The 110,926-nt window shown below is 55.3% G+C and carries 116 protein-coding genes, 1 tRNA gene, 1 other RNA gene, 2 pseudogenes and 1 riboswitch (2 of these 121 only partly in view); of the genes and pseudogenes, 70 read left to right on the top strand and 50 right to left on the bottom strand.

Annotation, left to right across the window (positions count from 1 at the left end):
• Positions 1-1,558 carry the 5' portion of a penicillin-binding protein activator gene (locus ACLHDD_RS13030; RefSeq protein ID WP_427104449.1) on the bottom strand. 494 nt of this gene lie to the left of the window's left edge, so only the first 1,558 of its 2,052 coding nucleotides appear in the window; the start codon lies at positions 1,556-1,558; its stop codon lies off the left edge, out of view.
• A 62-nt stretch (positions 1,559-1,620) separates the two neighbouring features.
• Here ACLHDD_RS13030 and rsmI point away from each other — a divergent pair, with 62 nt between their 5' ends.
• Both rsmI and rnpB read left to right on the top strand, forming a co-directional pair.
• Complete coding sequence (rsmI, locus tag ACLHDD_RS13025) at positions 1,621-2,487, top strand: 16S rRNA (cytidine(1402)-2'-O)-methyltransferase (RefSeq protein ID WP_427104448.1); 867 nt, start codon at positions 1,621-1,623, stop codon at positions 2,485-2,487.
• Positions 2,488-2,520: 33 nt separating this feature from the next.
• Positions 2,521-2,899: RNase P RNA component class A (gene rnpB / locus ACLHDD_RS13020), an RNA gene on the top strand.
• Between the two features lie 643 nt (positions 2,900-3,542).
• On the opposite strand, the gene ACLHDD_RS13015 is transcribed toward rnpB, so the two are convergent.
• The 10 genes from ACLHDD_RS13015 to ACLHDD_RS12970 all read right to left on the bottom strand — a co-directional run bounded on the left by ACLHDD_RS13015 (position 3,543) and on the right by ACLHDD_RS12970 (position 10,307).
• Entirely contained in the window at positions 3,543-4,517 is a 975-nt protein-coding gene (locus tag ACLHDD_RS13015; RefSeq protein ID WP_427104447.1) for a glutathione S-transferase family protein, read from the bottom strand.
• Positions 4,518-4,593: 76 nt separating this feature from the next.
• Positions 4,594-5,004, bottom strand: a complete 411-nt coding sequence (locus ACLHDD_RS13010) for a DoxX family protein (RefSeq protein ID WP_427104446.1) — start codon at positions 5,002-5,004, stop codon at positions 4,594-4,596.
• Positions 5,005-5,206: 202 nt separating this feature from the next.
• Entirely contained in the window at positions 5,207-5,491 is a 285-nt protein-coding gene (locus ACLHDD_RS13005; protein WP_111139260.1) for a YqjK-like family protein, read from the bottom strand.
• Positions 5,491-5,886 (bottom strand): phage holin family protein, encoded by a 396-nt coding sequence (locus tag ACLHDD_RS13000; RefSeq protein ID WP_208721881.1) that lies wholly within the window; start codon positions 5,884-5,886, stop codon positions 5,491-5,493. Before ACLHDD_RS13000 ends, ACLHDD_RS13005 begins: the two co-directional genes overlap by 1 nt.
• A 2-nt stretch (positions 5,887-5,888) precedes the next feature.
• Positions 5,889-6,194: a DUF883 family protein gene (locus ACLHDD_RS12995; protein ID WP_111139262.1), complete on the bottom strand. Its 306-nt coding sequence runs from the start codon at positions 6,192-6,194 to the stop codon at positions 5,889-5,891.
• A 35-nt stretch (positions 6,195-6,229) separates the two neighbouring features.
• A complete protein-coding gene (locus ACLHDD_RS12990) occupies positions 6,230-6,604 on the bottom strand; it encodes a DUF1090 domain-containing protein (protein ID WP_427104445.1) in 375 nt (124 codons plus the stop codon).
• 191 nt (positions 6,605-6,795) lie between these two features.
• Positions 6,796-7,143, bottom strand: a complete 348-nt coding sequence (mzrA, locus tag ACLHDD_RS12985) for an EnvZ/OmpR regulon moderator MzrA (protein WP_427104444.1) — start codon at positions 7,141-7,143, stop codon at positions 6,796-6,798.
• On the bottom strand, positions 7,143-7,817 hold the full coding sequence (locus ACLHDD_RS12980) for a DedA family protein (RefSeq protein WP_128086559.1): 675 nt from the start codon (positions 7,815-7,817) through the stop codon (positions 7,143-7,145). Before ACLHDD_RS12980 ends, mzrA begins: the two co-directional genes overlap by 1 nt.
• Before the next feature lie 322 nt (positions 7,818-8,139).
• On the bottom strand, positions 8,140-8,916 hold the full coding sequence (gene exuR / locus ACLHDD_RS12975) for a transcriptional regulator ExuR (protein ID WP_427104443.1): 777 nt from the start codon (positions 8,914-8,916) through the stop codon (positions 8,140-8,142).
• Positions 8,917-9,002: 86 nt separating this feature from the next.
• Complete coding sequence (locus ACLHDD_RS12970; RefSeq protein ID WP_427104442.1) at positions 9,003-10,307, bottom strand: MFS transporter; 1,305 nt, start codon at positions 10,305-10,307, stop codon at positions 9,003-9,005.
• 399 nt (positions 10,308-10,706) lie between these two features.
• Between ACLHDD_RS12970 and uxaC the strand changes: the two genes are divergently transcribed.
• The 3 genes from uxaC to ACLHDD_RS12955 are packed head-to-tail and all read left to right on the top strand — an operon-like array spanning position 10,707 to position 15,068.
• Positions 10,707-12,122: a glucuronate isomerase gene (gene uxaC / locus ACLHDD_RS12965; RefSeq protein WP_427104441.1), complete on the top strand. Its 1,416-nt coding sequence runs from the start codon at positions 10,707-10,709 to the stop codon at positions 12,120-12,122.
• Between the two features lie 2 nt (positions 12,123-12,124).
• A complete protein-coding gene (locus tag ACLHDD_RS12960; protein ID WP_427105214.1) occupies positions 12,125-13,573 on the top strand; it encodes a tagaturonate reductase in 1,449 nt (482 codons plus the stop codon).
• 4 nt (positions 13,574-13,577) lie between these two features.
• Complete coding sequence (locus tag ACLHDD_RS12955; RefSeq protein WP_427104440.1) at positions 13,578-15,068, top strand: UxaA family hydrolase; 1,491 nt, start codon at positions 13,578-13,580, stop codon at positions 15,066-15,068.
• A gap of 297 nt (positions 15,069-15,365) precedes the next feature.
• On the opposite strand, the gene sstT is transcribed toward ACLHDD_RS12955, so the two are convergent.
• The 3 genes from sstT to ACLHDD_RS12940 form a co-directional block, all read right to left on the bottom strand.
• On the bottom strand, positions 15,366-16,598 hold the full coding sequence (gene sstT / locus ACLHDD_RS12950; RefSeq protein ID WP_427104439.1) for a serine/threonine transporter SstT: 1,233 nt from the start codon (positions 16,596-16,598) through the stop codon (positions 15,366-15,368).
• A gap of 235 nt (positions 16,599-16,833) precedes the next feature.
• The gene (locus ACLHDD_RS12945; protein WP_427104438.1) at positions 16,834-17,802 is read right to left on the bottom strand and encodes a TerC family protein; all 969 of its coding nucleotides are present in this window, start codon (positions 17,800-17,802) and stop codon (positions 16,834-16,836) included.
• Between the two features lie 254 nt (positions 17,803-18,056).
• Positions 18,057-19,043, bottom strand: coding sequence for a Gfo/Idh/MocA family protein (locus ACLHDD_RS12940; protein WP_427104437.1), 987 nt, complete (start codon positions 19,041-19,043; stop codon positions 18,057-18,059).
• Between the two features lie 146 nt (positions 19,044-19,189).
• Between ACLHDD_RS12940 and ACLHDD_RS12935 the strand changes: the two genes are divergently transcribed.
• The gene (locus ACLHDD_RS12935) at positions 19,190-20,878 is read left to right on the top strand and encodes a chloride channel protein (protein ID WP_427104436.1); all 1,689 of its coding nucleotides are present in this window, start codon (positions 19,190-19,192) and stop codon (positions 20,876-20,878) included.
• Here the strand turns inward: ACLHDD_RS12935 and ACLHDD_RS12930 are convergent.
• On the bottom strand, positions 20,875-21,378 hold the full coding sequence (locus ACLHDD_RS12930; protein WP_427104435.1) for a M48 family metallopeptidase: 504 nt from the start codon (positions 21,376-21,378) through the stop codon (positions 20,875-20,877). The two genes, ACLHDD_RS12935 and ACLHDD_RS12930, sit on opposite strands and share 4 nt — an antisense overlap.
• An 85-nt stretch (positions 21,379-21,463) precedes the next feature.
• On the opposite strand from ACLHDD_RS12930, the gene rlmG reads away from it, so the two are divergent.
• Positions 21,464-22,582, top strand: coding sequence for a 23S rRNA (guanine(1835)-N(2))-methyltransferase RlmG (gene rlmG, locus ACLHDD_RS12925; protein ID WP_427104434.1), 1,119 nt, complete (start codon positions 21,464-21,466; stop codon positions 22,580-22,582).
• Here the strand turns inward: rlmG and ACLHDD_RS12920 are convergent, their stop codons facing one another.
• Positions 22,583-24,601 carry an FAD-dependent oxidoreductase gene (locus ACLHDD_RS12920; protein ID WP_427104433.1) on the bottom strand — a complete coding sequence of 673 codons (2,019 nt, stop codon included), beginning with the start codon at positions 24,599-24,601 and terminating at the stop codon, positions 22,583-22,585.
• 182 nt (positions 24,602-24,783) lie between these two features.
• Positions 24,784-25,512 carry a polyphenol oxidase family protein gene (locus ACLHDD_RS12915; protein WP_427104432.1) on the bottom strand — a complete coding sequence of 243 codons (729 nt, stop codon included), beginning with the start codon at positions 25,510-25,512 and terminating at the stop codon, positions 24,784-24,786.
• 106 nt (positions 25,513-25,618) lie between these two features.
• Between ACLHDD_RS12915 and ACLHDD_RS12910 the strand changes: the two genes are divergently transcribed.
• The 4 genes from ACLHDD_RS12910 to ACLHDD_RS12895 all read left to right on the top strand — a co-directional run bounded on the left by ACLHDD_RS12910 (position 25,619) and on the right by ACLHDD_RS12895 (position 30,787).
• Positions 25,619-26,428, top strand: a complete 810-nt coding sequence (locus tag ACLHDD_RS12910) for a 5'-nucleotidase, lipoprotein e(P4) family (RefSeq protein ID WP_427105213.1) — start codon at positions 25,619-25,621, stop codon at positions 26,426-26,428.
• Positions 26,429-27,007: 579 nt separating this feature from the next.
• Positions 27,008-27,643, top strand: a complete 636-nt coding sequence (locus ACLHDD_RS12905) for a carbonic anhydrase (RefSeq protein WP_427105212.1) — start codon at positions 27,008-27,010, stop codon at positions 27,641-27,643.
• Positions 27,640-29,115 carry a SulP family inorganic anion transporter gene (locus ACLHDD_RS12900; RefSeq protein WP_427104431.1) on the top strand — a complete coding sequence of 492 codons (1,476 nt, stop codon included), beginning with the start codon at positions 27,640-27,642 and terminating at the stop codon, positions 29,113-29,115. The genes ACLHDD_RS12905 and ACLHDD_RS12900 overlap by 4 nt, the downstream gene beginning before the upstream one ends.
• A gap of 250 nt (positions 29,116-29,365) precedes the next feature.
• Positions 29,366-30,787: a diguanylate cyclase gene (locus tag ACLHDD_RS12895; RefSeq protein ID WP_427104430.1), complete on the top strand. Its 1,422-nt coding sequence runs from the start codon at positions 29,366-29,368 to the stop codon at positions 30,785-30,787.
• A gap of 19 nt (positions 30,788-30,806) precedes the next feature.
• On the opposite strand, the gene ddlA is transcribed toward ACLHDD_RS12895, so the two are convergent.
• From ddlA to ACLHDD_RS12870, 5 genes are all read right to left on the bottom strand, one after another.
• On the bottom strand, positions 30,807-31,904 hold the full coding sequence (gene ddlA / locus ACLHDD_RS12890) for a D-alanine--D-alanine ligase (RefSeq protein ID WP_427104429.1): 1,098 nt from the start codon (positions 31,902-31,904) through the stop codon (positions 30,807-30,809).
• Between the two features lie 93 nt (positions 31,905-31,997).
• Positions 31,998-32,549 (bottom strand): hypothetical protein, encoded by a 552-nt coding sequence (locus tag ACLHDD_RS12885; protein ID WP_427104428.1) that lies wholly within the window; start codon positions 32,547-32,549, stop codon positions 31,998-32,000.
• On the bottom strand, positions 32,546-34,897 hold the full coding sequence (locus ACLHDD_RS12880; protein WP_427104427.1) for a fimbria/pilus outer membrane usher protein: 2,352 nt from the start codon (positions 34,895-34,897) through the stop codon (positions 32,546-32,548). The genes ACLHDD_RS12885 and ACLHDD_RS12880 overlap by 4 nt, the downstream gene beginning before the upstream one ends.
• Before the next feature lie 27 nt (positions 34,898-34,924).
• The gene (locus tag ACLHDD_RS12875) at positions 34,925-35,605 is read right to left on the bottom strand and encodes a fimbria/pilus chaperone family protein (RefSeq protein ID WP_427104426.1); all 681 of its coding nucleotides are present in this window, start codon (positions 35,603-35,605) and stop codon (positions 34,925-34,927) included.
• 63 nt (positions 35,606-35,668) lie between these two features.
• Positions 35,669-36,361: a DUF1120 domain-containing protein gene (locus tag ACLHDD_RS12870; protein WP_427104425.1), complete on the bottom strand. Its 693-nt coding sequence runs from the start codon at positions 36,359-36,361 to the stop codon at positions 35,669-35,671.
• An 858-nt stretch (positions 36,362-37,219) separates the two neighbouring features.
• On the opposite strand from ACLHDD_RS12870, the gene ACLHDD_RS12865 reads away from it, so the two are divergent.
• Positions 37,220-37,348 carry a hypothetical protein gene (locus ACLHDD_RS12865; protein ID WP_427104424.1) on the top strand — a complete coding sequence of 43 codons (129 nt, stop codon included), beginning with the start codon at positions 37,220-37,222 and terminating at the stop codon, positions 37,346-37,348.
• Positions 37,349-37,542: 194 nt separating this feature from the next.
• Here ACLHDD_RS12865 and ACLHDD_RS12860 read toward each other — a convergent pair whose 3' ends face one another.
• The 4 genes from ACLHDD_RS12860 to ACLHDD_RS12845 are packed head-to-tail and all read right to left on the bottom strand — an operon-like array spanning position 37,543 to position 40,610.
• Complete coding sequence (locus ACLHDD_RS12860; protein ID WP_427104423.1) at positions 37,543-38,430, bottom strand: hypothetical protein; 888 nt, start codon at positions 38,428-38,430, stop codon at positions 37,543-37,545.
• A gap of 20 nt (positions 38,431-38,450) precedes the next feature.
• Complete coding sequence (locus tag ACLHDD_RS12855) at positions 38,451-38,966, bottom strand: hypothetical protein (protein WP_427104422.1); 516 nt, start codon at positions 38,964-38,966, stop codon at positions 38,451-38,453.
• On the bottom strand, positions 38,953-39,990 hold the full coding sequence (locus tag ACLHDD_RS12850; protein WP_427104421.1) for a phage integrase: 1,038 nt from the start codon (positions 39,988-39,990) through the stop codon (positions 38,953-38,955). The genes ACLHDD_RS12855 and ACLHDD_RS12850 overlap by 14 nt, the downstream gene beginning before the upstream one ends.
• Positions 39,991-39,998: 8 nt before the next feature.
• Positions 39,999-40,610 (bottom strand): phage repressor protein CI, encoded by a 612-nt coding sequence (locus ACLHDD_RS12845; protein ID WP_427104420.1) that lies wholly within the window; start codon positions 40,608-40,610, stop codon positions 39,999-40,001.
• Positions 40,611-40,699: 89 nt separating this feature from the next.
• On the opposite strand from ACLHDD_RS12845, the gene ACLHDD_RS12840 reads away from it, so the two are divergent.
• Genes ACLHDD_RS12840 through ACLHDD_RS12830 form a run of 3 tightly spaced genes read left to right on the top strand, consistent with a single transcriptional unit; the run spans position 40,700 to position 41,685 of the window.
• On the top strand, positions 40,700-40,936 hold the full coding sequence (locus tag ACLHDD_RS12840) for a regulator (protein WP_427104419.1): 237 nt from the start codon (positions 40,700-40,702) through the stop codon (positions 40,934-40,936).
• Between the two features lie 34 nt (positions 40,937-40,970).
• Complete coding sequence (locus ACLHDD_RS12835) at positions 40,971-41,480, top strand: phage regulatory CII family protein (protein ID WP_427104418.1); 510 nt, start codon at positions 40,971-40,973, stop codon at positions 41,478-41,480.
• Between the two features lie 7 nt (positions 41,481-41,487).
• Positions 41,488-41,685, top strand: coding sequence for a hypothetical protein (locus ACLHDD_RS12830; RefSeq protein ID WP_427104417.1), 198 nt, complete (start codon positions 41,488-41,490; stop codon positions 41,683-41,685).
• Here ACLHDD_RS12830 and ACLHDD_RS12825 read toward each other — a convergent pair.
• Positions 41,682-41,933 (bottom strand): hypothetical protein, encoded by a 252-nt coding sequence (locus ACLHDD_RS12825; protein ID WP_167429444.1) that lies wholly within the window; start codon positions 41,931-41,933, stop codon positions 41,682-41,684. The two genes, ACLHDD_RS12830 and ACLHDD_RS12825, sit on opposite strands and share 4 nt — an antisense overlap.
• Positions 41,934-41,971: 38 nt before the next feature.
• Between ACLHDD_RS12825 and ACLHDD_RS12820 the strand changes: the two genes are divergently transcribed.
• From ACLHDD_RS12820 to ACLHDD_RS12790, 7 genes are all read left to right on the top strand, one after another.
• Positions 41,972-42,166 (top strand): phage filamentation protein Fil family protein, encoded by a 195-nt coding sequence (locus tag ACLHDD_RS12820; protein ID WP_072051016.1) that lies wholly within the window; start codon positions 41,972-41,974, stop codon positions 42,164-42,166.
• Complete coding sequence (locus ACLHDD_RS12815; RefSeq protein WP_427104416.1) at positions 42,130-42,468, top strand: DUF5347 family protein; 339 nt, start codon at positions 42,130-42,132, stop codon at positions 42,466-42,468. The genes ACLHDD_RS12820 and ACLHDD_RS12815 overlap by 37 nt, the downstream gene beginning before the upstream one ends.
• Positions 42,469-42,537: 69 nt before the next feature.
• The gene (locus ACLHDD_RS12810; protein WP_427104415.1) at positions 42,538-42,765 is read left to right on the top strand and encodes a DUF2732 family protein; all 228 of its coding nucleotides are present in this window, start codon (positions 42,538-42,540) and stop codon (positions 42,763-42,765) included.
• A complete protein-coding gene (locus tag ACLHDD_RS12805) occupies positions 42,765-42,992 on the top strand; it encodes a TraR/DksA family transcriptional regulator (RefSeq protein WP_277971941.1) in 228 nt (75 codons plus the stop codon). The genes ACLHDD_RS12810 and ACLHDD_RS12805 overlap by 1 nt, the downstream gene beginning before the upstream one ends.
• A 166-nt stretch (positions 42,993-43,158) precedes the next feature.
• A complete protein-coding gene (locus tag ACLHDD_RS12800) occupies positions 43,159-45,105 on the top strand; it encodes a replication endonuclease (protein WP_427105211.1) in 1,947 nt (648 codons plus the stop codon).
• A gap of 107 nt (positions 45,106-45,212) precedes the next feature.
• On the top strand, positions 45,213-45,401 hold the full coding sequence (locus ACLHDD_RS12795) for a hypothetical protein (RefSeq protein WP_187505866.1): 189 nt from the start codon (positions 45,213-45,215) through the stop codon (positions 45,399-45,401).
• 255 nt (positions 45,402-45,656) lie between these two features.
• The gene (locus ACLHDD_RS12790) at positions 45,657-47,321 is read left to right on the top strand and encodes a hypothetical protein (RefSeq protein WP_427104414.1); all 1,665 of its coding nucleotides are present in this window, start codon (positions 45,657-45,659) and stop codon (positions 47,319-47,321) included.
• Positions 47,322-47,361: 40 nt separating this feature from the next.
• On the opposite strand, the gene ACLHDD_RS12785 is transcribed toward ACLHDD_RS12790, so the two are convergent.
• Together ACLHDD_RS12785 and ACLHDD_RS12780 are read right to left on the bottom strand one after the other, a co-directional pair.
• Entirely contained in the window at positions 47,362-48,393 is a 1,032-nt protein-coding gene (locus ACLHDD_RS12785) for a phage portal protein (RefSeq protein ID WP_427104413.1), read from the bottom strand.
• Positions 48,393-50,159, bottom strand: coding sequence for a terminase ATPase subunit family protein (locus tag ACLHDD_RS12780; RefSeq protein WP_157354360.1), 1,767 nt, complete (start codon positions 50,157-50,159; stop codon positions 48,393-48,395). Before ACLHDD_RS12780 ends, ACLHDD_RS12785 begins: the two co-directional genes overlap by 1 nt.
• A 142-nt stretch (positions 50,160-50,301) precedes the next feature.
• Between ACLHDD_RS12780 and ACLHDD_RS12775 the strand changes: the two genes are divergently transcribed.
• From ACLHDD_RS12775 to ACLHDD_RS12720, 12 genes are all read left to right on the top strand, one after another.
• Positions 50,302-51,159, top strand: coding sequence for a GPO family capsid scaffolding protein (locus ACLHDD_RS12775; RefSeq protein WP_427104412.1), 858 nt, complete (start codon positions 50,302-50,304; stop codon positions 51,157-51,159).
• A 44-nt stretch (positions 51,160-51,203) separates the two neighbouring features.
• Positions 51,204-52,376: a phage major capsid protein, P2 family gene (locus ACLHDD_RS12770; RefSeq protein WP_427104411.1), complete on the top strand. Its 1,173-nt coding sequence runs from the start codon at positions 51,204-51,206 to the stop codon at positions 52,374-52,376.
• A gap of 3 nt (positions 52,377-52,379) precedes the next feature.
• Entirely contained in the window at positions 52,380-53,024 is a 645-nt protein-coding gene (gene gpM / locus ACLHDD_RS12765; RefSeq protein WP_427104410.1) for a phage terminase small subunit, read from the top strand.
• 99 nt (positions 53,025-53,123) lie between these two features.
• Positions 53,124-53,588, top strand: coding sequence for a head completion/stabilization protein (locus ACLHDD_RS12760; RefSeq protein WP_427104409.1), 465 nt, complete (start codon positions 53,124-53,126; stop codon positions 53,586-53,588).
• Positions 53,588-53,791 (top strand): tail protein X, encoded by a 204-nt coding sequence (locus ACLHDD_RS12755; protein WP_033786650.1) that lies wholly within the window; start codon positions 53,588-53,590, stop codon positions 53,789-53,791. Before ACLHDD_RS12760 ends, ACLHDD_RS12755 begins: the two co-directional genes overlap by 1 nt.
• Before the next feature lie 3 nt (positions 53,792-53,794).
• Positions 53,795-54,007, top strand: a complete 213-nt coding sequence (locus ACLHDD_RS12750; RefSeq protein WP_427104408.1) for a hypothetical protein — start codon at positions 53,795-53,797, stop codon at positions 54,005-54,007.
• Complete coding sequence (locus ACLHDD_RS12745; RefSeq protein WP_427104407.1) at positions 53,988-54,497, top strand: lysozyme; 510 nt, start codon at positions 53,988-53,990, stop codon at positions 54,495-54,497. The genes ACLHDD_RS12750 and ACLHDD_RS12745 overlap by 20 nt, the downstream gene beginning before the upstream one ends.
• 4 nt (positions 54,498-54,501) lie before the next feature.
• Complete coding sequence (locus tag ACLHDD_RS12740) at positions 54,502-54,897, top strand: DNZ54_00345 family protein (RefSeq protein ID WP_427104406.1); 396 nt, start codon at positions 54,502-54,504, stop codon at positions 54,895-54,897.
• Positions 54,894-55,322, top strand: coding sequence for an Rz-like lysis system protein LysB (gene lysB / locus ACLHDD_RS12735; protein WP_427104405.1), 429 nt, complete (start codon positions 54,894-54,896; stop codon positions 55,320-55,322). Before ACLHDD_RS12740 ends, lysB begins: the two co-directional genes overlap by 4 nt.
• Entirely contained in the window at positions 55,216-55,455 is a 240-nt protein-coding gene (gene lysC / locus ACLHDD_RS12730) for an Rz1-like lysis system protein LysC (RefSeq protein ID WP_427104404.1), read from the top strand. The genes lysB and lysC overlap by 107 nt, the downstream gene beginning before the upstream one ends.
• Positions 55,418-55,849 carry a phage tail protein gene (locus ACLHDD_RS12725; protein ID WP_427104403.1) on the top strand — a complete coding sequence of 144 codons (432 nt, stop codon included), beginning with the start codon at positions 55,418-55,420 and terminating at the stop codon, positions 55,847-55,849. The genes lysC and ACLHDD_RS12725 overlap by 38 nt, the downstream gene beginning before the upstream one ends.
• Entirely contained in the window at positions 55,842-56,288 is a 447-nt protein-coding gene (locus ACLHDD_RS12720) for a phage virion morphogenesis protein (protein ID WP_427104402.1), read from the top strand. The genes ACLHDD_RS12725 and ACLHDD_RS12720 overlap by 8 nt, the downstream gene beginning before the upstream one ends.
• A gap of 8 nt (positions 56,289-56,296) precedes the next feature.
• Here the strand turns inward: ACLHDD_RS12720 and ACLHDD_RS12715 are convergent, their stop codons facing one another.
• On the bottom strand, positions 56,297-56,767 hold the full coding sequence (locus tag ACLHDD_RS12715; RefSeq protein WP_427104401.1) for a hypothetical protein: 471 nt from the start codon (positions 56,765-56,767) through the stop codon (positions 56,297-56,299).
• A gap of 91 nt (positions 56,768-56,858) precedes the next feature.
• Here ACLHDD_RS12715 and ACLHDD_RS12710 point away from each other — a divergent pair, with 91 nt between their 5' ends.
• The 7 genes from ACLHDD_RS12710 (at position 56,859) to ACLHDD_RS12680 (ending at position 61,210) form a co-directional block, all read left to right on the top strand.
• Positions 56,859-57,437, top strand: a complete 579-nt coding sequence (locus tag ACLHDD_RS12710) for a phage baseplate assembly protein V (RefSeq protein WP_154210506.1) — start codon at positions 56,859-56,861, stop codon at positions 57,435-57,437.
• The gene (locus tag ACLHDD_RS12705; protein WP_154210505.1) at positions 57,434-57,790 is read left to right on the top strand and encodes a GPW/gp25 family protein; all 357 of its coding nucleotides are present in this window, start codon (positions 57,434-57,436) and stop codon (positions 57,788-57,790) included. Before ACLHDD_RS12710 ends, ACLHDD_RS12705 begins: the two co-directional genes overlap by 4 nt.
• Positions 57,777-58,691 (top strand): baseplate J/gp47 family protein, encoded by a 915-nt coding sequence (locus ACLHDD_RS12700; protein ID WP_427104400.1) that lies wholly within the window; start codon positions 57,777-57,779, stop codon positions 58,689-58,691. Before ACLHDD_RS12705 ends, ACLHDD_RS12700 begins: the two co-directional genes overlap by 14 nt.
• Positions 58,688-59,299 carry a phage tail protein I gene (locus tag ACLHDD_RS12695; protein ID WP_320504160.1) on the top strand — a complete coding sequence of 204 codons (612 nt, stop codon included), beginning with the start codon at positions 58,688-58,690 and terminating at the stop codon, positions 59,297-59,299. The genes ACLHDD_RS12700 and ACLHDD_RS12695 overlap by 4 nt, the downstream gene beginning before the upstream one ends.
• Entirely contained in the window at positions 59,296-60,255 is a 960-nt protein-coding gene (locus ACLHDD_RS12690; protein WP_427104399.1) for a phage tail protein, read from the top strand. The genes ACLHDD_RS12695 and ACLHDD_RS12690 overlap by 4 nt, the downstream gene beginning before the upstream one ends.
• Positions 60,256-60,654 (top strand): tail fiber assembly protein, encoded by a 399-nt coding sequence (locus tag ACLHDD_RS12685; RefSeq protein ID WP_427104398.1) that lies wholly within the window; start codon positions 60,256-60,258, stop codon positions 60,652-60,654.
• Positions 60,655-60,751: 97 nt separating this feature from the next.
• Positions 60,752-61,210 (top strand): hypothetical protein, encoded by a 459-nt coding sequence (locus ACLHDD_RS12680; RefSeq protein WP_427104397.1) that lies wholly within the window; start codon positions 60,752-60,754, stop codon positions 61,208-61,210.
• Positions 61,211-61,372: 162 nt separating this feature from the next.
• Here the strand turns inward: ACLHDD_RS12680 and ACLHDD_RS12675 are convergent.
• Positions 61,373-61,459 (bottom strand): annotated as a pseudogene (locus ACLHDD_RS12675) (tail fiber assembly protein); the annotation flags it as partial.
• A 277-nt stretch (positions 61,460-61,736) separates the two neighbouring features.
• Positions 61,737-61,964: a hypothetical protein gene (locus ACLHDD_RS12670; RefSeq protein ID WP_427104396.1), complete on the bottom strand. Its 228-nt coding sequence runs from the start codon at positions 61,962-61,964 to the stop codon at positions 61,737-61,739.
• 292 nt (positions 61,965-62,256) lie between these two features.
• Between ACLHDD_RS12670 and ACLHDD_RS12665 the strand changes: the two genes are divergently transcribed.
• The 9 genes from ACLHDD_RS12665 to ACLHDD_RS12625 all read left to right on the top strand — a co-directional run bounded on the left by ACLHDD_RS12665 (position 62,257) and on the right by ACLHDD_RS12625 (position 69,760).
• Positions 62,257-62,760 (top strand): hypothetical protein, encoded by a 504-nt coding sequence (locus tag ACLHDD_RS12665; protein ID WP_427104395.1) that lies wholly within the window; start codon positions 62,257-62,259, stop codon positions 62,758-62,760.
• A 242-nt stretch (positions 62,761-63,002) separates the two neighbouring features.
• Complete coding sequence (locus ACLHDD_RS12660) at positions 63,003-64,172, top strand: phage tail sheath protein (protein ID WP_427104394.1); 1,170 nt, start codon at positions 63,003-63,005, stop codon at positions 64,170-64,172.
• Positions 64,173-64,184: 12 nt separating this feature from the next.
• Positions 64,185-64,700, top strand: coding sequence for a phage major tail tube protein (locus ACLHDD_RS12655; RefSeq protein ID WP_427104393.1), 516 nt, complete (start codon positions 64,185-64,187; stop codon positions 64,698-64,700).
• 56 nt (positions 64,701-64,756) lie between these two features.
• Complete coding sequence (locus tag ACLHDD_RS12650; protein WP_060680948.1) at positions 64,757-65,065, top strand: phage tail assembly protein; 309 nt, start codon at positions 64,757-64,759, stop codon at positions 65,063-65,065.
• 14 nt (positions 65,066-65,079) lie between these two features.
• Positions 65,080-65,199, top strand: a complete 120-nt coding sequence (locus ACLHDD_RS12645) for a GpE family phage tail protein (RefSeq protein ID WP_033786692.1) — start codon at positions 65,080-65,082, stop codon at positions 65,197-65,199.
• Positions 65,192-67,897: a phage tail tape measure protein gene (locus ACLHDD_RS12640; protein WP_427104392.1), complete on the top strand. Its 2,706-nt coding sequence runs from the start codon at positions 65,192-65,194 to the stop codon at positions 67,895-67,897. The genes ACLHDD_RS12645 and ACLHDD_RS12640 overlap by 8 nt, the downstream gene beginning before the upstream one ends.
• Positions 67,894-68,379: a phage tail protein gene (locus tag ACLHDD_RS12635; protein ID WP_187512336.1), complete on the top strand. Its 486-nt coding sequence runs from the start codon at positions 67,894-67,896 to the stop codon at positions 68,377-68,379. The genes ACLHDD_RS12640 and ACLHDD_RS12635 overlap by 4 nt, the downstream gene beginning before the upstream one ends.
• Positions 68,376-69,479 (top strand): phage late control D family protein, encoded by a 1,104-nt coding sequence (locus ACLHDD_RS12630; protein ID WP_427104391.1) that lies wholly within the window; start codon positions 68,376-68,378, stop codon positions 69,477-69,479. The genes ACLHDD_RS12635 and ACLHDD_RS12630 overlap by 4 nt, the downstream gene beginning before the upstream one ends.
• Positions 69,480-69,541: 62 nt before the next feature.
• Complete coding sequence (locus tag ACLHDD_RS12625; protein WP_427105210.1) at positions 69,542-69,760, top strand: ogr/Delta-like zinc finger family protein; 219 nt, start codon at positions 69,542-69,544, stop codon at positions 69,758-69,760.
• 141 nt (positions 69,761-69,901) lie between these two features.
• Here ACLHDD_RS12625 and ACLHDD_RS12620 read toward each other — a convergent pair whose 3' ends face one another.
• The 3 genes from ACLHDD_RS12620 to ACLHDD_RS12610 form a co-directional block, all read right to left on the bottom strand.
• Positions 69,902-70,591, bottom strand: a complete 690-nt coding sequence (locus ACLHDD_RS12620) for a DarT1-associated NADAR antitoxin family protein (protein WP_427104390.1) — start codon at positions 70,589-70,591, stop codon at positions 69,902-69,904.
• Positions 70,592-70,594: 3 nt separating this feature from the next.
• Positions 70,595-71,218: a DarT ssDNA thymidine ADP-ribosyltransferase family protein gene (locus ACLHDD_RS12615; RefSeq protein WP_427104389.1), complete on the bottom strand. Its 624-nt coding sequence runs from the start codon at positions 71,216-71,218 to the stop codon at positions 70,595-70,597.
• Between the two features lie 540 nt (positions 71,219-71,758).
• A tRNA-Ile gene (locus ACLHDD_RS12610) sits at positions 71,759-71,834 on the bottom strand.
• Between the two features lie 608 nt (positions 71,835-72,442).
• Here ACLHDD_RS12610 and mug point away from each other — a divergent pair.
• A complete protein-coding gene (gene mug, locus ACLHDD_RS12605; RefSeq protein ID WP_427104388.1) occupies positions 72,443-72,961 on the top strand; it encodes a G/U mismatch-specific DNA glycosylase in 519 nt (172 codons plus the stop codon).
• A 71-nt stretch (positions 72,962-73,032) separates the two neighbouring features.
• Here the strand turns inward: mug and rpoD are convergent, their stop codons facing one another.
• The 3 genes from rpoD to rpsU form a co-directional block, all read right to left on the bottom strand.
• Entirely contained in the window at positions 73,033-74,874 is a 1,842-nt protein-coding gene (gene rpoD / locus ACLHDD_RS12600) for an RNA polymerase sigma factor RpoD (protein ID WP_313655228.1), read from the bottom strand.
• A gap of 368 nt (positions 74,875-75,242) precedes the next feature.
• Positions 75,243-76,988 carry a DNA primase gene (dnaG, locus tag ACLHDD_RS12595; protein WP_427104387.1) on the bottom strand — a complete coding sequence of 582 codons (1,746 nt, stop codon included), beginning with the start codon at positions 76,986-76,988 and terminating at the stop codon, positions 75,243-75,245.
• 118 nt (positions 76,989-77,106) lie between these two features.
• Positions 77,107-77,322 carry a 30S ribosomal protein S21 gene (gene rpsU, locus ACLHDD_RS12590; RefSeq protein WP_001144069.1) on the bottom strand — a complete coding sequence of 72 codons (216 nt, stop codon included), beginning with the start codon at positions 77,320-77,322 and terminating at the stop codon, positions 77,107-77,109.
• 277 nt (positions 77,323-77,599) lie between these two features.
• On the opposite strand from rpsU, the gene tsaD reads away from it, so the two are divergent.
• Positions 77,600-78,613: a tRNA (adenosine(37)-N6)-threonylcarbamoyltransferase complex transferase subunit TsaD gene (gene tsaD, locus ACLHDD_RS12585; protein WP_427104386.1), complete on the top strand. Its 1,014-nt coding sequence runs from the start codon at positions 77,600-77,602 to the stop codon at positions 78,611-78,613.
• Between the two features lie 27 nt (positions 78,614-78,640).
• On the opposite strand, the gene plsY is transcribed toward tsaD, so the two are convergent.
• Positions 78,641-79,246 carry a glycerol-3-phosphate 1-O-acyltransferase PlsY gene (gene plsY, locus ACLHDD_RS12580; protein ID WP_313655224.1) on the bottom strand — a complete coding sequence of 202 codons (606 nt, stop codon included), beginning with the start codon at positions 79,244-79,246 and terminating at the stop codon, positions 78,641-78,643.
• Positions 79,247-79,354: 108 nt separating this feature from the next.
• Between plsY and folB the strand changes: the two genes are divergently transcribed.
• Positions 79,355-79,714, top strand: a complete 360-nt coding sequence (gene folB, locus ACLHDD_RS12575) for a bifunctional dihydroneopterin aldolase/7,8-dihydroneopterin epimerase (protein WP_313655222.1) — start codon at positions 79,355-79,357, stop codon at positions 79,712-79,714.
• Between the two features lie 190 nt (positions 79,715-79,904).
• A complete protein-coding gene (gene bacA, locus ACLHDD_RS12570) occupies positions 79,905-80,723 on the top strand; it encodes an undecaprenyl-diphosphate phosphatase (RefSeq protein ID WP_427104385.1) in 819 nt (272 codons plus the stop codon).
• A gap of 16 nt (positions 80,724-80,739) precedes the next feature.
• Here the strand turns inward: bacA and ACLHDD_RS12565 are convergent, their stop codons facing one another.
• Positions 80,740-81,972, bottom strand: a complete 1,233-nt coding sequence (locus tag ACLHDD_RS12565; RefSeq protein WP_427104384.1) for a multifunctional CCA addition/repair protein — start codon at positions 81,970-81,972, stop codon at positions 80,740-80,742.
• 158 nt (positions 81,973-82,130) lie between these two features.
• A complete protein-coding gene (locus ACLHDD_RS12560; RefSeq protein WP_111139906.1) occupies positions 82,131-82,751 on the bottom strand; it encodes a TIGR04211 family SH3 domain-containing protein in 621 nt (206 codons plus the stop codon).
• A gap of 270 nt (positions 82,752-83,021) precedes the next feature.
• Between ACLHDD_RS12560 and ACLHDD_RS12555 the strand changes: the two genes are divergently transcribed.
• From ACLHDD_RS12555 to hldE, 3 genes are all read left to right on the top strand, one after another.
• Entirely contained in the window at positions 83,022-84,332 is a 1,311-nt protein-coding gene (locus tag ACLHDD_RS12555) for an inorganic triphosphatase (RefSeq protein ID WP_427104383.1), read from the top strand.
• Between the two features lie 34 nt (positions 84,333-84,366).
• Positions 84,367-87,219, top strand: a complete 2,853-nt coding sequence (glnE, locus tag ACLHDD_RS12550) for a bifunctional [glutamate--ammonia ligase]-adenylyl-L-tyrosine phosphorylase/[glutamate--ammonia-ligase] adenylyltransferase (protein WP_427104382.1) — start codon at positions 84,367-84,369, stop codon at positions 87,217-87,219.
• Between the two features lie 70 nt (positions 87,220-87,289).
• Positions 87,290-88,714 carry a bifunctional D-glycero-beta-D-manno-heptose-7-phosphate kinase/D-glycero-beta-D-manno-heptose 1-phosphate adenylyltransferase HldE gene (hldE, locus tag ACLHDD_RS12545; protein WP_427104381.1) on the top strand — a complete coding sequence of 475 codons (1,425 nt, stop codon included), beginning with the start codon at positions 87,290-87,292 and terminating at the stop codon, positions 88,712-88,714.
• Between the two features lie 51 nt (positions 88,715-88,765).
• On the opposite strand, the gene ubiK is transcribed toward hldE, so the two are convergent.
• Complete coding sequence (gene ubiK, locus ACLHDD_RS12540) at positions 88,766-89,161, bottom strand: ubiquinone biosynthesis accessory factor UbiK (RefSeq protein WP_427104380.1); 396 nt, start codon at positions 89,159-89,161, stop codon at positions 88,766-88,768.
• A 171-nt stretch (positions 89,162-89,332) separates the two neighbouring features.
• A riboswitch (FMN riboswitch) is annotated at positions 89,333-89,490 on the top strand.
• Between the two features lie 110 nt (positions 89,491-89,600).
• Between ubiK and ribB the strand changes: the two genes are divergently transcribed.
• Together ribB and ygiD are read left to right on the top strand one after the other, a co-directional pair.
• Positions 89,601-90,257 (top strand): 3,4-dihydroxy-2-butanone-4-phosphate synthase, encoded by a 657-nt coding sequence (ribB, locus tag ACLHDD_RS12535; RefSeq protein WP_427104379.1) that lies wholly within the window; start codon positions 89,601-89,603, stop codon positions 90,255-90,257.
• A gap of 223 nt (positions 90,258-90,480) precedes the next feature.
• Positions 90,481-91,266 carry a 4,5-DOPA dioxygenase extradiol gene (gene ygiD / locus ACLHDD_RS12530; RefSeq protein ID WP_427104378.1) on the top strand — a complete coding sequence of 262 codons (786 nt, stop codon included), beginning with the start codon at positions 90,481-90,483 and terminating at the stop codon, positions 91,264-91,266.
• 223 nt (positions 91,267-91,489) lie between these two features.
• On the opposite strand, the gene ACLHDD_RS12525 is transcribed toward ygiD, so the two are convergent.
• The 3 genes from ACLHDD_RS12525 to tolC all read right to left on the bottom strand — a co-directional run bounded on the left by ACLHDD_RS12525 (position 91,490) and on the right by tolC (position 94,926).
• On the bottom strand, positions 91,490-92,650 hold the full coding sequence (locus ACLHDD_RS12525) for a glutathionylspermidine synthase family protein (RefSeq protein ID WP_427104377.1): 1,161 nt from the start codon (positions 92,648-92,650) through the stop codon (positions 91,490-91,492).
• 7 nt (positions 92,651-92,657) lie between these two features.
• A complete protein-coding gene (locus ACLHDD_RS12520; RefSeq protein ID WP_427104376.1) occupies positions 92,658-93,329 on the bottom strand; it encodes a DUF1190 family protein in 672 nt (223 codons plus the stop codon).
• A gap of 142 nt (positions 93,330-93,471) precedes the next feature.
• Positions 93,472-94,926, bottom strand: a complete 1,455-nt coding sequence (gene tolC, locus ACLHDD_RS12515; protein ID WP_427104375.1) for an outer membrane channel protein TolC — start codon at positions 94,924-94,926, stop codon at positions 93,472-93,474.
• 213 nt (positions 94,927-95,139) lie between these two features.
• Between tolC and nudF the strand changes: the two genes are divergently transcribed.
• The 6 genes from nudF to ACLHDD_RS12485 all read left to right on the top strand — a co-directional run bounded on the left by nudF (position 95,140) and on the right by ACLHDD_RS12485 (position 100,603).
• A complete protein-coding gene (nudF, locus tag ACLHDD_RS12510) occupies positions 95,140-95,775 on the top strand; it encodes an ADP-ribose diphosphatase (RefSeq protein ID WP_427105209.1) in 636 nt (211 codons plus the stop codon).
• Positions 95,772-96,197 carry a DUF1249 family protein gene (locus ACLHDD_RS12505; RefSeq protein WP_111139895.1) on the top strand — a complete coding sequence of 142 codons (426 nt, stop codon included), beginning with the start codon at positions 95,772-95,774 and terminating at the stop codon, positions 96,195-96,197. The genes nudF and ACLHDD_RS12505 overlap by 4 nt, the downstream gene beginning before the upstream one ends.
• Before the next feature lie 42 nt (positions 96,198-96,239).
• Entirely contained in the window at positions 96,240-97,067 is an 828-nt protein-coding gene (gene cpdA, locus ACLHDD_RS12500) for a 3',5'-cyclic-AMP phosphodiesterase (RefSeq protein ID WP_427104374.1), read from the top strand.
• A gap of 3 nt (positions 97,068-97,070) precedes the next feature.
• On the top strand, positions 97,071-97,652 hold the full coding sequence (gene yqiA, locus ACLHDD_RS12495) for an esterase YqiA (protein WP_427104373.1): 582 nt from the start codon (positions 97,071-97,073) through the stop codon (positions 97,650-97,652).
• A gap of 48 nt (positions 97,653-97,700) precedes the next feature.
• Positions 97,701-99,596, top strand: coding sequence for a DNA topoisomerase IV subunit B (gene parE / locus ACLHDD_RS12490; RefSeq protein WP_427104372.1), 1,896 nt, complete (start codon positions 97,701-97,703; stop codon positions 99,594-99,596).
• A 107-nt stretch (positions 99,597-99,703) separates the two neighbouring features.
• Positions 99,704-100,603 (top strand): LysR substrate-binding domain-containing protein, encoded by a 900-nt coding sequence (locus tag ACLHDD_RS12485; protein ID WP_427104371.1) that lies wholly within the window; start codon positions 99,704-99,706, stop codon positions 100,601-100,603.
• Positions 100,604-100,789: 186 nt separating this feature from the next.
• Here ACLHDD_RS12485 and ACLHDD_RS12480 read toward each other — a convergent pair whose 3' ends face one another.
• Entirely contained in the window at positions 100,790-101,098 is a 309-nt protein-coding gene (locus ACLHDD_RS12480; protein WP_128085193.1) for a putative quinol monooxygenase, read from the bottom strand.
• A 47-nt stretch (positions 101,099-101,145) separates the two neighbouring features.
• A complete protein-coding gene (locus tag ACLHDD_RS12475; RefSeq protein ID WP_427104370.1) occupies positions 101,146-101,727 on the bottom strand; it encodes an NAD(P)H-dependent oxidoreductase in 582 nt (193 codons plus the stop codon).
• Positions 101,728-101,840: 113 nt separating this feature from the next.
• Between ACLHDD_RS12475 and ACLHDD_RS12470 the strand changes: the two genes are divergently transcribed.
• From ACLHDD_RS12470 to ftsP, 4 genes and pseudogenes are all read left to right on the top strand, one after another.
• On the top strand, positions 101,841-102,647 hold the full coding sequence (locus ACLHDD_RS12470) for a transporter substrate-binding domain-containing protein (protein WP_427104369.1): 807 nt from the start codon (positions 101,841-101,843) through the stop codon (positions 102,645-102,647).
• 192 nt (positions 102,648-102,839) lie between these two features.
• Positions 102,840-105,113: a DNA topoisomerase IV subunit A gene (parC, locus tag ACLHDD_RS12465; RefSeq protein WP_427104368.1), complete on the top strand. Its 2,274-nt coding sequence runs from the start codon at positions 102,840-102,842 to the stop codon at positions 105,111-105,113.
• A gap of 45 nt (positions 105,114-105,158) precedes the next feature.
• Positions 105,159-105,896 carry a 1-acylglycerol-3-phosphate O-acyltransferase gene (locus ACLHDD_RS12460; protein ID WP_427104367.1) on the top strand — a complete coding sequence of 246 codons (738 nt, stop codon included), beginning with the start codon at positions 105,159-105,161 and terminating at the stop codon, positions 105,894-105,896.
• A gap of 141 nt (positions 105,897-106,037) precedes the next feature.
• Positions 106,038-107,467: pseudogene (ftsP, locus tag ACLHDD_RS12455) on the top strand (cell division protein FtsP).
• Between the two features lie 91 nt (positions 107,468-107,558).
• Here the strand turns inward: ftsP and dkgA are convergent.
• Positions 107,559-108,383, bottom strand: coding sequence for a 2,5-didehydrogluconate reductase DkgA (gene dkgA / locus ACLHDD_RS12450; protein WP_427104366.1), 825 nt, complete (start codon positions 108,381-108,383; stop codon positions 107,559-107,561).
• A 203-nt stretch (positions 108,384-108,586) separates the two neighbouring features.
• Between dkgA and ACLHDD_RS12445 the strand changes: the two genes are divergently transcribed.
• Entirely contained in the window at positions 108,587-109,495 is a 909-nt protein-coding gene (locus tag ACLHDD_RS12445; protein ID WP_427104365.1) for an AraC family transcriptional regulator, read from the top strand.
• 30 nt (positions 109,496-109,525) lie between these two features.
• On the opposite strand, the gene ACLHDD_RS12440 is transcribed toward ACLHDD_RS12445, so the two are convergent.
• Complete coding sequence (locus ACLHDD_RS12440; protein ID WP_427104364.1) at positions 109,526-110,188, bottom strand: DedA family protein; 663 nt, start codon at positions 110,186-110,188, stop codon at positions 109,526-109,528.
• Between the two features lie 174 nt (positions 110,189-110,362).
• On the bottom strand, positions 110,363-110,926 hold the final stretch of the coding sequence (metC, locus tag ACLHDD_RS12435; RefSeq protein WP_427104363.1) for a cystathionine beta-lyase. The gene runs 627 nt beyond the window's last position; only the last 564 of its 1,191 coding nucleotides appear in the window; its start codon lies beyond the right edge, outside the window; its stop codon occupies positions 110,363-110,365.

The following is a 110,926-nucleotide window of genomic DNA, read 5'->3' as shown; positions in this document are numbered from 1 at the left end:
TCAGCCCTGCGATGGAAACGCCCTGCGACGCGGCAGGCGTCACATTCACTGGCGTACCGGAGAGGCTGATGCCTGCGCCACTGTTGATGCCCTGTTTCAGCTCAGCTGTGGAACCGAAACGCTGTTGCATCACTGTCGTGCCACCCAGCGACTGCCACTCCTGAGCAAAGGCGTTGGTGACGCGATCGCCCAATCCGCTACGCGGAACCAGCAGCAGGGGCTGGCGTTTGCCCTGATCCCAGATGTGGTGTGCCGCATCGCGGGCTTCATCTTCCGGAGAGAGCGCAAAGTAGCAGATATTCGGATGGTTCTGGATCTGTTCCGGTTCGTTAAGCGCCAGCACATTCAGTGGCGTCTGGCTATTAGCGACTTTCTCGACGTTGCTCTTCAGCAGTGGGCCGACCACGATAGTCGCGCCATCCTGCTGAGCCTGCTGCATGACCTGTTCAATCGGCTGGCTGCTGGTGTCATACACTTTGATCTGCGCATTGCTGGCCGGTTGTGCAGCGACCGGCTGGGACTGAGGCTGCGAAGCGGTGTCCGGAGTCTGCTGCTGTGAGGTGGTGTCGGCAGACGGCTGCTGCGGTGCGCTGATCGGATCGCTGGCAGAGCCGGGGACGGCAGCAGGCTGGGTGCTGCTGGTGGCATCGGCCGTGGCTGGCTGGGCTGTTGAAGCAGGCTGAGCGGACGGAGCAGAGAGGCCGTTCTTCGCGTCATTAAAGCCTTTCTGAATGGCGTTGGCGAACACCTGAGCCTGGCCGTTCAGTGGCAGCAGCAGCGCGATAAGGCTGGTCGAGGCTTTGGTATAGTTCTGCATCTGACTAAGCTGCGTCGGCAGGGTTTTGGCTGCCGGATTCTGCGGGTAGCGGGTCTGCCAGTCTTTAATGCCTGACTTGAGCATCTCCGCATCCTGGGCGTTCGCGCGCCAGACCGCGAGCAGATCCAGCCAGCCCTGCAGCACATTTTCGTCGGCGTTGATGACCAGGTTGCTGACCTCCTGCGGCGACATCTGCGTCAGTGTCTGCCAGGTAGCGTCGATATTTCCCTGATGATCGGTGCCTTTCAGCAGCGGCTCCTGCGCGATATAGGACCGCACCAGCGAGAGCGACGGACGACCCTGGGCGCTGGCAATCTGCAGGCTGTAGTAACGCGCCAGCTGATCCTGCGACAGGGCGCCGGTTTTCACCTGCGCTAACAGCGGTTCCGCTTCTTTGGTTTTCTGCTGTGCAATCAGCAACTGCGCGTTGAGCAGCAGGGATTCCTGCTGTTGCGTCTCAGAAAGCTGCTGCGGCAACTGGCTCAGTTGCTGCGTCGCTTCAGGATATTTTCCTTCCTTCAACAGGGCGCGGATTGCGAGTAATTGCCAGTCGGTCTTGCTATCATCGCTGCTTTGCTGTGCCTGCTGCAGATAGTAAGCGGAACCGGCTGTGATGGGTCCCTGAATATTGACGGTTGAGGTTTGCGGCCCCTGACCGCTACACGCGGCTAAAATCAGCCCAGCAAGAATGACAGGCAGAAAGCGTCCTGCTTTATGACGAACGACTTTTGAAGGAAGCATACTGTATCCAGTGATGTTTTTTTCAAGATGCTCAATATTAAATCGGCAATTCGGATGAAACAATGAAACAACTCGATCGGGCAGAGATTTCTGCCAGCACGCTCTACATCGTTCCAACCCCGATTGGTAATTTGGGTGATATCACCCAGCGGGCGCTGACGGTGCTTTCGAGCGTCGATCTGGTCGCTGCGGAAGATACACGTCATACCGGACTGTTGCTACAACATTTCGCCATCAATGCGCGACTCTTCTCACTTCATGACCACAACGAACAGCACAAGGCTGAGCTGCTTTTGACGAAGCTGCAGGACGGTCAAAGCATAGCTTTAGTTTCTGATGCTGGCACGCCGTTGATCAACGATCCGGGCTATCATCTGGTGCGTCGTTGCCGTGAAGCGGGCATCCGTATAGTGCCGCTGCCGGGTGCCTGTGCCGCGATTGCCGCATTAAGTGCTGCGGGTCTGCCGTCCGATCGTTTCTGTTACGAAGGGTTTCTGCCTGCCAAAACCAAAGGTCGCTGCGATGCGCTGCGGGCGCTGGTGCAGGAGCCGCGCACGCTGATTTTCTATGAATCGACCCACCGCCTGATCGACAGTCTGCAGGATATGGTCAGTGAGCTGGGCGCTGACCGCTATGTCGTGCTGGCGCGTGAACTGACCAAAACCTGGGAGTCCATCCACGGCGCGCCCGTGGGCGAGCTGCTGGCCTGGGTAAAAGAGGATGAGAATCGTCGCAAAGGCGAGATGGTGCTGATTGTTGAAGGCCACAAGGTCGGGGATGAGGATACGTTACCGGCCGATGCACTGCGCACTCTGGCGCTGCTGCAGAAGGAGCTGCCACTGAAACGCGCAGCCGCGCTGGCGGCGGAGATCCACAGCGTGAAGAAAAATGCGCTTTATAAGTATGCGCTGGCGCAGCAAGAGGCGTGACAAACGGCGGGGAATGTCCTATTATCCCGCGCCGAAGCTGACCAGACAGTCGCCGCTTTGTCGTCGTCCTCACGTGTGGGGAGACGGGCAAAGGGGAGGAAAGTCCGGGCTCCATAGGGCAGGGTGCCAGGTAACGCCTGGGAGGCGCAAGCCTACGACCAGTGCAACAGAGAGCAAACCGCCGATGGCCCAGAAATGGGATCAGGTAAGGGTGAAAGGGTGCGGTAAGAGCGCACCGCGCGACTGGCAACAGTTCGTGGCACGGTAAACTCCACCCGGAGCAAGGCCAAATAGGGGTTCACAAGGTACGGCCCGTACTGAACCCGGGTAGGCTGCTTGAGCCAGTGAGCGATTGCTGGCCTAGATGAATGACTGTCCACGACAGAACCCGGCTTAACGGTCAGCTTCGACTTTTACTGAAAACCCCGCAATGCGGGGTTTTTGCTTTTCAGGCAGCGGGCAGGCGGCGATGAATGCCTGTCCACGACGCACCCTATGGAAAGAATGCGGCTTAACGGCCAGCGTCGACTTTTACTGAAACCCCCGCAATGCGGGGTTTTTGCTTTTCAGGCAGCGGGCAGGCGGCGATGAATGCCTGTCCACGACGCACCCTATGGAAAGAATGCGGCTTAACGGCCAGCGTCGACTTTTACTGAAAACCCCGCAATGCGGGGTTTTTGCTTTTCAGGCAGCGGGCAGGCGGCGATGAATGCCTGTCCACGACGCACCCTATGGAAAGAATGCGGCTTAACGGCCAGCGTCGACTTTTACTGAAAACCCCGCAATGCGGGGTTTTTGCTTTTCAGGCAGCGGGCAGGCGGCGATGAATGTCTGTCCACGACGCACCTTATGGAAAGAATGCGGCTTAACGGTCAGCGTCGACGTTGACTGAGAACCCCGCAATAGCGGGGTTTTTGCTTTTCAGGCAGCGGTCAGACAGCGATGAATGTCTGTCCACGACGCACCCTATGGAAAGAATGCGGCTTAACGGTCAGCGTCGACGTTGACTGAAACCCCGCAATAGCGGGGTTTTTGCTATATAACACTCACAATCTTTAATCGCGGCCGTGCGGTTCATCCCAGTCAAATGCCGGACCCAGCGAAATGACGCCGTGCGGATTGATGGTCTTATGGCTGCAATAGTAGTGGTGACGGATATGCGGCAGGCTGACCGTCTCTGCAATGCCGGGCATCTGATAGATGTCGCGCAGGAAGCCACTGAGATTTCTGTAATCAGAAATTCGATGACGATCGCATTTAAAGTGGGTCACATAGACCGGGTCGAAGCGGACCAGCGTGGTCCAGAGTCGAAGATCCGCTTCAGTCAGCTGGTCGCCAGCCAGATAGCGGTGCTGGCCTAAAATCTGCTCCAGCCGCGACAGCGAATGGAACAGGGCCGTCACGGCCTCATCGTAGGCGGATTGCGACGTAGCAAAGCCTGACTTATAGACGCCGTTGTTCACGGTGTCGTAAATCCAGCCGTTCAGCTCATCGATTTTCTGACGCAACGTTACGGGATAGTAATCACCGGCGCGCGCACCCACCGCGTCAAAGGCGCTGTTGAACATACGGATAATATCCGCTGACTCATTGCTGACGATGGTATTCTGCTGCTTGTCCCACAGAACCGGTACGGTGACGCGGCCACTATACTGCGGGTCGGCGTGCAGATAGAGCTGATAGAGGAATTCGTTCTGATAGAGCTTGTCGCCGGTCGCCTCTTCGAAAGTGTCATCGAAGGTCCAGCCGTTCTCCAGCATCAGGGGATGAACGACTGACACATCAATCATGCTTTCCAGCCCTTTCAGCTGGCGCATCAGCAGGGTGCGGTGCGCCCATGGGCAGGCCAGCGAGACATAAAGATGATAGCGGTCGCGTTCGGCGGTGAATCCCGCGTTGCCTGTCGGACCGGCACTGCCGTCCGCCGTAACCCAGTGACGAAACGCCGACTCTGAACGTTTAAATCGTCCGCCGGTAGATTTGGTGTCATACCAGGTGTCATGCCAGACACCGTCAACTAACTGTCCCATAATCGCTCCAATGCAAACAGGGCGGGGAAATGTCCCCGCCCTGCTAAGTATATGTGGCATTACGCATTACGTAAGATTAGCGTGCAACGGCCTGCAGTTTTCTTTTGCCGATCAGGTGATCCAGGCTGTATGCGCCAGGACCGACCAGACCCAATACCAGAAAGCCACCAGCGATAGAGAGGTTCTTCATGAACATCAGCTGGTTGACGCCTTCAGCAAAATTACTGTGGAACAGGAACGCCGTCAGGATAGTGAAGCCTGCGGTAAACAGAGCTGTAAAACGGGTCAGGAAACCAAACAGGATGGCCAGGCCGCCGCCGAACTCCAGCAGAATTACCAGCGGCAGCATAAAGCCAGGCACGCCCATCGCTTCCATATACTGCTGCGTACCAGCATAACCGGTAATCTTGCCCCAGCCTGCGGTAATGAACAGGATTGGCATCAGGATGCGAGCCAGCAACAGACCAGTATCTTCGAATTTTTTCATCATTTACTCCAGCGCTATCAATGATGCAGGGCAGGTTGCCCGCAGGGTTTATGCCCGCTGAAAGCAGTGCTGCGTTCATTGGGGTGATGGCTGGAGATGATAGTCGCGCAGTGAAAAGGTTGTAAGCGAGATATACTGTCAGTGTTTTTCAGAAATTCTGATGAAGAAAAGCCGGCCTTTTCAGGGCCGGCTTTTAGCAGGATTAGCGCGGTGGCATCGCAGACTTGATCATGCGCCAGGTGCTCCAGGCGCCGAAGCCCCGTTTTGCCCAGCGTAGCAGCCTGTTAGGGCTGCGAATCGAGTAAACGGCCAGCGCACTGCTGCCGATAGCCAGATAGCGACGTAAGCTGAGGAAAGTAAACCAGCCGCGATCGTAGTGGGCGGTGCCTTCCAGCCAGTCACGCCGCGCAGCGCTCAAGTCCAGCCGCTGCTGCTGCACATGCTTAAGCAGTTCATGGATGCGTTCTTCACGCTCGCGGCGGCTCATCAGCGCTGCTCCTCCAGCAATTTACGGTCGGTTTCCAGCTCTTTACGCGTATGGCGCAACAGCGTGGACTGACGTGTTTTGTGAAGCGTCCAGAGTCCGAAGATAACCGCCAGCAGGAACAGCGTGCCGGTCGTGATGCCAATGGCCATCAGGCGGTACTGTGCATCTACGGCCCAGATAATCAGCACCATCAGACTCATCAGACCAAATGCCGTGAACAGCATGGTCAGGCCCACCATCAACAGCAGCTGTATCAGGTTTGCTTTTTCCTGTTCCAGTTCCACCACTGCCAGACGGACACGCGTCTCAACCATACCCACCAGCGTGGTCACAATGCGCTGACCGATGTTAATGACCCCTTTCGCCGGGCCGTGGTTCTGCTGTGAGTCAGTCATAATTAACGACGCGAAATGAGCATGCCCAGTGCGACGCCAATCGCTGCACCGATGCCCACACCATGCCAGGGATTTTCGCGCACGTAGCCTTCGGCTTTCTGCGCCGCTTCACGGGTGGTCGCCGCAATGCGCTCACCGGATTCGCCCAGACGCTCGCGCGAACTGTCCAGCGCCACACGCGCTTTGTTACGCAGTTTGTCCAGCTCGCCTTTGGATTTTTCAGTGCCGCTGCTCAGCACTTCTTCCAGGGTATCCGCCAGGTTTTTCAGCTCAGCACGCAAATGTTCTGATGATGTGTCTTTAGACATAAAATACTCCTTTAACATCAGTTGGTTAATTCCGGTTAGTAGGGCTCCGCCTGTAACTTTTTCAGCTCCCGGCGCGCGTCATCCAGCTTTTGTTGTCTTTTGGCAATTTTCTCCCTGTCATGGCCCTCTTCGCGCTCTTCCCTGAGTGCGTGCTCGCGCTCCGCCACTTTTTGCTTCTGCGCGTTAATTCTTTCCAGATGAGCTGCTTCGAGTTTTTTGTCACTGCAATCAGCCCGGACTTCTGTCAGCGCACGCTCCAGACCGTTCACCCGGCGCTGGTTGTTGTGCTTCTGCGCCATTCCGATTTCACGCTGAATATCCTGCTCTTTCTGCTCACACAGCGTTTCGGCTGCCAGCAGCGAACCTGACAGCGACAAGAGCGCGACGCCCAGAAAAATTTGATATTTCATCGGTCCTGAACCCTTCCTTTGCGACCTGAACCCTCATCACTGGCGTAATCATCTGATTTCGGGTGCTGAGGGTCGACTCTCGCTTAAGCATAGACAGCGATAGTAAAAAGTTCAAAAAAGACCGGGAGATAGGGCCTCTGTCACGCCACCTGGAGACAATCTGGCGGCGTGACAGCGGCGGTATCGGGCGATTACGCCAGAGAGAAGTGTTGAGAGTGATCGTGCTGCGCCACAATAAAGCCCTGTGGCAGCAGACGGCGCAGGACTTTTTGCGCCGCCAGGCTCTGCTCTTCGCTGTCAAAATGGATGACCAGCGCATCACCCGCAGGCGTGATGCTTTTGATACGAATGCCCTGAGCACTTAACTGCTGATAAAGATAAAACCCATCGGGCAGCGTCGCCCCGGCATGGGAAACCCGAATCTGCACCACCGTTTCGTGCTTGATCAGTCCGGGAACGAGACAGAGCGCGACCAGCGCAAAGGCAGCAGCAATCAGCCACGGTCGCCACCGTTTGGGAACAGCCTGTAGCAGTTTCATTACTCGGCTTTCCCGTTCTGATTCGCCTGACGCTTGCGCCATAAAACGACAAGGGATCCGACGAGGCCAAATACCAGCAGCGCCAGTGGCAGCATCATCAGAAAGAACATCATCTCATCTTCGTAACGTCGGAAAATCGGGGTTTTACCCAGCGCAAAGCCGATAACGGTTAAAATGACAACCCACAGGAAAGCGCTTACCCAGTTGAAAAACTGGAAACGGGCATTGCTGAGGCCGGACAAACCGGCAATGGTGGGCAGCAGCGTACGCACAAAGGCGATAAAGCGGCCTATCAGCAGAGCCGACAAACCGTGACGGTGGAACATGCTGTGCGCGCGCTGGTGATACTGGGCGGGAAGGTGAGAGAGCCACTTCTGCACCGTCGGCGTATTGCCCAGCCATCGCCCCTGGATGTAGCTTACCCAGCAGCCGAGGCTCGCGCCCGTGGTCAATACCAGGATGGTCAATGGGAAACTCATAGTACCTTTAGCAATCAGCACGCCCACCAGAATCAGCAGGCTGTCGCCCGGCAGAAACGCGGCAGGAAGCAGGCCATTTTCCAGGAACAGAATCATAAACAGCACGCCATAAATGGCCCATACCAGCGCGGGGTCGGAAAGGGTTTCATAATCCTGTTGCCACAAGGCGTGCAGTAACGCTTGCAAAATATCCATCAATCATTCCTGAACATCATTGTTAAACATGTCCCACAGGGACCTGAACGCAGACCGGCATATCGTTATAAATTTTAGGCGCACAGCCTGGGCGGGATTTTCCGGATCCTTCCAGAATTGATTGTTAAATCAGCGATTTTATAACCCCCTGTCGCAAAGGGTAATAAAAGGGCGATAACTGTAACAAAATTCGCCTGTCTGAGACAGGAAAACTCTCTGGCAGACAGGAGTTTTACCTTGTGAAACGACCTGTAAAAAGGAGCTTTACACGTCCTGACACTATTGCAGATTAACTGACCCTTTCAGGGCGCGTCAGGGATGCTCAGCGGGCGTAATCAGACCCTTCAGGCAGGATGACCGGATTCTCACTGAACATGTAACGATCCACGTTAAATTCGAAATCGTCTGCCGTCGCGTTAAACAGCATCTGCTTAGTATTTTCCAGATGTTGCCACATCGCCAGTTTGCTGGCGGCTGGATCTTTGCGCATCAGTGCTTTCAGGATCTGATCGTGGTCGTCGCACCAGCTGAGAATGCTGCGCTGGTCGATGTGCTCGTGGAGTTTGAGCCAGTAGGGATTGTGCAGGCGATGCAGCCACATTTTTTCAACGATGGCGGCTAAGGCGCTGTTCTGAGTGGATTGGGCGATGCGGACGTGAAACTGCATATCCCACTCGGAGTCACGAAAGTGATCTTCCTGACGGGCTTTTTCCTGAATCGCCATCAGGTCGACAATATCCTGACGCGTCACCTGAGTGGCGGCGAACTCGGCGACGTTACTTTCAATCAGCTGGCGGGCCTGCAGTAATTCAAACGGACCAAAGGTGGCAAACTCCAGCTGACTGCTGCTGACAGCAATACGATTCTGTTGCTGGCTGGCAATCACGTGAATGCCGGACCCTTTGCGGACTTCCACATAGCCTTCCACTTCCAGCATGATAATCGCTTCGCGAACCACCGTCCGGCTCACTTCCATCTCTTCGGCAATCAGACGTTCAGCAGGCAGTTTATCGCCCACCGGATAAATCCCGGTTTCAATGCGGCTTTTCAGCGCGCTGGCCAGCTGTTGATAGAGTCGACGGGATTCGGTGAGGTCCATAGTACAATCCTGATAGCAGACAGATAAGTTGTTATACCACTTCAGGCAGGGTGAGGAAATGGGCTGGCCTGCGCCAGCCCGACAGATTAGCTGCGGACTGCGCTGGCCTGCGGGATCACCGGCTCAGCATTCAGCTCTGAGATCGGTTTATTCTTCAGCACCGTCCAGATCACCACTGCACCCAGCAGATCGAACACCGCCAGCGCGGCAAACAGCGGGCTGAAGCCCAGCGTATCGGCCAGCGCACCGACCACCAGCGCAAACAGGGTGCTGGCGGTCCAGGCAGCCATGCCGGTTAAGCCGTTAGCCGTCGCCACCTCATTACGGCCAAACACGTCAGATGACAGAGTGATCAGCGCACCGGACAGCGCCTGATGCGCAAAGCCGCCAACGCACAACAGCCCGATAGCGATATAGGGGCTGGTGAACAGGCCGATGGTGCCGGGTGCAATCATTAATACCGCGCCCAGGGTCACGACCAGCTTACGGGAAACGATCAGGTTAACGCCGAACCAGCGCTGAAACAGCGGCGGCAGATAGCCACCCAGAATGCAGCCAAAGTCTGCGAACAGCATCGGCATCCAGGCAAACATTGCGATCTCTTTGAGATTAAAACCATACACCTTGAACATGAAGAGCGGAATCCAGGCGTTGAACGTTCCCCACGCCGGTTCTGCCAGAAAACGCGGCAGCGCAATGCCCCAGAACTGGCGGTTACGGATAATCTCCAGCGCCGACATCTTACGGGTGTTACCGGTCTGATGCTGCGCTTCCTGACCGGAGATAATGTAATTGCGCTCTTCGTCGCTGAGTTTTGTCTGCTGTTTGGGGTGCTTGTAAAAAATCAGCCAGCAGAACGCCCAGGCCATACTCAGCACGCCGGTAATAATAAAGGCCATCTGCCAGCTGTGCGCCATGATCGCCCAGACCACCAGCGGCGGAGCCAGCATTGCGCCAATGGAAGAACCGACGTTGAAGTAGCCAACCGCCACCGACCGCTCCCTGGCCGGAAACCATTCGCTGCTTGCCTTCAGGCCCGCGGGGATCATTGCGGCTTCTGCCGCGCCGACCGCACCACGTGCCAGCGCGAAGCCGCCCCAGCTGCCCGCCATCGCGGTAGCGGCACAGAATATCGCCCACAGCACCGCGAACATCGCATAGCCGATTTTAGTGCCGAGCAGATCCAGCACATAACCGGCGACCGGCTGCATCAGCGTGTAGCAGGCGGAGTAGGCTGCCACTATGTAGGAGTACTGCTGCGTGGTGATATGCAGCTCTGTCTGTAATGTCGGGGCAGCCACGGCAATCGTGTTGCGGGTCAGATACCCCAGCACGGTGCCGAGCGTGACCAGCCCAATCATGTACCAGCGTAACCCTTTAATCTTACGCATCCTCTACCTCTTCCAGTTCTGTATGCGGTCTTGCCGCTGTTGTTATCTGGAGCGGGACAACACGTGATGCAACATTGCTCACGCCCGCAGGTTCTGTCAGAGCAACCCTGTTATGACCTTGCCATTTGTCTGTCGTCAGCGATCTCACGACAGGACGAGAGCCTAACTTGTTATACAACTTTAAAAGTTGAGAGCTATCACAAAACCCCTTTCTCTACTGTGGGATACTGGAAACCAGCGTAATGACAGCTATTTAGCGCGCTACCGGTGACAAAAACGTCCATAACGACCGCCCGTTAACGCGGTTTATGTGAGCAGGATCGCAAACAAATCGGTAACGCACCAGAATTGGTATGATAACTTTGGGTCATTCGGGGTTCAGCAGATGAGGATGCATGTATGTCACGTTTCATGACCGAGGATTTTTTGCTGGAGGGTGAATTCGCCCGTCGTCTCTATCATGACTATGCGAAAGATCAGCCGATTTTCGACTATCACTGCCACTTACCTCCGCAGCAGATTGCCGAAAATTATCGCTTCGCCAACCTTTACGATATCTGGCTGAAAGGCGATCACTACAAATGGCGGGCGATGCGCGCCAACGGTGTGCCTGAGGCGTTGATTACCGGAGACGCCAGCGATCGCGAAAAATTTAATGCCTGGGCGCGCACCGTGCCGCACACTATTGGCAATCCGCTCTATCACTGGACCCACCTCGAACTGCGCCGGCCTTTCGGCATCACCGGCACGCTGCTGTCAGAAAACACGGCCGATGACATCTGGGAGCGCTGCAATGCGCTGCTGGCGCAGGAGAGCTTTACCACACGCGGCATCATGCAGCAGATGAAGGTGAAGATGGTGGGGACCACTGACGATCCTCTGGACGATCTGCGGCATCACCGCGCGATAGCAGACGACGCCAGCTTCAGCGTTAAAGTGCTGCCGAGCTGGCGGCCCGATAAAGCGTTTAACATCGAAGCGGCCAGCTTCCTGCCGTGGATTGAGTCGCTGGAGCAGCTGACGGACATCAGCGTGCAGCGTTTCGACGATCTGCGCCGCGCGCTGAATCAGCGGCTGGATCATTTCGCCGCACACGGCTGCAAAATCGCCGATCATGCGCTGGATGTGGTCTGTTATGCCGGGGCGGATGATGCCACGCTGGATTCGATTCTGGCGCGCCGTCGCAGCGGTGCCGCGCCCAACCCACAGGAGACAGCACAGTTCAAAACGGCGGTGCTGGTCTGGCTGGGCAGCGAATATGCCCGACGCGGCTGGGTGCAGCAGTATCACATCGGCGCATTGCGCAACACCAACCCGCGCCAGTTTCAGCTGCTGGGGCCGGATGTGGGCTTCGATTCCATCAACGATCAGCCGCTGGCAGAGCCGCTGGCGCGCCTGCTGGGTGCCCAGAACCGTGACAACGCGCTGCCCAAAACCATCCTTTACTGCCTGAACCCGCGCGATAACGAAGTGCTGGCCACCATGGCAGGTAATTTCCAGGGTGAAGGTCAGGCGGGCAAGATGCAGTTCGGCTCAGCCTGGTGGTTTAACGATCAGCTGGATGGGATGCAGCGTCAGATGACGCAGCTGGCGCAGGTTGGCCTGCTGAGTCGCTTTGTCGGGATGCTGACCGACAGCCGCAGCTTCCTTTCCTACACCCGCCACGAATATTTCCGCCGGTTGCTGTGCCAGATGATTGGCCAGTGGGTCGAGCGGGGCGAGGCACCGGCCGATGAGGCGCTGTTGGGTCAGATGGTCCGGAATATCTGCTTCGGCAATGCCCGTGATTACTTCGGCATCGAGCTGGGGGCCTGATGATGAAAAGGCTGAACCGCCACGACTTTCCGGGGCCGGTCTACCGCGACCGCATCATCCAGTTTGGTGAAGGCAACTTTCTGCGTGCTTTTATCGACTGGCAGATTGACTGGCTGAATGAACATCAGGACATTGATGCCGGGATCGTGGTGGTGCGGCCGCGCAACCGTGAGGTCAGTGACAGCCTGAATCAGCAGGAGGGTCTTTACACCACGCTGATCCGCGGGCTGAACGATCGGGGCGAGGCGATCAGCGAAACCCGGCTGATCCGCAGCCTCAACCGCGAGATCCAGCCCTGGCAGCAGCATGATGCCTTTATGGCGCTGGCCCGTAATCCCGACCTGCGCATGGTTTTCTCCAATACCACCGAAGCGGGCATCACCTTCAGCGAAACGGATCGGCTCTCTGACGCGCCCGCCAGCAGTTATCCCGGCAAACTGACGCAGCTGCTGTGGGCGCGCTATACCCATTTCAGCGGCGCCCGCGACCGGGGCTGGCTGGTGGTGCCGTGTGAGCTGATAGATCACAACGGCGACACGCTGCGCGAACTTGTGCTGCGCTACGCCGACCTCTGGCATCTGCCCTCAGAATTTAAAACCTGGGTTAATCAGGACTGTGCTTTCTACAACACTCTGGTAGACCGCATCGTGACCGGTTTTCCGGCGGAGAGTGAGCAGCTGCAGAGCGCGCTGGGCTATGAAGATCGCTATCTGGTGGCGGGCGAAGTTTACTACCAGTTTGTCATTCAGGGGCCATCGGCGCTGTTCAGCGAACTGAAGCTGGCGGCGCTAACGCCGCAAATCCGGCATGTGGATGATATCGCGCCCTACAAAGCGCAGAAGGTCGCCATCCTTAACGGTGCCCATACCGCGATGGTGCCGGTGGCGTTTCTGGCCGGTATTGAGAGCGTCGGGGAGGCGATGGCCGATCCGGCAATCGCCGGCTTTGTGGATCGGCTGCTGCGCCATGAGGTGATCCCGACACTGGATCTGCCACCAGAGGAGTTGCACAGGTTCGCCGATGCGGTCATGCGCCGCTTCCGCAACCCCTTTATCCGCCACGCGCTGCTGTCGATTGCCCTGAATGGCATGACTAAGTTCCGTACCCGCCTGCTGACGCCGCTGCTTGCTGCTCATCAGCAAACCGGCAGATGGCCGACGCATATCACCTTTGCCCTGGCGGCGCTGATCGCTTTTTATCGCGGCGAGTCAGCCGGAAAGGCGTGGCCGCTGCAGGATGAGCCGTACTGGCTGGCTTTTTACGCTAAAGCCTGGAAAGCCTGTGATGCTGACCCGCATGCGCTGTCACAACTGGTGCATGGCGTACTCGGCAACGCGCCGCACTGGGGCCAGGATTTAACCCGTCAGCCCGGACTGGCTGAACAGGTCACCCTACACCTGCAAAACATCATCGCCCACGGGATGCGTGAGGCGCTGAGCCAACTGAGATAACGCGATGCAAGATGCCATTAAAATTGATCCCCGCGATAACGTCGCGGTGGCATTACGGGACTTAGACGCGGGGGCCACCATCGACCTGGCGCCACAGCCTGTGGTGCTGCAGCAGGCGGTAGGGCGCGGGCATAAATTTGCTCTGCAACCGGTCGCGCAGGATGCGCTGGTGATCAAATATGGGCTGCCAATTGCCCACGCCACGCAGCCTGTAGCCGCGGGTGAGCTGATTCATTCACAGAACGCCCGTACCAATCTCTGCGACCTGGACGACTACGCTTATCAGCCCGATTTCGTGACCCTGCCGCCGCAGCCGGGTGATCGCGAAGTGCAGATTTATCGTCGCGCCAGCGGCGAGGTCGGCATCCGCAATGAGTTGTGGATCCTGCCTACCGTCGGCTGTGTTAACGGCATTGCGCGTCAGATTCAGCAACGCTTTCTGAAAGAGACGCAGCAGGCAGAAGGGACCGACGGGGTGTTCCTGTTCAGCCACACCTTTGGCTGCTCGCAGCTGGGACAGGATCACGAAAACACCCGCACCATGCTGCAGAACATGGTGCGCCATCCCAATGCGGGCGCGGTGCTGGTGATTGGCCTGGGCTGTGAAAACAATCAGGTCGATGCGTTTCGCGACACCCTGGGCGCGTTTGAAAGCGACCGGGTCGCGTTTATGGTCTGTCAGCAGCATGACGACGAGGTTGAGGCCGGGGTTGCGCATCTGCACGCGCTCTATGAAAAAATGCGCCACGATCGTCGCGAACCCGGCAGGCTCAGTGAACTGAAATTTGGTCTGGAGTGCGGCGGATCGGATGGGCTATCCGGCATCACCGCCAACCCGCTGCTGGGCCGTTTCTCCGATCAGATGATCGCCAACGGCGGCACGACTGTCCTGACCGAAGTGCCGGAGATGTTTGGCGCGGAACAGATTCTGATGAGCCGCTGTCGCGACGAAGCAACCTTCAGCAAAACGGTGGCGATGATTAACGATTTTAAACAGTACTTTATCGATCACCAGCAGCCCATCTACGAGAACCCGTCACCGGGCAACAAGGCGGGCGGCATTACCACGCTGGAGGAGAAGTCGCTGGGCTGTACCCAGAAAGCGGGGCAGAGCCAGGTGGTCGATGTGCTGAAGTATGGCGAGCGGTTAAAAACGCCGGGGCTGAATCTGCTGAGCGCGCCGGGCAACGATGCCGTCGCCACCAGCGCGCTGGCGGGCGCCGGATGCCACATGGTGCTGTTCAGCACCGGACGCGGCACGCCGTATGGCGGTTTTGTGCCGACGGTGAAGCTGGCGACCAACACGCCGCTGGCGGAGAAGAAACCACACTGGATTGACTTTAATGCTGGCCGGTTGATCGAGGGGATGAGTATGGAGGCGATGCTGGAAGATTTTGTTGACCACATTGTCGCGATAGCCAGCGGTGAGCTGACCAACAATGAGAAGAACGATTTCCGCGAACTGGCGATTTTTAAAAGCGGTGTGACGCTCTGAAACCAGCAACTGGTCCGTTATTACTGCGGATCGCTTCAGATTACAGACAGGCACCTGTCAGAATGAAGGCTGTCGCCATACTAGAGCTAAACGCGCAGGGAACAGGGTCAGAGGAGAAAAGCGTCCCGCGCCATGGATGGCGTGGGCCGTGCATGTCATGGATGACGGCTTTTGCGACTTTCCGCTCTGACCCTGTTCCTTTCGCAGGCACGGTTTCACCGCCACCGGGCCAGACGTTACCGATATCATCAGGCGACCGGCATCAGATTCGCGGGTCGCCTTTGTATGTTCAGGGCATCAGGCCCGGCTGGTTTCGCGCTCTGCTTCTGCCTGACACACGGCGGCAGTAAACAGAATATCGGTTGAGGAGTTCAGCGCGGTTTCCGCCGAATCCTGCAGAACGCCGATGATAAAGCCGACCGCTACCACCTGCATCGCCAGATCGTTCGGGATGCCGAACATGTTGCAGGCTACCGGGATCAGCAGTAGCGAACCGCCTGCCACACCCGATGCGCCGCAGGCACAGAGTGACGCCACCAGACTCAGCAGAATCGCCGTCGGCACGTCAATACTGATGCCCAGCGTATGCACGGCCGCCAGCGTCAGCACGGTGATGGTGATCGAGGCACCCGCCATACTGATGGTCGCACCCAGCGGAATCGACACCGAATAGGTATCCTCATCCAGGCCAAGACGCTTTGCCAGCGCCATATTCACCGGAATGTTGGCGGCAGAGCTGCGGGTAAAGAAAGCGGTGACGCCGCTTTCACGCAGGCAGGTAAAGACCAGCGGATAGGGGTTACGGCGGATTTTCCAGAACACCAGCATCGGATTGACCACCAGTGCCATCAGCAGCATACAGCCCAGTAACAGCGCCAGCAGATGGGCATATTGCCACAGCGCGCCAAAGCCGGTTGAGGCCAGGATTGACGCCACCAGGCCGAAAATGCCGATCGGCGCGCAGCGGATAACGCAGCGGACCAGCCAGGTAACCGCCTCTGAAGCATCATTCAGCACGGCGCGGGTCGAGTCACTGCTGTGACGGAACGCCAGCCCCAGGCCAACGGCCCAGACCAGAATACCGATATAGTTAGCCTGCATCAGGGCGGTAATCGGGTTCGACACCATACTCATCAGCAGCCCGCGCAACACTTCCGTGATTCCGGAAGGCGGCACGATTTCTGTGCTGCCCACGGCCAGTGTCAGCGTCTGCGGCACCAGATGGCTGAAGGCTACCGCGACGACTGCCGCGAAAAAGGTGCTCAGCAGATAGAGCATGATAATCGGCCGGATATTCGTTTTCTGGCCCTGCTGGTGGTTGGCGATCGAGGCGATAACCAGCATCAGAACCAGCACCGGTGCGACTGCTTTCAGCGCACTGACAAACAGTTCACCCAGCAGACCCACCGCCAGCGCGGCATCGTGTGAAATCCAGGCGAGCGCGACACCGGCGATCAGCCCAATCATGATTTGCTTCACCAGGCTTCCGGCGAGCAGCGAGCCCAGACGTGAGGAGAGAGTTTTCTGCATAATAGTTTCTGTATTTTGTCGCGGATGTAGTTTCAGGCGCGATGTTTTGCATCGGCTAAAACGGTTTGCCCGGCGGAGTATAAGGAAAAGATCGGACGAGAAAAGAGAAAATTCTGTCGCTGTGGCGAAGGTCGGGTTTTTATTATGCTGGATAGTGGAAGTGTGACAGAGGGATGAAATGTCGGGGAGAGACGCCGCAAAATAAAACAGGGGCATCCGCTGCCCCTGCAGGTAATTATGGCGAGATCTTTTTCTGGTCTCTTTTGCGGTTGACCCAGGCATTAATCAGCAGGGTTGAAGCCAGAATCACGCCAACCACACTCAGTGAGATGCCGACCGGGATATGATAGAGGTCGACAATCAGCATCTTGAAGCCGATAAACACCAGTACAATCGCCAGGCCATATTTCAGCATTGAGAAGCGCTCCGCCACGTTAGCCAGCAGGAAGTACATGGCGCGCAGGCCCAGAATCGCGAACAGGTTTGACGTCAGTACGATAAACGGGTCGGTAGTGACGGCAAAGATCGCCGGGATACTGTCGACCGCAAAGATCACGTCGCTGAGTTCCACCATGATCAGCACCAGCAGCAGCGGCGTGGCAAACAGCACGCCATTTTTGCGGGTAAAGAACTTCTCGCCGTCGAGATCGTCGGTCATGCGCAAATGGCTGCGCAGCCAGCGCACCACCGGTTTGTCGCCCACCGCACCGTCGTCCTCTTTCGCCAGCGCCATTTTCACGCCGGTAAACAGCAGGAAGGCACCGAACACATAGAGGATCCAGCTGAACTGCGTGACCAGCCAGCTACCGGCAAATATCATGATGGTACGCAGCACGATAGCGCCCAGTACCCCGTAGATCAGCACGCGGCGCTGCAGGTTGGCCGGAATCGAGAAGTAGCTGAAGAGCATCAGCCAGACGAAGACGTTATCTACCGCCAGCGCCTTCTCCAGCACGTAGCCGGTCAGGAACGCCAGGGTCTGCGTGTTAGCAACCTCACGGCCTGCGCTGCCCTCCAGATACCACCAGAAGGCGGCGCTGAACAGCAGTGAAACGGAAACCCAGATCAGCGACCAGACAGCCGCCTGTTTGAAAGACATGGTCTGCGCGCCACGGCGTCCCTGCAGCAGCAGGTCGATAGCCAGCATGATCAGCACCACAACCGCAAAGCTGCCCCAGAGAAGAGGCGTACCTACAGTCTGCATCGTCGTATCCTGTCTTAAAATAAAAAAACGGCTGAAGTCAGAAGACATCAGCCGCTTATTTTTCTGTAAGCAAACCTCGCCTTCCGGCAAGGTCTCACTTACAACGCAGAAATCGATTCCGGGTTGCCTGATGACCGGATGCTTTCGCAACGTAGTGACGATCAATCAGCTTACAAGTTACTCCCCTTTGCAGGAGAGTAAATTACGATTTCGCTGCTCAGGAAGCAATCGCTTTCAGTCATATTTAGAAATATTTACACAGCGGCCTGGTCTGCCGGGAAGACCACGCCGGTCTGGCGGCGGATCGCCGTCAGCAGCGCTGCTGTCGTGCGCGATACCGCCAGCGCGGGGTGCTCCACCTGACGCTGCTCAACCAGTCGGGCAAAGTCGGCGGCTTCGTAGCGCATCGTGTTGCTGTGCTGCGGCTCACTCAGCACCTCTTTCTCCCCACCGCGTGGCGCAAAGATCAGCTGCTGGCACTCCGCCAGCTTCTCAATCACCAGAGTGCCCGCTTCCCCCTGAATCTCACTGGGCAGGCTGGAGTCGCTGACCTTGGAGTGCAGGATCGTCACGTCAAAATCGCCATAGCTCAGCACTACGACACCGTGGGCATCCACGCCGCTTTCCAGCAGCGTTGCGCTGGCCTGCACATGCTCTGGCTCACCCCACAGCGTGACCGCCGCGGCCAGGCAGTAATAGCCAATATCCATTACGGAGCCATTCGACCAGCGCGGGTCGAAGGTATTCGGATGCTCACCGTTGAGATAGCGCGGATAGCGTGACGAGTACTGGCAGTAGCTCAGCAGCGCTTTCCGCAGCTTGCCCACATCCGGCAGCGCCTCCCGGAGTCGATGGAAGTTGGGCAGGCTGGCGGTCTTGAATGCCTCAAACAGCACGACCTGATTCTTACGAGCGCAGGCGATCATCTGCTCCACCTCTGCCAGATTCGACGCCAGCGGCTTTTCGCAGATGACATGCTTGCCGTGTGACATAAACAGCAGCGCCTGCTGACAGTGCAGGGCATTGGGGCTGGCCAGATAGACCGCATCAATTTCCGGGCAGGCGGCCAGCGCATCCAGCGAGGTAAAGGTCTGCTGGCAGGGATAGTCGGCAACAAACGCGTCGGCCTGTGACTGGCTGCGTGAGTAAACCGCGTGCAGCGTCATCGCGCCGGTTTCATGAGCGGCATCAATAAACTGGCGTGTAATCCAATTTGTTCCCACAATGGCAAAACGAATCACGTCATCTCTCCGGCAGCAGTAAAACGGCAGAGTATCATCTCCGCCACGCTGCGCAATGGTGCCGGGCGGGCAGAGCGTGATCCTGCGATCTGCATTCCACTCCTATGCGGACGCAACCCTTTTCAGGCAGCAAACAGGGAGCGCAGGTGAAAGCAAGTAAGCACGCATTAAACTGGACCACACTCTTAATCGCTATTCCGGTCGGGTGCGCAGCGTCGCTGGTCACGCTGGCATTTCGTGGCGTGATTGAGCTGATCAACCATCTGCTGTTTGCCCGCAGTGGCGACATTACCGAATCCCTCACCATCTGGCCGTGGATCTTCTGGCCGCTGCTGGTGGGCGCGGGTGGCGTACTGGCCGGCTTTTTTCTGCGTTATGCGGTTGCCCTCGAACAGCAGCAGACGATAAAGACCGATTACCTGGAAGTGATTAATGCCCGGCTCGATGCGGTACCTACCCGGACCTCGCTGTTTCGCGCGCTGTCGTCGATAGCCAGTATCGGCAGCGGCGCGTCGATAGGTAAAGAGGGGCCGATGGTACAGCTGTCGGCACTTTGTGGCAGCGCGATAGGCCGTCTGTTACCTGCATCGCTGAACCTGAAAAACAGCGACGTAGTGGCGATGGCGGCGGCGGCGGGCCTCTCGTCGGTCTATCACGCACCGCTGGCCTCGGCGATTTTTGTGGCGGAGATCGCTTTCGGCATCTCTGCGCTGCAGCGGCTGATTCCGCTGATTATCGCCTCCGCCACGGCGGTGATGACGATGTGGGCGCTGGGCTTCCGCAACGCGCTCTATCCGCTGGCGGAGGCTAATTTCACCATGGATCTCAGCACGCTGCTGATGACGGTGGTGATTGGTCTGAGCGCCGGTCTGGCGGGCTGGATCGTCATCAAAAGTATCGCCCGCAGCAGACTGCTCTTTAGCCGGATCGCCTCGCTGCCGCTGCGGCTGGGGGCAGGTGGATTTGCCGTCGGCCTGCTGGCGCTGATCTCTACCGATATTCTCGGCAACGGCTATGAGGTGATCGTTAAAGTGATGGCGGGCGACTATCTGCTGCCGGGTCTGCTGTTACTGCTGGTGCTGAAAACGCTCGCCACCAGCCTGTCGGTGGGGTCGAATGCGGTGGGCGGACTCTTTACCCCGTCGCTGCTGATTGGCGCGCTGCTGGGCGTGGCGCTCGCCAGCGTCGGCGCGGCGCTGCATCTGCCGCTCGGCAATGTTCTGCTCTATGCCGCCATCGGTATGGCGGCAGTGCTGGCGGCGGTCAGCCAGGCCCCGCTGATGGCGATGCTGATGGTGCTGGAGATGACGCTCAACAGCAGCCTGCTGTTCCCGCTGATGATCGCCACCGTGCTGGCGTCGATGGTGGTCTATCGCCTGCAGTCGGCCAGTACCTATCCGGTGGTGAGCCATCACTTCAGCCGTTCAGAGGCGAAATATGATTTCGATAATATGCGCATCGCCGAACTGATTATTCCGGGGGCGGCGCTGCAGCCGGAGGAGTCGGTGGGGCAGGCGCTGGCGGTCAGTTCGCTGAAGCGTGAACGCTATGTCTATGTGATCAACGCGGCAGGCGCTTTTCTTGGCGTGGTGTCGATTCACGAGATCGCGCGCCGGGTGCTGGCGCAGGAGATCACGCTCGACTCACCGGTGCAATGCGTGATGGATCAGGATTTCCCGGTGGTCTGGCAGAATCAGAGTATGCGCGAGGGGTGGGAAGCCTTTGCCGCTGTCACGCTGGAGCGGCTGCCGGTGCTTAACAATCCTGAAGAGCGGCGCTTTCTGGGGGCACTGACCAAAACCAGCCTGATCCAGAAAGCGCAGGAGTTTCTCTAAGCAGCGTTGCCGCGCATCGCCTGGTCGGTCATCCAGAGGCGCGCATCAAATTCGAGCTGGTGATAGTCGGGTTCCATGTGGCAGCAGAGCTGATAAAACGCTTTGTCGTGATCTTTCTCTTTCAGGTGCGCCAGCTCATGCACCACGATCATCCGCAGAAACGGCTCCGGGGCGAGGCGGAAAAAGGTGGAGATGCGGATCTCTGCTTTCGCCCTGAGCTTACCGCCCTGCACCCGTGAAATGGCGGTATGCAGTCCCAGCGCGTGCTTCATCACTTTAATTTTGTTATCCCACACCACTTTGCTGATCGGCGGGGCGTTACGCATATAGCGATTTTTCAGCGCCTGAGTATAGTCATACAGCGCCTTGTCGCTCATGACATCGTGGGTGTCGGGGTAGCGCTCCTGCAAAAACGCACCTAAGCGCTGGTGGGCTATCAGCGTCTGAACCTGCTCAAGCAGCGGGGCAGGATAACCCTGAAGGTAGATCAGTTGGGACATTAGGGATTCCAGGCGAAAAAGAGTATACTGCGCGCCCTTTTTATCGGGGCGAAAATTAACCAAAGTGTACCACGCCGGAGAATTCATGAGCCAACTTGAACTGAACGATCGCACACTGATCCTGCATCGTTTCCCGCAGATGCGTGACGAAAGTCCATTACAAGCCTGGGACGCGGCTGATGAATACCTGTTGCAGCAGGCGCTGCCAGAGGGACCGGTGCTGGTCTTCAACGACAGTTTTGGGGCATTAACCTGCGCGCTGAATCCGCGCACCATCTGGCATGTCAGCGACTCCTGGCTGAGCCAGCAGGCCGCCCGTCAGAATCTGAAATTCAACGACATGGACGACAGCGACGTTCACTTTGTGGATAGCCTGGCCGAACTGCCAGCGGCCCCGGCGGCGGTGCTGATTAAAGTGCCGAAAACCCTGGCGTTGCTGGAGCATCAGCTGCGCGCGATTCGCGAGGTCGTCACCCCTGATACGGTGATCCTGGCGGCGGCGCGTGCCAAAGAGATCCATAACTCGACCCTGCAGTTGTTCGAACAGATTATTGGTGAAACCCGCACCTCGCTGGCGTGGAAAAAAGCGCGTCTGATCTTCAGCCAGTTTACCCGGCCCGCACTGCGCGAGGCGAAGCCGACGCTGGCCTGGCCGCTGGATGGCACCCCGTATCAGATCCACAACTATGCCAACGTGTTCTCACGCGCTTCGCTGGATATCGGCGCACGGCTGTTTATACAGCATCTGCCGGAGAACATTGAGGGCGAGATTGTCGATCTGGGTTGTGGCAACGGCGTGGTAGGGCTGATGGCGCTGGCACAGAACCCGCAGGCGGACGTGCATTTTCTGGATGAGTCCTACATGGCGGTCGCCTCCAGCCAGCTGAACGTGGCGCTGAACCGTCCGGAGGATCGGGATCGCTGCCAGTTTAAGGTGAACAACGTACTGAGCGGCTATCCGTCTGATCGGCTGCATGCGGTGCTCTGCAATCCGCCTTTCCATCAGCAGCACGCGGTTACCGACCATCTGGCCTGGCAGATGTTCCGCGATGCGAAACGCACGCTGCAGTATGGCGGCGAACTGCGCATTGTCGGCAACCGCCACCTGGATTATCACCACAAGCTGAAGAAGATGTTTGGTAACTGCACGCTGATCGCCTCCAGCCAGAAGTTTGTGGTGCTGCGTGCGGTAAAGATGCGTTAATCAGATCGTCAAAGCCAGCCGGGTCGCCTGTGCAATGGCGCGGCGCGCATCCAGCTCCTGCGCCACGTCGGCCCCGCCGATAAGGGTTACCTTCTGGCCCCGGTCGCGCAGTGCGGCTTCCAGTTCGCGCTGCGGCTCCTGCCCGGCGCAGATAATCACATTATCCACCGCCAGAAGCAGCGTTTCGCCATTGCGCCGCAGATGCAGACCATCATCATCAATCTTCAGATACTCCACGCCGCCCCACATCGCAACGCCGCGCGCCTGCAGGCTGGCCCGATGGATCCAGCCGGTGGTTTTTGCCAGCCCGGCGCCCGGTTTGCCTGTGCGCCGCTGCAGCAGCCAGATCTGCCGTAGCGCGGCAGGCGGCTCGGGCTTCACGATGCCACCACGCTGCGTCAGACTGTGGTCGATACCCCATTCCGCATAAAACGCCGCCAGATCCGCATCCTCTGCAGGCTGCGACAGATACTCCGCCACATCGAAACCAATGCCGCCAGCGCCGATAATCGCCACCCGCCTGCCCACCGGACGCCTGTCGCGCAGCACCTCAAGGTAGTTCAGCACGCTGGGGTGATCGATGCCCGGAATGGCCGGGATGCGCGGCTGGATGCCGGTCGCCAGCACCACCTCATCGGCGTCACTCAGCCGATCGGCATCGACGCGGCATCCGGTTTTAACCGTCACACCCGCAGCCGCCAGCTGATTGCGGAAATAGCGCAGCGTTTCACTGAATTCCGCTTTGCCGGGGATCTGCCGGGCGAGAGTAAACTGGCCGCCAATCTCCGGTGCGGCCTCATAGAGCGTCACCTGATGGCCGCGCTGCGCCGCCTGCAGGGCAAATGCCATTCCGGCCGGGCCTGCACCGACCACCGCCAGCCTGCGCGGTGCGGCGCTGGCGACGACGGGCATCAGTGATTCATGGCAGGCGCGGGGATTGACCAGGCAGGACGCTACCTTACCGGCAAAGACCTGATCCAGGCAGGCCTGGTTGCAGGCAATACAGGTATTGATGCTGTCCGGTTCGCCGCGCTCCGCTTTGCTGACAAAGGCGGGATCGGCGAGAAAAGGGCGTGCCATCGACACCATATCGGCGCAGCCCGACTGCAGCAGCGACTCGGCGACGGCGGGGTGGTTGATGCGGTTGGTGGCGATGACCGGCACAGCCACATGGGCGCGCAGCTGCTGCGTCACCCAGGCAAAAGCCGCGCGTGGTACGCAGGTGGCGATGGTCGGGATGCGCGCTTCGTGCCAGCCAATGCCGGTGTTGAACAGCGTGACGCCACACCGCTCCAGCTCGCCCGCCAGCTGCAGCGTCTCCGCCAGCGTGCTGCCCTCTTCGATCAGGTCGAGCATCGACAGGCGGAAAATAATGATAAAGGCGTCGCCGGTCGCGGCGCGCACGGCGCGGGTAATCGCCAGCGCGAACTGCATCCGCTGCGGAAAGTCACCGCCCCAGCGATCGCTGCGCTGATTGGTGTGCTTCACCAGAAACTGATTAATCAGGTAGCCTTCGGACCCCATAATCTCCACGCCATCGTAGCCCGCCTGCTGCGCCAGCCGGGCGCAGCGTGCAAAATCATCAATGGTCTGTTCAATCGCCGCCTCGCTCATTGCCTGTGGCGTAAAAGGGTTAATCGGAGCCTGACGAGCGGAGGGGGCGACCAGATCGGGCTGATAGCTGTAGCGGCCGGTATGCAGGATTTGCAGCGCAATTTTTCCCTGATGCTGATGCACCGCGTGGGTGATCTGCCGGTGCCAGTCACACTGTGATTCGTCGGTAAGCATGGCGCCATGCGCTGTGGTAACCCCCTGAGCATTCGGGGCAATGCCGCCGGTGACAATCAGCGCGACACCCTCACGTGCCCGCTCGCCATAGAACGCCGCCAGCCGGGCGGCTCCCTCCGGATGCTCTTCCAGACCGGTGTGCATCGATCCCATCAGAAAACGGTTTTTCAGGCGGGTAAAACCCAGGTCCAGAGGCGTAAACAGCGCAGGGTAGGCGGTATTTGCAGGCATAAGCGTGACTCAGTGCAAAGTGGTCGGATGAGTTAACTCTAGCCACTTCCCGCCTAAAAAAAAGTGAAAGAGTGTCAGGGTGTGAGTGAAATCAAAAACATCAGCAGAGGGCAGGCCGGTCAGGTGAGCTGACACGGGCTTTCCGCCTGTGTGCGGTCAGCCCAGTGGCGGCAGTAGCCCTGTTACGCGATATCGCCCGGAGACGGGCGTCGGCGGATCCATGAAAAGCGCGAGCGATAGCCGCTGCCGAAATGGGTGTTAAAGCGGTAGCTGGAGCCGCTCTCTGCCATGCAGTAAGTACAGACATTCACATTGTCGATCTGCGAAGCGGGCACGCCTGCTTCTGTCAGCATCTGTGTCGCCAGCGCGGGCAGATCGAACCAGACGCCCTGCTGATGGGCAACGGCCTGCGGACGTTGCGCCAGCGGATTGAGCGGCTGGTGCTGATGCCAGCGCAGCCCACGGGTGAAGGCCGGGTTCTGCGCGATCGCCGCCCGCTGCGGTTCGGCCAGCTCGTAGCAGCAGGGCCCCATCGCCGGGCCGATCGCCACCACCAGATTCTGCGGGTCGCAACCCTGTTCACGCAGTTTTTCCACGGCGCGGGTCAGCACGCCCGCCAGTGTGCCTTTGAGTCCGGCATGTACCGCAGCCACGATTTTTGTTTCACGATCGGCAAACAGAACGGGCAGACAATCCGCCGTATAAACGGCAACCGGGCGCGTTCCGCTGGCGATCACCCCATCCGACTCGCAGCTTTTAGGGGGGACATTCTCACTGTCATTGACCACGGTCGCGCTATGGCGCTGATGACCATAGGCGGCATCGGCGGGCGGCGGCTCACCGGCAGGCTGAAACGCATAATCGAGCCACGTCAGCGTGTCGAGCAACGGCGAGTGCGGGTTCACGGCCATAAGAATCTCCTGTTATAACAGCATGCGTTGGGCTGCCCACAGCTTACGTTAACTGCTACATTTTTGAAGCTTCTCCCAAGCCCTTTCTCACATTAAGGATGAAATGATGAAAACCTCCGCAAAACTCGCTGCATCCGGTCTGGTCGCGCTGTTACTGACCGGCTGTGCGCCCTCGGCACAGCAGACCGCGCAGCAGCAGCTCGGCCAGCAATCGGTGCTGGCGGCCAACTGGTTCCAGCAGTCTGGCGAATATCAGGCGCTGACCTGGCAGGCCTTTAATACCGCGCGCATGGCGTTTGATCAGGCGCCCTCGCTGACCGGCAAACCTAAAGCGGTCATTGTCGATCTGGATGAAACCCTGCTGGATAACAGTGCCTACAGCGCGTGGCAGGCGAAGAACGGTCAGCCGTTCAGCAGCAAAACCTGGTCAGCCTGGACGCAGGCGCGGCAGGCGAAAGCGGTGCCCGGCGCCGTTGAGTTCGCCCGTCATGTCACCGAAAACGGCGGCACGCTGTTCTATGTCTCGAACCGTGACCAGAAAGATTACGCTGCCACCGTCGCCAACATGCAGCAGCTCGGTTTCCCGGACGTCAGTGAAAAGACGGTGCGTCTCAATACCGACAGCTCCAACAAACAGGCGCGTTTCGATGCCATCAAAAATGCCGGTTATAACGTGGTGCTCTACGTAGGCGATAACCTCAACGATTTCGGTGGGGCCACCTGGCATCAGGGCAATCAGCAGCGACGCGATTTCGTCAATCTCAACCATCAGCGCTTTGGTACGCAGTTCATCGTGCTGCCAAACCCGCTCTATGGTGACTGGGAGAGCGGTATGGCGGAAAACTACAATAAGCTGACCCCGGAACAGCAGCTCTCGGTGCGGGAGTCGCGCCTGCAGAGCTGGAACGGTAAATAATTCGTCAAGAAAAAGAGCCTGAGCATTCAGGCTCTGATTATTTGCGGTCCTGATTTACTTACCGCCGTCACTATATCCCTGCAAATGAAATTTATTATCTCCCGCTTTATTCTTAACTCAAATCAGGTGGATTAAACTGGCTCTCCACAATTAAGCTGGTGAATCATGCTAATGGTTAATTTTTTAATTAAGAGTAATCCTGGTAAAATGCCAGCCGCGGCGGGAAATAAAGAATATCCCCTGTGTTACTGCTTGTATTTATTTGTCAGTAATAACTTTACTTATTAATCCTAATTTAAATAAATATATGATTTAAATGAATTAATAATCTCTTTCCTATATTTCATTCCACTTCTTCTGCTGAAGTAAATTTACCTTTCGCTGACTTTTTCTGACGCCGGACTGACAAAACCGTTGATGTTAATGCGCTGTGAAATATTGCACGTGCATTGGCAATGGTTAACGTCTATAACCTTTTTCTGTGACTCAGTTCTTATTTACCTGACGGTTAACCCTTTACGGGTCAGCCGAAACACTTTGTGGTCAGCCAGGATGCGACATCCCGGTAGTAGAGAGAAGGTGATTGTGACGACACTTAAACCCTTATTAGCGAAAAATCGCAGTTGGGCCTTACAGCGCCGCCAGCGTAATCCGGACTATTTTAAAAAATGCCTCCATCAGCAAAAACCACACTCGCTCTGGATAGGCTGCTCTGACAGCCGCGTTCCTGCCGAAGTCCTGACCGGCTCCCAGCCTGGCGAACTCTTTGTCCATCGCAATATTGCCAACATGGTGATTGAAGAGGATGACAATCTGCTGAGCGTCCTGCAGTACGCCCTTTTTTTTCTCGGCGTGAAACGCATCGTCCTGAGCGGCCACTACGGCTGCGGCGGGGTTGAGGCCGCACTGAATCTGCCGGGCAGCGTGCTGGACGGCCAGGAGAGCGCGCTGGCAAGGCGCATCAGCAGGCTGCGTCAGGATATCGGGGCGAGCGTGGCAGAGAACCCGTCGCCGCAGGCCGAACCAGGTGAACGGCTCGACCGGCTGGTTGAAGCCAACGTTAAAGCGCAATTTGCCCGACTGGTCAACGCCGGACCGGTCCGGCAAATCTGGCAATCGGGCCAGGAACTGGAGGTGTTTGGTTGTGTCTATGACCTGCGCTCCGGCCATCTTAAAGAGCTGATTCATCAATCTGCAGAGGAGCCTTCATTATGAACCTCGATACCCTGCGCCGCGACATCCCGGCGGGTCTGGTGGTTTTCCTGGTCGCGTTACCACTCTGTCTGGGGATCGCCCAGGCCAGTGGATTACCGCCGTTTGCCGGTCTGCTGACGGGCGTGATTGGCGGACTGGTGGTGACGTCGCTGAGTCCCTCCCGGTTTGCCGTCAGCGGTCCGGCGGCGGGCCTGGTCACTATCGTCGTCGCCTCGATGGCATCGCTGGGTAGCTTTTCTGCCTTTCTCACCGCGCTGATCATCGCCGGGGCGTTGCAGTGCCTGTTCGGACTGCTGCGCGCCGGGCGCTTTATCTCGCTGGTGCCGGGCAGCGTCATCAAAGGCATGCTGGCGGCGATAGGTCTGTTGCTGATCATGCAACAGATCCCGGTGGCCTTTGGTGCCGCAGGCGATGCGGAGCTGGTGTCGCTGGTGACAGGCGAGATGACCTTTTCGCTGCCCGCGATAGCCGTGGCGATGACGGGTCTCGCCATCCTGTGCCTCTGGACCACCGGGCCGGTCAAACGGATCAAAGCGCTGGCCTGGATCCCCGGTCCACTGATTGCTGTGCTGACCGGCTGTTTCGCGACGGTCGTGGGCGGACAGCTGTTTCCTGATGTCGCCAGCGGTCTGGCACGCATTTCGCTGCCTGCTTTCGACAGCGTTTCTGCGCTGGTGGCCGGGCTGGAAACGCCCGACTGGATGGCCTGGCAGAATCCGCAGGTCTGGGTGGTTGCCGTAACCCTGGCGCTGGTCGCCAGCCTGGAAACGCTGCTGAGCCAGGAGGCGCTGAAAAAGTTACGCCCGCAGACGCCTGCGCCGTCTCCCAACAAAGAGATGTTTGCTCAGGGGATCGGTAATCTGACTGCCGGCTTTCTGGGTGCCATGCCGATCACGGCGGTGATTGTGCGCAGCTCGGTTAACGTCAGCGCAGGCGCACAGACTAAACTGTCAATCTTCATCCACGGTGTGCTGCTACTGATCTGCGGCATGTGGTTCAGCGAGATGCTGAATGCCATTCCGCTGGCCAGCCTGGCCGCCGTGCTGCTCTACACCGGCTATAAGCTGGCGACGCCGCGACTCTTTGCTGAGCAGTTCAGGATGGGCCCGCAGCAGTACGTGCCGTTTCTGGCGACGATTGTCGGGATCATCACGCTGGGTATGCTGGTCGGCATCGGGATCGGGATCGCCATGCAGATCCTCTGCAGCATCTACAAGAGCCATCGCAACGCGCTGCAACTTACCCGTTACGACGACCACTATGTGCTGCGCTTTCAGCAGAACCTGACCTTTATGCACAATCCAAAGCTGCAGGGGTTGCTGGATGAGATCCCGGAGAACAGCGTGGTGATCGTGGATAACGATAATGCGGAATATATCGATCCTGACGTCAGGGCGGTGCTTAAAGATTTTGGCGACAACGCCGATAAACGGGGTATCCGCCTGAGTCAGTGGCCGGTGGCTGTAAAATAGCGTTAAGTGCAAAGACAGGGTGTCATAACAGCAAAAATCGGATATCACGGATATCCGATTTTTTTGTATGCAGGGCATAATAAGCCCCCATGTGCAGGCGTCATCGGGGATCAGCAACCTCCCTTATAGACCCCTGAAATGGTGTTATATCGCAGGATGATACAGCGGGTTCCCAGTATGTCATTATTCTGACGTCACGCACCTGTTCAGGCTGACGTGGACACGCCTCTTTGCAACAAGGTCCGGAAGTATGCGTATACAGCTGTTTGAAGAGCACAATGCTAAGAAGAACGCCTTTTCACTGTTTTTCATCACGCTGCTGTTTTGCTTTATCGGCGGACATCTGCGCTTTCCGCAGGAGCTGTCATTGTTCTGGCCGGTAAACGCCATCATCACCGGCATCATCGTCCGCCATCCCTTTCTGCATGAGACCCGCTCTTATCTCGCCAGCTTTGCCGCAATGGTGTTTAACGACACCGTTTTTTCGGGCTGGGCGCTGACCGCGTTTACACTCAATCTGGCGAATCTTTTGTTTGTCCTGGTCGCTGTCATGCTGCTGGTGAAACATTTTCAGCACGATTCTGGCAGCGAACGCATTACCAGCGTGCTGCGTATTTTTCCGGCCTGTCTGCTGGGCGGGCTGGCCTGTGCGAGCTGGGGGGCGCTGGCTCAGCAGGCTGACTTCAATGCCGGACTGGCAACCGCCTGGGGTGAGTGGTTCAGCGAGCAGTTCTCAACTGGCCTGATGCTGCTGCCTTTTTTGCTGACGCGCGGCGGGCCATCGCTGACGCTCCGCCAGTGTATGCAGCTACATAAGCTGCTGCCGGTTATTACTGTCATCCTGTCGCTGATCGTTGGTGCGCTGATGGGGGGCGCAGGTAGCCTGACATTTCCGGTTCCGGCACTGGTCTGGTGCGCCATCGTCTTACCGATGCCACTGACCAGCCAGGTGATCCTGCTCACGGGCATTACCGAAATTATCCTGGTTTCACATGGAGTAATGAACATTCAGGGCGATGATAATCTGCTGCCGGTCAGCCATCTCACGTCAGCGCGGCTGGGCGTCGCCACAATCGCAATCAGTCCGCTGATCGTGGCTGCAAGCATGGATGCGATACGGCAGCTGAATGAACGACTGGCGTTGCGGGCAAATTACGATTTTCTGACCCGGCTACTGTCACGTTCAGGCCTGTATGAAAGTCTGCATGCGGAGCCGATTCATCCGGCGCGTAAAGTGGGGGTGATCCTGATTGATGTCGACTACTTCAAAACAATCAATGACAATTTCGGCCACGATGCGGGCGACAGTGTGCTGGAAGCCATTGCCCTTCGTATGCAGCAGGTCGTGAATGATGCAGGGCGCCTCTGTCGTTTTGGCGGAGAGGAGTTTGTGGTAGTGCTGTTCGATCAGAATCCGGACAAGCTTTACTCTCTGGCGGAGTCGATCCGGCAGACTATGGCCAAAGAGAAGTTCTGGCTACAGGGCAGTACGGTGACAGTGACCGTCAGTCTGGGACTGGCGCATGGCAGAGCGGGTAAGGCGACAGAGTGGCACCGCGTGATTAACCCGCTGATATCCGCTGCAGACAAAAACCTTTATCAGTCGAAACGCAATGGTCGCAATCAGACTTCCCCGGTTGACGACCGTGCCATTAACAGCGACGTGGCATAATGTCACGCCGCGGGTTGGATCAGCTGACGCTGCTTTTCAGGGTGCTGGCCTGCTGGTGACGTTCTGTCGCCAGATCGATCAGGCGGCTGATCAGATCCTGATAGCTGAGTCCGGCCGCCTGCCAGAGTTTCGGGTACATACTGATGTTGGTGAAGCCGGGCAGGGTGTTCACCTCGTTGACGATAATCTCACCGTCGTCAGTCAGGAAGACATCGACGCGGGCCATGCCAAAGCACTCCAGCGCGGTGAAAGCCCTGATGGCAACCTCACGAATCGCCTCGCTGGTGTGCGCGGAAATCGCCGCCGGCACCACCGTCTGCGCGCCGCTTTCAGAGATATATTTGGTGTCATAGGAGTAGAAGGCGTCATGTACGACCACCTCTCCACAGGGACTGGCTTCAGGGGCGTCGTTGCCCAGCACCGCACATTCGATCTCCCGGCCTTTAATGCCCTGTTCAATCAGCACTTTACGATCAAAGGAGAAGGCCAGCGCCAGCGCCGCCTCAAAGTCATCAGGTGAGTCAACTTTGCTGACGCCCACTGATGAACCCTGGTTGGCCGGTTTGATAAACAGCGGCAGGCCCAGGCGGGCAATCACGGCCTCTGCATCCAGCTGTGAACGTTGCGCCTGGGTAACGCTTATCCATGGCGCGACTTTCAGCCCGGCATCACGTAACAGACGCTTGGTAAAATCTTTATCCATACTGACGGCGGACCCCAGCACATCGGACCCGACAAAGGGTAACGAGGCCATGCGAAGCAGGCCCTGCAGAGAGCCATCTTCGCCCAGCGTGCCGTGAACAATCGGAAAGATGACATCGATCTGCGACAGCGGATGGGCGTCGTGGCGGGTGATGATCTGCTGCTGTGTCTGACCCGGCACCAGCGCTACCGCTTCGGCGGCAGAATTCAGCGCAATCAGCGCCGGATTTTCCGCGTTAAGTAAGAAGTCTGACGCATCGTTAAGGAGCCACTGTCCCTGCTTGTCGATGCCCAGCAGCACCACATCGAATCTGGTTTTATCGATCGCCTCAAGGATATTTTTGGCCGACTGCAACGACACCTCGTGCTCAGCCGATTTCCCGCCAAACACAATTCCTACCCGCAACTTAGTCATCAATTTTGCCCACTGAAAAAATCAAAACCACAAGATAGCATGGGCTTTGCGCGGGAAAACAGGGCAGGGTGGCAGATAATTATGCCCGGCGGATTAGCCTTCGCTGCTGACCAGAAAACGGCCGTTCAGCTGCCACTGCTGTTGTTCGCTGACGCGGGTGGCGGGAGAGGATAGCCAGGTTACAACCGTCACGTTTGCGCGTAGCGTTGTGCCTGCGGCGCGCTGACCCGCTTTCAGAAAACGCATCGGATGATTGTCGGTAAAGGCCATTTTCGCAGCCTGCCCGCCTGCGCTGTCAATCATGACCGGCTGATCGTCGAGAGTCACATCATGCAGGGTGAGCGTTGCTCGCCCCTGTTCTCCAAACAGATAGCTTTCATTATCTTTTGCCGGTCCACTGAAGGTCAGGGCCATCGGCGTTGGGCGATCGCAGATCACGGAGAGACCAATTTCACGTTCATCACCTATACGCAATTCGGCGGCTGACAGAATGTTTCCGGGGCGCGAGAGCAGTTCGCCGCGCGTCATTTCGCCATAATCGATCTGAGGCTCACTGAGCTGGATCGTACATGCGGCATGGGCAGTTAAGGCCGTCATCAGACCGCCCGTCACCAGTAGCAGTGACAGAAAAAATCGCTGTTTCATATATCGCATCTCGCAGAAAGTGAGGCATAAAGCGTGCCGGGCTTGTCATACCAGGGCGTGATCATGTGCAGTGAGCACGGTGTGCCGTCAGGGCGCGCGCTAAGCAGCGGCTCGTCTGGCAGATCGTCGAAGAAAAGTGTGCCATCTTCATTAACAAAAGCGATGAGCATGCCTTTGCCATTTTTTACCGGCGCGCCTGGTGCCGGACCATCACCGGATGGAAAGCTCACCAGTGCACGGCGTACAGTAAAGGCCGGCAGCGTAACCGGTACGACCGCCCCGCGGTAAGGCGTGATGTCAGCGATACCGCTGATAATCTGAACATTTCTGGGCAGGCTCAGGTTTTCAATCTTCACAGTATTCTTCTGCCAGGGAGTCCAGGAGGCGATGGCATAGCCGCTATGATCGCTCCACACCGTCCCGCCCGGCGTGCGTATTTTCACGTCTGGCTGCGGGTTATTCAGTGAGATCACGCCAAAGGTATCGCCCACTTTTCGTGGCGTAAACGTCAGGCCGTTGCTATGCCACACGGCACCGCCGCGTGCGCCGAGATTGTAGCTGGTACTGTTTTGACTGTGCGACGCACCGCCACTCAGCTGACTGTATTTTGTCGTCCAGATGGCTGTGCCAGCCATTGAGGTATCTCTCTGACTTTTTTCACCCGAGAGGCCCCAGGAAAATTTGTCATTCAGCATACTGTCTAAGCCGATTCCGGCCCGCGTTTGACCTTTATTGTTACTGGCCCAGCTGCGCACGTTACTGCTGCTACCCAGCGGCACTGACAGGTTGAGGTAAACATAGCGGTCATCAGTATGGCGCTGATCCTGTGTCAGCCGGTTTTTCTGGACGCCCAGATTGATATTTACTTTTCCAAAGGTGCGGCCCCAGCTGAACATATAGCCTGTGCTTTCTGAACCCTGCCAGTTCTGTGACAGGCTACCGGAAAAAGAGAATACGCCCAGCAGGGGCTGGTTGTAGCTCAGCCCGACAGCGTATTGAGAATGCATCTGCCCGTTCTGGTCACGGGACTTTTTTTCCTGCCATGCATTGCCGGGGTCGCTGTAGCCGCGACTGCGGAAGCTGGCAGAAGAGGTGAGTGACAACTGCTCACTTATTCCTGCATTGAGACTGACCTGATGATTGAGACCCTGCTTTTTACGGTCATTATCTGCCGTACTCTGTAACAGTGAGGCCGTTTGCGTGACAGAGGCCATCAGGCGTTCGGTAAGACGCAGCGTAGTGCGCCACGACGCGGCCTGATAGTTCTGGCTCACCAGCCCCCCGGCCATCACCGCCATGAAATGGTTCTGATAGAGTCCGGCAGAACCGACTATCAATGGGAACTGATTGTCGGTCAGACGTAAACGCCCTGCGGCCAGCGAAGGTCCGGCATCTGCCAGCGCCAGCGAGGATTGGGCTTCAATATAGGGGATGATCTGCTGCTGACGATTACCGGATTGATCATGACTGACGATCTCAAAATCGTCTGACTGATTAATGGCCGGGATGCCAGTCAGCCTGTTCATGCCTGCTGTCACCTGGAAGGTTTTTAGTAATATCCCTGCCTGCCAGACCTCAGCTGTACCCGCCTGTGATACCAGCAGATTCAGCGAGACATCATAGCCTCCGCCATTCTGCAATCCCCGTTCCGGCACGATTTGTGCGCCCAGCAGGTTAATACCGGAAAAGAGTGAGTTGCCCGCAGTGATTTCACCAATCTGCAGCACAGAGTCCCAGCCAGGGACAGACCGCTGCCCATAGCTGTAAAGACGGGAAAGCTGATGTCGGTCATCAAGGCTGGTGAAACTTTGCCCACTGCGAAAAATCCAGTTATTAATATTGGCACCCACTTCGGAAGTCAGTGCCTGCGAGGTGTGGTTTCGTCCACCGCGTGTCGAATACTGATAATGACGGCCATCATAGTTTACGACCAGCGCATTACCCCCGCTGGCATAGTGCCGTCCAACGAACAGATTGCTTGCAGGCACCGTGAGGAGCAGGCTATTGCGATCAACCTGCTGTTCAATATGAACAGGGCCCTGGGCTGGCAGTTGAGGACAGACATGCTTTTCCGCGTCATCCAGGCTATCAGGCGTAATACCCAGCGTTTTTAACTGTTCTGCTGACCAGCAGGGCGTGCCAGCCTGGTCAAAAGTGACGGCATGAACGCCCTTGCTTTGTCCATTTACAATAATATTTATATGTTGCTGGCCTGGCAGAAAGTGGGTTCCCGAGTCCAGAAGCTGTGCGGCGCTGGCATCGTAACCCAACGCTTTGAGCATCTCAGGGTCATAGCCACCTGCCGCCGGCGCGTTCGCTGAACAGGCAATCAGGCTAAGTAACAGCAACCGTTTCATCACAGAATAAAAGCAGGCTTACAGCTGCGCATCGTAAGGCGCAGTCAATATGCCGTATCGTGTTACCGGATGCAGTCGGACAGATTTTACGTTATGTGCGATGGCTGCAGGCAGCGCCACAGAGACTTTCTCACCCGGCAGAATATACGTTTTTTTAAGGCTGGCCGATCGCGCGGCAGGCAGTAAATCAACCTGTTCAGTCAGCCTGACGATATAATCGGTTGGATTCGTAATCGTCAGGGTTGAGCCAGTGCGGTTAAACGTCAGGCCAGTCCAGGGCGTCGTATTCAGGGGTAAGCTGGCGGGTGAGATAATCACCGGAATATTCTGTCCCACCAGAATACGTGCACGATCTTTTTTGCCATCATCCTGAGGCACAGAAATAAAATTAATGCGCTGCATCTTTTGTTTGTTAATTTTAATGCCGTCTTTTAGCACGACCCGAACCTGCTGCTTTTTTCCTCCGTCCACTTTAACCAGCTGCGGCGTCACGAGCAGTTTATTTTCTGGATCTTCAGGAATTGTCTGCAGACTGCTGTGAAGCAGTGCAGGGCTATTATCGGTATTCAGAACGATAATTGTTGCTTCACGATGTTGATCGTCGAGAAATAACACCGGTACTTCGGGTTTCATGCCTGCCGCCATCGCTGAAAAGGACGAAATTAACAGAATGAAGCTGAGGGAGAGAGATTTTAACAACGTATTGATCTCCGAAATAAGCAGAGCGAAGACATAGCATTCTTCGCTCTGTATAAATGAAAATTACAGATAAAAAACAGAGAAGGTAATATTTCCGTCAATGGGTACAGCTTCACCGGCAGGGTAGAGATTGCCTTTTTTCAGCAATACCATTGAGCCAATGGTATACGTTGGCCGGGTATAAGCTGAAGGGCCGGTTGCATCAACTGAAGACGCCAGACCGAAATAGTTATTCTTGGCGACAGCCTGACCATTTGAACCAATAGGTCTTGACTGCCAGGCTGCTTTATCGCTGCTGGCGAAAAGATTGTTATTAGCTACCCCATCTGAGGTTGCGGACCTGATTCCGATAGTGAGCGCGCCAACTTTGTTTTGTGCACTGTCAGTGCCTAAGCCAAAAATATCCTGTGCAGCCAGGTTTGAGTTTTCTAAGGGCACTTTCATCTGATCAGCGACTTCCTCTGCTGTCATGGCACTTGATGTACGATTATCGGTGGTTCTGATAGCCGTAGCGGCTGCAGCATCGCAGTCAACACTCAGAATCACATCCTCACCTGTTTTGTAGTTAGTGTCTTCAGTCAGTGTTGAAGCAGGAATATTTCCTAAATCAATTGAGGGTGTACTTAACGAGACATCGCAGGTAGCGGGTGTGATCGTGCCGGTTACGGTAAAGGTAGCAGATTCTGCAGCCTGGCCAGCAAAGCTCGCTAATGCCAGCGCTGAAGCAATGGCGGTATTTAACATTAATTTACGCATAATTTTCTCTAGTCAAGGCTAAATATGAACAGTTATATCAGACGCTTCCATGGCATTTATTTATCAGATCGCAGGGTGGAATAATTAAATCCCTTGCGCTGTGGCGAAAGATTTAATTATATCTTCAGGTTGCGATTGATTTTTCTGAATTTTAGTGTCAATTCAGTATGCGTAGGTTAACATAGCTAGTTACTAAAAGATCAAAGCGTAGTTAATTAAAGTTATCGTCATTTGATGTTTTTTGTTATTTCAATGTTTAGAATGTGAAATAAAATAACAGACAGGCGGTGCTGGCAGGAATAAGTCAGGCTCTGTAAGCGGTTTTTTGTCGGGAATTTCGCAAGGTCAATGATGAGAATTCATCTTACTAGTGTTTTCGCCCGGTCTGAAGTCGTTGCTAAGTGCGATCTGGCTTTAGCTATACGAATTTTATAATGCAGATATAAAATATGTTAATAAGGCTGTTGTGTCGCGTTACTTTTCGAAAATTCATCCTTAATATGCATTGTGGATGCAATAAAAGCGTTTCAATCGGGAAGTGTATGTTCAGAGAATAGTTTATTTTTCATGAGTTAATGATGTATTCCTCTGCAGTCTGTAAAATTACAGTCGGAGCAGATGCAGAACATTGCTGATTAAAGCACCTTACGAAAGTTAATTTTAGTCATTGTTGTGAAAGCGAATTGATGCGGGAAGATGCCAGACGCGGCAGATAACGCATGAGTAATTTCTCTATCATGCGGGAACAATCTGCAGCTTCTTTTTTTGCATGCCTTCACCATGCGAGGAATCATTACCGTAGTGCTGACAAGGTATGATCGTTATTGTTGTGGGAACAGAAAGAGGACGGTAGCAATCATGGTAAAAAAAGCTGTGCTCGGGGCCGGTTTGCCAGGTGAATCAATCAAGCGTGGGGTGCTGGCGGTAAAAATGTGCCGCCACTTTACCGCCACTCGAAATGCCAGCTACAAAAAACCGCTTCAATGAGCGGCTTAAGTATATGTTTTATATTTTGAAATTTGGTGGCCCCTGCTGGGTTTGAACCAGCGACCAAGCGATTATGAGTCCCAATTTGAAGCGAGTTAAATCAGTAACTTACTGATTTTTATGTTTTCTTTAAGCCGAATAGTGATGAAAAGTGGCACATAGCGTTGAGCTCTGCTGCCACTTTGCTGCCAAATCTATGAGAGCGTCCCAGCATTAAATTGCTTTCCTACACTATCGTTTAGGGCTTTAGAAATTTCTTTATTGATTTCATCATTGATACTTGTCATGGTGACAAAATGATTTAATTTCATGAACCTTATCGTTTCTGAAACAATATCTTCGTCTAAAAAAATTGGAAAGGAATAATATAATATTATCATCCTTATCTCTTTGGCAATATCAGGAGCTTCTTTGTTAATGAAATTTTTAAATTTTCTGTCAATATGGTTTCTGTATTCTATTAATTTTTCAGCTGTGATCAAAGGTTGAACAAACTTGCCGTTGTCGAAATCTATCTTTTGCGAATTATATATTATATTACTAATATCAATGCAAATTATAGAGTTATTTATTGTTTCTCTTGGTAGTTGTTTATCGAAAGCAAAACGCATGTTTTTAATCAGTGTGCCGATGTTTTTAGGTCGCTTGCATTCGATAAAGAAACGAATGCTTTTTTTTTCTGCAACTACGTCATGGCTATTATCTTCTATAATTGTAAAGCCTGCTCGTTTAAATCTTGATGCAATTTTTAATTCAAAGGCTAAGTCTCTAGCTGACTTTTTAATATCCTCTTCTATCAAGACAGTTCCTTTTGAAATTCTTCGTAAGAAACTACTATTCACTTCTCCGCTGCTATTAAAAGAATTGTAAAAATCAAATAGATCTATTAGTTCTGAAATGCTCCATAACTCTCTGAATGAAGGGGTTTCTTTTGTCTCTAACCATGATTTATAATACTTTGCAGCCTGACCAAACCTAGTTAAATCATAATTAATTCTGTTATCTTTTAACCAGCCTTCAACTTGGTCAAACAACATTGGGTTTAGATGTGTTATTTTAGTCTTGTTGTTTATATGACTCATATAATAATCCTCCTTGAACACTATACGTGAAAAACGCAGCCTTTTTTTACTTGTCTAAATTTTTTTTCATCAATTAATGTTTCTTCTCCATTAGAAAAATCATCAAGTGTTAAACAAAAGAATTTATTAGGAGCCATGCCACCAATTGGGAAAATAAACATGTGATACGGAATGAATCCAATTTCATTAAGCTTAATTATTAGTTTTTCATACTTTATTATTTCATCGCTTTCTAATAAGAATGATTCTTTATTGGTGTTGTGTAATTTTGAATCGATAACTATTATTTCTGATGGGGTAGACGTGAAAGCAATAAAATCAGGTCTTTTGCTACCGATAGATTCTACCCAAACAGGCAATTTTTTTGTCTCTTGTTCAATTCTGAAATAGATTGTTCCCCACTTATCCAAGTAAGATTGTGTAAGGTCTTCTCCTGCTTTACCAGCTTCAATTCTATATTCTTTTTTTTTCTCTTCCGATGCTGTGGTATCTGACAAATTTAATTTCGCTACCAAAGATCGCTTATCTACCATCATTTTCTCCAATATAAACTTTTAGTAATGGATTTTTTGTCGTTGCATCCGACAAGTGCTCAGGCGCAAAGTGTGCATAACGCATTGTCACCTTAATATCTGTGTGCCCCAATATCCGCTGAAGCACAAGGATATTGCCACCATTCATCATGAAATGAGATGCGAAGGTATGGCGTAACACATGCGTAAGCTGCCCAGCGGGTGTCTCTATACCGGCACGCTGCATGGCTTTTCTAAAAGCTGAGTAGCATGGTTTAAAGAGCACTTGCGCCTTTCTGCTGGATGGCAGTTCAGCCTGTAATTTTTCAGTTATCGGCACCGCGCGGTTTTTCTTGCCTTTAGTTTTCACATAAATGATCTGACCGGCGCGGATTTGGTTTCCCTTTAAGCCTTCGGCCTCACTCCATCGTGCGCCAGTTGCCAGGCAGATTTTCACAATGGTAGTCAGGTCTTTGGATCGGCTGTTCTCGCACTCGGTGAGAAGGGTTCTGATGTCCTCAATGGTGAGATACGCCATCTCCGATTCACTGATTTTAAACTCGCGCACGTTTTCTAACGGGTTCGGTGCGGTCCATTCATCTAACCGGCGAAGCTCGTTAAACATCGCCCTGAAATACGCCAACTCTAAATTTACCGTGCGCGGCGTAACTGTTTTCACTCGGCTGGAGCGGGTGATCTTCCCGCTTAACCGCTGCTCGCGGTAAGACGCAAAAATTTTCGCGTTAAACTCGGTTGCGAGTGGGTTTCCCATCGCCTCGCAGGCGAACGCCATTGTGGTTCGCCGCTTCTCACCATCCGCTAACGTGATGCCATGCGTGTTGAACCACAATTCAACCAACTCAATTACTCGCCGCTTATCTGCTTTCTCTCCCAGCCAGGGCTTATTTTGAGCCTGCTCTTTTACGAACTTCTCATAGGATTGTGCTTCGCCCTTCGTTGCAAACTGGCGGCGAATTCTTTTGCCGTCACGGCCGTTTGGGAAAACCTGTGCCTGCCATTTCCCGTTGGGTAATTTACTTACAGCCATATCCTGCCTTACAGATATTCGGTGCGAGCAACAACCTTACCCAGCACTTTGATGTCTTCTGCCTTGCACTCAAATGAAGCTTTGCCGTTCTCAACACGGATGCGATTACCGGGTAAACGGTTCAGTTCCCTGATGCTCGCCAGTTCATCCATTTCAATCAGCCAGAGACCATCTGTTACCTCACCTTCGTAGGCATCCACAATAAAAACTTTTTTATCGTAATTAACTACGAAAGGTGAAGTCAGCGTCTCAGGTAGTAGCTTTGAGTCATAAGTTACAGGCTCAATTATAGTTTTAACCCCATTTGAGATATTTATTCTTTTCAAAACGGTATTGTCTACAACCTTAACGGTCTCATTCATTTCACCTTGGCCGGTCGCCAGCCATAAGAGTGAGGCTCCAGTGTCTAACGAGCAAGTCAGTATCCAGTCAGCAGGGAAGTTATCACGCATATAGCGATTAGCCATTGTGCTTTGGGATACGCCTAAATGATTGCACAGCGCCTGTCTGTTCTTGAATCCGTAAGCTTCCAGGATGCGCTCTATTGCAGCTTTCCCACCACTTTGGGAAGGGAAGTTGAATTTTGTGTTTCTATTTTCGTTCGGTTTTGTTGTTGACATAACCTTTTAGTGATCCTAATATCGATTTTGTGGTGTGCTGAATATCGCTAAATACAGTTAAAACTACACAAACTTAAGGATACTGCCTCATGGGAAACCGTATATCAATGCGTCCAAACATCAATCTTGTAATCTCTGAACCCTATATCACGGTTGAAGAGTTCTGCCGCCGCACTGGTTATAAGGAAGGCACCGTACGTCAGATGTATCGTGAGAACCGGCTGCCCATCAGGAAGAAAGAGGGCGTTAACGGTCTCATCGAGATCAACATGGTTGCATTGACGATTGAAGCGGCCGCTGGCTGTGAAATCACAATGCAGGCTTGATGCATCCATATTGGGATAGCAGAAGGGATTTATCATGTTTGATTTTCGAGTCTCCACACATAGCCATTTTGATGATGCTTGCCGGGCGTTTGCACTGAAGCACAATATCATTCAGCTGGCTAATAAAGCCGGACTGAATCCTCAGACCATCCGTAACAAACTCAACCCGGAGCAGGTTCACCAGTTAACCGTTCGTGAAATGCTGCTACTGACCGATCTGACCGAAGACGCAACGCTGATTGACGGCGCGCTGGCGCAGTTGCATTGCCTGCCATGCGTACCTGTTAACGAAATGGCGCAGGAGAATCTACCTGCTTATGTACTGAAAGCCACTGCCGAAGTAGGGCAGTTAGCTGCGGGCGTAGTGAGCCAGGAGCAATTAACAGCATCCTGCCGCCGTGGTCTGGTTCAGAACGTACACGCAGGGATCCGCTGCCTGACTCTGGCAGCACTGGCGGTTCAGGCACGAGTGCATACTAACCCTGCGCTTTCGGGCACTGCTGATGTGTTAAGTGGTATCGGTGCATCTATGGGGATGGTGTGAGGTAGTTATGATCAAAGTATTGACCTACCAATTTAATTTAAAGGGTAAGCGCGCAGAGGTTAAAGATTCGGATGTTGCGTTGTGCTTTCCATCAATTTCAGGTGATGGCAGTTATTTCTTTACTCTAAAAGATGGTACGAGGTTTCGCGGTGAAGAAGTCAAAGAAGTGATACGTAATAAAGTATCACCTCTTACATATATTTAATTGTTGTACCTGTTCACCCATTTTTCAATAGCGTTCATGAAAATGTGCTGGTTATCAGAGCCGGGCGGAAGTTTGTTTAACTCACTGCGAACGGCAGAATAGAAAAGAGAGTGATCATGTTTTTTATTAGTGAAGTAAGCGTTAAGAAGTCCTGAAATAACCATGTTTTGAATTTTAACTTCGGAGCGTAGTTGCTGAAGGTCTTTCTCCAGTAGTTCGAAGCGTTCTATTTCTTTCTCATTCAGCATTTGAACCTCATGTCGTAACAGATAATGGAGTGAGGATTATGCAGGTTTTTGTAAGGTTTTTGAAACAACAGTCACCACTACAGCAGTTACAAGATTTAGGGCATGGCTGGATTGAAACTAAAACAGGCCAGCGCTGGCATCCGGCAATATCACAGGCCGAACTGCTGGCAGGATTAACCGGTAAGAGGAAAAAATCATGGGTTACAAGGCTGAGAGTATCACTGTTCAGATGAACGCAGGGCAACGTGCCAGTGCGCTTAATCATATCTCAGCACTTCGCACAATGATGTACGGCGATTGCAGTCATGAACTCAAACGCTTTATCGAAGACATGCGCAACAAGCGCGATCACCTGGCTGAACAGAATGGCCGCGCACTGAGCGCGATTTTCTTCCTGGCAAATATCAGCAAAGAACGTCATGGCGTTGATTTCAGTGAACTGACGAGTGACGAAAAAACGGCGCTGATTAGCGCGATGAATCACTTAAAAGCAGTCGTGAGTTTATTTCCAAAGAATCTGACGTTACCTAATTAATTAACCCAACGAAATTAAATGGCGTAAACCCGCCGGGCATTCTTTTGCCCAAATTCAAGAGAAAGAGAAATGCGAAATATCCAGACCCGAAATTTTAAAGCTGACGTAGACGCGCTTAATGCCCTGCTGAGCAAAGCAAAAACTGAACAGCGTAGTGATGATGCGCTGTCCGTTTCTATCCGCCTGGCCGCAGTGGCAATTCATGCCCGCAAAAATGAAATGTCCGCAGTAGAAATCATCGAGCTGCTGGACAAAGAGGCTGAGCGCTTTGAGAACCAGGCACAGGAGATGCACTGATGGCCGACTCAATGGATCTGGTACAGCAGCGCGTGCAGGAAGAGCTGGCGCGCAATCTGGCTAACGCTACTCATCGTCCTGCGGGGGCGAGTGAATTTTTCTGCCTGTCGTGCGGCGAAGAAATCCCGGAGCAGCGCCGCCGCGCACTGCCGGGCGTTTCCCTCTGCGTGACCTGCAAACAGATTAGTGAGCTGAAAAGCGTGCACTACAAAGGGGCGGCGTTATGAGCACCATCCGGAAATGGGCCGGTAGTAAGTCCGGCCTTGCTGCCGAAGAAGGCAAGTACGCAATGAAGATCATTCTTGTCCCGCATATTGAGCATGTGGCTTCACTGTGACCGATATTGCCGTAAACGCCGTTGAGTTTAATGGTGACTATCACGCTGCCCTGAAAATGCAGCGTGACAATTATGGCGTCAGAACGCCGCGTAACATGACCCTGGCTGAGCTGAAGCTGTGGAACGCTAACCCCGACGACCACAGCTGGCGCAGCCAATACCTGCATGACATGCCAGACTACTTGGCCGGGTACTTCGCTGACCGTTATCAAAAAATTCTTTCAGGAAAACATGGCCGTCGGCGGGCCAATGCGTTTCTGCGCCAGACCATTGGCCAGAGCGTATTGCCACGCCTGCAGCTTGTACGCAGCCGCTACCGGCTGAACGATGCTGCGCAGTTTGAGCTGCCCTTTATCAAACAGCTTGATCGCCTTCCGACGCTGGACCGCCAGGACATTCGCGATCTGGCTTATAAGATGGCCTCCTTCCTGTCACAAAGTCTGGCTGAGTTCGTTGATAAGGTCTCCATACCACAGGAGGCGGACGAACTGACCGTGACGCTCACCGGATACCGTTACATCGCTGAACTGGCTGCGCTGACAGGAACGCAGCCACCTTACTGGGCAGAGTTCTGTTCAGCTAAAGGTGAATTGCCTCTGCGCAAAGCCCAGTCTGGTCTGCTTCGCATGATGGCGCCAGAATGGTGGCGTGGCCGCCTGAAGCAGATGCGAGATTTACAGCGTGAACACATGGCTATCGCGGTTGGGCAGGTACAGAAAGCCGCATCACCTTACGTTTCCCGCAGCACGCTGGCCGAATGGATAGAGCAGAAAAAACGTAACCGTGAATTCTTCAAACGCTTTGATCTCATCAATCAGGACGGAGACCGTATTGCGCTGGATGAAATGGTCAACCGCAGCGTGTCCAATCCGGCAATACGCCGCCGCGAATTGATGACCAGAATGCGTGGGTTTGAGGATGTCGCCAATGAAACAGGGTGCGTAGGTGAGTTTTATACAATCACAGCACCATCACGTTATCACGCAGTTTACAGTCAGGGCGGCTTTGTTTCTCAGTGGAACGGTTCAAGCCCACGTGACACCCAGCGTTATCTCTGCCGTGTATGGGCGAGGATCCGCGCGGCACTGTCACGCGAAGCTATTCATGTCTTTGGCTTTCGCGTTGTTGAACCTCACCACGACGGCACGCCGCACTGGCACATGCTGCTGTTTATGCGCCCTGAAAACGTCCAGCGGGTTCAGCAAATCATGCGTGATCAGGCTTATAAAGAGGATTCCGGGGAGTTGACCACACCGCAGGCAATGAAAGCACGATTTCATGCCGAGCCGATCGACCCTGAGAAGGGCAGTGCGACAGGCTATATCGCCAAATATATTTCAAAGAATATCGACGGTTACGCGATGGACGGCGAGAAAGATGATGAAACCGGCGCAAATATGCGCGACATGGCTAAAGCTGTTTCGGCATGGGCTTCATGCTGGCGTATTCGTCAGTTTCAGCAGATTGGCGGTGCGCCTGTGACTGTCTGGCGTGAGCTACGTCGTATGGGGGATGTACGGCTGCCAGATAAGCAGATGGATGCGGTGCTGGCGTCAGCTTCTGTTGCCAGCTGTTGGGCCTCTTATACGATGGCGCAGGGCGGGCCGTTAGTAGCGCGTGAGGATTTAGTGATCCGCCTTTGCTACGAACTTACCGAAATGGGCAATGAGTACGGCGAAGATGTTCAGCGGGTGCAGGGTATCTATTCGCCAATGGTGCCGGATTCAGAAGTCATGACGCGCCAGGTCAAATGGGAAAAGGTCTCTAAATTGGCCGAAGCGACAGCGGAGGCTGGTTTTTCTGGCGGCATTGCCGCCCCTTGGAGTTCTGTCAATAACTGTACGGGGCCAGAGCGCCGATGGTTAGAGCTGGAACTAAAAGCCAGAGGATTTAACGGAGATGAATATGAAATTGGGCTGTTGCTTAAGGGCTGTAGCCTCAATGCAGGTGCGAAAATGCGGCTTTTCTACCGGAACGGTAGATTACAGGAAGAACCATTCTGATCTGGCAAGGTTCAGATCAATCCCATTGATACATAAAAATAGTTTCAATTCCGACTGGATTTTCTATACTGTATGCATAAACAGTAGTTGTAAGCAGAGGAGGGAACATGCAGGACTATCTTTTGGAGTCGGTGAAGCTTCAGCGTATTGATTTTTTTTTAAAACTTGTTGCTGTCAGCGATTGTAGTGATCAAGAAAAACGTATGGCAATTGAGTGGGTGTCCGAACTCACAGATGAGTTAATGGCGCGTCTGCGAAAGCATGAATACAGCCTTTCAATGAATCAGGCTGAGTGATGAAAGGCCTAATAGAACTACGAGCCGTGAGTGCATGACTATGCTGCATGAAATCGCATGATCCCAAAAGGATCTCTGATGCTCAGGCCCGCCAGTATTGGCGGGCTTTTGTTTATGTCATGCAGGTGCATGAAAACCACTACATAAAGCGGGCAGGCGTGGCGGGGCTACGAGCGCGCGCATTAATGCTTAAAGCATGTTGCGGCATAGCCCTCTTCAGTTATTATTCAGAAAATTCATGTTTAAGGAGTAGGTATGTCTATCGAGTCAATAAAATTAAGAATCGACTATTTTTTAAGTAGGTCTGAACCATCCGTGATGGCAATAAAAGGCGAGTGGGGAATTGGTAAAACCTATGCTTGGAATAGATACTTAATTGAAGCAAGAAAAGAAGGTCGCGTTTCTAATGGCAAATACTCTTATGTATCTTTGTTCGGGATTAAAACTTTAGAACAATTAAAAGAAGCTATTTTTTCTAATGCGGTGCCTAATGATCATGCAGGAGAGCCACCCAGCTTACAAAGCTTTCAAAATAATACAAAAAGCTTGCTAGATAGTTTCAGTAGGCATTCGTGGAAATTTGTAAAAGATCTACCTTATGTCAATCATGCTACTCCGGCCATACAAGCTTGGTCTTTTATGTCTATATCCAATTATCTTATCTGTATAGATGACTTGGAAAGAAAAGGTAGTTCATTGGAAGTTAAGGAGGTGTTAGGACTCATATCGATGCTGAGAGAACAAAAAGATTGTAAAGTGGTCTTACTTCTTAATGATGGTACAAAAGAAGTTGAAGATTATAGTAAATATAAAGAAAAAGTGTTGGATTTAGAGGTTTACTTTTCACCGCTGCCTGAAGAAAGTGCACAGATTGCATACGATAAAAATAAAGAATATTATTCTAAGTTGTCTGAAAATACGATAAACCTCGGTATAATTAATGTAAGAATTTTAAAAAAAATAGAAAGTATTGTGGAACTATTATGGCGATTCTTAGATGGTTCTGAAGAAGAAATAAAAACGCAATTTCTTCATAGTACTGCACTAATGGGATGGTCGCACTTTCACCCTAAGGCCGGGACAGAAGTTCCAACTTTAGAGTTCATTGAAGCAGTACAAAATGTATATATGCTAGGTAAAGATGAATCCTCTGAAACTGAAAAGGCCTGGAAAGAGTTATTACTTAGCTATAAATTCATGAATGTTGACGAACTTGATAAAGCTATTGCTGAAATTATTAAGCTTGGATATTTTAACAAAGAAAATTTTGAGTCCGTTATCCGTCGGGCTAATGAAAATATCCTTCACAAAAAAAAAGGGAATGGAATTGTAAAAGCATGGCAACTTTTCCACAATAGCTTTAAAGATAACGAAAAAGAAGTTTTGCAGGCCTTCATTGATGGTGTAAAAGAAAGCATAGAACATATTGATCCTAGCCAGCTCGATAGCATTATTTCTATAATGAGAGAGTTAAATGGAAGTAAAGAAGCAAAAATTGCTATCGAGTTTTTTATAGCTAATCGAAGTCATACACCTGAAATATTCAATTTAAACAGCTTTGAAATCTACAAGGAAGTTAAAGACGAAGAAGTAAAAGAAATGTTCGCTCGAGCTTATGCTAAATTCAAGCCTCAAGACGATTTTAGAGATGCCATATCTCGACTAAATGGTTCAAATGGCTGGAGAAATGAAGATATTGATCTTTTAAATGGAGTTACTCAAGAAGAATATTACGCCTTTTTTAAAAGTTTGGATGACCCTGATTTATCATCAATAATTGCCACCTGCCTTAAATTTGCTCGTATAGTGAATGCAGATAATAAAATGAACTCTATTACTCAAAAAGTTAAGGGGGCCTTAGAGGATATAAGTAAGGAAAGCAATTTGAATAAGTTGAGGATGGGAAAATTCGGATTATAAATTGATTAAATGATTAGCGTCCTAGGACGCTAATCATTGACTATAAACAGTAATCTTCAAATCGTATAACTTTTTCTCCAATCCATAAATTTAATTCCTCAAAGCGTCTCTGCAGTGGCATGAGTTCATTACGCACAAACACCTTGCTGGCCTTCTCAATATCACCAAATCCGCCGGTGTTGTTTGGAATGATCCCCATAAGTTGCGGCGGCACACGATGCACGGTCAGCATGTCGTCGCGGCTCACGTTTTTGATGTTGAGAAACTCATCTTTTGCCGCCACCTCAGACAGCGGGATGATCTGGATGCCGTCTTTTTTCCCGTTCGGGCTGTACATAAACAGGTTACGAAAGTTGCCAGGGCCCTTCGCGCTTTTCATGGCTCCGCGGATATTATCCACGTCCTGCTGACTCTGCGCCGGGTCGGTCATGTACATGATGAAACCCGCATGACTGCCGTTCAGGTAATACTTACGGCGGAACAGGGTAGCGGACTCGTTCAGCAGCGCCGACGGGATGGCAGACAGGTAGCCCGGCAGGCCGTAAATCTCCTGATTGATGTCCGGCTCCATCAGGTGAAACACGCTGCCCTTCGCAAACTCATAGGGTTCCGTGTTAATGCCATAGTGCGCATACCAGTAGGTATCGAGGTCCAGACCGCGCCGGGTGAACTTCGCCAGCGACGGCTCCAGCTTCAGCGTGTTACCGAGGCGGCTGGTCCGCTTCTCCAGATAGGCATTGCCGAAAATGAGGTAATCCAGCGCAAAGCGGCTGAACGCCTGCTGACTCAACAACGGGTGCGGTATAAAGGTACTCGCCAGAATGTTGCACTTCACGCTGATGGGTGAGCTGTGATGCACGGCGGCACGGAACGTGCGCGCCAGCCCGTCAACGCTTACGGGTGGTTCATACCAGCGATCATTGATTACACACTCCACATAGTCCAGCAGTTCGCGGCGGTCCAGCACCGGAATCGGGTCGCCAAAGGTAAACGCCTCCGATGCTGCCCCGCTGGTCATTTTATCCGGCTGCTGCACGGGCTGCGTGCGGGTGCGGTTCCTGCGTTTGCTCATCAGTAAATCTCCACAATGTTCTGCGTGTGTGCCGCCTGTCCCTGCAGCGGCTCGTTTGCCAGCGCGTGCATGGTCGCCCAGGCTAAATCGCCGTGGCTGACTTCCTCGCTGCGGCTGGTTTCATAGGTCGGACGGTTGCCGCTGGCCGTGGTGGCCTTGCGGATAGACATAAACGACTGCGCAATGTCGAGGTGGCTGGCGTCAAACTCCAGGCGCCCGCTGGCGATGGTGTCGTAAGCCTTCAGCACCAGGGCGTTCTTCACGTTAGGGTTATAAACAAACTCTTTCACCTGCGGGAAGAAGGCTTTGACGTTCTCGTATACACCCAGCCCGACGCCGGTTGAGTCGATGCCGATATAGGTCACGTTATACTGCTGCGTCAGCGTCCTGATGGCGTCAGCCTGTGCCCGGAAGTCCATTCCGCGCCACTGGTGGCGTTCAAGGATGCGGAACTTACCGCCCGGCACGGCAGGCGGTGCCATGACAACGCACCCGGCGCTGTCGCCGTTCTGCGTTCCCTTCGCCGGGTCGTAACCGATCCAGACTTCTTTCCAGCCGAACGGGCGCAGCGCCAGCGCTTCAAAGTCGGTCCAGACTTCCCAGCTGTCCACCATGCACTTCTGCAGCATGGCCAGCTGGAACACCGACGCCAGATCGTCCATGAAGACGCACATCAGCAGGTTCTGATAGTCCTCCGGGCTGTAGCGCGTGCGCAGCTGCTCCAGGTCAAACAAATCACAGCCGCCGCGCACAGCATCTTCAACCGTGACGATCTGGCGAAACTGGCCGTCTTCGCAGAGGCGACCGGCGGCCAGTGACTGATGACTGAGATCGATATCAACCCGGTCAGCTTTGGCCCGGCCCTTGTTGAACTGCGCGCCGGACCAGAACGGATAAGCGCTGTGGGTGAGGCTGGACGGCGTGGAAAAATAGGTTTCGCGCCATTTCTTGTGCAGCGCCATGCCGGACGCCACTTTCTGCAGTTCCTGAAACTTCGGAATCCAGAAATATTCATCCAGGTACAGGTTGCCGTGATAGCTCTGCGCGGTGCGGGCGTTGGTGCCTAAGAAATACAGGCACGCGCCGTTGCTCAGCGTCATCGGGTCACCTTTCAGGTCTACGTCCACCTCGCGGGCAAATTCAATGATGTACTGCTTGAAGACGTGCGCCTGCGCCTTGCTGGCTGACAGGAATATCTGATTGCGCCCGGTGGTCAGCGCATCGATCAGCGCCTCGCGGGCAAAAAAGAAGGTGGCACCAATCTGGCGCGACTTCAGCAGGTTGCGGACTGAGTATTTATTTCCGGCTTCCCACCACTGGCGCTGATAGCCGAACATCGAGCCGTGGAAAACCTCCTGCAGCTTCTCAATCTGCTCGTCGCTGAACAGGTTCTTTTCAGGGGGCTTGCGCGGGCCTTTGTTCCGGTTCTCCACGTTCGGGTTCAGGTCCGCTTCATTGCCGCCGTTGCTGAATTTACCGATCCGGGCGTGGCGCTCGGACTGCCGCGCCAGCAGGTCGATTTCCTTAAAGTCTTTCCCTTCCTTCTGCTCCTTCATGATGAGCTGGCAGTAGCGTGCGGCTGTGGTCAGCTGCATCTGATCCAGCGGGCCATAGTCGCCCCACTTATCGCGCTTCTTCCAGCTGTGAACGGTTGCGGGTTTCTCTCCCAGCATTTCAGCAATGCGGGCGATGCGGTATCCCTGAAAGTACAGCAGTAAAGCCTGCCTGCGGGGATCGAGGTCGTCGGGGGCGGGTGTCATGTTCATGCAGCCAAAATACGGCCCCGCCGCTTCCTTTTCCGCCATCCCTCATTGTGTGGTTTCCCGCACAACGTCCGCGCGTTGTTTCAATACCCCCTACGCCGCAACCATAGAGCTTCACAGAGTTTTACTGACCGGAGCCTGGACAATGGCAAAGAAAGCAAAGCGTTTTCGTATCGGGGTGGAAGGTGCCACCACGGACGGGCGCACCATCGAGCGCAGCTGGCTTGAACAGATGGCGGCAAATTACAGCCCTGAGCTGTACACCGCCGTGATCAACATGGAGCACATCAAGGGCTACACGCCAGACAGTCCGTTTCGCCGCTTTGGCGTAGTGGAAGCGCTGGACGCTGAAGAAATCAGCGACGGCCCGCTGAAGGGCAGGCTGGGGCTGTATGCCCTGATCAACCCGACTGACGAGCTGGTCACGCTGACCGGCACCATGCAGAAAATCTTTACCTCTATGGAAATCCGCCCGGAATTCGCAGACACCGGCGCGGCCTATCTGATTGGCCTTGCTGTGACCGACGATCCGGCCAGCCTCGGCACCGAAATGCTGCAGTTCAGCGCCAGCGCCGGGGCGAACCCGCTGGCAAACCGCAAGCAACATCCTGACAACGTTTTCTCTGCCGCTGAAGAAACCCTGATCGAGTTTGAGGACGTGGCAGATGAAAAGCCCGCCCTGTTTACCCGCATCAAGGCGATGTTCAGCAGACAGCAGCAGACCGACGCGGCGCGCTTCAGCGACGTGCATCAGGCCGTTGAGCTTATCGCCACCGAGCAGCAGGACCTGAGCGCGCGCATTGAAACGGCGCTGAGCGAACAGGCCGCCAGCCTGAAATTACATTTCAGCAGTGCGCTGGGCGAGGAAGTGCTGAAGCGCGAACAGCTGCAGGCGGACTTCACCGAACTGCAGCAGCAGCTGAGCCGGGAAGATGGCCGCCAGCAGGTCCGCCCGCGTACGCAGGGTAACGGCAGCGGCGGCGAAGTGCGCACCGACTGCTGATACAGCGGCGGCAAAACTTTTTAACGAACAGAGAAAGCGAAGCGATGAAAAATACTACCCGTTTTAAGCTGAATGCTTACATGTCGGTGCTGGCAGAAATCAACAAGATTGACCTGTCCGCGCTGAACAGCAAATTCACCATTGAGCCGTCCGTGTCGCAGACGCTGGAAAGCAAAATTCAGGAGTCGTCCGCGTTCCTGCAGGCCATCAACATCATGCCGGTCAGTGAGCAGAGCGGCGAACGGCTGGGGCTGGGGATCGGCACCACCATTGCAGGCACCACCGATACCACCCAGAAAGAGCGCGAGCCGACCGATCCGACCTATATCGACGGCGATGGCTACAAATGCACGCAGACCAACTTTGACACGGCGCTGCCTTATTCAAAGCTGGACATGTGGGCGAAGTTCAGCGATTTCCAGGTGCGCATCCGTGACGCCATCGTGAAGCGTCAGGCGCTGGACCGCATCATGATCGGCTTCAACGGCCTGAAGCGTGAGAAAACCTCCAACCGCGTGCAGAACCCGCTGCTGCAGGACGTGAATATTGGCTGGCTTGAAAAAATCCGCCAGGAAAAACCGGCGCAGGTGCTGGGTCAGCACATCGGTGACGATGGCAAGGTGGTGTCGGACAAAATCACCGTGGGTAAAAACGGCCTGTTCCGTAACCTGGACACGGTGGTGATGGGCGCGGTGTCGGAAAAAATCGGCGTGCAGTATCAGGACGACACCGAACTGGTGGTGATCTGCGGACGCCAGCTGCTGGCTGATAAGTATTTCCCGCTGGTCAACCAGAGCCAGCCCAACACTGAAGCGCTGGCCGCTGATCTGATCATCAGCCAGAAGCGCATCGGCGGCCTGCAGGCGGTCCGCGCCCCGTACTTCCCGGCGAATGCGCTGCTGATCACCCGCCTGGATAATCTGTCCATCTACTGGCAGGAAGAAACGCGCCGCCGCTCGATCATCGACAACCCGAAACGTGACCGCATCGAAAACCTTGAGTCGGTTAACGAGGCTTACGTGGTTGAGGACTACGACTGTACCTGCCTGGTGGAAAACATCGAGCTGCTGGAGCAGGAGCCGGAGAAAGAGCCGGGCGAAATGAGCGAAGCGGAAATCGCACGCATCGCCGCCGTGGCGGCCAGCGTGGTGAAGTCCATGAGCGGCGCGGATGACTCAACCGGCAGCGCTGGCGCTGACCAGAACGCCGGAGCGTAACCCGTGACCAATCCTTTCCGCGCGCATACGCGCTTTATTCAGGCACAGGAGGCCGCCCGGTCGGTCGGCAGTGGCCGCAGCACAAAGGGCTATGACCTGATGCTGCTGCAGCTGAACGAAGACCGCCGCCGCCTCAAGGGCATTCAGTCCAACGTCCGAAAGGCCGAAATCAAGGTGGAGGTGCTGCCGAAGTACGCTGCCTGGGCTGAGGGCGTGCTGAGCGCCGACGGCGCGCAGCAGGACGACGTGCTGATGTACGTGATGCTCTGGCGCGTTGACGCCGGTGACTATGCCGGTGCGCTCGCGATTGGCCGCCACGCGCTGAAGCACAGCTGGGCGATGCCGCTGGGAAGCCGCACCACGGCGACGGTGCTGGCAGAAGAAATTGCCGACGCGGCAAAGGCTGCCATCCTGGCAAAGACGCCTTTTGATCCGGCCCTGCTGCTGGAGGCGCTGGAGGTGGTCGACGCACACGACATGCCCGATCAGTCGCGTGCCCGTCTGCATAAGTCCATCGGCTGGGTGCTGACGGAAAGCAACCCTGCATCCGCGCTGAACCATCTGAAGCGTGCCCTGCAGCTGGACGAGAAGTGCGGCGTTAAAAAAGACATTGAGCAGCTGGAGCGGAAGATCCGTAACGCCAGCTGATAACCGGACGTGCCCACGCGCGGGGCGGCACGGGGTGGCGACAGGCAGCGCCGCATCAAAACCCCGTCCACCGCCCACCTATTCAGGAGTAACAGAGCAATGGAATTTATCGCGCCACAGAAGGCGACGGCAGCGCCGGACATCATCCCCAACAATTCATTCTGGCCGGACGTTGATCTGGCGAAGTTCCGCAGCGTCATGCGCGTTGACGGCACCGTGACACCGGAGCGTCTGCGTCAGGTGGTGCTTACTGCAATGGCGGAGGTCAACGCAGAGCTTTATCCGTGGCGTGAGCGGCAGGAGCTGGCCGGGCATAACGGCCTGGCCGATGTTCCGGCTGAGAAGCTGGCCGGTGTAAGCGTACGGCTGCATCACTATGAAAATGCGGTGTGGTGCTGGACGCGCGCGGTGCTGAACGAGCGCTATCAGGATTTTGACGCCACCGCAGCCGCCGTGAAGCGCGGGGAAGAACTGGCTGATGCCAGCGGCGACCTGTGGCGCGATGCGCGCTGGGCCGTCAGTCGCGTGCAGGACATGCCGCACTGCACCGTGGAGCTTATCTGATGAAAGTGCGTGCGCAGCAGTATGACACGGTGGACGCACTCTGCTGGCGTCACTACGGGCGCACGCAGGGCATGACGGAACAGGTGCTGCAGGCAAATCCGGGGCTGGCGGAGCACGGCCCCCTCTTACCGCACGGGCTGGAGGTGGAGCTGCCGGACGTGACAGCGACGGCCACCGTGCAGGCCGTCCAGCTTTGGGACTGAATCATGTGGGAAAAAATCAGCACCTTTTTAACCTGGTGCATTGCGGTGGTGATGGCGTGGCTTGGCGGCATGGACCTGAAAGACATGTCCACCGTGGCCGGTGTGCTTATCGGCCTGCTGATGGCGCTTATCAGCTGGTACTACAAACACAAAACCTATCAGCTTCTGGCAAGCGGGCGCATTACGCGGGGGGAATATGAATCTGCAGACCGTTAAACGCTGCGCCGTGGGCGTGGTGCTGGCGCTGGCCGCATCAATGCCCGGCTTTCAGCAGCTGCACACCTCCGTCGAGGGGCTGCGGCTGATTGCCGACTATGAGGGCTGCCGCCTGCAGCCGTACCAGTGCAGCGCGGGAAATTGGACCGACGGGATAGGCAACACGTCCGGCGTGGTGCCGGGTAAGTCCATCACGGAACGGCAGGCGGCGGGGAATTTCATCACCAACGTGTTGCGCACTGAGGCGGCACTGGCGCGCTGCGTGGCGGTTTCCATGCCGCAGCAGGTTTATGACGCGCTGGTGTCGCTGGCGTTCAACGTTGGCACCGGCAATGTGTGCGGCTCCACGATGGTGTCGTTGCTGAAAGAGGGCCAGTGGCGCGAGGCGTGTTATCAGCTGCCGCGCTGGGTGTACGTGAACGGCGTATTTAATCAGGGGCTGGATAACCGGCGCGGGCGTGAGCTGGCATGGTGCCTTAAAGGAGTCTGAGCAGATGAAAGAGAAATTAGCGGGTTGGGTGGTAATGGTTATTTATCTGATGGTAGTGCTGGCCGGATTACATCATCCGCAGGGCGCTGCCGTGAATGTAGTTGTAGCAGTGACGTGGCTCTTAAATATCATCACCGGGTTACTGTCTGCCAGCAGTGTTCTGGCGCTTTACGCAGAAGGCAAAGCACGGCAGGAGTTTAAGGCAGCACTGCGTAAGTTCTTTGTCCCGGACAGGCCTTCTCTGATTGGGCGGATTTATGGCTGGGTGCTCAAGCTGCTGATTGTGCTGACGCTGGCGTTTTCCGGCTGGGTTATCACCCTGGTCTTTTACCTGCTGATGATGGTGATTTTCTCCATTATGCGGCGTCAGCTGGCAGAGCCTGAACGGGCCGCAGCTTGACGCGCGCACTGGCAGTTATCGTGCTGATCCTGCTGCTTGTCACCGGCGTGCAGTCTTACCGGCTGAGCAGCGCCCACGGCAGGATTGATGCGCAGCAGACCACCATTGAGGGCCAGGGCAAAAAGCTGAGCCAGAAAAACAGCCAGCTGATTGCCCTGAATATCCTGACGCAGACCAGCAGCCAGGCGCAGACGCAGCTTTACGCCGCCGCCGAACGCAACGGCCAGCTGCTGCGCGACCGGCAGAGAAAGATTGAGGAACTGAAACGTGAAAATGAAAACCTTCGCCGCTGGAGCGATACCGCTCTGCCTGATCCTGTTGTCCGGCTGCGCCAGCGACCGGCCCTCGCAGGAGGTGAATCTTACCGTCAGTGGCTGCCCGAAAATCACCCGTTGCCAGCTGGACCCGGCAGGACCGCGCACTAACGGCGATCTTCTGGCACAGATTGAGGAAACAGAGGCTGCCTGGGCGGCATGTGCCGGTAAGGTCGATACCATCATCAGCTGTCAGGAAAAAGACGATGAACAAGCCACAGTTCTTACGCAGCGCCCTGAATAAGTCGGTCCCCTACGTGGCCGACAACCCGGATCGCCTGCACCTGTTCGTGGACAGCGGCCAGCTGATTGCCACGTCAGCCGCGTCCCTGTCGTGGGAGTACCGCTACACGCTGAACGTAGTGATCACCGACTTCACCGGCGATCAGAATTTGCTGATGGCCCCGGTGCTTTTGTGGCTGCGGGAAAACCAGCCTGACGCGCTGCAGAACAGTGAGGCGCGTGAAAGGCTGTTTTCGTTTGAGGTCGATATTCTGGCGAATGACCGCTGTGACATCAGCATGGACCTGAAGCTGACCGAGCGCGTGATAGCCACCATTGAGGACGGCAAAGCACGCATTGAGGCGGTGCCGGAACCGGACGCGCCGGAGGAGCTCTGGACGGTGAATCATGGCTGAACTGCATGAAGTGGATGCCTGGCTGGATGCGCTTCTCTCACAGCTGGAACCGGCGGCCCGGAAAAAGATGCTCCGAGAGGTGGCACGCGACGTGCGCCACATTCAGCAGGCAAACATCACAGCACAACGTTCCCCGGACGGCACCGCATGGGAGCCGCGCCGCGTCAGCGCCCGCAGCAAAAAGGGGCGCATCCGTCGCGGCATGTTCGCGAAGCTGAAAACGGCAAAATATTTCAAGGCGCAGGCAGGCGCAGACGCCGCAGAAGTTGCCTTTGTTCCGTCGGTGCAGAAGCTGGCCCGCGTCCATCATTACGGCCTGCGGGACCGGGTAAGCCGTCGCGGCCCGATGGTGAAATATGCGGAACGTCCGCTGCTGGGCGTGAACGGCGACGTGGAAAGTACGGTGCGCGAAACTCTGCTGCGATGGCTGTCGCAATAGACATTTGATTAGTCGGCTATTTTACACTGTTGGTATTCGGCCCGATTTTTTTTACTTTGAATAATCTGGACTTTGAATATTTCTGCAACCGAATAACCAGCGCGAACTATACAGACAGCGCCTAGGGAAATTATTACAGGCATCATTAGGAAAGTTTTAGTTGTTACCATTTTAATGATGTCTTCCGGGTTATTAAGTCCGGTGGCTGAATAATTAATTATTATGTAAATACCATAAATAAAGGCGCAAGCTGTGTAAATGTTCCATATGGCATTTAAGGCATTTTTATAAACGTCAAAATTACCCATTCTTATCAGAAGTGCGCCATGTATAGCCGAAAAAAACAATAGAAGCGAAAGGCAGATTATCATCAACTGATCTGCTTTATTTTTGCTTATGAACCAGAGCACCATCGTCAGCGCAACAAGTGACAGTAATGTTATAAGAAACCTTTTGGGTAAGCCTAATCTAGCGTCCACTTATACCTCATTTTTTGCAATAGCTTTTGTACGAATCACCACACAACACATTATTGATGCCAGAATTTTTGAGCCGTTGCAATGTAATGGCATGAATACACAACTTACCGAAATTATGCGCCTTATCACTAACCTGATCCGCACCGGCACAGTGTCCGAAGTTGATCCGGTGAACTGGCTGTGCCGGGTGAAAACGGGTGACCTAGAAACCAACTGGATTAACTGGCTCACCCTGCGCGCCGGTAGCACCCGCACGTGGTGGAAACCCACCGTCGGGGAGCAGGTTGTGCTGCTGAGCCTGGGCGGCAATCTTGAAACTGCCTTTGCGCTGCCTGCCATTTATTCCGAAGCCTTCCCGCCGCCTGACTACTCGGAAGACGGCACCACCACCGTGTTTAAGGACGGTGGCTGGTTTCAGTACGAGCCGGAAACCGGCCAGCTGCTGATAAAAAACATCAAAAGCGTGCGCATTGAAGCGGCGGACGGCATTCAGCTGATCACCGATGCGCTGGGGATAGAGGCCAGCCAGACACGGATCAACGGTGATACCACGATGAACGGAGATGTGACACACGGCGGCGGTTCAATGAGTTCTAACGGCGTGATTGCTGATAAGCACTTACACGACAAAGTTAAGAGTGGCGGCGATATGTCAGGAGGCCCGCAATGATGTATCTCGGCATGAACCGCGACACCGGCGAAGCCATTACCGACATCGATCACATCCGGCAGAGCATGCGCGACATCCTGATCACCCCGGAAGGCAGCCGCATCGCCCGGCGTGATTACGGCTCGCTGCTGTCGGTGCTGATTGACCAGCCACAGAACGACGTGATCCGCCTGCAGGTAATGGCGGCAGTGTATGTCGCTATCAGCCGCTGGGAACCTCGCGTGAGGCTGAGCACCGTAAACATTACCAGCGACTTTGACGGCTCTATGGTGGTTGAGCTGACCGGCCAGCGGGATGACGGTTCGCCGGTTGCCATGTCTGTACCAACGGGGGTGAACAGTGGCAGTAATTGACCTTTCCCAGTTGCCTGCGCCGCAGATTATTGAGGTGCCGGACTTTGAAACACTGCTGGCAGAGCGTAAAGAGGCGCTGATTGCGCTTTATCCGGCGGATGAACAGGCCGCCATGCGCCGCGTGCTGGCGCTGGAGTCTGAGCCGATTGTGAAAAGCCTGCAGGAAAGCACCTACCGCGAAATCCTGTTGCGCCAGCGCATTAACGAGGCGGCGCAGGCGGTGATGGTGGCCTACGCCATCGGCAGCGATCTGGACCAGCAGGCCGCCCGCAATAACGTGAAGCGCCTGACCATTACGCCAGCTAATCCCGACGCGGTGCCGCCGGTGGATGCAGTGATGGAGTCAGACGACGCACTGCGCGTGCGAGTGCCGGAGGCGTTTGAGGGGCTGAGCGTGGCCGGACCGACGGGCGCGTATGAGTTTCACGCTAAAAGCGCCGATGGCCGGGTGCAGGACGTGTCCGCCATCAGCCCGTCACCGGCGACAGTCCTGATCACTGTCCTGAGCCGCGACGGCGACGGCACGGCGGCAGCGGATTTGCTGACTACAGTGGACACAGCACTGAGCGCCGACAGCGTGCGCCCGATGGCCGACCGTGTGACGGTTCAGAGGGCGACTATTCGCAACTACAGCGTGAAGGCAAGGCTGCACCTGTTCGACGGCGTGGCCGCCGGTCCCTGCCTTGAGGCGGCAAACGCTAATCTGGCGGCTTACCTTACCGAACAGAAAAAGCTGGGGCGCAGCGTGCGGCGTGAGTCCTACGGGGCGGTGATGCGTGTGGCCGGTGTGGACTGGGTGGAAATCACCGAACCGGCGGAGGACATCATCATGGACCGCACGCAGGCGGGTTACTGCACCGGTACGGACATTTCCGTGGCGGGCGATCAGGGGGTGGCATGAGCAACAGCAGCCTGATGCCGCCCGGTTCGTCTGCGCTGGAGCGCCGCCTGGCGCAGGCGTGCAGCGGGATTTCCGGGCTGAATGTGCCGCTGCGCGACCTGTGGAACCCGGCCACCTGCCCGGTGAGCTTTCTGCCTTATCTGGCCTGGGCCTTTTCGGTGGACCGCTGGGACGAAAGCTGGGCTGAGAGCGTCAAACGGCAGGTGGTGAGCGATGCGTTTTATATTCATCAGCACAAAGGCACCATCAGCGCCATCCGCCGCGTGGTGGAACCGTTCGGCTTCCTGATCCGGGTTATTGAGTGGTGGAAAACCAATGAGCCGCCCGGCACGTTCCGCCTGGACATTGGCGTGCAGGACCAGGGCATTACTGAAGAAACCTATCAGGAGCTTGAGCGGCTGATCAGCGATGCAAAACCCTGCAGCCGTCACCTGCTGGGAATGTCCATCAACCTGCAGGTTAACGGCGAAACACGCATGGCAGCAGCCAGCTATGACGGTGATGATCTGACCGTTTACCCGTACACCCCGGAAATTATCTCCGTCAGCGGCGAGGTTTATGGCGGCGCGGCGGTACACGTTATTGACCTTATGGAAGTGGGACCATGACACAAAAATACTATGCGATCGTAACCAACCTGGGCGCGGCGAAGATTGCCAACGCCGCCGCGCTCGGCACAAAACTGAACATCACACAGATGGCTGTGGGCGACGGTGGCGGCACACTGCTGACGCCGAACGCCAGCCAGACAAAGCTGGTTAATGAGTGGAGACGTGCTGCCATCAACACGCTGAGCATTGACCCGGCCAACGCCAGCCAGGTGATTGCCGAACAGGTAATCCCGGAGAATGAGGGCGGATTCTGGATCAGGGAAATGGGCCTGTTCGACGCAGACGGCACGCTGATTGCCGTGTGTAACACGCCGGAAACGTACAAGCCCGCGCTGCAGGAAGGCAGCGGGCGCACGCAGACCGTGCGCATGCTCCTGATCGTTAACAGCACTGACGCAATCACCCTGAAAATTGACCCGTCCGTGGTACTGGCAACGCGGAAGTATGTGGATGGTGCTGTGATTGAGGTGAAAGCCTACGCTGAAAGCGTAATGAAAACGCACACCGATGCTAAAAATCCACACAACCAGTACCTGCAGATCGCAAGCGCCCTGGCAGAACTCAAAGACGCCGGGCTGGTTGCTGATGTTCTCAAAAACCTCGGTTTAGGCGACGCGGCAAAAAAGACCGTAGGCAATGGCACTAATCAGCTGCCTGATATGAGTTTTTTCTCAGCGGTTAAATCGGGAAATGGTTATACCCGGCTACCAAATGGCCTGATTTTGCAATGGGGGTATGGAACGTTTGCACAAAAAGCAACGACGGCGGTTGTGCTGCCGATTGAGTTCCCGACAGCGGGAGTCACTGTCATGGCTTGCAAGGGGTCGTCTTTACCACTGTCGGGGGAATACGGCGTGGGGGCGCAATTCCGCAATAAAGCATCTTTTGATCTCACTAATACAGGCTCTGGCTCAACCAGCCAGGGAATTTACTGGCTGGCGCTGGGGTACTGAATGAAAAAATATTCACCATCTGCAAATGCTTTTTACGATACAAGCATCAACCTTGTTATCCCTGATGACGCGATAAAAATTACTGACAATAAATGGGCTGATTTACTAGCCGGACAGGCAAAAGGAATGGTGATTGCCTGCGGTGATGACATGCTTCCGTGCCTGACTGAGCCGCCGCCACCGACAGCTGAGGAACTTAACAGTCAGGCAGAAGGCAAGCGCAGCAGGTTGCGGGCTGAAGCTGACGCGGCTATTCAACCTCTGCAGGATGCGAGCGATTTAGGAATAGCGACTGATGAGGAGACAAGCCAGCTTGTAGCGTGGAAAAAATACCGCGTCATGCTGATGCGGATTGACACAAACGACTCTGAGGAAATCATCTGGCCTAAGCAGCCATAATAAGAGCAACCGAAACATATTAGAAATTAAGTTAGTCAAAACTTGGGCTTTTATCGTTATAATATATTTACCCTTGTAATATCCGGTGATATTTGTAATGAGTTGGATTGAGATTGTTGACTCAGCAGTAAAGATAGGTCTTGGAGCTATAATTAGCGCCGTTGCTGGTTTTCTTATGCTTTTTCGGAATCAGAAGCATGAGATCATCAAGGACGAAGCATTACATCGGCGTCAGATAGCTGCGAGCAAGAAGGCATTATACGTGGATTTTCTGACAACTTCACATGTATTAGTGCAAAAATATAGGGATAATCAATGCAGAGCTGATGGTGAGGATTATTTTGCATATCTCAAACTTTATCATGAATTAGAAATTGTAGCGGACGACCCACTAAGAATTTGTGCATTTCATCTCCTCGATGCCGTCAATCAATTCATTGTGTTACGGAAGGGTGAGATGCAGGATAATGATCTTTTCAGAGCAATGCGCGAGTTAGTGGATAATAAGGTTGGTGAGTTTCAGTATTTAGCCAAACAGGATATCAATGACTTCTGATTTTTTTCAATTAAAAACATAGGGTTCTTTCGTGATGTCAGAAAATATCGTCGATCTTATTTGTGATGAAGGATATGAGGCTTTTAAAAAATAAATATCTTTTAATTGCTTTATCCCCTAACACAAAGAGTGTCAGCTTCACTGTAAGCTGACACTCTTTAATCATTTTGGTCTTGCCGGCCATTTAATGTCTGGCGCTTTACTGACATCAATTCGGCTGAGTGCTACTCGGTAACGCTTCCACTGTGTGGGGCGGTTAGTCTCTTAGTATGTCGCTATGTTGATATCAACTGCATTCTGCAGCAGCGCAATTGTCCGGTTTACCTCATCCATTTCAGCGGCCATCCTGCTGCTGGCAATCAGCACAGCGTTTTCAGTTTCTGTAGCCGGGGCGCTAAACATGCCATCGCTATAATTAACATCAGGCCGTCCGGGCAGCGTGGTGATATCCACTCATACCAGTTACGAATGATAGAGTTTTTCAGGTTCCACATTCAGCGAGACGATTTCAGCAACGCACTAATTTTCAATCCGAGCATAAGTTTTCATCAACTGTCTCTTCAATGTAAATAACCCCGTTTGAACCATAGTGGTTAATATAAGGCGTTGAGCGAATATCACCGCTACCGCCCGCACCAAATGGCGCCTGAGCACCCGACGTGGTTTTCTCTGCACTGCGCGGGCCGCCTTCCCAATAGCTGACACCGCCATCACCCGAACCACCGAGGTAAGGATTAGATAAAGCGCTGACCACGCCGTGCGCATCGCTGCCGTCTCCTCCTTAAATGTTCAGATCGCCATTAACGGTCAGACCGCCACCACTACCTGCATCACCGGCAGAGTTTCTAACGTTTCCAGCTACCAGTTTTAGAATCATTAATGTCCAGCGTTGCGCAGGTTAAAGGACGTATCGGCGGCAGGTGACAACCGGAAACGGGGAGTGTGTCAGGCTGATGCTGAAGCAAGGCGCAAAGCTGCTGCTGGCGGCACTAATTTTTTTGTATAGTTAACCACACTAATTTTTGTTTGTTAAAAAACTTTCTACAATGTATAAAACTCTTTCGCCAATTAATTTTAAGGAAGAAATAGTAATGATTCACTGCAAGTGCCCTCATGCATTTAGCATAATATATGTCCTCGCATGTTCAATATGGAGCGGGGTTTATTTTTTCAATCCTTATGGTTTTGTTGATAATTTCCCACAAGCTTTTGCTTATATAGAGTTAGCTGCAGCAACCTTTGCTTTTATTTCCTATGCTTTAGACAGGTTAGGCGTTTTAGATGCCTGGAAGAGAGGTAAAAATTTATTCTACATTGCGATGCTTACCTTTTGGATATTGACCGCGCCTCATGTATTTCTTGATTCATATCGAAAGATTGCCGAGCCCCATCGTGATGCAGTTGTCATAGGGTTTATGCTTACTCTCTTAATACCCTGCTATTGGATGGTTTTAACAAGGTTTTTGTCGAAGAAGAAAGTCGTGCAGTTTATTCTTTCATTAATTCTTGTCGGGATTACTTTTTTGGGAATTCATTACTGCTCAAATTAAAAGTAGAAAATCTATGCGGCTCATTTCCATAGCCGCTTTTCGAATGATGAAACCTTTAAATACTCTATTAACTCACACACTGGACGTGCCAGTGAAGACACTTTACCGGCACATCCGCCTCGAAAAAAAACCTACGTGAAAGCCGTGTGTTTATTGTGCCAGAGACGGCACAACGGCCAGCGCGTGCCCCGGCATAGCGGACCATAGACCATAGCGGAACCCCTAAACAGGAGAACCGCCATATGGCACAGGATTATCACCACGGCGTGCGCGTTGAGGAAATCAACGAGGGCACCCGAACCATCACCACCGTCAGCACCGCGATTGTGGGGCTTGTGTGCACCGGCGACGACGCCGACGCGGCCACCTTCCCGCTAAACCGCCCGGTGCTGTTAACCGACGTACTCACCGCCAGCGGCAAAGCCGGGGAATCCGGTACGCTGGCCCGCTCACTGGACGCCATCGCGGATCAGTCAAAACCCGTCACCGTCGTTGTGCGCGTGCCACAGGGCCAGACCGAAGCGGAAACCACCGCCAACATCATCGGCGGCGTGACCGACGGCCAGCGCACCGGCATGAAGGCGCTGCTGGCTGCGCAGTCTCAGTGCGGCGTTAACCCCCGTATTCTGGGCGTGCCCGGCCACGATAACAAAGCCGTCGCCACCGAACTGCTGAGCGTGGCGCAGAGCCTGCGCGGCTTTGCCTACCTGTCCGCGTATGGCTGTAAAAGCGTTGAAGAGGCGATTGCCTACCGCGCCAACTTCAGCCAGCGCGAAGGGATGCTGATCTGGCCTGACTTCATCAGCTTTGACACCGTGCTGAAGGCGGACGCGACGGCCTACGCCACCGCACGCGCGCTGGGCCTGCGCGCCAAAATTGACCAGCAGACCGGCTGGCACAAGTCCCTGTCAAACGTTGGCGTCAACGGCGTCACCGGCATTTCAAAAGACGTTTTCTGGGACCTGCAGGACCCGGCCACCGATGCGGGCCTGCTGAACCAGAACGACATCACCACGCTGATCCGCAAAGATGGCTTCCGCTTCTGGGGTTCCCGCTGCCTGAGCGATGACGCGCTGTTTCAGTTTGAGTGTTACACCCGTACCGCGCAGGTGCTGATGGACACGATGGCAGAAGCACAGATGTGGAGTGTTGACGGTGCGCTGAACCCGTCGCTGGCCCGCGACATCATCGAGAGCATCCGCGCGAAGCTGCGCAGCCTGGTGAATCAGGGCTATCTGATTGGCGCGGACTGCTGGCTGGACGAGAGCGTGAACGACAAGGACACGCTTAAGGCGGGCAAGCTGCTGATCGATTACGACTACACGCCGGTGCCGCCGCTGGAAAACCTGCTGCTGCGCCAGCGCATCACAGACCGTTACCTGGTCGATTTCAGCAGCCGCGTCAGCGCATAAGGAGACGGAAAGATGGCATTACCCCGCAAACTCAAGCACCTGAACGTGTTCAACTCAGGCAACAACTGGCAGGGGCTGGTTGAGTCCGTGACGCTGCCGAAATTCACCCGCAAGTTTGAGAAGTATCGCGGCGGCGGCATGGCCGGTGCTGTGGACATTGACATGGGCCTGGACGATGGCGCGCTGGATACGGAATTCACCATTGGCGGCACTGAAGCGCTGCTGATTAAGCAGATGGGCACCACCACTGTGGACGGCATTCAGCTGCGCTTTACCGGCTCCATTCAGCGCGACGACACCGGCGAAGTACAGGCGGTCGAGCTGGTCACGCGCGGACGCTATAAGGAGCTGGATTCCGGCGAATGGAAAACCGGCGAATCCAGCACCACCAAAGTGTCCGCAACCAACAGCTACGCAAAGCTGACCATTAACGGCGAAGTGGTTTACGAGATCGACATCGTGAACATGATCCACATCGTGGACGGTAAGGACCTGATGGAAGCGCACCGCAACGCGCTGGGCCTGTAATCAAAACGGCAGGCGTTGCGCCTGCCGCTTATCTCTCTTTTTAACGGAATCAAATCATGACTGACAAAACCACGCCAAATGAAAAAGTCGTTGAGCTGGACACCCCGATCCTGCGCGGCAAAACCGAAATCACCTCCGTCACCGTGCGCAAGCCGCAGTCCGGTGCGCTGCGCGGCACCCGCCTGCAGGCGCTGCTGGACATGGACGTGAACGCGCTGATCACCGTGCTGCCGCGCATTACCACCCCGGCGCTGACCACGGCGGAAATTAACGAAATGGACCCCGCCGATCTGGTCAGCCTGTCGGTAGAGGTGGTCACTTTTTTGCTGAAGAAGTCGGTCCTGTCGGATTTAGCGACGGCCTGACGGTAGACGATCTGGTGGCGGACATTGCTACCGTCTTTCACTGGCCGCCCTCCGTTACCGAGTCCATGACGCTGACGGAGGTTCTGGAGTGGCGGCACAAAGCAATCCTGCGACACAGGGCCAGCGATGAGTGATAAAAATCTGCGTTTGCAGGTCGTGCTGGGCGCGGTCGATAAGCTGACGCGCCCCTTCCGCAGCGCCCGCGACAGCACGCGCGAGCTGGCTGGCACACTGCGCGACACGCGCAACACCCTCAAGGCGCTGGACGCACAGGCCGGGCGCATTGACGGCTTCCGTAAAACCCGCTCACAGCTTGCCATCACTGCTAACAACCTTAAAGCCGCCCGCGAAGAAGCGGCGCGGCTGGCCGTGCAGTTTACGGAAACAAACAAGCCCACCGCTGCACAGGCCCGCGTGCTGGAGCAGGCAAAAAACCGCGCCAGCCAGCTGCAGCAGACTTACAACGGGCTGCGCCTGTCGGTGCAGCGTCAGCGTGAGGCGCTGGGCGCTGCCGGTATCGATACAAAGAAACTGAGCCAGGCACAGCGCGAGCTGAAAAGTCAGTCAGACGAGGCGCGCGCCGCGATTGATCGGCAGCAGCAGTCGCTTAAAAAGCTGGGAGAACGGCAGGCAAAGCTGAGCGCGGTACGTGAGCGATATTCCCGATCGCTTGAGGTGCGCTATCGCGTGGCCGGTGCCGGTGCGGCAACGTCTGCCGCCGGGCTGGCAATGGGCGCGCCGGTGCTGGCCGCTGTGAAATCTTCAGCGGCAATGGAAGACGCCATGAAGGGTGTGGCAAAGCAGGTTAACGGGCTGCGCGACAACGACGGAAACCGCACGAAGCAGTTCTATGACATGCAGGCCGCCATCAAGGCCGCCAGTGAGCAGCTGCCGATGGAAAACGGCGCGATAGATTACGCCGCGCTGGTTGAGGGCGGCGCACGCATGGGCGTGACTAACCAGAACGATTCTTATGAGGACCAGAAGCGCGACCTGATGGCTTTCGCCACCACGGCGGCGAAAGCGTCCACCGCGTTTGAGCTGCCCGCCGGTGAGCTGGCCGAAGGGCTGGGCAAGATTGCGCAGTTGTACAAAATCCCCACGCGCAACATCGAGCAGCTGGGCGACGCGCTGAACTACCTGGACGATAACGCCATGTCCAAAGGTTCGGACATCATCGACGTGCTGCAGCGTATGGGCGGCGTGGCCGACAGGCTGGACTACCGCAAGGCCGCCGCGCTTGGCTCAACCTTCCTGAGCCTGGGCGCAACGTCGGAAACCGCCGCCAGTGCGGCGAACGCAATGGTGCGCGAGCTGTCCGTTGCGACCATGCAGAGCAAGTCGTTTATGGGCGGCATGGCGCTGCTGAAACTGGACCCGGCAAAGATTGAAAAGCAGATGACCACGGACGCGATGGGAACCATCCAGCGCGTGCTGGAAAAGGTGAATAACCTGCCTGCTGATAAGCGCCTGACGGCCATGACGATGGTTTTCGGTAAGGAGTTCGGCAAGGATGCGGCCAAACTCGCTAACAACATGCCGGAGCTGAGGCGACAGCTGCAGCTGACTCAGGGCGACGGGGCGAAAGGCTCCATGCAGAAAGAGTCGGACATCAATAAGGACTCGTTTTCTGCACAGTGGATGCTGACTAAAACCGGCGTTTCCAACACCATGAGCGGCCTGGGCGATTCGCTGCGCACGCCGCTGATGGACATCATGAATATGGTGAAAAAAGTCACCGGCGTGACCCGCCGCTGGGTGGAAAATAACAAGGAGCTGGCGGGCGCACTGGTAAAAGCGGCTGCGGTGATATCCGTGATTGTGCTGGCGCTGGGTACGTTCATGATCGGCCTTGCGGCAGTGCTGGGGCCGATGGCGCTGCTGCGGCTCAGCTTTAACGTGCTGGGAATAAAAGCGTTCAGCGCGTTCGGATTAATAAAAAGCGCCATCGGCATCGTGGGGAACGGCGTGCTGTGGCTGGGGCGGCTGATGTTCGCAAACCCGATTCTGGCCGTGATCGGGCTGATTGCCGCCGGGGCGCTGCTTATCTGGCAGAACTGGGACACGCTGGGGCCAAAACTTGCCGCGCTGTGGGATGGTATCAGCACAAAGGTCAGTAGCGTCTGGACCGCGATCCGCACCTACATCAGCACAAAGTGGGGGGAGATTGTCGCCGACGTGCAGGCCCTGCCCGCAAGGTTTCAGGAGGCAGGTTCGCAGATGATTGACGGACTGATGGCGGGTATCAGCCAGAAGTGGGACGCGATCAAAAACAAGCTGTCTTCACTGACCGACTATCTGCCGGACTTTCTGAAGCCGGGCGGCGATAAGCCCGACGCACCGCAGTTGCCGCGACCGGCAACAGTAAAAGCGGGTAGTGCTGCATCCCTGCCGCCGGGCGGATTCCCCAGATTTGCGGGCATGTACGACAGCGGCGGCTTTATTCCGTCCGGGAAGTTCGGCGTGGCCGGTGAGAACGGGCCGGAGCTGGTCAGCGGTCCGGCGAACGTGACCAGCCGCCGGAGCACAGCACGGCTGGCAGCACTGGCGGCGCTGACGCTGGGTGGTGCCGGAGCGACGGCGGAGGCGAAGCCGTTGCACCCGCTAAGCCTGCCGGTTCAGGCGTACCGGCAGGAAGCACCGCGCATGAGTGGCAGCGCTACACAGGGGGCTGCACCGCAGATTCACGCCTCCTTCACCATCGTGCAGCAGCCGGGCCAGAGCCAGCAGGATCTGGTTGATGAGGTGATGCGCAGGCTTGAGGCAAAAGAGCGGCAGGCGCAGGCCCGCGCCCGCAGCAGTTACCGGGACAGAGGGGGGGTTGAGGAATGATGATGACGCTGGGCCTATTTGTTTTCATGCTGAAAACGGTGCCCTATCAGGAGCTGCAGTATCAGCGCAGCTGGCGCTTTCCGTCAAACAGTCGGGTAGGCGTGCGGCCTTCGCTGCAGTTCTTGGGCCCGGACAACGACACGCTGACGCTTTCCGGCGTGCTGCTGCCGGAGATTACCGGCGGCAGGCTGTCGCTGTTTGCGCTGGAGCAGATTGCAGAGCTGGGCCGCGCGTGGCCGCTTATTGAGGGCAGCGGAACAATTTACGGCATGTTCGTGATTGAAAGTCTGAGTCAGACCAAAGCGGAGTTCTTCAGCAGCGGTGTGTGCCGCCGCATTGAATTCACGCTGACGCTGAAGCGCACCGATGAATCACTGGGGGAAATGTTCGGCAGCCTCAGCGATCAGCTGTCTGCCATGCAGGGCGCAGCAGTTACCGCTGCCGGGAAGGTGAGCGCCGCAGCAGGAGGGTTATTCTCATGATGACAACCCCGTGGATTAACGGCCAGCAGAATTCCCCCGCATTCCGTCTGATGATGGACGGCGCAGACATCACGCAGAAGCTGGAAAAGCGCCTGCTGAGCCTGACGCTCACTGATAACCGGGGCTTTGAGGCGGACCAGCTGGACATCGAACTGGACGACGCAGACGGCCAGCTGCAGCTGCCGCGCCGGGGCGTCGTACTCTCGCTGTCGCTGGGCTGGCAGGGAGAGGCACTTTTTCCGAAAGGCAGCTATACGGTTGACGAAATCGAGCACAGCGGCACGCCTGACCGGCTGACGCTGAGGGCGCGCAGCGCGGACTTCCGGCAGACGCTGAACACGAAGCGGGAGAAGACCTGGCACAAAACCACCGCAGGCGAAATTGTCCGGGACATCGCCGGACGCCATAAGCTGAAGGCGGCAATGGGTGAAGACATGGCCGCCGCAGAAATTGACCACCTTGATCAGACCAATGAATCAGACGCCAGCTTTCTGATGCGCCTGGCTAAACAGTGCGGCGCAGTGGCTTGCGTCAAGGACGGTAATTTGCTTTTTATCCGCCAGGGACAGGGGAAAACGGCAAGCGGTAAGGCACTGCCCGTGTTCGCCCTTCAGCGCAGGGACGGAGACAGCCACCGCTTCACCCTTGCGGACCGCGACGCCTACACCGGCGTGATCGCCAGTTGGCTCCACACCCGCGAACCGGCAAAAAAGCCTGTAGCGAAGGTGAAGCGCAGGCGACTTAAAACCACGGCGAAGAAGAAGAAAGAACCGGAGGCGAAGCAGGGAGATTACCTTATAGGCACGGACGAAAACGTGCTGGTACTAAGCCGCACTTACGCGAACAGGGGCAACGCCGAACGGGCGGCCAAAATGCAGTGGGAACGCCTGCAGCGTGGTGTAGCAACGTTCTCAATCCAGCTGGCGAAAGGACGCGCAGAGCTATACACGGAAATGCCGGTGAAGGTAAGTGGCTTCAAGCAGCAGATTGATGCGGGGGAATGGATCATCACAACGCTGACGCACAGCCTGAGCGCTGACAGCGGATATACGACCAGCATTGAACTTGAAGTGAAAATAGATTCGCTTGAAATGGAATAGTTCTATCTCAATATGGTTAAATTGAGTAATATTTATCTCAATTGGGTTTTGGAGACGAAGTGATGATGAATTGCCCTTTATGCGGGAATGCCGCACATACCCGCAGCAGCTTTCAGGTATCAGCAACAACCAAAGAACGATATAACCAGTGCCAGAACATCAATTGCAGCTGCACGTTTAAATCTCATGAGACTGTGTCAGAAATCATCATGAAGCCTGGGACGGTAAAGCCTGTTCCGCCGCATCCCGGAAGAGACCAGCAGCAAACGTTATGGTTATGATCGGTGTAGTATTGTGAGTTTTTTGAGTTAAAATTGCATATGACCTTATGTTATTGCTTTTCAAATTATTCATTAGGTGAAGGTGCACTTAATGAATAATTTGTTATTTTTACACTGCATTAGAATTTAAATTAGTAAGTCTTATATCAAATTATGCTGTATGGAAAAATTATCCGCAGTGTAATGGTTTTTCAATGTTGATAGAAAATTTTCCTGAGAGGATAAAGCATCCTCAAGCATGTTGAGTTTATTTAAGCTGACATAAAGAGCTGCGGCTCTAGCTTGGCAGTTTATTGATTTAGCTGGGTTAAACTCTATATCCGTAAATCCATCGAATTGTAATAATTGCTCTGCTAACTTTTTGTTTTGATTTAGGGCGCTTAGGTATAACCAATCATAAAATGCTGTGCGTGGAATAAGTGGCCAAATTGTATTGTAAAAATTAAAAGACATAAGATTCCCTGATTCTTTTAATCTTATGTCTTTTTTTGCATCTCTTGATTCTTTATCAAGTAAATCAACATAAGGGCCACCATGCTCGAAGACTTTGCTCGCTTGAAATGCTGATTCAACAGAAAACTCTTTGGAAAGTTTTCTTGTTTTTATTTTTAGGTTAAATGCGCTAAGTGCTACACCTAACTCATCCTCAGATTTACTTGAAATCTCAAGTAAAGAATCCAAGCCCTGTGCGTTAGCAGCTGCATGCAATGCTTTAATTGACTTTTGCTTTTGTACCTTTGCCATTCCCGGAGACCATGGAAAATCTAAGTCTTTAGTAATAGACAATACATTATTAGATATCACGGGTATGAAAACAGGTCTAACAGCCATAGCTTATCCTAAATAAAAGTGCCTTTGAGAATACAACGTTCTACCATTGAGGTTAGCATAATATCTATGATTCATTGTTGGATGCAACCTGTAAAAATTATTAGCTGATTCTTTGTTAGGATGATAGACATTTAATATGTAGGCTGGCTCTATAGTGTCAAATACAAGAACCTCTGCTTGCACGTCTGTTGAATATTCACTTGAAAGATCATGCGGTCTCTCCTGCGCAAATACATTATTTGAGAAAATAGCCTCGAAAGACTCAACACTTTTCATAAGATTGAGTTCATTAAATCTAACATTATTGGAAGCAGCGTTCGTTGGATAAAATGCACAGTCCTTTTGCCATAAAACAGAAGGATCAATAGCTAACAATATCCAATCCCCTCCTTTCGATTGCCTGTATTTGTATAACATTTTTGCATTTGGATAACTTACTGATAAACAAGTAGCATTTAGATGTCCATCAATTCTCATTTCATCATTATAGTCATAAGCAAATTCGCCATCATCTAATGTTTCTCTACTTATTAATCCATGGTGAAGAATGGAGGATAAATTTTCGCTGTGTGTGAAATGGAAGAGTCTAGTGATATTTCGTTGCTGCAAAACTTGCTGTATAGTCATAAAATATAGCCTGAATTGTTTTGTGTTTATTTTAATATTGTGAAACAATTCTACTACGCGTTCAAGTATCCTAAAATGGAAATTTTGTGATCTTTATCAAATAAAATTACATATTAAATTGTATGCAAAGTACTTCATTACTAGCCTTCGAAACGCTGGCGGATTATTAAAAATGAAATGCTATAAATAACTTTCCAATTTGGTTTAAGTACAAATAGCCATATCTTACTTATAGTGAACGCCTTTCGAATTTCATCAGCCTATCACCACTAACATTCGACATCTTCCCAAACTTGCTGTTAGTGAATCTTTTAACAGTACCAAATTGACAAACCGCACAGTGGAGTAAATTTCCTTCATCCCGTGGACTTACTGCTATGGTCAAAAAAGATGGGCAAACGACGTTGCTTAGTTCAATGGCGGCGTCTCACATGAATGAAAGAAAAAATAGTGCTGCCATTTTGCTGCCAACGGTGGTTTCATAAAACAAAAAAGCCACCCTGAGAGGTGGCTTAAATACATGATTTACATCGCTAAATTTGGTGGCCCCTGCTGGGTTTGAACCAGCGACCAAGCGATTATGAGTCGCCTGCTCTAACCACTGAGCTAAGGGGCCAGCGGAGCGGGGATTATAAAGTATCTCTTCAGGGCGATCCAGCACTCAGCCGCCAGTTGCTGAAATATGCAGCAGTGATTTACCTGCTGATTTCTATAACAAATCTGACTCTTTGTATTAGCGAACTTTTAAAACGATGTCCTGAATGCCGCCTGAGCAGTTAAGTAAACCTCAGGTCTGGCTTCTCATACCGGTCGCAGACGTCGTTATAATGCCTGCATTGGCGTTTCTGTTCTGAAACAAGACTGCGGTGGCCTGACACGCCTGGCCCCCCGATCGCAACTGCACCACAAAAATCGTCAGGCTGGATGCGCAGGTACAATAATTATTCTTTTAATCGATGATTATGCGGCAGAGAGGACAGGACGATATATGGAGCAGCAGAGTAGCAAAGCGCAAACACATCTTATGTGCAGGAGATCTGAAGCAGGCTTAACCGTGGGCGCTTCTGTGCTGATGCAAGCCGCCGGGCTTGCATACGGCTCTGTTCATACGATTGCAGCCTCATCGGATGAGCATCAGCATTCACGAGCCTGTCCGCAGGAGCAGGGCAGGCTCATATCACAATGGCGTCTTGTTACGCTGAAACCGCGCGCGCTGGTGACAGCATGATTGCGCATGACATCCGCGACATTATCGCGCCAGGCCTTGATGTGCTCTTCTGCGGCATCAATCCGGGCCAGTCAACCGCCCATCAGGGCTTTCACTTCGCGCATCCCGGTAATCGCTTCTGGAAGGTGATCTATCTGGCGGGATTTACCCGGCAGCAGCTGAAACCGGAAGAAGAGCAGCGCCTGACGGAAACCGGCTGCGGAATCACCATGCTGGTTGAGCGCCCTACGGTGCAGGCGAGCGAGTTAGCTTCTGAGGAGCTGCGTGAGGGCGGCAAACGTCTGACGGAGAAGGTCATGCACTATCAGCCCGCCGCGCTGGCTATCCTGGGCAAAGAGGCGTTTCGTCGGGCCTTTAAACAGAGCAAAGTTGAATGGGGTAAACAGCCGACAGGCATAGGAGAAACGCAGGTGTGGGTATTGCCAAACCCAAGCGGGCTTAATCGCGCCTCACTGGAGGAGATGGTGGCCACATATCGTCAGCTTTATGCGGCACTGCATCCGGTGAATCACTGAACCCGGGCAGAGAGGGGAGAGACGGTAACAGGCAGGCATAAAAAACCCCGGCGAACCGGGGTTTTCAGGACTTAGTCGTCGAGGAAGCTGCGCAGCACTTCCGAACGGCTCGGATGGCGCAGTTTACGCAGGGCTTTCGCTTCAATCTGACGGATACGCTCACGCGTTACGTCGAACTGTTTGCCGACTTCTTCCAGCGTATGGTCGGTATTCATATCAATACCAAAACGCATGCGCAGCACTTTCGCTTCACGTGCAGTCAGGCCAGCCAGCACGTCGTGAGTCGCAGAACGCAGGCTCTCTGAGGTAGCAGAATCCAGCGGCAGCTCCAGCGTGGTGTCTTCGATAAAATCGCCCAGATGCGAATCTTCATCATCACCAATCGGCGTTTCCATAGAGATTGGCTCTTTCGCGATTTTCAGCACCTTACGGATTTTATCTTCCGGCATCAGCATACGCTCAGCCAGCTCTTCCGGCGTCGGCTCGCGGCCCATCTCCTGCAGCATCTGGCGCGAAATACGGTTGAGCTTGTTGATGGTCTCAATCATGTGCACCGGAATACGGATAGTACGCGCCTGATCGGCGATAGAGCGGGTGATCGCCTGACGGATCCACCAGGTCGCATAGGTCGAGAACTTGTAACCACGGCGATATTCAAACTTATCAACCGCCTTCATCAGACCGATGTTACCTTCCTGAATCAGGTCAAGGAACTGCAGACCACGGTTGGTGTATTTCTTCGCAATCGAAATAACCAGACGCAGGTTGGCTTCCACCATCTCTTTCTTAGCGCGACGCGCTTTGGCTTCACCAATCGACATGCGGCGGTTGATGTCTTTCACCTGCTCGATGGTCAGGCCGGTCTCTTCTTCGACCTGCGCCAGTTTCTGCAGGGAACGCATCACGTCATCCTGCACTTCCAGCAGTTTTTCAGACCATGGCTTGTTCATCGCCAGTGCGGCTTTAAACCAGCTCTCGTTGGTTTCGTTGCCGGTAAACAGGGTGATGAAGTTCTTCTTCGGCATTTTGCACAGCTCAATACAGAGCTTCATGATCAGACGTTCCTGAGTACGGACACGTTCCATCATGTTGCGCATGCTGCCAACCAGGTAATCGAACTGCTTTGGTACCAGGCGGAACTGTTTAAAGACGTCAGAGAGGTTCTGGATCTCGGCAATGGCTGCGGCATGGCTGCGGCCTTTGCTCTTGATGACGCTACGGGTGGTTTCATACTGCTTACGCAGGTCAGAGAACTTCTCGCGCGCCAGTTCCGGATCGATAGAGTTATCATCCTCGGAATTATCGTCATCCTCTTCATCATCGTCTTCGTCGTCGTTACGATCGGCTTCAGAGAGTTCAGAGCCCACGTGCGTCGCCGTTGGGGCCAGATCTTCTTCTGCGTTAGGATCGACGAAACCGGTGATCAGGTCGGAGAGGCGGGATTCGCCTGCTTCAACTTTGTCATACTGATCCAGCAGATAGGTAATCGCTTCAGGGTATTCGGCAACGGAGCACTGAACCTGGTTGATACCATCTTCGATACGCTTCGCGATGTCGATTTCGCCTTCGCGCGTCAGCAGTTCAACGGTACCCATTTCACGCATGTACATGCGCACCGGGTCAGTGGTGCGCCCGATTTCAGATTCAACGCTGGATAATACCTGAGCGGCAGCTTCCGCGGCATCTTCGTCAGTATCGGAGCTGTTTTCATTCAGCATCAGATCGTCAGCATCCGGGGCTTCTTCAACCACCTGAATACCCATGTCGTTAATCATCTGGATGATGTCTTCGATCTGATCTGAGTCGACGATATCTTCCGGCAGATGGTCATTGACCTCAGCATAGGTCAGATAGCCTTGCTCCTTACCACGGGTGACAAGAAGCTTGAGCTGTGACTGCGGGTTTTGCTCCATAAGACGGTATCCACACTTCTGTTAAATTAGATTGGTGTCGGTCGGCAGCGCGCCAACAATAGCAGTGAAGGCGTTTAATTCTTGCCGCTGCCCTCGTCGCGGCGTGGGCGATGCCCAACAGTAATCGGCACTTAAGCCGCTTGTATAAATTTCTGGTGGTACAGGCCCGGCTTACCCGCCATTCTGCTTCCCGCCAGTGCCCGCTCTCCTCACGTACTTCAGTACGCGCCGGGAACTGTGCGCTGGCGGTAACCAGACTGACTTCGGCGCAGACGGCCTTTTAAAATTTGTGCTGACGGCCTGGCTTAACGCTCCCGGCCTTAAAACAGCCACGCCGCCCATCTTCAGCGCGGGCAGCGTGCTAAAACTTATTTTCTGGCAAACGCCTGGCTGAGCATCCAGAGCTCACGACGCTCGTCGGCAGTGAGTCCCTGAATGCGTTCGCGTGCAATCAGAAACTCCAGTCGCTCTTCAAGCGCAGAATCATAGATGCTGGCCAGCGAGTCCTGAAACACCGCTTCGGCTTCCTCATCTACTATCATGTGGTTCCAGATCGCCAGTGTTTCAAGCGTCTGACTAAAATTTGTCCCGCGATATAACTCTAGTAGCTGCCCGGTCGTCAATCCAGGATTCTCGTTACAGCGACCGACTAACTCAATAAAGAGCGGCAGGCCGGGCATTTTCGACTCAGACAGGCCATCCAGTGAAGGCACCATCGAGGCCAGCTGCGGATTCTGAACCAGCAGAGCGATAAGCACGCGCATGGTCGTACGTTTAAGCGGTGGCGCGACCGGCGCAGCGCCGCTTGCAGCCTGCTTTGGCATCAGCTTTTCAAGCTGATTGTCATCAAGGATACCCAGCTTATTCCCCAGCTCCTGACGCATATAAATACGCAGGGTCTCGCCGGGAATCTGCGTAATCAGCGGTAAAGCCAGCGTGCTCAGGCGCGCTTTTCCGTCGCGCGAACTCAGATCCACCTGCGGCAGCAGGCTGTCAAATAAAAACGAAGAGAGCGGCATTGCCTGCTCCATCCTCGCTTCGAAGGCGGCTTTACCCTCTTTGCGTACCAGCGTATCCGGATCTTCACCGTCGGGTAAAAACATAAAGCGTAGCTGACGGCCATCATTCATGTAAGGCAAGGCAGTCTCAAGCGCACGCCATGCGGCTTCGCGGCCAGCCCGGTCGCCGTCATAACAGCAGATGACCGTATCGGTGCTGCGAAACAGCAACTGAATGTGTTCAGCGGTCGTAGAGGTGCCTAACGACGCGACGGCATAATCGATTCCGTACTGCGCCAGCGCCACCACGTCCATGTAGCCCTCGACCACAAGCAGGCGGGCAGGTTCAGGATGGTTCTTAACCGCTTCATACAGGCCATAGAGCTGGCGGCCTTTGTGGAAAATCGGTGTTTCCGGCGAGTTCAGATACTTTGGCGTTTCGTTACTCAGTACCCGTCCGCCAAAGCCGATCACGCGGCCACGCTTATCACGAATCGGAAACATGATGCGGTCACGAAACCGATCATAGGTCCGGCCTTTGTCATTGCTGACCAGCATACCCGCTTCCATCAGTGACTCGCGATCGTCCGACTGCTTGCCAAAACGTTTGAGAACGTTATCCCAGCCGGCAGGCGCGTAACCGATAGCGAAATGATTGATGACTTCGGCGCTCAGACCACGACGATCAAGATAGTCGCGGGCAGGCTGTGCGCTGGACTGCTGCAGACCCTGCTGATAAAAGCCGTTCAGGCTCTCCATCAGCTGGTACAGGCTCTGGCGCTGATGGCGTTCCATCTGGCTGGGCCCGCTGCCTGCTTCATAAGGCACGTCTAAACCGTGGGACGTGGCCAGCTCTTCGATCGTCTCAACAAACTCCAGTCGGTCGAAGTTCATTAAAAAGTCGATAGCATTACCGTGGGCACCACAGCCGAAACAGTGATAGAACTGCTTTTCGCCGTTTACGGTGAAGGAGGGCGTTTTTTCATTATGGAAAGGACAGCACGCATGGAAATTCTTACCCTGCTTTTTCAGCTTAACGCGGGCATCGATAAGATCCACGATATCCGTGCGGGCAAGTAAATCGTTGATAAATACGCGTGGAATTCGTCCAGCCATACGCCCCAGATTTTCAGCTCATAAACGGCAACAAGCCGCGCTTCCTTTCGGAAAGCACGGCCTTTTACTTGACTCTGTCTGCGTAGATCACGCAAGGGAGGCGAACCTCCGGAACAACTTAGTACAGACGAGTGCGGCGTGCGTTTTCGCGAGCCAGTTTCTTGGCGTGACGCTTAACTGCTGACGCTTTAGCGCGCTTACGTTCGGTAGTCGGTTTTTCATAGAACTCACGACGACGAACTTCAGCCAGAACGCCTGCTTTCTCGCAAGAACGTTTGAAGCGACGCAGTGCTACGTCAAATGGCTCGTTTTCACGTACTTTAATTACCGGCATGTAACTCTCACCTCGATAAAATTCGGTTTTGCTGCTGACTGCGGCGCCAGCACATTTCAAAATGGTGCAGCATTTTACTCCAACTCGCGTCGGTTTGTAAAGCACCATGGATAATTTGAAACCAACAGGAGCGTTTGCCTGTGCGGCTGCCGGTTTTTCCAGGGGCGGGAGTATAGCGCACTCTTTAGCCGACAGAAAATGACTTTTTACGCCGGATGCCCGCGCTGCACATCGTATTGATGTGATAAACTGCGCGCCGCAAGAATGAGGTGATGCAATGCGAATTCTGGGTATTGAAACGTCGTGCGATGAAACCGGCATCGCAATCTATGACGATGAGGCCGGATTACTGGCAAACCAACTCTACAGCCAGGTAAAACTGCATGCTGATTATGGCGGTGTGGTGCCGGAACTGGCCTCACGTGATCACGTGCGTAAAACTGTACCGCTGATTCAGGCGGCGCTGAAAGAGGCAAATCTGGCACCGCAGCAGATCGACGCGGTGGCATATACCGCCGGGCCGGGCCTGGTGGGTGCGCTGCTGGTTGGCGCAACCATCGGCCGCGCACTGGCGTTTGCCTGGAAAGTGCCTGCCGTGCCGGTTCATCACATGGAAGGTCATCTGCTGGCGCCGATGCTGGAAGAGAATCCGCCGGCATTTCCGTTTGTGGCGCTGCTGGTATCGGGCGGACATACACAGCTAATCAGCGTCACCGGCATAGGTGAATATGAACTGCTGGGCGAATCGATCGACGATGCCGCGGGTGAAGCCTTCGACAAAACGGCGAAGCTGCTGGGTCTTGATTATCCGGGCGGGCCGATGCTGTCGAAGATGGCGCAGCAGGGCACAGCGGGACGTTTCACCTTTCCACGTCCGATGACCGATCGTCCAGGGCTGGATTTCAGTTTCTCTGGTCTGAAAACCTTTGCGGCTAACACGATCCGCGCCAATCCTGACGATGAGCAGACCCGCGCTGATATCGCCCGCGCCTTTGAAGATGCGGTGGTGGATACGCTGTCGATCAAATGTAAGCGTGCGCTGGATCAGACCGGCTTTAAGCGTCTGGTCATTGCGGGGGGCGTCAGCGCCAACCGCACGCTGCGTGAGCAGATGGCGGTCATGATGCAGAAGCGTGGCGGTGAAGTCTTCTATGCTCGTCCGGAATTCTGTACCGATAACGGTGCGATGATCGCGTATGCGGGCATGGTGCGGTTAAAAGGTGGTACACGGGGTGAACTGAGTGTCAGTGTGCGACCGCGCTGGCCGCTGGCAGAATTGCCTGCCATCTGAGGAAAAAAGCCGGCTTGCCGGCTTTTTTTATGGCTGCGACTTCTTCTTACGCTTCCAGATTTTGCCTTCCTGACCCCGCCACAGACGCTGAATATTGTCGTGATGACGCAGTAAAATCAGGCAGGAGAGCATGGACACCGGAAAGGTGAACTGCGGTTTGAACCACCAGACATAGAAGGGGGCGATGAGTGCACTGACAATTGCGCCCAGCGAGGAGTAGCCACTCAGTAACACCGTCAGCAGCCAGGTTCCGGTCATCAGACCCGTCAGGTCCCAGCCAATCGGGGCAATAGCACCGAATGCCGTCGCGACGCCTTTGCCACCACGGAAATGAAAGAACACCGGATAGATGTGACCCAGACAGGCGGCAATGGCTGTCAGACCAAGATAGAACGGCGTCACATGCATCAGATATGCCAGCCAGACCGGCACCATCCCTTTCAGCACATCAAACACCAGTACGCTGGCGGCAGCACCTTTACCGCCCAGACGCAGAACGTTGGTCGCGCCAGGATTGCCGGAACCGTGTGTGCGGGGATCGGGCAGGCCCGCAAGTTTGCAGACCAGAATCGCACTGGAAATTGAGCCGCAAAGATACGCGAAAATAATCATACCAAGCGCGAAAGCACTCATAACACCGTACCGTTCCCTTTAGGGTCGTTTTGATCTCATCAACCGTGGATAATACGCATAATCCGCCGGAAGTGGTATCCGGCTCAGCCAAAAACAGAGACTCTCATCATGGATATCGTATTTATAGAACAACTCACGGTGTTCACCACCATTGGCGTTTACGACTGGGAACAGGGCATCCAGCAGAAGCTGGTACTCGATATCGAAATGGCCTGGGATAACCGTCTGGCGGCCCGCAGCGACGATGTCAATGATTGCCTCAGCTATGCCGATGTCGCATCGGCAGTCCTGACGCATCTGAACGGCAGCCGCTTTGCGCTGGTGGAGCGCGTGGCTGAAGAAATCGCGGATCTGTTGATGAACCGTTTCAGTTCACCGGGGGTGCGCATTAAGGTCAGCAAACCGGGCGCTGTCGCCCAGGCGGCGCAGGTTGGCGTGCGAATTGAGCGCGGGACTATTCCTAAATAATCTGGATGTGATTGCCATCACAATGAAACCAAACCAAATTACTGTCTGTCATAGCGTGAGCCGTTTCGTTACAGCAGGCGAAATGGGCCAGACCTTAAGGTTTAATTCAGGCTAGGTGCGGCATATTTAAGGCGATAGCAACGGGCTACCGCCTTTTTAATGGTTTTGAAACAGATAGAGGGAACATTTGATGGCAGATATTCATCAGCTTTGGGTTGCTGCAATCCTGGGCATTGTGGAAGGGCTGACCGAGTTTTTACCGGTTTCTTCCACCGGCCACATGATTATCGTGGGTCACCTGCTGGGCTTTGAGGGGGAAAAAGCCGAAACCTTTGAAGTCGTCATTCAGTTAGGGTCGATTCTGGCCGTCGTGGTGATGTTCTGGCGCCGTCTGTTTGGCCTGATTGGTATTCATTTTGGTGAAGTCAGACATGAGGGTGTGGGTACCGGACGTCTCTCTTTGATCCATATCCTGCTGGGCATGATTCCGGCGGTGGTTATCGGGCTGGTACTGCACGATCAGATCAAAACGCTGTTTAATCCGATTAACGTGATGTACGCCCTGGTGGTCGGCGGCGTGCTGCTGCTGGCCGCCGAGTTTCTCAAGCCTAAACAGCCGAAAGCGGTAGGCGTCGATGATATTACTTATCGTCAGGCGTTTATGATTGGCTGTTTCCAGTGCCTGGCGCTGTGGCCAGGTTTCTCCCGTTCCGGTGCTACCATCTCCGGCGGAATGCTGATGGGCGTCAGCCGCTATGCTGCTTCCGAGTTCTCCTTCATCCTGGCGGTGCCGATGATGATGGGTGCAACCGTACTGGATCTGTATAAGAGCATCGGCTTCCTGACAATGGCGGACTTCCCGATGTTCGCGGTGGGCTTTATCACGGCATTTATCGTGGCGATGATTGCGATTAAAGTCTTCCTTGAGCTGATCAAACGCATCTCTTTTGTCTCGTTCGCCATCTACCGCTTTATCGTGGCGGCGGCGGTTTACGCGCTCTTCATGTAAACCGCAGGGCAGCCTGCTAGTCAGGTTGCCCGCTCGCCAGACCCTGCGCGACAGCCGCTATGCGCCGTCGCGTTAACTCTTCCCTTACTTCCGCACCTTTGAATCCCGCCTCGATCACGGCTTTCGTCGGCACCGCCTGAGCCAGTGCAAACGCACGACGCAGATAGTCTCCCTGCGGATAGGCCATGCTCTCCAGTCCGGCGCGTCCGCGCGCATCCGCTTCGCTGGTCAGCGCCATCTGTTCCACACGCTGCGGTTTACGCCAGGCATCAATCCGGTCAAACAGCCCCACCAGTGACGCCGGAGACTGCCGCTCAATAGTATGCACGATGTCGTGAAACTCGGTAACGATCAGCGCCAGATCACGCATCGCATTCGGCACACGCAGTCGCTGACAGAGCGCCGCGACCAGCGGCACGCCGGCCAGACCATGGCCGTGATGACTGGGCCACAGCGCGGGCGGCGTCAGCGCCTTGCCGACATCATGGAACAGCGTGGCGAAGCGCACATCAATGTCATCGGAGAGGGCAGCGGCCATCGCCAGCGTCATCAGCGTGTGTACCCCGGTATCGATTTCCGGATGCCACCGGATCGGCGCAGGAACGCCAAACAGGTTGTCCAGCTCCGGAAAGAGCACCTTCAGCGCACCGCACTCCCGCAGGACCTGAAAATAGACCTGCGGATTGCGGCTGCCCAGCGCCTTTTCCGTCTCTTTCCAGACCCGTTCTGCAGTGAGGTTTGACAGCTCGCCGCTCTCTGCCATCTGCTGCATCAGCTGCTGAGTTTCCGGCGCGATACGAAAGCTGAGATGGGCAAAACGCGCGGCAAAACGGGCAACCCGCAGTACCCGCAGCGGATCTTCGCTGAAGGCGTCAGAGACGTGGCGCAGCAGGCGCAGAGTGATATCGCGCTGGCCATGATAAGGATCGACCAGTTCGCCGTGTTCATCCTGCGCGATGGCATTGATGGTCAGATCGCGACGCTGTAAGTCCTGCTCCAGCGTCACGTCGGGCGCAGACCAGGTCACAAACCCGGTGTAGCCTTTCCCGTTTTTCCGCTCGGTCCGCGCCAGCGCATACTCTTCACGGCTTTTGGGATGCAGAAAAACGGGAAAATCACGACCGACCTGCTGATAGCCCTGTTCCAGCATGGCCTCCGGCGTGGCGCCCGTCACCACCCAGTCTTTATCTGTTACGGGCAGATTCAGCAGCGCATCTCGCACTGCACCACCCACTAAAAACGTCTTCACGCAAAACTCCAGAGAATAAGAAATGACCTGCACACCGGGCGTATCCTGCACCTGAAATCGGCAATGCATCTCATTTCATTGTTGCACAGATTCCCCGGATTGCAGACATGCCAAAAAGGGGATCAGAAGATCCCCTTTTTCAATCCGGCGCAAGGGTGTCAGTTCATCCAGCGATCGCTTTTCTTGCGACGCGGCAGCATGTGCGGCAGTAACAGGCCCAGCAGCAGGCCCACGCCCAGCACGCCGCCGCCATACATGAACCACTGCATGATGATGGTGCGCTGCTTGTCATCCAGCTGAACGTTCGCCGCGCTGACTTTCTTCTGCGCCACGATCAGCTCATTTTTCAGCTTCTGGTTTTCGCCTTTCAGCCCGTTGATGACGCCGTCGCTGCTGGCGACTTTATTCTGCATTTCTGCAGTGCGCTGGTTCCAGCTGTTGTCGATGTTATCCAGTTTGGCCGTCAGATCTTTCACCTGCTGCTCAAGCTGCGGCACACGGGTACGCAGGCTCGGACTGGCGCTGAGTTGTGACAGCGGGATCCAGGTGGTGCGGCCTTCTGAATCACGGATCTGACCATAATGCGTGTCATTGTTGGTCTGTAACAGCTGCACCTCTTCCCCGGCGTTCAGCTTACCGAGCAGGCGAAACTGGTCGCCAGGCCCGCTGCGGACCCAGGTCGAGAGTTCATCAGAAACGTAACGTTTTTCGTCGGCATGGGCAGGTGCAAGGGTGCTGAGGGCCAGCAAAGTGAGTCCGGCAAGTGTGATTTTTTTCATTCGATTTCGTTTGGCTTAGTCTGACTAAAATTTACCGGCACAGTCTGGAGAGGCCTCACATAAATCTGAATGAGAACTATCCTGGTCTCATGAGAGTGCGAAAAGGTCTGAGAAAGCGCAAAGAAAGCAGAGACAGCGCGGCTTCTGTGCATTAATCTTCGCCTGATAAACCCCTGCCCCCAGGTGACAGCGTAAGTAACCCGCTGATCATCGCCTGAAATATGCAGGAAACACCCTCTTAAGTGCCAGCGGCGTAGTGAATAAAAAATTATGACCATCGAAATCGAACTAAAGTTCATTGCAACATCACAGGCAGCCGGGAAGCTGGCTGAACGACTCGCCACGCTGCCGCATCAGCATCAGGCTGCGCGCGAGCTGACCAACATCTATTTTGAAACCGATGATAACCAGCTGCGGCGCTGGGATATGGGATTACGTATCCGTGGCGTTGATAAGCGTTATGAGATGACGCTGAAAGCGGCAGGCCAGACGCTCGGCGGACTGCATCAGCGTCCGGAATATAATGTTGATCTCAGCGAACCCGTGCTGGACATCGCGCGTCTGCCCGAAGCGATCTGGCCGCAGGGCACCGATGTCGCGGCCCTGCAGCAGCGTTTGCAGCCGCTGTTCACCACCCACTTTCAGCGTGAAGTCTGGCTGATCACGACCGGCAACAGCGAAATTGAAGTGGCCTTTGATCAGGGTGAGGTAACGGCGGGTGAGCTGAGCGAACCGCTGTGCGAGATCGAACTGGAGCTGAAACGCGGTGAACGCCAGGATCTGCTGGCTTTTGCCCGGGAGCTGGTGGCACTGGGTGGGCTGCGTATGGGCAGCCTGAGCAAAGCCGCCCGCGGCTATCAGCTGGCGCAGGGAAATCCGCCGCGTCAGAGAGTGGCGTTTCCGCTGCTGAAAGCGGGAGCCAAAGCTACTGTTGAGCAGGGCATGGTTGCTGCAATGTCGGCCGGTCTTCAGCACTGGCAGTATCACGAAGAGGTCTGGCTGCGCGGTAACGCAGCGGCGCAGGACGCGGTGCGTGAAGCGCTGGATCTGCTGCGCCAGGCGTTTAGTCTGTTTGGTGCGCTGGTGCCACGCAAAGCCAGCAGCGCATTGCGTCAGCAGCTGACCACCCTGGAAGAGACACTGGTGAACGAGGAGCAGGAGGCGGCCGCGTTCTGCCTGTCTTCTCTGTCGGTTGAAACGCAACTGGCGCTGACACACTGGCTGGCTGAATCACAGTGGCGTCAGTGGGTCGATGCCAAAGGCGAGGCCAAGCTGCAGGGATCGTTTAAGCGATTCAGCGACATTATGCTGAGCCGCGTCAATGCGGATCTGCGGGAGACCTTTGCCACGATCAGGCAGCCAAACGAATATCAGGATAAAGCCACCCGACTGGCGCGTCAGCTGCTGACAGTGCATCTGCTGGCCGGATCCTATCCCGCCGAAACCGTGATGGCCTGGCTCGACCCCTGGCAGCAGCTGCTCTCCGCTATCCATGAGAAGCAGTCATCCGGTTTAGCCTGGCTGGCGACGCAGGCGCTGAAACAGTCACCCTTCTGGCTCACCAGCGGCGCTGGCCGCTAACGGGTATTACGTCATGCCATCTGAGGAGGGCATTATGTTGTCAGCACTTCCCGCGTTGCTTCGCGACCAGGCTGAAAAGGCCGCCCGACTGCTTGGGGTTCCGCTGAGTTCGCTCAGCCCGGAGCAGGCCGCCGGGCTGGCGTTCAGCGATTTTGTTCTGGAAAACCTGCAACAGCATCCCGACTGGTGGCAGACGATGCAGGACCAGCCGCCTCAGCCCGACGAATGGCAGCACTATCCGGCGTGGCTGAATCAGGCCCTGAGCGGCATCGACAGCGAAGCGGACCTGATGCGGGCGCTGCGGCTGTTTCGCCGCCGGATGCTGGTGCGCATCGCGTGGATGCAGGCTCTGCGGCACGCCACCACCGAACAGAGCCTGCAACAGCTCAGCCTGCTGGCCGAAGTGCTGATTAGCCGGGCGCGTGACTGGGTCTGGCAGGCGTGCTGTCAGGACTTCGGCACGCCCTGTAATGCGGAGGGCGAAGCACAGCCGATGCTGATCCTCGGCATGGGCAAGCTGGGCGGGGGAGAACTCAATTTCTCCTCTGATATCGACCTGATTTTTGCCTGGCCGGAGAATGGCACTACGCGTGGCGGACGGCGCGAGCTGGACAACGCGCAGTTCTTTACCCGCATGGGGCAGCGGCTGATCCGGGTGCTGGATCAGCCCACGATGGATGGTTTTGTCTATCGGGTAGATATGCGGCTGCGTCCATTCGGCGACAGTGGCCCGCTGGTGATGAGCTTTGCCGCGCTGGAAGATTACTATCAGGAGCAGGGGCGTGACTGGGAGCGCTATGCGATGGTGAAGGCGCGCCTGATGGGCAACGATCACGACCGCTGGAGCCTGGAGCTGCAACAGATGCTGCGGCCCTTTGTCTATCGCCGCTATATCGATTTCAGCGTGATTCAGTCGCTGCGAAATATGAAAGGGATGATCAGCCGTGAAGTGCGGCGACGCGGACTGAAAAACAATATCAAACTGGGCGCGGGTGGCATCCGCGAAACCGAATTTATCGTGCAGGTTTTCCAGCTGATTCGCGGGGGACGTGAGCGATCGCTTCAGCTACGTGCGCTGCTGCCGACGCTGGCGGCGATCAAAACCCTGGCGCTGCTGCCTGCGGAACAGGTTGATGCGCTGCGCGAAGCCTATCTCTTCCTGCGGCGGCTGGAAAATCTGCTGCAGAGTCTGGGTGACGAACAGACCCAGACCCTGCCAGAGGATGAACTCCATCGCGCACGGCTGGCGTGGGCGATGGCGTGCGCCGACTGGGCGGCGCTGATGACACAGCTCGACAGCCACATGGCGGCTGTGCGGGCCATCTTTGATGAGCTGATTGGCGAAGACACGCCTGATATCGACGATCAGCGCGAGCTGGCAGAGTTTCAGGTGCTATGGCAGGACCAGCTGGAGGATAACGAGCTGGCGCCGCTGGTCCCACAGCTCAGCGGCGATCAGCGGCTGACACTGCATCAGACGCTGGAGGCGTTTCGTCAGGATATCAACCGGCGGACTATCGGGCCGCGCGGCCGCCAGGCGCTGGATCAGCTGATGCCACGTCTGCTGAGCGAGGTCTGTCCGCGTGACGATGCGGCGGTGACGCTCAGCCGTCTGACTCCGCTGCTGCTCGGCGTGCTGACCCGCAGTACCTATCTGGAACTGCTGACCGAATATCACGGTGCGCTGCGCCACCTGATTCGCCTGTGCGCCGCCTCACCGATGGTCGCCAGCCAGCTGGCACGCTATCCGCTGCTGCTGGATGAGCTGCTCGATCCGGCCACGCTCTATCAGCCGACCGCCACCGATGCCTATCGCGATGAGCTGCGGCAGTATCTGCTGCGCATCCCCACCGAGGATGAAGAGCAGCAGCTGGAAGCGGTACGGCAGTTCAAACAGGCGCAGCATCTGCGTATTGCGGCTGCAGACATTGCCGGCACGCTGCCGGTAATGAAGGTCAGCGATCATCTCACCTGGCTGGCGGAGGCGATTATCGAATCCGTAGTACGCCAGGCGTGGATGATGATGGTGCAGCGCTATGGTCGTCCTTCACATCTGGTTAATGAACATGAGCGCGGGTTTGCAGTGCTGGGCTATGGAAAGCTGGGGGGGTGGGAGCTGGGTTACAGTTCTGACCTCGACCTCGTCTTCCTGCACGACTGTCCGGCTGATGCTATTACTGACGGAGAGCGCAGTATTGACGGACGTCAGTTCTACCTGCGCCTCGCCCAGCGCATCATGCATCTGTTCAGCACCCGCACCTCATCCGGCATTCTCTATGAGGTCGATGCGCGGCTGCGTCCTTCCGGCGCAGCGGGCATGCTGGTCAGTACCTTTGAGGCATTTGAGGAGTATCAGCGCAGTGAAGCCTGGACCTGGGAGCATCAGGCGCTGGTCCGCGCGCGGGTGGTCTTTGGCGAAGCGGCACTGAGCGAGCGTTTCAACGCGATTCGTCTGGCGATCCTCTCGCTGCCGCGTGCCGCCGGGGTTCTGCAGACCGAAGTGCGCGAGATGCGTGAAAAGATGCGCGCTCACCTCAGCAACAAACATAAAGGCCGCTGGGACATCAAAGCCGACGAGGGCGGCATCACGGATATTGAATTCATTGCCCAATATCTTGTCTTACGCTACGCCGCTCAGCAGCCGGCGCTGACGCGCTGGTCTGATAACGTGCGCATTTTCGAGCTGATGGCGACGTTTCAAAAAATGCCTGCCGATGAGGCGCAGGCCCTGACGCAGGCGTATGTGACGTTGCGCGACGCACTGCACCATCGCGCTCTGCAGGAGCTGCCTGGCCACGTTGAACCAGAGGCCTTTGCAGCGGAGCGGCAGACGGTACTGAATAGCTGGCAACGCTGGCTGGTCGCGTCGTCGTCTATCCTGGCGTGATGCTGATAGCACCATTCGCAACTGTGCTATCATCCGCGCACTATTTTTAATGCAGTCTGGAGTGTCTGGAATGAAAGTGACTCTGCCCGCGTTCGGCCAAGCCTCAGTGCTGGTTGTTGGCGATGTAATGTTGGATCGTTACTGGTATGGCCCAACCAGCCGTATCTCCCCTGAAGCCCCGGTTCCGGTGGTGAAAGTGGACACGGTTGAAGAGCGTCCTGGCGGGGCGGCAAACGTGGCGATGAACATTGCAGCACTCGGTGCCGCGTCACGTCTGATTGGCCTGACCGGTGAAGATGATGCGGCGCGCGTACTGAGTAACACGCTGAAAGACGTTAACGTTCATTGTGACTTCGTCGCAGTAAAAAGCCATCCGACGATTACCAAACTGCGCGTGCTTTCCCGCAACCAGCAGCTGATCCGCCTCGATTTTGAAGAGGGTTTTGAACAGGTTGACCCGGCGCCGATTCACCAGAAAATGCGTGAATCCCTGGCGGCAGCGGGGGCGCTGGTGCTCTCCGATTATGCAAAAGGCGCCCTGAGCAGCGTGCAGGCCATGATTACTCTGGCGCGCGAAGCGAAGGTGCCGGTGCTGATTGACCCGAAAGGTACGGATTTTGCCCGCTACCGCGGCGCGACGCTGCTGACGCCGAACCTCTCTGAGTTCGAAGCCGTCGTCGGCAAATGCAAAAGCGAAGAGGAGATTGTGGCACGCGGGATGCAGCTGATCGCTGATTTCGACCTCTCCGCGCTGCTGGTCACCCGCTCCGAGAATGGCATGACGCTGCTGCAACCAGGCAAAGCGCCCCTGCATCTGCCAACGCAGGCGCAGGAAGTGTATGACGTGACCGGTGCTGGCGATACGGTGATTGGCGTGCTGGCGGCAGCGCTGGCGGCGGGCGATTCGCTGGAAGAGGCCTGTTTCCTGGCCAATGCCGCTGCCGGTGTGGTGGTAGGGAAACTGGGTACGTCGACCGTCAGCACTGTCGAGCTGGAGAATGCGATCCACGCCCGTCCGGAGCAGGGCTTTGGCATCATGACAGAAGCGCAGCTGAAAGCCGCCGTTGAGATGGCCCGTCGCCGTGGCGAGAAAGTGGTGATGACCAATGGCGTGTTCGACATCCTGCACGCCGGGCATGTCTCCTACTTGGCCAACGCCCGCAAGCTGGGCGATCGGCTGATCGTCGCGGTTAACAGCGATGCCTCGACAAAACGCCTGAAGGGGGAGAGCCGTCCGGTCAATCCGCAGGAAAACCGGATGATCGTACTCGGCGCGCTGGAAGCGGTCGACTGGGTCGTGCTGTTTGAAGAGGACACCCCGCAGCGACTGATTGCCTCCATTCTGCCTGACCTGCTGGTAAAAGGCGGAGATTACAAACCAGAAGATATCGCTGGCAGCAAAGAAGTGTGGGCAAATGGCGGTGACGTGCAGGTACTGAACTTCGAAGACGGTATCTCTACCACCAATATCATTAAAACCATTCGCGGCAGCTGAAACAACCTCTGAATGTTTCTGCGGGAGCCAGGCAGGCTCCCGCCTGAACGCTTATTCGGACTTGTTATCCGGCACAGGTTTCACCACGTCGGCAACCGGTGGTGGCGAAACTGCAGGTGACGTAGCTACGGCTGCAGCCGGACTTACGGTGGCGGCGGAAGCCGGTGCCGCAGGAGCGTTCGCTGCCGGTGGCGTACCGGCTGAAGCCCCCTGGCTTTCCAGCTGTGCCAGACGCTGCTCCAGCGACGCCAGTTTCTCCCGCGTACGCAGTAAGACCTGCGTCTGCACATCAAACTCTTCACGGTTGACCAGATCCATCCGGGTCAGCTGCGCCTGAAGAACCTGACGAATTTTCTTTTCGACATCATCCCCAAACTCACGAACACCTTTCGGCATCGCATCGTGAACCTGACGGGCTAGTTGTTCAATTTTTTTCGTGTCGATCATGATGTTTTCCTGGTTACGGAGAGCTGTGTCAGCGTGTTTACCAACGTAATAAGTGTTAAGTGTAATGCCAGAAATGAAAAGGATAAACCTCAAATCCGCAACGCAGGAAATGCAAAAGCAATTGCGCTATTGATGATTGCCGCTTCAGACATTCAGCGTTATAGTTGAATTGCTTATTCTCAGGGCGGGGCGCAATTCCCCACCGGCGGTAAATCAGCTTCGGCTGAAAGCCCGCGAGCGCTTTATCTCACTGAAAAGTGAGGTAAAGGACAGCAGATCCGGTGTAATTCCGGGGCCGACGGTTACAGTCCGGATGGGAGAGGGTAACGACATCTGTCGGACAAGTGTGTCTGCTTCACGTTATTGCCACGTCTTTTTGACGTCACTCCTAAGCACGCCCTGATTCTGGTAACCCATACATATTAAGGTTTTTATTACCATGAATCAGACGCTACTTTCTGAATTTGGCACGCCTGAACAGCGTGTAGAACGCGCTATTGCCGCCCTGCGTGAGGGGCGCGGTGTGATGGTACTCGACGATGAAAATCGTGAAAACGAAGGCGACATGATCTTCGCCGCAGAAACCATGACCGTTGAACAGATGGCACTGACGATTCGTCACGGCAGCGGCATTGTCTGCCTTTGTCTGACGGAAGAGCGCCGCCAGCAGCTCGATCTGCCAATGATGGTGGAAAACAACACCAGCTCATTTGGCACCGGCTTTACCGTGACCATCGAAGCGGCAGAGGGGGTCACCACCGGCGTTTCCGCGCAGGATCGAATCACCACCATCCGTACGGCGATTGCCGATGACGCAAAGCCAGCCGATCTGCATCGCCCTGGTCACGTCTTTCCGCTGCGCGCCAGCGAAGGTGGGGTGCTGACCCGCGGCGGCCATACAGAAGCGACCATCGATCTGGTCACGCTCGCAGGCTTTAAGCCCGCCGGTGTCCTGTGTGAACTGACCAACGATGACGGCACTATGGCGCATGCGCCTGAAGCGATTGCGTTTGCCCGTCAGCATGATATGCCGGTTGTCACTATCGAAGACCTGATCGCCTGGCGTCGCACGCATGAAACGCGCCACGCCAGCTGATCGATCGGCTGGAAACAAACAGGCCTCCTGTGGGCCTGTTTTTGTTTCTGCCACGACTATCATTACGCTTTCCTCACCTTCCCGCTGTCAGCCGTCCGGCTAACAGCGCCGCGTTGCATTCATTCAAATTTCCTGATGATCACCATCATGCTTATCCGCGTGATCCCGTGGTAAATGCGCGTATCGTAGTGACCATTAAATAACCGGATTCCGGAGTTCATGAATGAGTCAGATACGTATGCCTGCGCTGTTTTTAGGTCATGGCAACCCGATGAATGCCCTTGAAGAGAACCGTTATACCGACGCGTGGCGTCGGGCTGGCGAGACGCTGCCGCGGCCGCGCGCAATTATTGCAGTTTCGGCGCACTGGTATACGCGCGGCACTGCCGTGACCGCGATGGCACAGCCGAAAACCATTCACGATTTCGGAGGATTTCCACAGGCGCTGTTTGATACGCGCTATCCGGCGCCGGGATCGCCTGAGCTGGCACAGCAGCTGGTGGAGCAGCTGGCGCCGGTGGCGGTAAAGCTGGATTATGAATGGGGACTTGATCATGGTTCCTGGGGCGTCCTGATCAGGATGTATCCGGATGCTGATATTCCGGTGGTACAGCTCAGTATTGATGGCACCCGACCGGCGGCATGGCATTTCGAGATGGGCCGGAAACTGGCTGCGCTGCGCGATCAGGGCGTGATGATTGTGGCAAGCGGCAACGTGGTGCATAACCTGCGTAAAGTGCACTGGAACGGTCAGGGCGACATCTATCCCTGGGCCAGCGGATTTGAACAGTTTGTCCGCGATAATCTGACGGTCCAGAGCGACGCCGCGGCACATCCGCTGGTTAACTTTATGGACCATCCTGATGCTGCGCTCTCCAATCCGACGCCTGAGCACTTTCTGCCGCTGCTTTATGTGCTTGGCGCACGGCAGCCGGATGACGCCATTACACTGCCGGTTGACGGGATAGAGATGGGTGCCATCAGCATGCTGTCGGTTCAGGTCGGTTAAAGGAAAAATCCTGTGCAGAGAACAGGTGCGGATGAAGAGAGCAGCACGCAGCACGTAATACGCAGCCGTTTCTGAACGGCGTACAGCGCTATCCCGGTGCGCACCTCAGACTGAGGCGCGCACCGGGCCGGACGTGGGCCATGCGCTTATTCTGACGGTCTGAGAGGATGAGCTGGACTTACCCGGTTTTACGTTTAAACCAGACCACGATTCTCGCGCGGGATCAGCCGATAAAGGCGTGCGGATAGAAGCGGGAGAGATCCTGTGTGATCAGCTCACGATCCTCGCGCAAACCAATACCTGCGGGTTGATCGTCAATCAGCCAGCTGCCGATCAGCGTATAGCTGTCGCCAAACTTTGGCAGCGGATGGAACTGCTGAACGATCATGCCCTCTTCGCCATAAGGTCCGTCTACCCGGGCGATCTCCTGACCCTTGTCCACAATGCGGATGTTAGCGCCTTCACGGGAAAACAGCGGCTTGACCACATATTTCTCCATCGGCGGAACGTCATCCTCTGCAAACCAGGCAGGCAGCAGATTAGGGTGATTAGGGAACATCTCCCACAGCATCGGCAGCAACGCTTTGTTCGAGATAATGCTCTTCCAGGCCGGTTCCAGCCAGCGTACGCCAGCATCCTCCAGCTTGGTGGAAAACATCTCGCGCAGCATGAATTCCCACGGATAGAGCTTAAACAGGTTGCTGATCACCTGATCCTGAGCGTCGGTAAATTGCCCTTTTTCGCCCAGGCCAATCTCATCGATGTAGAGAAACTCGCTCGGCAGGCCCGCTTCGGTGGCGCAATCCTGAAGATACTGCACGGTTCCACGATCTTCATCGGTGTCACGGCAGCAGGCGAAGTGCAGCCAGTTAAACCCGTGCTGCTGATGAAGGTCGGCAAAACGCTCGATCAGCTTCTCCTGCAGGCTGTTGAACTGATCGCTGCCTGCAGGTAACTGACCGGCGTTGAGCTGATCTTCCAGCCAGAGCCACTGGAAGAAGGCCGCTTCATACAGCGAAGTCGGCGTATCCGCATTGTTCTCCAGCAGTTTGACCTCGCCTTTTCCATCCCAGGCGAGATCGAGACGTGAGTAGAGCGAAGGCTGACGCTGACGCCATGAATCCCGCACGAAGTCCCAGGTGTGTCCGGGAATGCGGAATTTCGTCAGCAATGCGTCGCTGTTGACCACTTTCTCCACTACCTGCAGGCACATCTGATGCAGTTCAGCAGTCACATCTTCCAGATGTTCAATCTGTGCCAGCGTAAACCGGTAATAGGCATCTTCACACCAGTAGGGTTCACCATGCATGGTGTGAAAGCGAAAACCGAATTCGGTAGCTTTTTCGCGCCAGCCGGGGCGTTCTGAAATGGCTATGCGTTCCATCGGGATATCAGCCTCCCATTGAGCGGCTGGAGGTGCCGGTGGCGCTGCTGCGCTGCATGCTGTTCTGCTTCGCAACGGTTTCACCGAAGCCGCCGCGTGTGATGGTGGAGGTGGTGGCCGGTTTCGGTGCCAGCGCCGTTTTCGGTACGGTCATGCTTTTGCCGGAAGTCGCTGCACCATAGTTGCGACCGGACGCATCCACAAACTGACCATTGGCCGGGCTGCGGGCCGTTTTTGGCGAGAACAGCGGCTGCTGCGCAAAGCCCGAACCGCCGCCCATCATGCGGCCCATCATGTAACCCGCCATCAGTGGCATCCAGAAGCTACCGCCACTCTGCTGAGATTCTGCATTGGTGGTGCCCACGCCCGCCTGGGCAGGCGTCTGCTGGCACTGATTCTCTCCAAACTCCGCGACGCAGTCTTCGCGCGTGGCATATTTAGGGGCGGTACGTTCTGCCTCTTTTTTCGCTTCGTTAAAGGCGGTGGTGCACTGTGCGCTCTGACCCGGATTGGCCTTCGAACAGTCATCCGCATTCTGGTACATCGACACCGTTTCATCGTTCTGTTCGCAGCCGGCCAGCATAAAGGCAGCCGATAGGGCGAAAGCAACGGGCGTTAAATGGCGTGCCTGCCAGCTCTTGCGAAAAGCGGCATAGCGAATAGATTTTGTGCGTTTCATTATGATTATCCTGTGCCCAAAGGTAGGGCATAGAATAGGGGATGGGGGGGTAAAATTGAAGCTGAAGGCCTGATGCAGCAGGGATCTTTACTTAGTTATACGTTCAACAGAGAGACGGGCCGCAAAGCAGCCCGCCCGCTGATTAATTACCGAAAGGATTACCGCTGTTACGACGTGCCGCCTCAGGCGAACCGGTTGCCACAGGGCCATTGTCCACACGCGCGGTCTGCTGCGCGTTTTCCGGTGCGACCGTTTCTGGTGATGTCGGGATCTCTTTACCCAGCTGGCTGTTCAGTTTCTGCAGGCTCTGCTCATTGAGCGTGCCCAGTGCATAGCTGATATTCAGCTGGTTAATCAGATAGCTGTAACGCGCATCAGAAAGCTGCTGTTTGGCATTGTAGAGCACGGTCGTTGCATCCAGTACATCAACGATAGTACGTGTACCAACCTGATAGCCTGCTTCTGAGGCATCCAGAGAACTTTGCGCAGAGACTACAGCCTGTTTGTAAGCGTTGATGCTGCTGATCGACGCATTCACGTTGTTAAACGATGAACGTACCGTCTGGACAGCGGTGCGGTGCGCGCTTTCCAGCTGTTCGCTGGCGCTCACAAAGCTGTACTGGGCCTGTTTCACCTGAGAGGTCACGCTGCCACCGCTGTAGAGTGGCAGTGAGAAACTCAGACCAACCTGGTTAGAACCCGTGATTGAATCCGTAGAACCCTGGCTCTGATTGGCACGACTGCCACCATATTTGCTGTTCGACAGGCCGGTAGACGCTGTCAGACCCAGCGTTGGCAAATGGCCAGCTTCAGCGGAGCGAATCTGCTCACGGGCCAGATCCTGGTTCAGACGTGCCGAGAGCAGCGACAGGTTACGGGCTTCCGCCTGCTTAAGCAGCGTACTGACCGCTTCCGGCTTATCCGTTCTGAAACGATCAATGCTCAGTGAGGCCAGCGACAGGTAGTCCATGCCGGTGATCTGACGCAGCGTTTCAACATTGTTATCGAGGTTGTTACGCGCGGTGACTTCGTTAGCCAGTACACTGTCATATTGCGCACGGGCATTCTGAACGTCGGTGATAGCAACCAGACCGACATTGAAGCGCTGGGTGGTCTGATCCAGCTCACGATAAATCGACTGCTTTTGTGCTTCGGTATAGGAGAGCGTATCAATCGCTTTCAGCACATTGAAGTAAGCGGTCGCGGTGTTCAGGATCAAATCCTGCTGTGCCACCTGATAGGTGACATCCTGAATACCGGCAGCTTTTTCCTGCAACGTCAGCGCACGCCATTTCGACATGTCGAAAAGGGTCTGGGTTAATTGCAACGAACCGCTGGTGGTGTTGGAATGAAGACCACTGTTGTCGCGGTAGCCATTGTTATAGGTGTAGTCTGCACCCAGGCCAAGCTGGGGTAATAATGGGCTACGCGCTTCGTTGATTTTCTCAAAGGCAGAATCGCGATCGGCAGCGGCGCTGCGCAGATCCGGGTTGCTCAGACGCGCTTGCTGGTAAACCTGAAGCAGGTCTTCGGCCTGGCTGGCGAAGCTGAAACCGCCCAGGCTCAGCCCAATAAAAAATGGGAGCAGTTTTTTCATTTGCATTCCTTTTGTTGCAGCAAATTGCAGTGGGTGCGCTGCCGGGTAAGCCAAAAAATTATCGCCGATTCTAGCAGAGGGCAACTGTGAGATAAGTTGGCTGAACGTGCCTTCGCCCTCTAATTTACGTAAATAATTCATAAAGAACCACTTACATGGAGCACGGCGACAGGCTTTTTTCGCTCCATCCCAATCTGCACAAGGAACCTGATGATGCCGGAAGAAAAAAAATCCCCTGTGACTTTCACAAAAAACGATGTAGAAATTATTGCACGCGAAACCCTCTACGATGGTTTTTTTTCCATTGAGCGCTATCGCTTCCGCCATCGCCGGTTTAATGGCGAAATGAGTGCAGAAGTGCAGCGCGAAGTTTTTGAGCGCGGTCATGCCGCCGTGCTGCTACCTTATGATCCCTTACGCGACGAAGTGGTGCTGATTGAACAGATCCGCATCCCGGCTTATGACAGCACGGTTTCACCCTGGCTGCTGGAGATGGTCGCCGGTATCATTGAGCCTGGCGAAACGGCCGAGCAGGTGGCACGTCGCGAAGCCGTCGAGGAGGCGGGGTTATCGGTCGGCCGGATAAAGCCTGTGCTGAGCTATCTGGCCAGCCCTGGTGGCACCAGCGAACGTTTGTCGGTGCTGATTGGGGAAGTGGATGCCAGCCTGGCAGAGGGATGCCATGGTCTGGAGGAAGAGAATGAGGATATTCTTGTCCATGTGGTGAGCCGCGAACAGGCTTATCGCTGGGTGGAAGAGGGGATAATCGACAATGCGGCGTCTGTCATCGCTCTGCAATGGCTGGCGTTGCACCATGAAAAACTACGCGAAGAGTGGATACAAAAATGAAACAGCGCTATACCCCTGACTTTCCCGAAATGATGCGGCTCTGCGAAACTAATTTCGCCCAGCTACGCCGCCTGCTGCCGCGCAATGATGAGGCGGGCGCATCGGTGATCTATCAGGTGAGTGGCGCCCGTTACCAGCTGACGATTCAGGAGTCGACACGCTACACCACGCTGGTGGAAATTCGCCAGGTCGCGCCTGCAGTGAGTTACTGGAGCCTGCCTTCGATGTCGGTCCGGCTCTATCACGATGCGATGGTCGCTGAAGTGTGTTCAACTCAACAGATCTATCGTTTCAAAGCGCGCTATGATTATCCTAATAAAAAACTTCATCAGCGCGATGAAAAACATCAGATAAACCAGTTTCTCGCAGACTGGCTGCGCTACTGCCTTGCGCATGGCGCAATGGCCGTTCCGGTCTGCTGATGCGTATAATGCGGTAAATGGCGTGGAGACGAAGGAAACGCTTTGGATAGCCTGCTAACTCTTTCTGCAGCGAATGGTTCCGGATTCAGGATTTTGCAAATCACGGATACGCATCTGTTCGCGGGAAAACATGAATCGTTACTTGGGGTGAACACCTGGTCGAGCTACAAAGCGGTGCTGGATGCGATTATTGCACAACAGCACGACTACGACCTCATCATCGCCACCGGCGATCTTGCCCAGGATCATTCTGCTGAAGCCTATCAGCATTTTGCTGAGGGTATTTCACGTTTGCCCCGGCCCTGTGTCTGGCTGCCTGGTAATCACGATTTTCAGCCCGCGATGGTCGATACTCTGGCTGCTGCCCATATCAATGCCCATAAACAGGTGTTGCTGGGCGAGCAATGGCAGATTGTGCTGCTCGACAGTCAGGTCTCAGGGGTACCGCATGGCATGCTGAGCGACTACCAGCTGGAGTGGCTCGACAATGCGCTGGGGCGCTATCCGCATCGGCATACGCTGGTTCTGCTCCATCATCATCCGCTGGCGTCTGGCTGTACCTGGCTCGACCAGCACAGCCTGCGCAATTCCCATCAGCTGGACGCTGTACTGCAGCGTTACCCGTTAGCCCGGACGCTGGTCTGCGGGCATATTCATCAGGAGCTGGATCTGGCATGGCATGGCCGCCGGGTGCTGGCGACGCCGTCAACCTGCGTGCAGTTCAAGCCGCACTGCACCAGCTTTACTATCGATACCGTCGCACCGGGCTGGCGCTGGTTTACCCTGCATCCGGATGGCAGTCTCGACACCGAGGTCAACCGGCTCGACACTGACGCTTTTCGCCCTGATCTAGACTCAGAAGGATACTGACGCGTGGCGGCTTTGCTCTATCTGCACGGTTTCAACAGTTCGCCCCGATCGGCGAAAGCGACGCAGTTCCGGCAATGGCTGGAGACGCAGCACCCGGCGATCGAGATAATCGTGCCCCAGCTGCCCACTTTCCCGGCGGATGCCGCTGCAATGCTGGAAGATCTGGTGCTGAGTCGGAGTGGTGAAACGCTGGGGCTGGTCGGCTCGTCACTGGGCGGCTATTACGCTACCTGGCTGTCACAATGTTTTATGCTGCCGGCGGTCGTCGTCAATCCTGCGGTACGGCCGTTTGAGCTGCTGGCGGATTTCCTGGGCGAAAATCAGAATCCCTACACCGGCCAGCAATATGTGTTAGAGTCTCGCCACATTTACGATCTCAAAGTAATGCAGATTGAACCGCTGGAAGCACCCGATTTACTCTGGCTGCTGCAACAGACCGGCGATGAAGTTCTCGATTACCGTCAGGCGCTCGACTATTACAGCGCGTGCCGGCACACGGTAGAAGAGGGCGGAAATCATGCATTTACTGGATTCGAGCGCCATTTCCCGCAGATTCTGGACTTTCTTGGTCTGAATCATCCCTGAGTAAAGCGGAAATCGCACCCATTTCATCTTTCTAATCAGACATTTACGATGAGTCAATCGAACTATAACGCGGATGCCATTGAGGTCCTGACTGGCCTTGAGCCTGTTCGCCGTCGCCCGGGAATGTACACCGATACGACGCGACCCAACCATTTGGGTCAGGAAGTGATTGATAACAGCGTCGATGAGGCGCTGGGCGGCCACGCTAAGCGGGTTGAAGTAATTCTGCACGCTGACCAGTCGCTGGAAGTTATTGATGATGGTCGCGGCATGCCGGTGGATATTCACCCGGAAGAGGGCGTGCCTGCGGTCGAACTGATCCTGTGCCGTCTGCACGCAGGCGGCAAGTTCTCCAATAAAAACTATCAGTTCTCAGGCGGCCTGCATGGTGTCGGGATCTCGGTCGTTAACGCCCTGTCAAAACGTGTCGAAGTCACGGTGCGCCGTAACGGCGAAATCTATGACATGGCGTTTGAAAATGGCGACAAGGTGCAGGATCTCACCGTCACCGGCACTGTGGCGAAACGCAATACCGGCACCCGGGTCCATTTCTGGCCGGATGAGAGTTTCTTCGACAGCCCGCGCTTCTCCGTGTCGCGCCTGTCACACCTGCTGAAAGCCAAAGCGGTGCTCTGTCCCGGCGTGGAAATTGTCTTTAAAGACAAGCTGAACAATACCGAACAGACCTGGTGCTACCAGGATGGTCTGACCGACTACCTGTCGGAAGCCGTCAATGGCCTGCCGACGCTGCCAGAAAAACCTTTTGTCGGCAGCTTTGCCGGCGACGTGGAAGCGGTAGACTGGGCACTGCTGTGGCTGCCGGAAGGCGGGGAGCTGTTAACCGAAAGCTACGTTAACCTCATTCCCACCATGCAGGGCGGTACGCATGTTAACGGTCTGCGTCAGGGGCTGCTGGATGCGATGCGTGAGTTCTGCGAATACCGCAATATTCTGCCGCGTGGCGTGAAACTTTCTGCGGAAGACATCTGGGATCGCTGCGCCTATGTGCTGTCAGTGAAGATGCAGGATCCGCAGTTTGCCGGACAGACAAAAGAGCGCCTCTCTTCACGTCAGTGCGCCGCTTTTGTCTCTGGCGTGGTGAAGGATGCCTTCAGCCTGTGGCTTAACCAGAATATCCAGACCGCAGAACAGCTGGCGGAACTGGCGATTTCCAGTGCCCAGCGGCGTATGCGGGCCGCCAAAAAGGTGGTGCGTAAAAAGCTTACCAGCGGTCCGGCCCTGCCGGGCAAGCTGGCCGACTGTACGGCGCAGGATCTGAATAAGACAGAACTGTTTCTGGTGGAAGGAGACTCCGCAGGTGGCTCGGCCAAGCAGGCGCGCGATCGCGAGTATCAGGCGATCATGCCGCTCAAAGGCAAGATCCTGAATACCTGGGAAGTCTCGTCCGATGAGGTGCTGGCGTCGCAGGAAGTGCATGACATTTCGGTGGCTATCGGTATCGATCCGGACAGCGAAGATCTGTCGCAGCTGCGCTACGGTAAAATCTGCATTCTGGCGGATGCGGACTCGGACGGTCTGCATATCGCCACGCTGCTCTGCGCGCTGTTCGTGAAGCATTTCCGCTCGCTGGTGGTGGGGGGACACGTCTATGTCGCGATGCCGCCGCTCTATCGTATCGATCTCGGCAAAGAGGTCTATTATGCGCTGGATGAAGATGAGAAAGAGGGCGTGCTGGAGCAGCTGAAGCGCAAAAAGGGCAAACCCAACGTTCAGCGTTTTAAAGGACTGGGCGAGATGAACCCGATGCAGCTGCGCGAAACCACGCTGGATCCGAATACCCGGCGCCTGGTGCAGCTGACGATCAGTGATGAAGATGTCGACCAGACACTGCGCATCATGGATATGCTGCTGGCGAAAAAACGCTCCGAAGACCGGCGTAACTGGTTGCAGGAAAAAGGCGACACTGCTGATATCGAAGTGTAAAAAACAGGACGCGAAAGCGTCCTGTTCGCTTTATGACGCCAGCATGATGGACCCGGTGCCGCCTCAGCTGCATCGGGCAGTTTGAGTAAGCAGAGACAGTAACCATTGTGAAAATTACGCTGGAAGAGTTACGTGCCTGGGTTGCGGTAGTGGATAGCGGATCAATTACGGCAGCCGCTTCCCAGCTGGCGCAGACCAGCTCGGGCATCAGCCGCGCTCTTTCGCGACTGGAAAGCAAGCTGCAGACCACGCTGCTGCATCGCACCACGCGGCGGCTGGCGCTGACGGAGGAGGGGCAGGTATTTCTGGATCATGCGCGTCAGATCCTGGCCTCGGTTGAACAGGCTGAGGAGCAGATCGCGCTGCGACGGGAAACGCCGTCAGGGCGGCTGCGGGTCAACGCCGCCACCCCCTTTATGCTGCATGTGATTGTGCCCCTGGTCGATGCGTTTCGGGCCCGCTATCCGCTCATCCAGCTTGAACTTAATACCGACGACATCCTGATCGATCTGCTGGAGCAGCAGACCGACGTCGCCATCCGCATCGGCGAACTGCGCGACTCGACGCTGCACGCCCGGCTGCTGGGCAGTAGTGCGGTCCGGCTGATGGCCAGTCCGGCCTATCTGACGAAAGCGGGCACTCCGCAAAGCGTGGCGGATCTGGCCCGGCATCAGACCATCGGTTTCAGCTACCCCGAAACCCTTAACGTCTGGCCCATCTGGCAGTCGGAAGGGGATTTTATGCGGTTCAGACCGACGATCGCGGCTTCCAGCGGCGAAACTATCCGGCAGCTGGCGCTGGCGGGTCAGGGCATCGCACGCCTCTCTGATTTTGTCAGCCGGGAAGATTGCGCGGCTGGACGGCTGGTCCCCGTGCTGCCTGCTGAAACCCGCGATCTGCGGTTGCCGGTGCATGCGGTTTATTACCGGAATACCACACTCTCTTCCCGCATCGTCTGCTTCCTGGACTTTCTTCGCAGCGAAATCGATCGGCGTCAGCTGCTCTGAACCAGACTGTCATACAGAAAAAACCCCTGTCGCAGAACAGGGGTTAAAAGCGGCGTCATTCCGCTTTCGGGCCGCCCGGATCGCCGCTATACCTTCGTCAGCGTACAGAAGCCGGGATCAGAAGAGAAAAAACTATCACCCGTCTTAACCCTGGCGACTGAACCCGAGGGCAGACTTCTGTGGCTATCAGGTACTCGGTTCCAGCACCAGGATCTTCACATCTACCACGTCATCTTTAATGATGGCGCGATGTGCATCCATGTGCGGCATCTGCTGATGCTGCTCCAGATGGCGCAGGGTTTCCCACTGTTCCAGCATAAAAATGGAGTCTGGCGAGTTCTGCTTCCAGGGCACCTGCGCCTGGTGGTCCAGCAGCGCGTCGTACTGATGGCAGCCCTCTTCCGCTAAGACCTGTGGGATCAGTTTTTTTACCGCATCCAGCACAGCCTGACGGCGACCGGGTTTGACACAAAGTTCAGCAACAACTGTCAACATTCGTGAATGCCTCTTTCATGAGAAAACAGGGAGTACTCTCCCTTATTTTACGCAAAAACGCGGGTAAGATGGGTCCGATAAGCTGCAATATCGCGCGGCACGTCCGGCGCTTTGATCACATCGTTACAGATAAAGGTCGGCAGTGCCTCCATACCCAGGAACTGATTGGCTTTATGAAAGTGCAGGTAAAGCCCGTCAACGCCAACGCCTTCAAAAAACTGCTCCGGATCGGTAAAGGCCTGCAGCGGTGCATTCCAGGTCAGTGACAGCATATATTTTTTGCCCTGCAACAGACCGCCAGAACCATACTTCTTGGCAGCATCGGCGCGGGTGCGGCCATCGCTGGCATAGAGCGAACCGTGACCTTCTGTAAAGACTTCATCAATATAACGCTTCACCGTCCAGGGTTCGCCCATCCACCAGCCAGGCATCTGATAAATCACGACGTCGCTGTCGAGATACTTCTGCACTTCATCGGCGATCACGTAGTCGCTGTCGGCAACAGTGACCGAAACGGTATGTCCCATGTCCCGCAGCTGGCTGGCGGCTACGTCGGTCAGTGTATGGTTCAGTTCGCCTTTGGAGTGGGCAAAGGTTTTACCGCCATCGATAATTAAAATATTGCTCATAAATAGTCTGCCTCGTTTCCTGAATATGCGCTCAGCTTACGCGCGCAGGAGTCAGAGAAAAATGGGAGGCTGATCACAACACTTTTGCTCTGGCAGCAATAATGCGCCGCTTTATGGCACCATCGCCGGGCAAACTCATCATGAAAAAATCAAAAATGAAAAAAATTATCTTCTCGCTGCTGCTGGTCAGCGGTGCCGTTCAGGCACAGTCGCATCTCGATACTGTTCTCGCCACGAAAACGCTGAAGGTCTGCACTACCGGAGATTACAAGCCTTACAGCTATCTGCGGCCTGATGGACAGTATGAAGGGCTGGATATCAGCATGGCGAACGCGCTCGCAGCCTCGCTTGACGCAAAAGTGGAGTGGGTACCCACCAGCTGGAAAAGCCTGATGCCGGACTTTCTGGCAAAGCAGTGCGACATCGCCGTGGGCGGCATCTCCGTAACGCTGAAACGTCAGCAGACGGCCTGGTTCGCCCGGCCGCTGGACGTGGACGGCAAGATACCATTGGTGCGCTGTGCCGATAAGGCCCGTTATCAGACTCTTGCACAGCTGAACAAGCCCGGCGTGCGGCTGATTGAACCGGCTGGCGGCACCAACGAAGCCTTTGTGCACAGCCATCTGCCTGACGCCACGCTGACGCTGTTTCACGATAACGTCACCATCTTCCAGCAGCTGGTGGATAACAAGGCGGACGTGATGATCACTGATGCTTCTGAGGCGCGTTTTCAGCAGCAGCACTATCCGTCGCTGTGTGCCGTCAATCCTGACAAACCGCTGCAGTATGGCGAAAAGGCTTACATGATTCCGCGTGACGATATCAGCTGGAAACTCTATGTCGATCAGTGGCTGCATCTCAGCACGGCCACTGGCGAATATGGCGGGATTGCCCGGCAGTGGATGGGGGCTAAGTCCTGACTGACCGCCCCGGCGGGATGGGGCTTCTGCCGTGCTGAAGCAGGCGTTCCGTCAGCAGGTGCTATCCGGCTGGCGGGAGGCCTGATCTCCCGCGCTTCCCTGTGACTAACACCAGCGAATAAGGTACTATCCTCGCCAAACCACCGCCGGGTGTCCCGCCGTTGTGGGCCACGATGTGAGGATGAGAAATTAATGAGCGAACTGACTCAGGATGGTGCAGAGCGTCTTGCCCTGCATACATTCACCGAGAATGCGTACCTGAAATATTCGATGTACGTCATCATGGACCGCGCGCTGCCTTATATTGGTGACGGATTAAAGCCGGTTCAGCGACGTATCGTCTACGCCATGTCCGAACTGGGGCTTAACGCCAGCGCAAAATTCAAAAAATCGGCACGTACCGTGGGCGACGTGCTGGGTAAATACCATCCGCACGGCGACAGTGCCTGCTACGAAGCCATGGTGCTGATGGCGCAGCCGTTTTCCTACCGTTATCCGCTGGTCGACGGCCAGGGAAACTGGGGGGCACCGGACGATCCCAAGTCCTTCGCGGCGATGCGTTACACCGAATCCCGCCTGTCAAAATATGCCGAGCTGCTGCTGGGTGAGCTGGGGCAAGGCACCGTCGACTATCAGCTGAACTTCGACGGCACCCTGCAGGAGCCGAAGATGCTGCCGGCGCGCCTGCCCAACATTCTGCTGAACGGCACCACGGGGATTGCCGTAGGGATGGCGACTGACATTCCGCCGCACAACCTGCGCGAAGTCGCTCAGGCGGCGATTGCGCTGATTGACTCGCCGAAAACCACGCTGGATCAGCTGCTTGATATCGTTCAGGGGCCGGATTACCCGACCGAGGCGGAGATAATTACGCCGCGTGACGAAATCCGTAAGCTTTATCAGAGCGGTCGCGGCTCTATCCGTCAGCGAGCGGTCTGGAAAAAGGAAGAGGGCGAGGTGGTCATCACGGCGCTGCCTTATCAGGTGTCGGGCGCACGCGTGCTGGAGCAGATTGCCAGTCAGATGCGCAACAAAAAGCTGCCGATGGTCGAAGATCTGCGTGATGAGTCGGATCATGAGAACCCGACCCGCCTGGTCATCGTCCCGCGCTCCAACCGCGTCGATCTCGATCAGGTGATGAACCATCTGTTCGCCACCACCGATCTTGAGAAGAGCTACCGCGTTAACCTCAACATGATCGGACTGGATAACCGTCCGGCGGTGAAGAACCTGCATGAGATCCTGACCGAATGGCTGGTGTTCCGCCGCGAAACGGTCAAACGCCGTCTTAATTACCGGCTCGAACGCGTGCTGCGTCGCCTGCATATCCTGGAAGGCTTGCTGGTCGCGTTCCTGAATATCGATGAGGTCATTGAGATTATCCGGACCGAGGATGAGCCGAAACCGGAGCTGATAGCGCGCTTTGGAATCAGCGAAACTCAGGCCGAATCGATCCTCGAACTGAAGTTGCGCCACCTGGCAAAACTGGAAGAGATGAAGATCCGTGGCGAGCAGGCGGATCTGGAAAAAGAGCGCGATCAGCTGCAGGCGACGCTGGCCTCTGACCGCAAGATGAACACCCTGCTGAAAAAAGAGCTGCAGGCTGACAGCGCCAGCTACGGCGACGACCGCCGTTCACCACTCTGCGAGCGTGAAGAAGCCAAAGCCCTGAGCGAAACAGAGCTGGTGCCGTCTGAGCCGGTCACCATTGTGCTGTCGCAGATGGGGTGGGTGCGCAGCGCCAAGGGTCACGATATCGATCCGGCCGGACTCAGTTATAAAGCGGGCGACAGCTATCTGGCGGCCGCACGCGGTAAGAGCAATCAGCCGGTGGCCTTTATCGACTCCACCGGCCGCAGTTATACGCTGGATCCGACCTCGCTGCCGTCGGCGCGCGGTCAGGGCGAGCCGCTGACTGGCAAGCTGACGCCACCACCCGGTGCGGTGGTAGAACAGGTGCTGATGGAGGCGGATGACCAGCGTCTGCTGATGGCCTCTGATGCGGGATACGGTTTTATCTGTACCTTCAGCGATCTGGTATCGCGCAATCGCGCCGGTAAAGCGCTGCTGACGCTGCCGGAAAACGCCCGGGTGATGACGCCAATGGCGGTGCATCACGAAGATGACATGCTGCTGGCGATTACCCAGGCGGGACGGATGCTGATGTTCCCGGTCGGCGAGCTGCCGCAGATGTCGAAAGGTAAGGGCAACAAAATTATCTCAATCCCGTCGGCGGAAGCGGCTGCCGGTCAGGATAAACTGGCCTGGCTGATGATTCTGCCACCGGGCAGCGCCATCACGCTCTATGTCGGCAAACGTAAAATGTTGCTGCGCAGTGAAGAACTTCAGAAATTCCGCGCCGATCGCGGACGTCGCGGTACGCTGTTGCCGCGCGGCCTGCAAAAAATTGATCGTGCAGAACTGGATGCGCCTGCGCGTCCGGCAAGCCCAGATAGCGAAGCGTAAACTACCCGGCTGACGCCGCGTCAGCCGTGGCTCAATGAGGGAACTATGTTACTGATTCTGCGTACCATTATCGTTATTATTTATTCAATCGTCGTCTGTGTCTTTGGCTGTATCTGGTGTCTTTTCTCGCCGCGCGACCCGCGTCACGTTGCCCGTTTTGGGCATCTGTTCGGCAAACTGTCGACGGTGTTCGGTCTTAAAGTGGAGCTGCGCAAGCCGGAAGGCGCGGAGAAGTATGGCAACGCAATCTACATTGCGAACCACCAGAACAACTATGACATGGTGACCGCGGCTAAAATTGTGCAGCCGTCGACGGTGACGGTGGGTAAAAAGAGCCTGCTGTGGATACCCTTTTTTGGCCAGCTCTACTGGCTGACCGGAAACCTGTTGATTGACCGTGATGACCGCGCCAAAGCGCGTGGCACCATTGGCGAACTGGTCGATCAGTTCAATCGCAAGCGCATCTCGATCTGGATGTTCCCGGAAGGGACGCGCAGCCGCGGCCGGGGTCTGCTGCCGTTTAAAACCGGCGCCTTCCACGCCGCGGTCGCGGCGGGCGTGCCGATCATTCCGATTGTGGTTTCCAACACGCACGACAAAGTTAACCTGAACCGCCTGAAGAACGGGCTGGTGATCGTGGAGATGCTGCCACCGATTGACGTAAAGGCATTTGAATCCACATCGGTACGTAAGCTGGCCACTCACTGTCGCGAACTGATGGCAGCGAAACTGGAAGAGCTGAATGCCGAAGTTGCAGAACGCGAAAAAAACGGAAAAATCTGACCGGCGACTCCTTCGCCGAACTATCCTGCATGGATGCCCACGGTGAGCCCGCGCTGGCTCGCCGTGAACGCAGCACAGCAAAAACAGATCAATAAAAACAGGGTCGGCGCTTAGCGCCACGCGTAAAGGGTCAGAAGTTTTATGTCTTTCAGCAGACGTCAGTTCATCCAGCTTTCTGCTGGCGTGGCGCTCAGCGCCACAGTTATGCCCCGAGCGGCCCAGGCCGCCTCATCCGCCAGTGGCGATACGCCGCTTCCCGTTCCGCCGTTGCTGGAATCCCGTCGCGGCCAGCCGCTGTTTCTCACGATGCAGCGCAGTCACTGGTCGTTCAACGGCGATAACAACAAGGTGCCGGTGTGGGGCATCAATGGCCTCTATCTTGGTCCCACCGTTCGGGTTTATAACGGCGACGATGTTAAGCTCATCTACAGCAACAGGCTGAATGAGCCGGTTTCCATGACCGTCAGCGGCCTGCAACTGCCGGGCGCACTGATGGGCGGCGCGCCGCGTATGATGTCGGCAGGCGTGGACTGGTCCCCGGTGCTGCCGATTCGTCAGGCGGCCGCAACCTGCTGGTATCATGCGAACACCCCAAACCGCATGGCGCCGCACATCTACAACGGCCTGGCAGGGATGTGGCTGGTGGAAGATGACGTGAGCAAACAGCTGCCGCTGCCGAAGCACTATGGCGTGGATGACTTCCCGATTATCATTCAGGACAAGCGCCTCGATAACTTTGCGACTCCAGTGTATGACCCGCCACAGGATGGTGGCTTCCTGGGTGACACGCTGCTGGTTAATGGTGTGCGCAATCCGTTCGTGGAGGTGTCACGCGGCTGGGTACGTCTGCGGCTGCTGAATGCGTCGAATGCGCGCCGCTACGAGATGGTGCTCAGTGACAACCGGCCGTTTATGGTTATTGCCAGCGATCAGGGCTATCTGCCTGCGCCGGTGGCGGTGCAGCGTCTCTCTCGGCACCGGGTGAACGCCGCGAAGTGCTGGTGGATATGTCGCAGGGCGACGAAGTCTCGATTACCGCAGGCACGGCGGCGGGCATTATGGATCGGCTGCGCGGCTTCTTTGAGCCATCGTCCATTCTGACCTCAACCTTGATCCTGACGCTGCGGCCGACCGGTCTGCTGCCGCTGGTGACGGATAACCTGCCGATGCGGCTGCTGGCCGATCAGATTCTGGATGGCGCGGCGGTTCGCACGCGGGAGTTCCGTATCGGTGACAGCCTGCCGGGCATCAACGGGGCGGTGTGGGATATGAATCGCATCGACACCACAACGCAGCAGGGCACTTTCGAGCGCTGGATCCTGCACGCTGACCGGCCACAGTCGCTGCATATTCAGGGCGTAATGTTCCTGATCAAAAGCGTGAATGGCGCTCAGCCGATGGGCGAAGATCGCGGCTGGAAAGATACGGTGTGGGTCGATGGCAGCGTGGAGCTGCTGGTGAGTTTCCCGCAGAGTTCGTCCGACCACTTCCCGTTCGTCTATTACAGTCAGACGCTGGAACTGGCGGATCGCGGAACCGCAGGTCAGCTGGTGGTGCAGCCCACCGCATAAGCACACGGCCAGGCGGGCTGACCTGCCTGGCCGCGTTTGTCACACGCGGCCGGTGACCGGACAGCGTGTCAGTTCAGCCCGGAACCCTGTCTCAGTTAAAGGTTTCCGGATCGGGTCCCAGACGGTTGCCGCTGTCCAGTTTCGCGATATCACTCACTTCATGTTTATCCAGACGGAAATCGAAGACTTTAAAGTTCTCTTCGATACGCGCTGGCGTCACAGACTTCGGAATCACCACCAGGCCGCTGTCCAGATGCCAGCGGATCACGATCTGCGCCGGGGTTTTGCCATACTTCTTCGCCAGTGACCTGATGATCTCCTGATCGAACACCCCTTTACCGCCCTGTGCCAGCGGACTCCAGGATTCGGTCTGAATCTGATGCAGCGCGTTCCAGGCGTGCAGGGTGCGCTGCTGCAGCATCGGGTGCAGCTCGATCTGGTTCACGACCGGCGTCACGCCGGTTTCATCCATCAGTCGCTTCAGGTGCGCCTCGTGGAAGTTGCAGACGCCGATACTTTTGGTCAGTCCTTGCTGCTGCAGTTCGATCATCTTCTTCCAGGCATCAACGTAATGATCTTTTTCCGGACATGGCCAGTGCATCAGATAGAGATCAACCTGATCCAGCTTGAGCTTCTCCAGGCTGGTTTCCATCGCCTGCTGAACGTTCTGCTGATCGTCGTTCCAGAGTTTAGTGGTGACGAAAATCTCTTCGCGCGGCACATCAGTTTCCTGCAGTGCCTGACCAATCGCCTCTTCATTTTTATAGGCGGCGGCGGTATCGATTGAGCGATAGCCGACCTCAAGCGCCTTCAGCACGGCATGGCGTGCATCCTCGATGCTGGCCTGCCATACGCCGAGTCCCAGTTGCGGCATCATGTTGCCATCGCGCAGTTTGATAATGGGTTGGTCTGCCATACTTGCTCCTTTCCGTTGCGGTTAACCCGTGAGATTTCACTGTGCTTAAGTCTAGCCAACAATTGTCAGCCTGCTCAGCTCAGGCAACCTCTGTCGCGCCGGAGTTATGCCTGATTCAGTAAACTTCTTGCCTGATTCTCCAGACCGCTGGCGATTCAGGCACAGGCACGGCACACTGAATTTTTGCCTGAAGAGGAGTCGCCATGGCGCATGATGCACTGTGTCACCGGCTGGCACAGCAGGTCGTTGCCTTAATGACGCACGGTCATGATCGTCTCTGTCCTGTTGAAAATGTGTCGCTGATTTATGCGAATCAATATCGCCCCCGTACGCCGATGATGTATCAGCCCGGTATTGTGATTCTGTTTCAGGGCAGCAAAACGGGCTATCTCGGCAGCACCACTTTCCAGTATGACGCCAGTAAGTACCTGATGCTCACCGTACCGCTGCCGGTGGAGTGCGAAACCTGGGCCTCGCCGGACATTCCAATCGCCGGACTCTGTCTGAACGTTGATACCGCCAGCCTGCAGGATTTGTTGATTGAAATCGGTGATGACGACCAGTTCCAGCCGCAGCCGCTGACGTCAGGTATTCATTCGGCATGGCTGACGGAACCGATGCTGTGCGCCGCCGAACGCCTGCTTGATGTGATGACCCAACCGCGTGACGCGCGCGTGCTGGGCCCGCACATCGTGCGGGAGATCATCTACTATGTGCTGACCGGTCCGATCGGCGGGGCGCTGCTCTCGCTGGTGAGCCGGCAGACGCAGTTCAGCCTGATCGCGCGTGCGCTGCGACGGATTGAGAAACACTATGCGGAGAACCTCAGCGTGGATGCGCTGGCGGCCGAGGTGAACATGAGCGTTTCTGCCTTTCACCACAACTTCAAGGCCGTCACACAGACTTCACCGTTGCAATATCTCAAGCGGTATCGTCTGCATCAGGCTCGCCTGCTGATGCTGCATGACGGGCTTAAAGCGAGTGCGGCGGCGGTGCGGGTCGGCTATGAAAGCCCGTCACAGTTTTCGCGGGAATTTAAACGCTATTTTGGCGTAACGCCGGGGGAGGAGGTCAGTCGGGTCAGGCAGACCGTCGCGGATCCGTCCGCCTGAGCAGCGACGGACCCGGACGTAGCAGGCGCGTCAGGTCCGTTTCTGCCGACGCTTCTTCCAGATAACCAGAATGCTGCCGGAGAGGCCGAGTACCAGCAGCACCATCGGCAGGACCATCAGGATGGCCATCACCTGATCTTCATGGCGTTTAATAAACGGCACCTGGCTGATGCCATAGCCAAAGGCCACCACAATCCCGACCCACAGCACGCCGCTCAGCCAGTTAAACAGCTGGAAGCGGCCATTCTGCAGACCGGAAATCCCGGCCATGGTTGGCAGCAGGGTGCGGACAAAGGCCAGAAAGCGACCGACCAGCAGCGCCATCAGACCATGGCGGTTAAACATATTCCAGGCACGCTGGTGATACTGCGCAGGCAGATGCATCAGCCAGCTCTTCACCAGCCGGGTATTACCCAGCCAGCGGCCCTGCAGATAACTCAGCCAGCAGCCCAGACTGGCAGCCGTCGTCAGAATCACCATCGTTGGCACAAAATCCATTACCCCTTTTGCCACCATCGCGCCAGCCAGCAGCAGCAGGCTGTCGCCCGGCAGAAAAGAGGCGGGTAACAGACCATTTTCCAGAAACAGCGTCAGGAACATGACCCCGTACACCACCCACACCACATCCGGATTCGCCAGCGCGGCAAAATCCTGATGCCAGAGCGCCTGGACAATCTCGTGTAAAACACCCATTAGCTATTCCATCACGTCACAAGGAACTATCCGTCTGCATCCAGATTACACAGTTAATGCACGCGTGACCTGAACGATGCGGGATAAATTTTAACAACAAAAGCGCGATTGCCCGGCAGAGTCTGCCGACAGCCGCAATCGGTTTAGCATCCGTTTACGCTTTGTTTAACTGACTCAGCGCGTCAGACGCGAAAATCCTGCCTCCAGGTCAGCCAGCAGGTCATCAACGTGCTCCAGGCCAATGTGCAGGCGCACCAGCGTGCCGGTGAAATCCACGCCGCCCGCCGGACGGATGGCGACCAGCTCTTCGGGCTGATTTGCCAGAATCAGCGACTCATAGCCACCCCAGGAGTAAGCCATGCTGAAATGATGGAAGTGATCGAGATATTCTGCCAGCTGGGCGTCACTTAATTTTTCCTGCAGGATAAAGGAGAACAGGCCGCTGCTGCCGTTAAAATCGCGCTGCCAGAACGCATGTCCCTTGCTTTGCGCCAGCGCCGGATGGTTGACCCGGGCGACTTCCGGACGTGCCGCCAGCCACTCCGCCACCCGCAGGGCGCTCTCTTCATGCTGACGCAGACGGTTGCCCAGGGTCCGCAGACCGCGGCTCGCCATGTAAGCGGTGTCGGCATCGACCATCTGACCCATCAGGTAGGAGTTCTCACGCAGCTGATCGATACAGCGCGCATTGGCTACGGCGGTGCCGATCATCGCATCGCTGTGGCCAATCAGATATTT

Source organism: Pantoea sp. NSTU24, from assembly GCF_050157905.1.
Classification (GTDB): Bacteria; Pseudomonadota; Gammaproteobacteria; order Enterobacterales; family Enterobacteriaceae; genus Pantoea.
Note: the sequence above shows the minus strand (reverse complement) of the source record. Positions and strands in the feature narration are given on the sequence as shown.

What these genes read in the sequence shown, in the direction of transcription:
- ACLHDD_RS12980 (WP_128086559.1), bottom strand. Translation starts at nt 7,817, where the DNA reads ATGGATATTTTGCAAGCGTTACTGCACGCCTTGTGGCAACAGGATTAT.
- ACLHDD_RS12900 (WP_427104431.1), top strand. Translation starts at nt 27,640, where the DNA reads ATGAACCTCGATACCCTGCGCCGCGACATCCCGGCGGGTCTGGTGGTT.
- ACLHDD_RS12820 (WP_072051016.1), top strand. Translation starts at nt 41,972, where the DNA reads ATGCAGGTTTTTGTAAGGTTTTTGAAACAACAGTCACCACTACAGCAG.
- ACLHDD_RS12555 (WP_427104383.1), top strand. Translation starts at nt 83,022, where the DNA reads ATGACCATCGAAATCGAACTAAAGTTCATTGCAACATCACAGGCAGCC.
- ACLHDD_RS12445 (WP_427104365.1), top strand. Translation starts at nt 108,587, where the DNA reads ATGGCGCATGATGCACTGTGTCACCGGCTGGCACAGCAGGTCGTTGCC.
- ACLHDD_RS12470 (WP_427104369.1), top strand. Translation starts at nt 101,841, where the DNA reads ATGGCACCATCGCCGGGCAAACTCATCATGAAAAAATCAAAAATGAAA.
- ACLHDD_RS12865 (WP_427104424.1), top strand. Translation starts at nt 37,220, where the DNA reads ATGGTAAAAAAAGCTGTGCTCGGGGCCGGTTTGCCAGGTGAATCAATC.
- ACLHDD_RS12850 (WP_427104421.1), bottom strand. Translation starts at nt 39,990, where the DNA reads ATGGCTGTAAGTAAATTACCCAACGGGAAATGGCAGGCACAGGTTTTC.
- ACLHDD_RS12995 (WP_111139262.1), bottom strand. Translation starts at nt 6,194, where the DNA reads ATGTCTAAAGACACATCATCAGAACATTTGCGTGCTGAGCTGAAAAAC.
- ACLHDD_RS12870 (WP_427104425.1), bottom strand. Translation starts at nt 36,361, where the DNA reads ATGCGTAAATTAATGTTAAATACCGCCATTGCTTCAGCGCTGGCATTA.
- ACLHDD_RS13010 (WP_427104446.1), bottom strand. Translation starts at nt 5,004, where the DNA reads ATGAAAAAATTCGAAGATACTGGTCTGTTGCTGGCTCGCATCCTGATG.
- ACLHDD_RS12440 (WP_427104364.1), bottom strand. Translation starts at nt 110,188, where the DNA reads ATGGGTGTTTTACACGAGATTGTCCAGGCGCTCTGGCATCAGGATTTT.
- ACLHDD_RS12650 (WP_060680948.1), top strand. Translation starts at nt 64,757, where the DNA reads ATGACTGACAAAACCACGCCAAATGAAAAAGTCGTTGAGCTGGACACC.
- ACLHDD_RS12910 (WP_427105213.1), top strand. Translation starts at nt 25,619, where the DNA reads ATGAAAACCTCCGCAAAACTCGCTGCATCCGGTCTGGTCGCGCTGTTA.
- ACLHDD_RS12475 (WP_427104370.1), bottom strand. Translation starts at nt 101,727, where the DNA reads ATGAGCAATATTTTAATTATCGATGGCGGTAAAACCTTTGCCCACTCC.
- ACLHDD_RS13015 (WP_427104447.1), bottom strand. Translation starts at nt 4,517, where the DNA reads ATGGGACAGTTAGTTGACGGTGTCTGGCATGACACCTGGTATGACACC.
- ACLHDD_RS12770 (WP_427104411.1), top strand. Translation starts at nt 51,204, where the DNA reads ATGAAAAATACTACCCGTTTTAAGCTGAATGCTTACATGTCGGTGCTG.
- ACLHDD_RS13005 (WP_111139260.1), bottom strand. Translation starts at nt 5,491, where the DNA reads ATGAGCCGCCGCGAGCGTGAAGAACGCATCCATGAACTGCTTAAGCAT.
- nudF (WP_427105209.1), top strand. Translation starts at nt 95,140, where the DNA reads ATGCCGGAAGAAAAAAAATCCCCTGTGACTTTCACAAAAAACGATGTA.
- ACLHDD_RS12990 (WP_427104445.1), bottom strand. Translation starts at nt 6,604, where the DNA reads ATGAAATATCAAATTTTTCTGGGCGTCGCGCTCTTGTCGCTGTCAGGT.
- ACLHDD_RS12815 (WP_427104416.1), top strand. Translation starts at nt 42,130, where the DNA reads ATGGGTTACAAGGCTGAGAGTATCACTGTTCAGATGAACGCAGGGCAA.
- ACLHDD_RS12640 (WP_427104392.1), top strand. Translation starts at nt 65,192, where the DNA reads ATGAGTGATAAAAATCTGCGTTTGCAGGTCGTGCTGGGCGCGGTCGAT.
- sstT (WP_427104439.1), bottom strand. Translation starts at nt 16,598, where the DNA reads ATGCAGAAAACTCTCTCCTCACGTCTGGGCTCGCTGCTCGCCGGAAGC.
- dnaG (WP_427104387.1), bottom strand. Translation starts at nt 76,988, where the DNA reads ATGGCTGGACGAATTCCACGCGTATTTATCAACGATTTACTTGCCCGC.
- ACLHDD_RS12745 (WP_427104407.1), top strand. Translation starts at nt 53,988, where the DNA reads ATGAATCTGCAGACCGTTAAACGCTGCGCCGTGGGCGTGGTGCTGGCG.
- ddlA (WP_427104429.1), bottom strand. Translation starts at nt 31,904, where the DNA reads ATGACTAAGTTGCGGGTAGGAATTGTGTTTGGCGGGAAATCGGCTGAG.
- ACLHDD_RS12780 (WP_157354360.1), bottom strand. Translation starts at nt 50,159, where the DNA reads ATGAACATGACACCCGCCCCCGACGACCTCGATCCCCGCAGGCAGGCT.
- ACLHDD_RS12755 (WP_033786650.1), top strand. Translation starts at nt 53,588, where the DNA reads ATGAAAGTGCGTGCGCAGCAGTATGACACGGTGGACGCACTCTGCTGG.
- ACLHDD_RS12660 (WP_427104394.1), top strand. Translation starts at nt 63,003, where the DNA reads ATGGCACAGGATTATCACCACGGCGTGCGCGTTGAGGAAATCAACGAG.
- rpoD (WP_313655228.1), bottom strand. Translation starts at nt 74,874, where the DNA reads ATGGAGCAAAACCCGCAGTCACAGCTCAAGCTTCTTGTCACCCGTGGT.
- ACLHDD_RS12810 (WP_427104415.1), top strand. Translation starts at nt 42,538, where the DNA reads ATGCGAAATATCCAGACCCGAAATTTTAAAGCTGACGTAGACGCGCTT.
- ACLHDD_RS12790 (WP_427104414.1), top strand. Translation starts at nt 45,657, where the DNA reads ATGTCTATCGAGTCAATAAAATTAAGAATCGACTATTTTTTAAGTAGG.
- hldE (WP_427104381.1), top strand. Translation starts at nt 87,290, where the DNA reads ATGAAAGTGACTCTGCCCGCGTTCGGCCAAGCCTCAGTGCTGGTTGTT.
- ACLHDD_RS12625 (WP_427105210.1), top strand. Translation starts at nt 69,542, where the DNA reads ATGATGAATTGCCCTTTATGCGGGAATGCCGCACATACCCGCAGCAGC.
- parE (WP_427104372.1), top strand. Translation starts at nt 97,701, where the DNA reads ATGAGTCAATCGAACTATAACGCGGATGCCATTGAGGTCCTGACTGGC.
- ACLHDD_RS12750 (WP_427104408.1), top strand. Translation starts at nt 53,795, where the DNA reads ATGTGGGAAAAAATCAGCACCTTTTTAACCTGGTGCATTGCGGTGGTG.
- ACLHDD_RS12895 (WP_427104430.1), top strand. Translation starts at nt 29,366, where the DNA reads ATGCGTATACAGCTGTTTGAAGAGCACAATGCTAAGAAGAACGCCTTT.
- ACLHDD_RS12760 (WP_427104409.1), top strand. Translation starts at nt 53,124, where the DNA reads ATGGAATTTATCGCGCCACAGAAGGCGACGGCAGCGCCGGACATCATC.
- ACLHDD_RS12795 (WP_187505866.1), top strand. Translation starts at nt 45,213, where the DNA reads ATGCAGGACTATCTTTTGGAGTCGGTGAAGCTTCAGCGTATTGATTTT.
- ACLHDD_RS12840 (WP_427104419.1), top strand. Translation starts at nt 40,700, where the DNA reads ATGGGAAACCGTATATCAATGCGTCCAAACATCAATCTTGTAATCTCT.
- ACLHDD_RS12845 (WP_427104420.1), bottom strand. Translation starts at nt 40,610, where the DNA reads ATGTCAACAACAAAACCGAACGAAAATAGAAACACAAAATTCAACTTC.
- ACLHDD_RS12855 (WP_427104422.1), bottom strand. Translation starts at nt 38,966, where the DNA reads ATGATGGTAGATAAGCGATCTTTGGTAGCGAAATTAAATTTGTCAGAT.
- ACLHDD_RS12615 (WP_427104389.1), bottom strand. Translation starts at nt 71,218, where the DNA reads ATGACTATACAGCAAGTTTTGCAGCAACGAAATATCACTAGACTCTTC.
- ACLHDD_RS12955 (WP_427104440.1), top strand. Translation starts at nt 13,578, where the DNA reads ATGCAAGATGCCATTAAAATTGATCCCCGCGATAACGTCGCGGTGGCA.
- tsaD (WP_427104386.1), top strand. Translation starts at nt 77,600, where the DNA reads ATGCGAATTCTGGGTATTGAAACGTCGTGCGATGAAACCGGCATCGCA.
- ACLHDD_RS12560 (WP_111139906.1), bottom strand. Translation starts at nt 82,751, where the DNA reads ATGAAAAAAATCACACTTGCCGGACTCACTTTGCTGGCCCTCAGCACC.
- parC (WP_427104368.1), top strand. Translation starts at nt 102,840, where the DNA reads ATGAGCGAACTGACTCAGGATGGTGCAGAGCGTCTTGCCCTGCATACA.
- ACLHDD_RS12520 (WP_427104376.1), bottom strand. Translation starts at nt 93,329, where the DNA reads ATGAAACGCACAAAATCTATTCGCTATGCCGCTTTTCGCAAGAGCTGG.
- ACLHDD_RS12860 (WP_427104423.1), bottom strand. Translation starts at nt 38,430, where the DNA reads ATGAGTCATATAAACAACAAGACTAAAATAACACATCTAAACCCAATG.
- ACLHDD_RS12695 (WP_320504160.1), top strand. Translation starts at nt 58,688, where the DNA reads ATGAGCAACAGCAGCCTGATGCCGCCCGGTTCGTCTGCGCTGGAGCGC.
- ACLHDD_RS12705 (WP_154210505.1), top strand. Translation starts at nt 57,434, where the DNA reads ATGATGTATCTCGGCATGAACCGCGACACCGGCGAAGCCATTACCGAC.
- folB (WP_313655222.1), top strand. Translation starts at nt 79,355, where the DNA reads ATGGATATCGTATTTATAGAACAACTCACGGTGTTCACCACCATTGGC.
- ACLHDD_RS12930 (WP_427104435.1), bottom strand. Translation starts at nt 21,378, where the DNA reads ATGTCCCAACTGATCTACCTTCAGGGTTATCCTGCCCCGCTGCTTGAG.
- plsY (WP_313655224.1), bottom strand. Translation starts at nt 79,246, where the DNA reads ATGAGTGCTTTCGCGCTTGGTATGATTATTTTCGCGTATCTTTGCGGC.
- ACLHDD_RS12970 (WP_427104442.1), bottom strand. Translation starts at nt 10,307, where the DNA reads ATGCGTAAGATTAAAGGGTTACGCTGGTACATGATTGGGCTGGTCACG.
- ACLHDD_RS12505 (WP_111139895.1), top strand. Translation starts at nt 95,772, where the DNA reads ATGAAACAGCGCTATACCCCTGACTTTCCCGAAATGATGCGGCTCTGC.
- rlmG (WP_427104434.1), top strand. Translation starts at nt 21,464, where the DNA reads ATGAGCCAACTTGAACTGAACGATCGCACACTGATCCTGCATCGTTTC.
- ACLHDD_RS12460 (WP_427104367.1), top strand. Translation starts at nt 105,159, where the DNA reads ATGTTACTGATTCTGCGTACCATTATCGTTATTATTTATTCAATCGTC.
- ACLHDD_RS12775 (WP_427104412.1), top strand. Translation starts at nt 50,302, where the DNA reads ATGGCAAAGAAAGCAAAGCGTTTTCGTATCGGGGTGGAAGGTGCCACC.
- ACLHDD_RS12630 (WP_427104391.1), top strand. Translation starts at nt 68,376, where the DNA reads ATGATGACAACCCCGTGGATTAACGGCCAGCAGAATTCCCCCGCATTC.
- ygiD (WP_427104378.1), top strand. Translation starts at nt 90,481, where the DNA reads ATGAGTCAGATACGTATGCCTGCGCTGTTTTTAGGTCATGGCAACCCG.
- ACLHDD_RS12915 (WP_427104432.1), bottom strand. Translation starts at nt 25,512, where the DNA reads ATGGCCGTGAACCCGCACTCGCCGTTGCTCGACACGCTGACGTGGCTC.
- ACLHDD_RS13000 (WP_208721881.1), bottom strand. Translation starts at nt 5,886, where the DNA reads ATGACTGACTCACAGCAGAACCACGGCCCGGCGAAAGGGGTCATTAAC.
- ACLHDD_RS12720 (WP_427104402.1), top strand. Translation starts at nt 55,842, where the DNA reads ATGGCTGAACTGCATGAAGTGGATGCCTGGCTGGATGCGCTTCTCTCA.
- mug (WP_427104388.1), top strand. Translation starts at nt 72,443, where the DNA reads ATGATTGCGCATGACATCCGCGACATTATCGCGCCAGGCCTTGATGTG.
- dkgA (WP_427104366.1), bottom strand. Translation starts at nt 108,383, where the DNA reads ATGGCAGACCAACCCATTATCAAACTGCGCGATGGCAACATGATGCCG.
- mzrA (WP_427104444.1), bottom strand. Translation starts at nt 7,143, where the DNA reads ATGAAACTGCTACAGGCTGTTCCCAAACGGTGGCGACCGTGGCTGATT.
- ACLHDD_RS12685 (WP_427104398.1), top strand. Translation starts at nt 60,256, where the DNA reads ATGAAAAAATATTCACCATCTGCAAATGCTTTTTACGATACAAGCATC.
- ACLHDD_RS12785 (WP_427104413.1), bottom strand. Translation starts at nt 48,393, where the DNA reads ATGAGCAAACGCAGGAACCGCACCCGCACGCAGCCCGTGCAGCAGCCG.
- exuR (WP_427104443.1), bottom strand. Translation starts at nt 8,916, where the DNA reads ATGGACCTCACCGAATCCCGTCGACTCTATCAACAGCTGGCCAGCGCG.
- ACLHDD_RS12800 (WP_427105211.1), top strand. Translation starts at nt 43,159, where the DNA reads ATGCAGCGTGACAATTATGGCGTCAGAACGCCGCGTAACATGACCCTG.
- ACLHDD_RS12620 (WP_427104390.1), bottom strand. Translation starts at nt 70,591, where the DNA reads ATGGCTGTTAGACCTGTTTTCATACCCGTGATATCTAATAATGTATTG.
- ribB (WP_427104379.1), top strand. Translation starts at nt 89,601, where the DNA reads ATGAATCAGACGCTACTTTCTGAATTTGGCACGCCTGAACAGCGTGTA.
- ACLHDD_RS12480 (WP_128085193.1), bottom strand. Translation starts at nt 101,098, where the DNA reads ATGTTGACAGTTGTTGCTGAACTTTGTGTCAAACCCGGTCGCCGTCAG.
- ACLHDD_RS12525 (WP_427104377.1), bottom strand. Translation starts at nt 92,650, where the DNA reads ATGGAACGCATAGCCATTTCAGAACGCCCCGGCTGGCGCGAAAAAGCT.
- ACLHDD_RS12635 (WP_187512336.1), top strand. Translation starts at nt 67,894, where the DNA reads ATGATGATGACGCTGGGCCTATTTGTTTTCATGCTGAAAACGGTGCCC.
- ACLHDD_RS12655 (WP_427104393.1), top strand. Translation starts at nt 64,185, where the DNA reads ATGGCATTACCCCGCAAACTCAAGCACCTGAACGTGTTCAACTCAGGC.
- ACLHDD_RS12725 (WP_427104403.1), top strand. Translation starts at nt 55,418, where the DNA reads ATGAACAAGCCACAGTTCTTACGCAGCGCCCTGAATAAGTCGGTCCCC.
- glnE (WP_427104382.1), top strand. Translation starts at nt 84,367, where the DNA reads ATGTTGTCAGCACTTCCCGCGTTGCTTCGCGACCAGGCTGAAAAGGCC.
- bacA (WP_427104385.1), top strand. Translation starts at nt 79,905, where the DNA reads ATGGCAGATATTCATCAGCTTTGGGTTGCTGCAATCCTGGGCATTGTG.
- ACLHDD_RS12710 (WP_154210506.1), top strand. Translation starts at nt 56,859, where the DNA reads ATGAATACACAACTTACCGAAATTATGCGCCTTATCACTAACCTGATC.
- ACLHDD_RS12885 (WP_427104428.1), bottom strand. Translation starts at nt 32,549, where the DNA reads ATGAAACAGCGATTTTTTCTGTCACTGCTACTGGTGACGGGCGGTCTG.
- ACLHDD_RS12740 (WP_427104406.1), top strand. Translation starts at nt 54,502, where the DNA reads ATGAAAGAGAAATTAGCGGGTTGGGTGGTAATGGTTATTTATCTGATG.
- ACLHDD_RS12680 (WP_427104397.1), top strand. Translation starts at nt 60,752, where the DNA reads ATGAGTTGGATTGAGATTGTTGACTCAGCAGTAAAGATAGGTCTTGGA.
- rpsU (WP_001144069.1), bottom strand. Translation starts at nt 77,322, where the DNA reads ATGCCGGTAATTAAAGTACGTGAAAACGAGCCATTTGACGTAGCACTG.
- ACLHDD_RS12960 (WP_427105214.1), top strand. Translation starts at nt 12,125, where the DNA reads ATGAAAAGGCTGAACCGCCACGACTTTCCGGGGCCGGTCTACCGCGAC.
- ACLHDD_RS12830 (WP_427104417.1), top strand. Translation starts at nt 41,488, where the DNA reads ATGATCAAAGTATTGACCTACCAATTTAATTTAAAGGGTAAGCGCGCA.
- rsmI (WP_427104448.1), top strand. Translation starts at nt 1,621, where the DNA reads ATGAAACAACTCGATCGGGCAGAGATTTCTGCCAGCACGCTCTACATC.
- ACLHDD_RS12945 (WP_427104438.1), bottom strand. Translation starts at nt 17,802, where the DNA reads ATGCAGACTGTAGGTACGCCTCTTCTCTGGGGCAGCTTTGCGGTTGTG.
- ubiK (WP_427104380.1), bottom strand. Translation starts at nt 89,161, where the DNA reads ATGATCGACACGAAAAAAATTGAACAACTAGCCCGTCAGGTTCACGAT.
- tolC (WP_427104375.1), bottom strand. Translation starts at nt 94,926, where the DNA reads ATGAAAAAACTGCTCCCATTTTTTATTGGGCTGAGCCTGGGCGGTTTC.
- ACLHDD_RS12825 (WP_167429444.1), bottom strand. Translation starts at nt 41,933, where the DNA reads ATGCTGAATGAGAAAGAAATAGAACGCTTCGAACTACTGGAGAAAGAC.
- uxaC (WP_427104441.1), top strand. Translation starts at nt 10,707, where the DNA reads ATGTCACGTTTCATGACCGAGGATTTTTTGCTGGAGGGTGAATTCGCC.
- ACLHDD_RS12805 (WP_277971941.1), top strand. Translation starts at nt 42,765, where the DNA reads ATGGCCGACTCAATGGATCTGGTACAGCAGCGCGTGCAGGAAGAGCTG.
- ACLHDD_RS12690 (WP_427104399.1), top strand. Translation starts at nt 59,296, where the DNA reads ATGACACAAAAATACTATGCGATCGTAACCAACCTGGGCGCGGCGAAG.
- ACLHDD_RS12835 (WP_427104418.1), top strand. Translation starts at nt 40,971, where the DNA reads ATGTTTGATTTTCGAGTCTCCACACATAGCCATTTTGATGATGCTTGC.
- ACLHDD_RS12665 (WP_427104395.1), top strand. Translation starts at nt 62,257, where the DNA reads ATGTATAAAACTCTTTCGCCAATTAATTTTAAGGAAGAAATAGTAATG.
- ACLHDD_RS12920 (WP_427104433.1), bottom strand. Translation starts at nt 24,601, where the DNA reads ATGCCTGCAAATACCGCCTACCCTGCGCTGTTTACGCCTCTGGACCTG.